Here is a 115,343-nt window from a genome sequence, read left to right on the forward strand (position 1 = left end):
GAAGTACTCGAACGCCTGCAAGTGCGCGTCGAGCCAGTTCGGCATCTTCTCGTCCAGGCAGCCGCAGGCGAAGACCATCCCCGAGTACGGCAGCGATGCCACGAACACCGACACTGTGGTCTTGGTGCCGGTGACGGGATCGAAGATGGCCATCTTCGTGCCCGCCCAGTCGACCTGCATCGTGTGCCCGGGCACGTGCGTGATCCGCATCGTCAGCTCGTTGACCTCGACGTACTCGCCGATGATCTGGCAGAACCGCTGGTAGCTGTAGTGCCGCTGCCCCGGCGTGCCGTCAGTGTCGAGGTAGTTGGCCCACAGCACCCGCAGCGGCAGCTTCTTCTTGCCCGTGCGCTTCTTCACGGCAGCCGCCACGTCGAAGGCGACGAACTCCTTCGACGGCGTCTTGCGCCCATCGGCGAACAAGACGTCGATCTCCTCGACGCTGAGCGCCTCGACCTGGCTCGTGGCGGTCAACCCGTGCTCGTGGCAGACCTTCTTCGCCTTCGCGACCGTGCGATGCGAGCAACCCGCGATCGCCTCGATGTCCCGGTAGGACCTGTCCTGCAGCAGTAGCGACATCACCAATCGGTAATCAGTCACCCGTGCCTCCTGTTCGGATCCACGCGCAGCCTGGTTGCCACGCGTAGAACCGACACGAGCACACGAGGACCGGCACCGCTATCCGATGCTCATACTCGCGCTACCCGATCATCAGAACCCTGCTATCCGAAGCACGTCCCTAACAGCCGGGGGAGGTGATCGCCAAGTATCACGACCTGTGGCACGTCGAGCAGTCATTCCGGATGTCGAAGACCGATCTGCGGGCCCGGCCGATTTTCCACCGCACTCGTGATGCGATCGACGCGCACCTGACCATCGTGTTCACCGCGCTCGCTGTCGCCCGCGCGATCCAGGATCAGACCGGTATCGCGATCGCCAAGCTGGTCAAACAACTCCGGCCTTTGCGGACCTCCACGATCGTGATCAATGGCGTCACCGAAGACTTCCCACCCGAGATACCCCCAGCTCAGCACGAAATTTTGGCGAAACTCGGCCTCGGAGTGGGGCACTAAGCGAAATGTCCTAACTCAGGCCAGAGGGATCGTCTCGCGGTGCTCAGATTGGTAACACACAGTGCAGGGACGGTTATATTACAACTACGCTTGTGCGCCCTAATTCCAACTGGAAAATCGCCGGACGTGCGGTCGGAGCAGCCCAGTCTCACAACCCTGCGGTAGCCGTTGGCCTCGCCGCGAAATCTAGCATTCTGGCGGATGTGGCTAACTGATCCGATTTACCTGAGACGCTGGCCGGCATGGCTGCCGAAACCCGGCATCGCTAACGGATGAACGACTCCGGTTCCGCTACGTCAGTCTTCCTTGTGCGACGCCCTCCCTATGGTCGAGGATCCGCCATGCGTCGCAACCTGATCGAACACCGTTCAACGCACGTACACATCCCCCAGAGCAACACCGCAATGTTGCGCTCCCGCACAACGAACTATCTAGTCAGAATACTCTGGTCCGCATTGGTCGATTTTGATACCTGCGACGGAGCAAAATCGATCTTCTGCTCGCTAGATCGGCATGCCAGACCGACCATGAAGAATATGAAGAAGGAGATCGGCGCAGCCTCAATAGCCGACCCAGTCAAACCAAGTCCAAACATCGCAACGAGGCACAAGACTGCGACCTGCGCTCGCTCTGACCCCCACGTAATAGCCCCAAAGACGGCAACAATCAAACAGACCCAAAGAACGATTCCTACCAGACCACCTTCTACAGCAATCTTCAGAACCAGATTATGCGCAGTTACATGCGTAAATCCTGGTGGAAACTCCGTCCCGAGAGTATCGCCAGCCGAACCCGCCCCCCAGCCAACGAAGGGCGATTCTCCAACCATCTCAAGTGCGCGACCGTATCCAGGCAGACGATTCAAGAACCGGGAATCATTTTGGAAATCAACAAGTGTTCCAGCCACACCGCCCAGTGACTGAGCAGCAGGGAACATTGAGAAGATTGCTACGCCGGCAGTCCCTGCGAGGAGGGCAATGGCGATACGACGCGTGGACGCCGCGAAGCTACCTGCGATTACCACATAGACAAGTAGGACAAGCGCGAGAGCAACATATGCCGTACGGACGAGGCTCAAATATCCGCCAACAAGCCCTACGGCTCCAATTAGCAACGCCAACCTAGGCCATGTGCGATAACGGACAAGCGCCCACGAAATAAGAAATAGACCGGCGATAGCAACATGGAACGGGCCGGCAAAAATTCCTTGCATACGTTCGTTTCCGAGAAGCATGCCGGTATATACGTCCGCTCGACGAGAAGCAAGATCACTGATCTGCGGAATCCAATAATGAGCTACGATAGAAACTAAAATTCCCGCAGATACAGCGCCGACGATAATTTTCTCCATACGATCCCGCTGCTGGCTAGGAATCGCACACCCCCACGCGACGCCAGCCACTGCGAGCGCCGATTTCGCAAAGCCTTGAACTCCCACCATCGCAGATGGAATATTCGGATGAAGAGACAGAACAGCCCAAAACGCGACTATCGTTAGCGCCCAGAAGACGACACGACCACCTCGTCGCTCCTCTTTCGGCCTCGTTACCCAATAGACAAAGCCACCCACAAGTGCCAGCATCTGAATCACGATGCCGCTTGCATTGGGCAGAAGCTCGCCAAAAACAAGAACTACGATAAAAGCTACTAACCATCGAGGGGGCGTATGGGCGGGGTTACTCCGCAAAACCCAAATCAACCCGAGAACCCCGGTGCATAGCAAGAGGATCCATACTGGTGCGTACGTCGCCAGCGCCCCGGCAAAACCAACCAGGACCACACCCAGGACCAAGAGCAGTCGAGGCCCCGTCGGAATCATCGTGATGGGATTAGCCACTAGGACCGCCCTCCTTCACATATGTCAGCGACGGTCATCATGCCAACCTGTCTAGAATGAAGTCCGCCTTTGACGACCAGCTGATATCGCTCGGAAGAGCGCCCACACGGCGCGGGACACGGGGTCCGTTCTCGAACACCTGCTTAAGCCAATCGATGTGCTTACCCGCGGGAAGATAATGTACGTGTTCGAGCCCTCGCCCGGAACCGAGGACAGGGGTCGACAACACCACTAACTGCGCGGCGCGATACTCGTACGTCTTGATGACGTCACCACCCACTTCCCCCTCGCCCGTACGGTGGGGAACCCAACCTACATCGAATTTCGTGAGCAGTTCTGGGACGTCTCGGTAGTGCACGTCACCGAGTAGCTCGATGTTATCCATCTTCTTCATAGGATCTCGATACTCACGGTCGAGAATCGGTCCGGCAAAAACGAACCGCACGTTTGATAGTTCGCGCGCTGCCGATAAAATGAGGTTGAGGTCGAGTCGCTTTCCGATTTTCCCCACATATCCTACCGTCGTTGGGCCCTCGGCATAGACCTCAGCAGAGAATCGTTCGGGATCGCAACCGTTCAACAATAGGTGGGCATCATCCCGGCCAAATCGATGTGCCAATTCGAGCGTTGCCTCCGAATTGGCTGTCACTACCGAAGCTGCATCGAACATTCGTCGATACGCTTCGACCACTTCCGACCGAATTCCCTCAAATGCGTAATGCACAGTCCAATCGTCAAGCAAGTCGAAGCACATTCGCCCCGACCGACTTACTAAAGTGCGCACGTCGTCGGACATAATTGCGAACGGGTTCCAAGCAATAGCCGGAGTATCGCCACTACACGCCGGTACGCGATACTTGGCACTGCTCTTCACCCACCACCGCCGGCGATCTCTGGGGTCAGGAACAGACCAAACAAATCTCGAATAATCAACAGTATTCTCGGCAATCTCAGTCGCGGAATAACGTCCTCGAGGCTGAAGGAACCGAGGCTCCGGCCGCGAGATAACACCTACGTGCCCCTGGCCCGCCAGTTTTTTGCCGAACCATTCGATCAAATGCCCATCGCGCGTTCGATAGCCTTCAAGGACCAGCTTCCGCTGTCCATGCATCGGAAACGCAAGCATAGAAATAGTCATTTATCCTCCTGCGAAGATTCGGCCGGAGGAAACCATCCGGGCAGCATACGATCAGAGTTCTTCCGTGAAACGACTTTCGCCGGAACACCCGCCACAGTCACATTGGATTCAACGTCACTATTCACAACGGCATTCGCGCCGATCGCAACTCCGTCACCAATCTTCACTCCGCCGTAAATTGCCGCGCCCGGCCCAATGTATACGCGATCGCCGAGGACGGGCGCAGAGCCGTCGAATAGTCCAATATTCGTCGCGGAGTGTATTCTACAGTAACTTCCCACCCGCGCATTTGGGTTCACAACAACACTGCCGTAATGAGCGATTGACAGACCGGGGCCGAAAACCCCCGGAGGGACCGAAATTCCGGTACGAACGGAAAGCCGCTTCAACCGATATTGCCAGAATGGAAGAACAATCCTATGCAGCGGGTTGGGACTCCCTTTGACATACTCGACCTTGCGCATAATGCGCTGATAATAAAGTTCCGGATGGCGAAATGTGTAATCGAATCGCCATTTTTTTAGATTGTGAGCGCGCAAATCTTCCTTGAGGCAGAACAAGTAGTACGCTCGGCGCGAGTGCGCGCCATCCGGTTTCGCCGTCATACCATCCCTAAAATGAGTCATTTCTTGTGGCGATTGACATGGAAGATTCCCGATGGATTCTTCTCGTAACTTTTGCTGGCGCTAACCAACTGCCCGATAGATACCTCAAAGATCGAGGCCTTATCCAGCTCAATAGTGACCCCGTTCGAACTTACGTCCCTCAGCAAAGGGCGACCCGGACGGTCCACCTTACCTATCGCCGTCCGTTGAGTTAGGCGCGTCGCCACTACGAAGAGCGGGTCGCTACTGTGGAGCCTCCACGTGATCGACCCAATCAACGAGCGGTTGCCGAATGGAGTAGGCGTAGCGGAATCAGCGGCAGCAAGTTCGCCACCTCCAATTAGGTCGACTACTTCCGCCTCCATCCTCTCGTTGTAGGTCAGGCAAGAGCGCGAGTCGGGGTCAATCGTGACACCTGCATCAGGCACCGCCCACCCGCCAAATGTGAGCGTATTTCCGTAGGAAGACCCCTGAAGTTTACAGATATGCACGCTCCACTCGGGACTAACAATGGTCGAGACCGCCATCAATAAATCACTGCTAACAACTGATCGCAGAAGCGGTACTCGGCGTCCAAGTTTCGTTGAGAGAGTCTCGTTGGCAAACTTCTTCGGAAAACGGAGGTACGAGTACGACGATGCCCAACAGTCTCCTTGGGCGTCGGGGATAATCATGCCTCTTATCGACGCCGCTCCCGCTCGATTGAGCACAAATGAGTTGTCTTTCATCGAAGCCCCACCTGCAGGGGACGCATGCGATGAATATTCCAGGCGCGAGTATAGTTTCTCCTCGGATTCTTTCTCGGATCCCTCAGAGCGCGCTCTATAAGAACCGTGGTTTGTTAGGCGAGCAGTCCCAGAACTAGAGCGAACAATCAACATGTTCGGGCCGTTCAGTGCGGTCACGGGTTCACATTCCGACGTGACGGGCTCGTCGCTCCAGAAGGGGTTGTCCTGGCCAAACAAAAGGCAGCTGAAAGCTTTCGAAGCCCAGTAGGACGCCGCTCCCCCGGAGTATTTCTGCGCAATGCCCGTATTACGTTGATGCCAGCCAAGCTGCAATAGCCCCCGGCCATCCACAGCATCGTTTCGAAGGAAGTACGAAATGGTTCGATTAGCAACCGCGCGACAAGTACCGGGACTCACTCCACCACTATTGATACAGCCGTGAAGTGACAGCGCAGAAAGTAACCCGAATCGATAAGTTAGTGACCTTCCAAAGTAGATCGGCGCGCCGTCATCCGCTATCATCGCCCGCAGAGATTCGGAGTAGGAGGCTAACCGCCTCATAACTACTTCTGACCCCTCGTAATCGCCGTACAGAACTCGGAACAAGGCTGGATAGTAGTGCAGAGCCCAAGAATTATAGTAATCAAAAATTCTTCCCGGCCCATCCGAGTACCACCCCGCTCCGACGTACCATTCATCGAGGCGGGTCATAGCATCCGATATAGCCTTTTGGGCGAATGACGTATCACCAGTAACGTCTGAGACAAAACCCGCGGTGATCGCTCGGATCAATATCCAGTTGTTTTCGTAATATTTATGACTTAATGACGCGGTAAAATAATCGATGACCTTCGCCTGAATCGACGGATCCAGATTTGACCACAGTGAGCTTTTCAAGATTCTCAGTGCGACAGATATGGAAGCGGATTCGACGAGGCCGTGTCCGTAGTCCTCGACAGGCAGCCAGCCGTCTCGTTTTCCTATTCGGTCTAGACCTGCACGGATTCCACTACCAAATCTGTCGGCCTGAAAAGCGAACCGCGCCTCGTTGTGATCTGCATCGTCGGCATGCGCAAATGCGAACGTAAGCATCGCACGTGCAAAGCCCTCCATTCCGTCTGCCGCGCGACCATGACCGCTCGTTCGAGATGTCATGAATATTTGAGATCCATTCGGGGACATACGCTCGATTGCAGCTTCCGAAAGAGTAGCTGCGAGATGTTTCCATGCGGATCGATCCCCTGAAAACGTGCGCGACTGCTGGCGCACAATATTGGTCATCATCGTGTCCCTTTAACTACACTGTAGGCCCGCCGGAACACCTGCGCATCCTCCCGTACTGACCGCGATATAGCCACAGCAAGTAAACACCAAATCATGCACAGAAGAATTCCCGTACCGATGCGCAACGCGGGGTTGATATTTATCTGATTAACCGCCGCCGCTATGAGTCCAATCGGAACGCCTATCCATGCCACAATCCGCAAGGCGTTTATCAATAGTAGTTTAGTACGTAGTCCGGTGACATGTCCTGCCCACCAAAGGCCGGCGGACCAGTAGATCGCATACGCGATTGAATGAGCGACCGCCACTCCGGTTAGACCGAAGGAAACCCCGATAACCAAGGAGACAACAATGAGAGGCTGCGCGATCGTATCGAGTCGGAACTGCGCTCTTGCGTTGCCAGTCGACAGAAAGATCCAATACGTCACCTGCATTAGGGATCGGAATACTCCGCCCAGCGCTAAGATTGAGAGTATTCCTGCAGCTGGTAGCCACTTTTCGCCAAAGAGAAGAAGAATCAACGCTTCCGAAAGGCCGGCGACAAATAGAAATAAGCTGGCAGTAACGTACCCGCTGACGAGCTGCGCGTACTGCAGATATTGCCGCAGTTTCTCAGGAGATTCCCTCACCCGAGCTAGAATCGGCACAGCGACCCGCGTAAGCGGTGCGTTAATCTGGTTGATTGGGGCCATGAGAAGCTGAAACGCTCGATCATAGAGTCCAAGTGCTGTCGGTCCGATAAAGCGGCCGATCAAGAAACTGTCGGCGTTCCGCGCAAAATATGCTAGGACCTGCGTACCCGATAAATTTAACCCGAAGGCGACGAGGTCTCGCACATTGCCGGTGCGCAGCGATGGACAGCCAGGCATCCAACGGGCGTAGAAAATCGAGACTAGGAGCGCTGTCAATGAAATAGTCAACTGCTGCGCTACGATGGCCCAGTAGGTTCCACCCAATTGCGCGACGACAATAGCGATCATCAGCGCCATGACCTGGGGGATCAAATCAGTTGCACCGAGTTTGGCAAATTCCAGACGGCGGTTAATTTCGACACGGAATTGTGTGGTCATTCCGTTCAGCAAGAATATGCCTGACAATGCGTACGCAATTTGCTCTAGTCGGGCGTCACCGTACAATGCGGCGATCGTAGAGGCGGCGAGGCAGATCGTTACCGAACAGAACGCGCCAAGGCTCGTGTTTATCCAGAACAGGTTTGTCTTTTGCGCCTGTGATAGGTTTGCCGCCTGGAGGGCCGCATTTGACAAGCCAAAGTCCCGGATAATCTCGGCGATGCCGACGATCGCAACGACCATGGCGACCAGACCAAAGTCTTCAGGCGCGAGCATCCGCGCCAGAATAATAATGGTCGACAGATTAATGACGATTCGGACAGCTTGTATTCCAAGAGTTATAGCGCCGCCTTTGGCTGCAGCGGCACCTAGCCCGGGTTCGCCCGTCAACTGATCCGACCCTTCTCCTTCATAACTCTCGCATTGTTCTAGCTACGACGATACTCGTGAATGAGCTTTCGGCTCTGCGCTCCCAGGATTCCGATCCCTCGCGTAAGCGTAGATATACCCGACTGCATGATCGCTCTTCTTAACGCTAAGTCACCAGTCACCTTCACGAGGCCCAGACCAATTCGCGCTATACCTGCGAGGGAAACGTACAGCCTTCCGTGTTCGCGTAGCAGTAGGCGACCGTAGACGTTTCCGAGACGGATTCCCCGTCGAAATATCCACTTGAAGGTCGACCGGTCGAGGGGGACAAGTTCCGTAACTTCAGCTTCGTCGCACCAGATGAAGCGAGCGCCATTCTGTCCCATTCGCCAGAATAGTTCCGAGTCACTACCGCCTGTCTCCGAGAAATCTGACGAGAAACGTGGGTTTTCGAGGGACATGAGGGCAGTACGGCGCACTAGAGAATTATTCGTAGCAGCGAGGCTCACGGGTGTCCCAGTTTGCTGCCGGGGACGTTGATGGAAGTTCCCGCGCACGACCCATTGGCTCGTACCCTCTGCGTACTCGGATACGACAGGCCCAGCAACGACGTCAGCATCGTGCGTTGCGGCGGTAGTAACCAGCATGTCGAGCCATCGCGGACAGACCGTTTCGTCATCGTCTACAAAGGCGATGTAGTCATCGTCAGACGATACTTTTGACAGGGAAGCATTCCGGGCGGGAACGATCCCTGGATCTGTGACATGGATGTAATCAGGCTTCAGTGGGTGGTCTGAGCAAACTTCCTTCGCGCCCCCCTCCGGGTCATTGTCCGCGACGATGACATGCATGGCGTGGCGTTCCGTTGCGGACTCTAGCGAGTTCAGCAGCTCCAGCAAGAGGTCGTTGCGTCGAAATGTAGCTATTGCGACCGCTATTCGTTGCGCGTCCTCCGCTTGGTCGGCGGGAGACGTACCTTGCGATCTCGATTCGATGCTCATGCGCGTTCAGAGCCTTCCCATGCCCCGATAGGTCCATCCTGCAGTTCGCCAGGCAGCGGGGTCCAGGCAGTTCCGTCCGTCGATAACGTGCTTGTTCCGGACGACATTGCCCAGGGCCTGCGGAACGATTTGACGGAACTCGTTCCACTCCGTCAGGACCAGGACGACGTCTGCTCCTCGGCAAGCTTCAACCGCACTTGAGGCATAACTCAAAGTCGGAAAAAGTGCCATCGAGTTTTTCATCGCTTGCGGGTCATAGACCGTGACGGCGGCCCCCTGCAACTGAATCTGACCCGCCACGTTCAATGCTGGCGAATCGCGCACGTCGTCCGAGTCCGGCTTGAAAGCTGCACCGAGCACTGCAATCCGGGTACCCAGGAGCGAGCCACCGACTGCGTCCTTTGCGAGTTCCACCATGCGGGTACGCCGACGCATATTAATGTTGTCGACTTCACGCAGGAAGGTGAGCGCCTGGTCAGCCCCAAGTTCGCCAGCGCGCGCCATAAATGCGCGGATGTCCTTGGGAAGACATCCGCCACCGAACCCAATTCCTGCATTCAAGAAACGCCGGCCGATGCGTGCGTCGTGGCCGATGGCGTCTGCAAGGACAGTCACATCTGCTGACGACGCCTCGCAGACCTCGGCCATCGCGTTGATAAACGAGATTTTTGTAGCAAGGAATGCATTGGCTGCAGTCTTAACCAACTCAGCGGTCGCGAGGTCAGTCACCAGAAAAGGCGTGTCCTCCTGGAGTTGCTGCGCGTAGACCTCGCGCGCGACGTCCTCTGCGCGGTGAGAGCGTACGGGGTCGATCCCAAGAACGATCCGGTCCGGATGCAGGGTGTCCTTTACTGCGAATCCTTCTCGGAGAAACTCGGGATTCCATGCAACCTCTACTTCGTCGCCGGCGGGAGCAAGCTGCCTCGCGCGGGCTCCTAGACGAGCGGCAGTTCCAACCGGTACCGTGGATTTTCCGAAAATTACGGCGGGTCGAGTCAACAACGGTGCGAGTGAATCAACCACAGCCTCGACATAAGACAGATCGGCGGCAAACTCGCCCTTTTTCTGGGGGGTACCTACGCCAATGAAGTGGATGTCGGCAAACTCGGCCGCTTCCTCGTAGGACGTGGTGAAGCGAAGGCGTCCCGCGTCGATATTTCGCTTGAGGACCTCGTCCAGGCCCGGTTCAAAGAAGGGGACTTCGCCGGCTTCAAGCCTGGCCAATTTGTCGACATCGACGTCGACCCCAAGTACTTCGTGGCCGAGTTCTGCCATACATGCTGCGTGCGTTGCTCCGAGGTAGCCCGTCCCGAAAACAGCCATCTTGCAGGTCATTCAAGGTGTCCTTAAGTCTTAGTCGTGTGTTGATTCGCTCATCAGAGTAATGAGTTGCTTTGAGGGAGCATTTTCGTCGTCGTACGCGTAATCGGAATTTCCGATGTTGTACCTTCATTTGTGGTCCTAGTATGCGCCGTCCTTTGAAACCACTGCTTTGACGGTCTTACCGATGATCAACACATCCGAGACCATCGACCAGTTCTCCACATACGACAGATCCAGCCGCACCGACTCGTCCCACGACAGATCCGACCGACCTGACACCTGCCAGAGCCCGGTCACACCGGGGCGCACCAGCAGCCGCCGCTTGACCCGACCGTCGTAGGCCTCCACCTCACGCCGCAACGGCGGACGCGGACCCACTACGCTCATCTCGCCGCGAATGACGTTGAGGAACTGCGGGAGTTCGTCGATGCTGAACCGGCGCATGATCTTGCCGATACGGGTGACGCGCGGGTCGTCCTTCATCTTGAACAACGGGCCGGCACCCTCGTTCTGCGCCAACAGGGTGTCGACCATCGTGTCGGCGTTGGTGACCATCGACCGGAACTTGATCATCCCGAACGGCGTGCCGTCGATGCCGATGCGCTCGGCCTTGTAGAAGATCGGACCCCGATCCTCGAGCTTGATCAGCAAGGCGACGACCGCGAACACCGGAGCCAGGGCCACCAGCGCCGCGCCGGCGAAGACCAGATCGAAGATCCGCTTCCCCGAGCGCTTGGCCCCGTGGTAGCTGGGCTTTTCGACGTGGATGAGCGGCAGACCGGCGACCGGGCGCATCTCGATCCGCGGACCGGCTACATCGACCACACCGGTGGCGACGACCAGGTCGGTGTCGAGCGGCTCGAGCTGCCAGATCAGATCGTGCAGACCGTCGCTGCCCAGGGTTTCGGTGGCGGTGACCACGACCGTGTCCGCCCCCGAGAGTTTGAGTGCCTCGACGACGGAATGCTCGTCACCGTAAATGGTGATCTCCCGGCCGTCGACATCGATCACATCCCCGGCCGCACCCGAATAGCGGGGCACGCAGACACCGACGACGCGGTAACCCTCCCCGTCCTTCCGGGAGAAGGTGCTCGCCATGTGCCGCACCGCCCGCGCACCACCGACCACCAGCACCGACGTCTGGAACTCACCCCGAGCACGCTTGCGCGCGATCACCTTCCGCCACAACCACCGCGACAGCAGCAAGCCGACAAGACCCACCGGCAACGCGATCGCAAGATAGCCACGTGCCAGGTCCAAGCGGAATACGAGTGCAGTGATGGCGATGAACCCGAACAACCGAGCAGTACTTGAAACGACGCGTTGGTACTCGCTGTGACCTGCACCAATGACACGTGGTGACCTGGTACGGAAAAGCGCGAGAGTACTCAGCCAGAGACCGCCAAGCCCCGCCGAGATGAGCGTGTAGCGAAGCTCAGAGACCGGCTCCGTACTCATGAGGTCGCCCTGTCCGAAACGGACACTGTGGGCGACAACTACAGCAAGTACAACGACAATCGCATCGGACCAAATCAATCGTTTGATATAGGACCGCTGCCAGGTTCGACGACTTGGCGGACACATCTGCTGGTGGTGCCTGCGAACGGGATTGACGCTATCCCCCACGAGTGCATCGGGTACGCCGTGACTCGCCTCCCCGACGGCAGTCATAGCCCAACTACCCTCATCGTTGTCTCCTCCCCGAGACATGCACTGCTCCACGAATAAGCAACGCCGGACCCAGTCCGCGTACCCTCCCCGGTCGCGCGACCTGCCCGTGGCGTGCCCAGTCGGGCGCAGTTCCTCCAGTTGTATGCGTGCCGCTCCTATGCGAAAACGCTCTTTGAGACTGTAACGTTACTTACCAGATATGGCAGCTTGAACAGTCGTCCAGATCGGACGTTAGTTGAGCTTGTGGCGCAGCGACGCTTCGGTCGATCATTCAATGCTTCGATGCCGTGTTCGAGGCAATCTTCCCACTTATCTTGCACTTTCAGTGCATTCCCCGATTCGCGAACCCTATGACCGACCCCTAGACTGCGGTTACCGACCACCATGTTTCGCGGTAATCCAGGCCGGAATCCGAAAGGTGAGATCTATCTCACCGTTGTTCAAAGTTTAGACCGTGCAATCGCGGGTATTCCGGCGCGGTCATGCGCTCGACAGGGGAGGCGAGGGTAGAACCATGAAAGAAGAAGCAGGATTGCGTAAAGCATTTCGAACGGCCGTGGTACCGGCGGCGGGGATGGGAACTCGCTTCCTGCCAGCCACGAAGACAGTGCCGAAGGAACTATTGCCCGTGGTCGACACGCCGGGCATCGAACTGGTCGCGACGGAAGCTGCCCGTTCGGGAGCTCAGCGACTTCTCATCGTGACGTCTCCTGGAAAGGACGGAGTCGTCGCGCATTTCGTCGACGACTTCGACCTCGAGGAGCACCTCGAAGCGAAGGGCAAGCTCAAACTGCTCGAGAAAGTACGACGGGCGCCCAATCTGCTCACGGTTGAATCGGTTGTCCAGGAGAAGCCGCTCGGCCTGGGTCATGCTGTCGGTTGCGCGGAAGCTGCTCTGGAGCCGGATGAGGACGCGATCGCCGTTCTTCTCCCGGACGATCTCGTGCAACCGAGCGGCATCCTGGAAACGATGGCTCGTGTCCGCGCCAAGCGCGGAGGAAGCGTGCTGTGCGCCATCGACGTTCCGAAGAGCCAGGTGAGCTCGTATGGCGTGTTCGAGGTCGAAGAAGTGCCCAACGTCGCAAATCCGGATGTGTTGCGAGTTCGCGGCATGGTTGAGAAGCCGGCGCTTGCCGACGCTCCGTCCACACTAGCCGCCGCCGGCCGGTACCTGTTGGACCGCGAGATCTTTGATGCCCTACGTCGGATCAAGCCGGGCGCAGGGGGGGAACTCCAACTGACCGACGCGATTGCGCTGCTGATCGAAGAAGGTCACCCAGTCCACGTCGTCGTACATCGAGGCACCCGCCACGATCTAGGGAACCCGGGTGGCTACCTCCGCGCAGCCGTCGATGCGGCACTCGATAGCGAGGAATACGGCGATGGACTCCGGAAGTGGCTTCAAGAGCGGCTGGATCTGGATACCTCAGGCGCCAACTGAGCAAGATGCGGTCAAGTCCTAACGATGGGACTTAGGTCCCTACCTCAATGTGCCGCATGGCACCGATTCTGGTTAAACTCTCAAATGTGTTGCCTCCCCGCAACACGCCTCTTCCTCTCTCGGGGAATTGGCGGCAACTGAGACCCGCTGGCTCCTCCCCTTTGCCGGCGGGTCTCGCTACGTTTGGCGTTGGCGCAGCTAATTCTGCGATCCGCCCAGTACGTTCTCCGGAACGTAGACAGACTGATACGTCGGTGTCGAATCACGAGCTTGATTCACGGCCACGCCTCCGGCAAACAACGCAACCGCTGCTATCAACGCCACGATCGCGGTGATAAGCCACCAGTTTGGGCCATTCCTCTCCTTGAACACGACCCGCTTCGAAGCTGGACGACCGGCCGAGGATCGCAGCCGGTCCGCACCATCGACCCCCGGCCCGACAGACGCACGGGCGTGGCGACGTAACGTACCGTCATCGACGCGCTGGAACTGGATCGTATCGGCCGTGTGGTCGACCAATGGATGCTCACTCATGGAACCCCAATCGGAGATGCACTGACACTGCATCTTCGCCGCGTCCGATTCTTCCGTTACGTCATTTTCTTGAATCACTCACATCTTTCATCCGAACGAGGGACGATCTGCGCCTTCCTGAGACGCGTCGTCCATACCGGAGACCGTTGACGCCCCCTCAGTCCCGATGCCAAGATGATCAACCACACCCGAACGGGTGTGCGAACAATTCAAAACAGATGGCCCGCCGCGACTGGCATCGCGACGGGCCGGATGTCCGACTAATGAGGAGTCGAACATGCGTCAGCATACTCATGTGCAGGTGACATCGTGAGCATCGAAGGGTCAAGCCCCTGGTAGTGGTGTAACTCGTTTTTGATCCTTCGTTGGTGGTCAGGCGGGTAGTTGCATCAGTTCATCGGTGCTCACCTCCGTCGCCTGGCTGGTGTCGGTGTTGGTGGTCAGGGTGAGCCGGCAGCGGCTGAGCACTTCTAGGCCGAGGTATCGGCGGCCTTCGGCCCATTCGTCGGTCTGCTCGGCCAGGACGGCGCCGATGAGGCGGACGATGGCATCCCGGTTGGGGAAGATGCCCACGACGTCGGTGCGGCGGCGGATCTCGCGGTTGAGCCGCTCGGTTATCCGGCCCTCAGGGATGAGATCAACCCTGATCTCACATCGAATCAGCGATCGAGACGCTGCAAGTGGTCGGTCAACGCCTCAGCGACACGATGATGCCGGGCAGCTTCATCGGGCCATCCACGGTCACGAGCATCGACCTCGAGAGCCTGGATGTCGGTGCGTTGCGCCTCGAGCGCGCCGCGGAACTCAGGTCCGGTGACGAAGTTGTCGCAGGTCTCGCAGATGTTGGCATAGGGACACGCACCCGCGCTCTCGTGACGGGAACAGTAACCGTGGGCAACACGCGTTTTGAGCATCTCACTGCCGAGCCAACTCACCGCGTCGGGGACGATCGGTTTGCCGACCGGAGTGAGCGTGAACCGCCGCCGCATCTTGCCCATCGCCTGGTCATAGGCATCCCGCAACGTCGGTGAAGCCAAAGTGGCGTAACGCAAAGTCATCTGCGGAGTGACATGCCCGAGCAACGCCATCAACGCCTGCAGGCTCATCCCGGCGTTGGCGAGTTCGGTGGCCCAAGTATGCCGCAGCTGATGCGGGGTCACCACCAACGGCGCACCCCCGGCCCCACGCAGTCCGCAAGCCTCGACGGCAGCGAGCAGACCGTTGCGCAGCCGGGTCTGGCTGAGACGGCGGCCGTGTGCGACGAACAGGAAATCGGTCAACTCTCCGGTGCGGGGATGCGGCAATGGCCGACAGATACCACGCCCGCCGGTCCACTCGTCCAACGCGGCGATAGTGGTCGCCGAGAGCGGGACCATGCGTTCGGTGGCGAGCTTGCCCAACGGAACCTTGAGCCAGGTCCCGGCCGGGCCGTAATCGATGACGCTGCCGAGCTCGAGATCCAGTAGCTCCCCGACCCGCAGACCGGCTCCGCGCAGCACCGTCAACCCGATACGAGCGAACGAATCATCCAGCTGGGAAACCGCATTCATCACCGCAGCATCGATGTCGGGCGGCAATGCCCGCGGAAGCGGTTGGTCGAGTTTCGGGACGTCGGCGGCGAAGACCAGACGGCGCGGTGGGGCCTGCTCCCAGCCCCATTCGGTGATGTCCTCGAGCAGGTTGCGCACGCTCAGTACCGTCGATTGGATCACGGCCTTGGAGATGATGCGCCCGGCCCCGGCAGCGGCGCGTTGCCCACGCCAGGTGCGGGTGCGATTCCAGACGAGGAAGCCCTCGATGTGACTGCGGTCGAGATCCTCGAGGGAGGTGACCTCGGGATGGTTGGTGGTGAGGTAGTCCGCGAACGGCAGCAGGTCGTTGATCAGCGATTCGGCCGATTTCGGGCGGAGCACCGATGCCCGGACGGTGACGTAACGCAACAGGGCCTCGCGGATCGGATCGGCCATCGGGGCGTCGGCGAAGCGTTGGGCGTAGGTGCGGGCCCACGGTCGGCGCCGTGGTGGGGTGTCGACGATGCGGGCCTGAAACAGCATTTGTCGCAGTCCCGCGATACGGTTGCGGTAGGCGCGTTTCGATGTATCCGGGATTGACTGTGTGGCAGCCAATGCGGCGTCGAACTCGCCGACGGTCTCGGCGCTCACACCGCTGACGGAACCGCCGTGCCAGGCGAGCAGCACCGCCAGGCACTCGCCGAGGACGGTCTCGACCCATTGCGGTGTCCACCCCAAAACCAGGCCGGCGGCCCGGACCGCGGCGAACCCGTCCGGGTCGCGGTCCTCGACGGCCCGGCCGAGTCCGGTGAGGTTCTTGACGGCCGCGAGTTCGAGGTCGAGCCGCAGGTTGCCGCGTCCGATGAGGTGACACAGCAGTGGCCAGGCCCCGGTGCGGCGTAGTTCGGCCAGCCGGTCGGCAGCGGGTCGGGTCATCCAGTCCCGCAAGTCCGGATGCGTGGTGAGGAAGGTGGTCGCGATGAGGGTGCGAGCGCGCACCGACCTGTCGCTGAGCCCGAGGCTGGCGACGTGCTCGAGGTAGTCGGTGAGCACCGCACCCGGTCCGGCCGGCAGGACGACCGTCGCAACCACCGCGGTGCTCATTGTCGTGTTCCGGCGAGACTGGCGCGGGCCGCGCCGTATTCGGCGGCGAGCTGCTCGACCGACAAATGCACATATTCGGCAGTGGTGTCCGGAGACACATGCCCCATCAATTCTCGCAGCACCATCAGATCGATTCCGGCGGCAGCGAGTTCGGTGCCGTAGGTGTGGCGCAATCGGTGCGGACGCACCCTCGTCGCACCGGAGAGGTCCCGGTGCCGCCGGAACAGCGACCGCAGTCCCGCCTCGGTCACCGGCGCCCCCGCGGTGGGGCCGCGCAGCACCACGAAACACTCCTCGGTCGCCAACCCCGGTGGCCGTTCGAGGCGCAGATAGGCCGACAGTTCGGTGAAGAACACCGCATCGACCGGCACCACCCGTTCCTTGCAGCCTTTGCCGAGCACCCGGAGTCGTCGCTGGCCGAAATCGACGTCTGCCAACCGCAGGGATCGCACCTCGGCGTTGCGCAGCCCGCCGAACAGCATCGCCCACAACATCGCTCGATCCCGATGGGTGCGCAGCGACGCCGCAAACTGCTCGATCGCGTCGGCGTCGAGGGACTCGGGCAGTAGCCGCGGTTGGCGTACCAGCCTGCCTCCGGCTCGGGGTCGGCCCGGCCCGAGGTGTCCGAGCAGTCCTCGCGCTGGTGGTCGCAGTCCCTGTCCGCGCCGCGGTGAGGGCACCGGATTTTCGGTGCGTATCCCGGTCATCACCAGGTATTCGAACAATGCGCGTATCGCCGCGACTCGTCGGTTGATCGTCGATGCCGCAGTGCCCCGATCACCTCGTGTCGCCATGCCTGGGCGGGGTTTGCGGTGCACGTTCTGCCAGTCGACCCACTCGAACACCGTCACCGGCGTCACCGCAGCCACCGTGAGGTCGCGATCGAGCAGGAATCGGGCCAGATTGAGCACGTCGAACGCATATGCCCGCACCGTTGCCGAACTGAATCCGCGTCCGGCCAGATGCGTCAGGAACGCGTTTGCTGCTGCGCATCCTTCCCATTGGCCGTCGATCACATGCCCGTTGCTGCTGATGCGCACCCGAACGGTCATTGTCCGCCGCCTTTCGATCGGAGCCGACACCGCCAGCATGCGCCTCAACCGGTCGTCGGCTCAGGACCTCACGCTGCAACCGTGATCGTGTCGTGGGAGGGCCGGTTAACCGATATGGGGTTGTTGGACCAGATCTGTCGCCACACGTCGTCGGGAAATGCGGTGAAGGCGAGCAGGTCTTCGCGGGCGTCGCCGAGGTGGTCGGCGACCTCGGGCAGCCGGTGCTCGGCGTACTCCAGCAGCCGGTCGAATTGCGCGTTGACCGCCTCCGCGGTGGGCTGGTCGTAGACGCTGTGCAGCATCGCCTTCACGGCCGGCCACATGGACTTGGGGCACACGGCCATGAGGTTCGCCGAGTAGTGGGTGCGGCAGCGTTGCCACGCGGCGCCGGGCAGGTTCGCCGCGATCGCCTCGATGAGCCCGGCGTGGGCATCGGAGGTCACCAGCCGCACCCCGCCCAGGCCGCGGGCAACCAGGTCGGCGAAGAAGGTGTTCCACGAGGCCGTGGTCTCACTGGTGGCGACCTGTATGCCCAGCACCTCGCGGTGGCCGTCGCCGTTGACGCCGGTGGCCAGCAGCACGGAAGCCTTGACGACCTGCTTGTTCTCGCGGACCTTGATCGTCAACGCATCGGCGGTGACGAAGGTGAACGGCCCGGCCTCGTCCAGGCGGCGGTGCCGGAACGCGGCGACCTGCTCGTCCAGGTCCTGGGCCATGCGTGAGACCTGCGACTTGGACAGCGAGTCGATACCCAGGGTCTTGACCAGCTTGTCCATCCGGCGGGTAGACACCCCGGCCAGATAGCAGTCGGCTACGACGGTGATCAGCGCGGACTCGGCTCGCTTGCGGCGCTCGAGCAGCCACTCGGGGAAGTAGCTGCCCGAGCGCAGCTTCGGGACGGCGACGTCGACGGTGCCGACCCGGGTATCCAGGGGCCGGTGGCGGTAGCCGTTGCGGTGGTTGGTGCGCTGTTCCGAGCGGGCGTTCCACTCGGCGCCGCACACGGCGTCGGCATCGGCGGAGAGCAATGCGTTGATCATGGTCTGCAGTAGCTCGCGCATCAGATCCGGCGACGCGTCGGCGAGGGCTTGGCCAAGCAGGCCTGCAGGGTCGACAATATGAGGTGCGGTCATCGTGATGACTCCGTTCGAGGATTCGGTAGAAGGTTGACTCGAAGGATCACACGGTGGCCGCTCTACACCCGTGCACAACACGGAATCGCAGACGATCTCGGCCACCGAGTTACACCACTCTATGGGGCACTACTCATCGAAGCGATCACCTGGGCGCTCGAACGCGCCGAAATTCCGTCCCCTACTCCTCCCGGCATGCCCTCGGCGTCGGCCCTGACAGTGGTACTCCTCGGTCTCGCCAATCACGCGTCCCGACATGGCGCGGATGCGTATCCATCCGTGCGGAAGCTCGCGGGGTACGCCCGCATCAGCGAGCGTCAGGTACAGCGTTGTCTGAAGGCGCTCGCCGCTCTCGGCCTCATCTCAAAAGGCGATCAAGAGCGAATTGCAGCGACAATCCCTCGCGAAGACCGTCGCCCAGTTCTCTACAACCTGTCGATGAAGCGGGGTGGCACGTCGTCACCCCGCAGCTCTGAACGAGGTGACAAGACGAAGCGCCACGGGGTGACAAGAACGACCGAGCGGGGTGACACCCCGGTCACCCGAACCGTCCTTGAACCAACAAATGAACCTGCGGCACTCCCCCACCCGACAAATCGCACCTTCGATGCAACACGCGAGCAGCAGCCATCTCCCATCGACCGATTGGCCACGGCGTGCCGCCGGGCTGGCCTATCTGCACGGTTCGACACCCTGACGCCGGCGAAGTGCACCCTCGTCGAGCAATCGATTGACACTCACGGCGTAGATGCTCTCGTCCGTGCCGCGCTCGAACGTCATCGACCGTGGGACCCAGCTCGCTCCGCAGCAGCATGGATCCCAATCTGGCAGTCGCTGCAACCACCCCGCCCGAAACTCCCGCCACGATGCGGTCGGTGCGACGAATATGGCTGGTTACCCGACGACGAACTCGGACGTGCAGTGCGATGCCCATGCCGCCAAGTGGCGTCGCACAGGATTACCCCTCCGCCCCGGGAGACGATGCCCTTGGCAGCGTGAGCGCGCTTGCCGCCGTTGGCGGTGCATCGGCGCCGTAGTTGCCCTCATAGCAACATATTCCGATTCATTGGGCGGTTCTGCGCGAGACACTGCGGTGTTGCGTGTTAGGGACGTGCTTCGGATAGCAGGGTTCTGATGATCGGGTAGCGCGAGTATGAGCATCGGATAGCGGTGCCGGTCCTCGTGTGCTCGTGTCGGTTCTACGCGTGGCAACCAGGCTGCGCGTGGATCCGAACAGGAGGCACGGGTGACTGATTACCGATTGGTGATGTCGCTACTGCTGCAGGACAGGTCCTACCGGGACATCGAGGCGATCGCGGGTTGCTCGCATCGCACGGTCGCGAAGGCGAAGAAGGTCTGCCACGAGCACGGGTTGACCGCCACGAGCCAGGTCGAGGCGCTCAGCGTCGAGGAGATCGACGTCTTGTTCGCCGATGGGCGCAAGACGCCGTCGAAGGAGTTCGTCGCCTTCGACGTGGCGGCTGCCGTGAAGAAGCGCACGGGCAAGAAGAAGCTGCCGCTGCGGGTGCTGTGGGCCAACTACCTCGACACTGACGGCACGCCGGGGCAGCGGCACTACAGCTACCAGCGGTTCTGCCAGATCATCGGCGAGTACGTCGAGGTCAACGAGCTGACGATGCGGATCACGCACGTGCCCGGGCACACGATGCAGGTCGACTGGGCGGGCACGAAGATGGCCATCTTCGATCCCGTCACCGGCACCAAGACCACAGTGTCGGTGTTCGTGGCATCGCTGCCGTACTCGGGGATGGTCTTCGCCTGCGGCTGCCTGGACGAGAAGATGCCGAACTGGCTCGACGCGCACTTGCAGGCGTTCGAGTACTTCGGCGGCGCGGCGCAGGTGATCGTCCCGGACAACGCCTCGACGGCGTCGAACCAGATCGCCCGCGGTGACCGGGCCCGCGAGGTCAACCGTGAGTACCGTGACTTCCTCGAGTATCACCAGACCGCTGCCGTGCCCACTCGGCCGGTGCGCCCGACAGACAAGGGGCACGTCGAGGCTGGGGTGAAGGTGGTGACGAACTGGGTGATCGGACGGCTGGCCGATCGGCGGTTCGCTAGCCTGGATGATGCGAACGAGGCGATCGCCGCCGAGGTCGAGGCGATCAACGACCGGACCCCGTTCCGCGGCCAGAAGACCAGCCGCCGGGAGCTGTTCACCGAGCACGAGCAGTCGGAACTGTTCGACCTTCCCGAGGCCCGCTGGCAGCCAGTCATCTGGAAGAAGTCCAAGGTCAACAGGGATTACCACGTGGAGATCGCCACGGTGAAGTACTCGGTGCCCTACACCTTCGCTGGCCAGCACGTCGATGTGAAGATCACCGGCCCCACGCTCACTGTCATGGCTGGCGGGGAGGTCATCGCCTCCCACGCCGTCTCCGGTAGGCGGCACGCCTTCGTGACCGACCCTGACCATGTTCCCGCGCAGCATCTGCAGTCATCGGACCTGTGGTCGCGGGCGTATTTCGTGCGCCAGGCCCACAAGATCGGACCGCACACCGTGGCCGCGATCAGTGAGGTCCTGGATCGCCAGCGGATCGAGGCTCAGGGCTACCGCTCGTGCCAGAACATCCTCGCCCTGGCCCGCGGGGACAACAAGATGCTGCTCGAGCGGGCCTGCGGGCAGCTGGTCTCCGAGACCTCACGCCGGGCGATCAGCTACACCGCCGTCAAGCAGCAGCTGGCGGCCCTGAGGGCCCAGGCCGCCGCTCGACCCACCACCACGACCGCAGCGACGACGCCGGCGACCGCAACGCCTGTAGCGGTACCGCCGGATCGGCGAGATACCACCGGGGCGCATCTGGCCGGGCCGGAGCAGTTCAGCCTCGCCGTCCTCACCGGAGGCCCGAGCAGCGGCACCGCGGGGCGGGAGGAGCTGCAGTGACTGATCGTCATCTCACCGACGCCGACATGCCACTGTTCACCCAGTTGCGGATGACCGCGTTCGGCCAGACCGTCATCGACTTGGCCAACGATCCCGCCTGCGACGAGTGGACCTTCTCGGAGAAGATCTTCCACGCCCTGGACAAAGAGATCACGGCCAGGCAGGAACGCCGGACCCAGAAACTACTCAAGGCCTCCAGATCGCCAAACCCTGATGCTTGCGTAGAAGAGATCCGCTACCTGCCTGACCGCAACGTCAACCGCGAGCTAATCGCACGACTTTCCAGCTGTCAATGGATCGACGCCACCCGCAATCTCGTCGTGCTCGGCCAGTCCAGCGTGGGCAAGACCTACCTCGCCCAGGCGCTGCTCAATGCCGCGTGCCGAAAGTACTACACCGCGAGGTTCTTCCGGCTCGACGACCTGGCCAACCGGCTCGCCGTGCTGGAGCCGACCTCGCAGCGCAGGCTGGACTTCCTCACTGATCTGCACAACTGCGACCTGCTGGTTCTCGATGACTTCCTGACCACGCCGGTGGCTCCGCACACCGCGGCGGAGCTGCTCAACATCCTTGCCGCTCGGGAAGGGCGGGGCTCGACGCTGGTGACCTCGCAGTTCGATCCGCCAGATTGGTACAAGTCGCTCCAAGACGCGGTCATCGCCGAATCGATCCTCAACCGGATCGTCGCCGGCGCCGAGATCATCGCCCTCGACGGCCCGAACATGAGACGGCACCTCGCCACGGCAACGCCATAGCGGCCCAGCGGTCGGACGGGCAGATGCCGCTATCCGATGCCCGTCCGACCGCTACCCGATCATCAGAACCGCGCTTTCCGAAAGGCGTCCCAAACATGTTGCGAATCGGACATCGCCGATCCCTTCTCTCGGTACCATGAGCCCGTATTTCGTGGAGACGAGCGGCGGTATGCCGCGGAGGATGTGAGGCAACTGGCACCCGAGAAGATCCAGCGTCATCCGATAGCAGTGTGCGTGGTTGGGACCGGCGCGATCGGACAGACGGTGATCGACGCTCTGCACGCCGGCTCGGTGCCGGACGTAAGCCTCACGGCCGTGTTGAACTCACGAAGCAGCCCTGAGGAAGCCGCTGCTGCGTTCGACGCTGCTGACATTGTGGTCGAAGCTGCCACGGTCGACGCCGCTCGGACGCTGCTACCTGAGGTGGTGAAACGCGGGAAGGACATCATCGTCTGCTCGTGCGGCGTCTTCGCCGAGCGCGGCTTCGATGTGGAACCGTTCGGCTCCGGACCAGGACGTGTATTGCTCCCGACGGGCGCTATCGGCGGCTTCGATGTTCTGGCCGCAGCGACACGTGCAGGAAGCCGCGATGCACGCCTCACCCACACCACGATCAAACGACCGAGTGCGCTCGGCATCGAAGAACGTCCGGACGCAGAACGCACCGTTTTCCGAGGATCGGCGCGAGAAGCCGCCCTGGCCTTTCCGCGAACCTCGAACTCGTCGGTGGCTCTCGCCCTCGCGACGCTCGGGCTCGATCGGGTAGAGGTGGTGGTCGTTGCCGACCCCGCCGCTGCAAACACGCGCCACGTCGTCGAGTGGGAGTCGCCGCTCGGCCGGTACGAGCTGACGTTCGAGAACGCGATCGACCCGGCGTCGAGTGGACGCACGTCTGCGATCACTGCTTGGTCGGTGGTCGAGGTTCTCGCTGCGCTACCGCTCGGGATTGGTCCGGGCGCGGTCGTGCTCGGGCCTCCCCGTAGGTCGTAGCCAACGCCGGTCCCGACGCTTCGAGGAGGATTAGTCGCTTTCGCGTGTTTGGACCAGAATTTCGGGACGAAAGTCCCCAACGCCTGGGCGGAATCGTAACCACTTCTGTCACATTCGTGTTTCCTGATAGTTGCCCGGGTAGCGGAGGGTGAACAGGTCCTGTACACAGTGTGAAACACCACATTTCGCAGGTGAAGGTGTAACTCCCTACCGGGAGTGGCAATTCGGTTTCACCTGACCTACTCGCACCCTGGAGCAGCCTGTGACGACATCATCGCTTTCGGACCGACCGGCACGGGTACTTTTCCTCGGCACCCCTTCCAGCACCGTCGCACTCGACAGATGGACAGAACTGCAGGAGCGCCTCGACCTCGCGGGGATCGAGACCATCACCGCCTTCGAAGGCGAAGTGGACTACGCGATCCTCACCGAGGACATCCTCGACGGCTACTGCACCGCCGCCGAAGCACTCACTCTTCAGAAGCTCCGCGCTCGAGGGATCACGTGCGCAAGCACATGCGCCGGTCCCGAGCAGATCCTCGCCGCGCTGGCGGAAACCTCGGCCGACGTTGCTTCTGTCGTGCCGATCTCGGCAGCCCGGGGAAGCACTCACCGGCACGCTGTATCCAGCGCAGTCTGAAACTCCAGAACGAATTGTGCGCGCCAGTGGAGATTCACTGGCGCGCACGACTCGTTCATTACGGCTCGTTCTACGGCGACGGCATCCCACCGTTGACGTGAATCGTCGCTCCCACCACGTAGCTCGATTCCGGCGATGCCAGGAACACATAGGCCGGCGCCAACTCGGTCGGCTGCCCTGCACGTCCGAGCGGAGTGTTCTGCCCGAACTCGGGCAGCTCTTCCTTCGGCTGACCGTCCGAGGGCTGCAAGGGCGTCCAGATCGGTCCGGGCGCAACCGCATTCACGCGGATGCCCTTCTCCGCCAGCTGGGTCGCCATGTTCTTCGTGAAGTTGTTGATCGCGGCCTTCGTCGACGAGTAATCGATCAACGCCGGCGACGGCTGGTACGCCACGATCGACGTGGTGTTGATGATCGTCGAACCCGGCTGCAGATGCTTCAACGCCGCACGCGTGGTGCGGAACATCGCGAAGATGTTCACCTGGAAGGTCTGCTCGAGCTGATCGTCGGGCAGGTCGTCGAGCCCCTCGACCGCAATCTGCTTGCCGGCATTGTTGACCAGGATGTCCAGCCCGCCGAGCTGTTCGACCGCTTGGTCGATGACATCGGAGCAGAACGACGCATCCGTCAGATCACCGGGAAGCGTGACTGCCTTGCGACCGCTCTCGGTGATGATGCGTGCGACGTTCTTGGCGTCGGGTTCCTCGTCCGGCAGGTACGAGATCGCGACGTCGGCACCCTCCCGCGCGAACGCGATGGCCGTAGCGGCGCCGATACCCGAATCTCCACCGGTGATCAGTGCCTTACGTCCTTCGAGTCGGCCCGTGCCTCGATACGAGAACTCGCCGATGTCGGCCTTCGGCACCATGTCGGCGTCGAGTCCCGGCTCGGGCTGATCCTGCTTCGGAGGCGAGATGGACGGGTAGCGAGTGGTCGGATTCTGAAACTTCAGTTGATCGGTCTTAGTGGTGTGTACGTCTTCCTCAGGCATGAAATACCGTCCTGTACATCGGTGGAGTCGTCGAACTGCGCAGATCTCGTTGACAGTCGGCTTCCCGCCGAACCCGCCTAGCAAACGCCCCCGGATGCCTGAAGACCGTCGAGGCAGCTATCACCGGCTCAACCGGCGTCCTCCCATCGCGTATCACCGTCTTCGGGAAACGGTGGCGGGACCTCGCGCTGGTCACGAACCCGAATGATTCGCCCTAAGATCACGGCCACGGCGATCGACACGACCGCCCAACCGAGGAGTACGAACACAATCCACTGCACAAGTTGGACAACGGTCCAACTTCGTGTTTCGTAACCTGACGAGCCGGATATCACCCGATGAATTCACCCTGCCGCTCGAGGCGTAGACCTCCCCGGACCAGCGCAAGTGTGCCCACAGACAACAGAAGCCCCGCCGGAAGGCCATGCGAGTAACCTTCCGGCGGGGTTCGATGTCACCGTGCAGGGGACGGCGACAGCCTGAGACACTACCGCGAAGTTGATCTTGGGGCGAGGACTGTTTCGCCCGAAGATCAGTACGCGCCTTCGCTGGCGACGACCGCCTTCACCGTCTTCATGATGATCAGAACGTCGGAGACCATGGACCAGTTCTCGACGTACGACAGGTCCAGACGCACCGACTCGTCCCACGACAGATCCGACCGGCCACTGACCTGCCACAGGCCCGTCACACCCGGACGCACCAGAAGGCGACGCTTGACCCGGCCGTCGTAGCTTTCCACCTCACGGCGCAGCGGCGGGCGCGGACCCACCACGCTCATCTCGCCGCGCACGACGTTGATGAACTGCGGTAACTCGTCGAGGCTGAAGCGACGCAGGACTCGGCCCACTCGGGTGACGCGCGGGTCCTCCTTCATCTTGAAGAGCAGGCCGGCGCCCTCGTTCTGATCGAGCAATTGGTCGACCAGCTTGTCGGCGTTCTGCACCATCGAGCGGAACTTGATCATTCCGAACGGAGTTCCGTCGAGTCCGATGCGCTCGGCCCTGTAGAAGATCGGGCCGCCGTCCTCGAGCTTGATCAGCAGCGTTACGACAGCGAAGACCGGAGCCAGGCACAGCAGCGCGGCGAGCGAGAACGCGAGGTCGAACAGACGCTTCCCGCTGCGCTTCGCACCGTGATAGCTCGGCTTCTCCACATGGATCAGCGGCAATCCGGCCACCGGGCGCATCTCGATGCGCGGACCCGCGACGTCGACGACGCCGGTCGCCACCACCAGATCCGCACGCTCGGGCTCGAGCTGCCACAGCAGGTCGCGGATGCCCTCGTGGCCGAGGGTCTCGGTGGCGGTCACCGCGACGGTGTCGGCACCCGAAGCACGCAACGCTTCGACGACGGTGCTCTCGTCGCCGTGGATCGGGATCTTCCGTCCGTCCACATCGATACTCTCGCCCGGCACACCGGAATACCGCGGCACGCACACGCCCACCACGCGATAACCCTCACCGCTACGGCGCTGGAACGTGCCGGCCATGTGGCGAACTGCGCGGGCGCCACCCACCACCAGCACCGACGTCGTGAACTCACCCTTCCGGCGCCGACGTGCGACAGCTCGTCGCCAAACCCACCGGAAGAACAGCAGTCCCGCGAGACCCACGGGCAGAGCGATGGCGAGATAGCCGCGCGCAAGCTCCATCCGGAAGATGAGCGCCACGATGGCAACGAGGCCGAAAAGATTGAGCGTCGCCGAAACGACGCGCTGATATTCCTCGAAGCCGGCGCCGATGACCCGCCTGGAGCGGGTACGGAAAAGAGCCAGGAAAGCGATCCATGCGACGCCGAACGCAACGGAGATCAGCGTGTAACTCAGCGTTCCGACGCCGTCCATGGTGACGAGCGAATCCTGCCCGAACCGCATCACATGCGCGAGCGCAATGGCCAGCACGACGACCAGAGCGTCGGTGACGAACAGAGTGTTGACGTAGGACTTCTGCCATCCCCATCTGGTGGACATCCGAGCACCGGCCGGAGCGCCGGTACTGGTGTCGATAAGCGAAAGGTCATGTGCAGCATCGTCGTTCGTGTGACGAACTGTGGTCATGACGGAAGAACCCTCATAGTGTGTCTCCTCCCCGAGACGCTTCGACGCTCGAGCACCTCCCTGCACTCGGACGTCGACAACCCCGTATATCGATGCCGCGTCCTCCGTAGCGACTCCGATACGTTATGCGATTGAGATCGTCTCACAGAAGTGTCGCTCGCGCGCGTCAACAAAAGAGAAGTTATCGGGAAACTCGTCCGTCGGTAGCGTGCCCGGGGTCGAGATCGAGGCGCCTGAGCGTCTGCGCGTTGAGCGCGACGACGATCGTCGACGCCGACATGAGCACCGCGGCCACGGCCGGCGAGATCGCGATACCGGCGAAGGCCAGCACACCGGCCGCCAACGGAACGGCGACGACGTTGTATCCGGTTGCCCACAGCAGGTTCTGCCACATCTTGCGGTAACTCGCGTGCGAGAGCTTGATGATCGACAGCACTGCTCGCGGATCGTTCGCGGCGAGGACGACACCGGCCGACTCGATCGCGACGTCCGTGCCCGCTCCGATCGCGATACCGACGTCGGCTCGCGCGAGGGCAGGCGCGTCGTTGACCCCGTCGCCGACCATTGCGACGGTGTGCCCGCGCTTCTGCAATTCGGCGACCTTCGCGTCCTTGTGTTCCGGGAGCACTTCCGCGAACACTTCGTCGATGCCGAGATCGGCGGCCACGGCGTCGGCCACCTGCTGGGCATCACCGGTGATCATCGCGACCTTCACGCCCCGCGCATGCAGGGCGTCGACGGCCTGCCGCGATTCGTCGCGCACGGTGTCCTCGAGCGCCACGGCTCCGAGCACCCGACCGTCGGAGGCAACGTGCAGCACCGATGCACCGCGTCGCACCCACCCGTCGGTGACTGCGGCGACGTCGTCGGGCACCGACAACTGCAGGGACGACAGCATGGACGGTCCGCCGATCGTCACCTCCACACCGTCGACCAGTGCGCGCACGCCGCGGCCGGGCAACGAGCGGAAGTCCGTCACCGCCATCCGCTCTGCCGACGGCACGCGGGCATCGGCGGCGGCGACGATGGCTCGCGCGACCGGGTGCTCACTGTCGGCTTCGACCGCAGCTGCCAGGGCGAGCAGATGCTCCTCGTCCGTTCCCGCCGTCGCGACGACACCGGTGACCTGATGCTTGCCCTGCGTGAGGGTGCCGGTCTTGTCGAACAACACTGCGTCGACGGTGCGCATGCGTTCGAGTGCCAACCGATCCTTGACGAGCACACCCGCGCGCGCTGCGCGCTCGGTCGAGATCGCGATCACCAGCGGGATCGCAAGACCCAGCGCATGGGGACAGGCGATGACCAAGACGGTCACGGTACGCACCACGGCTTCGTCGAGATTGCCGAGCAACGTCCACACGACAAAGGTGAGAGCACCCGAGATTGCGGCGAAATAGAAGAGGAAGGCCGCGGCGCGATCCGCCAGCGCTTGCGCGCGGGACGAGGACGCCTGGGCATCGGCGACCATGCGCTGGATGCCGGCCAACGCGGTGTCCTCTCCCACCGCCGTGATCCGCACCCGGAGCGCGCTGTCGGTGGCGACGGTGCCCGCGACCACCGTGTCGCCGACGTCGCGGGTGACGGTCTTGGATTCACCGGTGACCATCGACTCGTCGACCTCGGCGGTCCCGTCGATGACGGTGCCGTCGGCGGGCACGCGCGCTCCGGCACGCACGAGCACCACATCGTCGAGGGACACTTCGTGCAACGGCACCTCGACGACACCATCGTCGGTGACCTTCTCTGCGGTGTCCGGCAACATCGCGGCCAGTGCTTCGAGTGCACCGGACGCCGAACCCAGCGCCCGCATCTCGAGCCAGTGACCGAGCAGCATGATGACGATCAGCAGCGCCAATTCCCACCAGAAGTCCAGGTCGAAACCGCCGACCTCGAGAGTCGTGGCCCACGACGCGACGAAGGCCACCGTGATGGCCATCGCGATCAGCAGCATCATCCCCGGTCGGCGGGAACGCAGTTCGGCCCAGCCTCCGGTCAGGAACGGCACGCCGCCATAGAAGAAGATGACGGTGCCCAGCACCGGTGGGATCCACTCGGTACCCGGAACATCCGGGAGGTGGTAGCCGAAGAGCTCGGCGACCATGTGGCTGAAGACCACGACCGGCACCGACAGGATCAGACTGACCCAGAACCGTCGTCGGAACATCTCGCCGTGGGCGCCGTGTCCCGCGTGACGATCGTGACCGGCGTGCTCGTGCTCGTGCGTGTGTTCGTGCACCTGCTGGGACATCGACAGCTCCTGACTCGGCCGACGGGACGAACCCGCGACGCGGATCGGCTACAGAGTGGTCAACAACTGACGCATCGTGTCGATTTCCTTCTGCTGGGTGTCGACGATGGTGCGGGCCAGCTCGACGGTCGCGGGGTACTGCCCGTCCTCGATCTCGTCCTGCGCCATCTCGATCGCTCCCTCATGGTGGACGATCATCTGCTCCAGGAACAGGCGGGCAGCGTCGACGCCCTGCGCGTCGGACAGTGCCTGCATGTCCTGCTCGCTCATCATCCCGTCCATGTGCGGCATGTCGTCCATACCCGGCATGTCCGAGACAGGTGGCATGCCGGACATGTGGCCGTTCATTCCAGGAGCGTCGTCCCCGTGCATGGGCATGCCCCATTCCTGGAGCCATGCCTCGAACTGCTCGATCTCGGGTTGTTGCTCTGCCTTGATCTGCTCGGCCAGCGCCCTCACCGGCTCCGGGATGCCGTCCTTTGCCAGCAGCATGTCGCTCATCTCGATGGCCTGCGCATGGTGCGGGATCATCATGCGCGAGAACATCACATCGTCCTGGTCGAACCGCGCGGAGTTCGCCTCGGCGGATGTCGGGACCGAAGTGGCGGTCGCCGTGGTTGCTTCGTCGCCACCGGAATCACTGCACGCCGACGCTGCGAACGTCACCGCCAGCGCGATCGCACCGGCAGCCAGAGTCTTCTTGTTCATGATGTCCACCCTCGCGGGTGTGCTCCCGGGATCCGATGGAGATCGCATGAAGATTTGCTCAAGATCTGTGGGCGCATCGTCAGCACCTCTGCGGGTGACGATGATGGGTCCCATGCCTTCTTCTGCCCGTGTGACGGGACCTTCCGGCGGATCCGCACCCGTCCCGAGCTCGACCGCCCGGATGCGAGCCATGGTCGTCGAGGACGAGGGGTCGTTGGCGAAGCTCGTGGGTTCGTATCTCGAACGCGACGGCTTCGACGTGACGATCACCGGCGACGGATCCGAGGCCGTGACCCTCGCGCGGCAGGTCGACCCCGACATCCTGGTGCTCGACCTCGGCCTACCCGGACTCGACGGTGTCGAGGTGTGCCGGCAGCTGCGAACCTTCTCCGACGCGTACGTCGTGATGCTCACCGCGCGCACAGAGGAAGTCGACACCCTGATCGGTCTGTCCGTCGGGGCAGACGACTACCTGACGAAGCCGTTCAGCCCGCGTGAACTCATGGCCCGCATCCAGGCCATGCTGCGTCGTCCCCGGACCACCGCGCGGGTCGTAGCGTCCGCGAGTCGGCAGACCCGGACGTTCGGGGAGCTGTCCCTCGACGTCGACGGACGGGAGGTCGCCGTGCGCGGCACGCCGGTCGCACTCACCCGCACCGAGTTCGACGTCCTCGCTGCCCTGGCGCAGGACCCGGGAGTCGTGTTCACCCGTGCTCAGCTCATCGCGGCCGTCTGGGGGCAGAATTGGGTCGGTGACGACCACCTCGTGGATGTGCACATCGGGCATCTGCGTCGCAAACTCGGCGACGACGCGAACCAGGGACGTTTCGTGCGCACCGTCCGCGGCGTCGGCTACCGGATGGGAACAGGGCGATGACGTCCGGCTCCCCCAGCACGACGAGTTTCGGCACCCGCCTGTTCCTCGCGCTCGTCGCCGTCGTCGTCGGATGTGCCGTCAGCGCATGGCTCGTCGCGTCCGCTCTCGCTCCCGGGATCTTCCACGACCATCTCGGACAAGCGGGGATCGATCACGATTCGAGCCAGGCCGCCCACGTCGAAGAAGCCTTCACCTGGGCCATCGTCCTCGCGTGGGGTCTGGCGGTCGCGATCGCAGTGCTGTTGGCCTCGGCGGTCAGTTGGTACATCGCGCGACGGATCCAGCGTTCGCTCGACACGGTGACCACCTCCACCGCGCAGATCGCCGGAGGTCGCTACGACACCCGCGTCCCCAGCCCCGACCTCGGCCACGAATTCGACGAACTGGCAACCAGTTTCAACGAGCTGGCACGACGCCTCGAAGCCACCGAAATCACAAGGCGCAGAATGCTCGCCGACCTCGGGCACGAAATGCGCACACCCATCGCCACACTCGATTCCTATCTGGAAGCACTCGAGGACGGCGTCCGCACTCTCGACGACGACACCCGGCAGATTCTGCGAGCCGCCACCCACCGGCTGAACCGCCTGGCACAGGACATCACCGCGGTCTCCCGGGCGGAAGAGCACCTCACCCGCATCCATCGGGTGCCCACTACCACCGGCACCCTCGTCGCCACGGCGGTCGACGCGGTGCGCGAGCAGTACGACGGCAAAGGCGTGACGTTGCAGGCCGAGGTCGTCGAATCTGCGCCGGTGACGGTCGATCCCGACCGGCTCGGACAGGTGCTGGCGAACCTGCTGGACAACGCCCTACGGCACACACCGGCAGGAGGAAACGTCACCGTCGCCACTCGCATCCTGGGCCGCGGCCGAACGGAGATCACCGTGACCGACACGGGCGCCGGCATCGCGCCCGATCACCTCGACCACCTCTTCGACCGGTTCTACCGCGCGGACACCGCCCGCGACCGGAATCACGGCGGCAGCGGCATCGGCCTGACGATCGCGCGGGCACTCGTCGAAGCCCACGATGGTCGCATCCACGCGCACAGTGAGGGACCGGGCTGCGGAGCCCGGTTCACTCTGGAACTGTCGACGGCGAGTCAGGCGTAATTGGACAGGACGAACTCGGTCAGCCCCTTCCGGACCGCTTCGACCGCATGCTTCTGCCCGCGCTTCAGCACGAAGCCGGGAACCGGGACCTTCGGTTCGAGCGACATGGTGACGTGCACTCGCGTGCCGCGCTCGGTCGGTTCGAGTGCGTACTCGCCGTCCTGGCTGCGCTGCATGGAGCTCTCGACGAGAGTCCACGACGTCGAACTCTCCGTCCACGAATGCTCGATGGTCTGGGTGTCGGAGAAGCCGAGCAGCGACAGGGTCATGCGGATCCGGAGCGGCCGGCCGTCGTCGTCCCGGGTGAGCACCTCGACGCTCTTGTGGGCCGACGACCACTCGGGGATGCGCTCGACATCCTCGAGGGCGCGCATCACCTGCTCGGGTGTGGCGTCGATATCGAAACGGTCGGAGACGCTGGCCGCCATGTCGGGTCCTCCTCGTCGGGAAACGCGGTACAGGGACCAGATGCCCCCGGATACCGCACGGCGAAACCCCGCCGATGGCGCCGGCGGGGTTCGGTCCGTGCTGTCGATCAGCTGTCGACGCGCACCTCATCGCCGGTGATGAGGAAGGTCATCAGGTCGGTGCCGACGGTCAGCGGACCGTCGTAGTTCTCGCGGGTGCGTTCGACGAGCATCTCATCCGAGATGCCGGGGACGCGGCCCGGGATGCCGTTGACGATGTGGCTGTAGACCGCCATCTTCGGCTGGGTCTGCTCGAAGATGTCGCCTGCCTGCTGCGGGTTCGTGTGATGCGCGTACACGCTGGGCAGCGCAGACGGATCCTCGAAGTCGGCCACCTCGTGCACCAGCACGTCGACGCCTTCACCGAACTTCAGGACGTTCTCGGTGGGAACGGTGTCGCCGCTGATGAGCACCGACTTGCCCGCATAGTCGACGCGATAGCCGACCGCCGGCTGGATCGCACCGACCGGATCGTGCTCCACGGTGAACATCGTGACGGTGACGCCATCCTGGTCGAAGACGACGCCGTCTTCTGCGAACTCGTGCGATTCGATCGGCGTGGTCGCGGGATCGACTTCCTTGTCCGCGACGCGCACGTCGATGTCGTTGCGGTAGGTGCTCTGCATTCCGTCGCCGATGTTCCGGACGCCGACGGGTCCGTAGAGCTGGAAGGCGCCCTCGCGCCCACCGAGTGCCGGGACGTAGCTGCTCATCCAGAGGTCGGACAGACCGTTGATGTGGTCGGAATGGAAGTGGGTGAGGAAGACGGCGTCGACCTGACCGACCGGAACGCCGGCCTGCGTCAGGCGGACTGTGGCTCCGCGTCCCGCATCGAAGACGAGGTTCAGGCCGTTGGCCTGGACCAGCGTGGACATGCCGTAACGCTCGGTGCTCGGCACCGGGCTGCCCGTGCCGAGCAGCGTCACGCGCATTTCGCCCTCGGCAGGGGCGTCGGCCGCGGGGTGGGCGGAGTCCGAGGCAGAGCCGTCCGACTCCGCCGTTTCCTGCACAGTCTCCTGAGCAGCGGATTCTCCGGTGCTGCAGCCTGCGAGGACGAGCGCAAGCACACCCGACCCCACTACTGCCGCAGTGCGGAGTCGGCCGAATTCGAATGAGCGTCGTGACACCGGAGGTTCCTTCCGAGGGAATCAGAACTGTACGCACTGCGTACGTCACGAACGCTGTGCGTACATACTGTGCGGGTCATCACAGCGGAAAGTCAAATCACGGTTGGGTGTCGGAGATCGAGAACGGCCCCGGAGTCGAAACCCCGAGGCCGTTCTTTTTCGAGCTTGTGTCAGTAGGCGCCGTCGCTGGCGAGCACGGCTTTGACGGTCTTGCCGATGATCAGCACATCGCTCACCATCGACCAGTTCTCCACGTACGACAGGTCCAGTCGCACGGACTCGTCCCAGGACAGATCCGACCGGCCCGAGACCTGCCACAGCCCGGTCACCCCTGGGCGCACCAGCAGGCGGCGCTTGACCCGACCGTCGTAGGCCTCGACCTCACGCCGCAACGGCGGACGCGGACCCACCACACTCATCTCGCCACGAATGACGTTGAGGAACTGCGGCAACTCGTCGATGCTGAACCGCCGCATCACCTTGCCGATACGGGTGACCCGCGGGTCGTCCTTCATCTTGAACAGCGGGCCGGCGCCCTCGTTCTGCGCCAGCAAGGTGTCGACCATCTTGTCGGCATTGGTCACCATCGACCGGAACTTGATCATCCCGAACGGCTCACCGTCGAGACCGATCCGCTCGGCCTTGTAGAAGACCGGGCCCCGATCCTCGAGTTTGATCAGCAGGGCGACGACCGCGAACACCGGAGCCAACGCCACCAGCGCCGCACCGGCGAAGGCGAGATCGAAGATCCGCTTCCCTGAGCGCTTGGCCCCGTGATAACTGGGCTTTTCCACGTGGATCAGCGGCAGACCGGCGACCGGGCGCATCTCGATCCGCGGACCCGCGACATCCACGACGCCGGTCGCGACGACCAGGTCGGTGTCGAGCGGCTCGAGCTGCCAGACCAGATCGTGCAGACCCTCACTGCCCAAGGTTTCGGTGGCAGTGACCACCACTGTGTCCGCCCCCGACAGCTCGAGCGCTTCGACGACGGAGTGCTCGTCGCCGTAGACGGTGATCTCCCGGCCGTCGACATCGATCACATCACCGGGCGCACCCGAATAGCGCGGCACGCAGACACCGACAACGCAATAGCCTTCCCCGTCCTGACGGGAGAAGGTGCGGGTCATGTGCCGCACCGCCCGGGCACCGCCCACAACGAGTACCGACGTCTGGAACTCACCCCGAGCACGCTTGCGCGCGATCACCTTCCGCCACAACCACCGCGACAACAGCAAACCGGCCAGACCCACCGGCAGAGCGATAGCCAAGTATCCACGCGCGATCTGCTGGTTGGTGATGAGCGCGATGATGGCGATGGTGCCGAACACGGCGAGCGTCGCCGAAATGACCCGCTGATACTCGTCGTAACCGGCACCGATCACGCGACGCGACCGCGAACGGAACAGACTCAGCGCGCCCAGCCAGGCCACGATGAGGACGGCAGATACCACCGTGTAATCGAGCTGACCGCCACCTCCCGCGCGGAGTAGATCCTCGTAGCCGAAGCGGACGGTCTGCGCCAGGATCACGGAGAGGACCACGGTGATCGCGTCCGTGAGGCACAGCCTCTTCACGTACACGTTCTGCCACTTCCACCGGTTGACACCGGTGCCGGGCGACGCGTCCGCGGGCGCACGGTCAGGTGCGCGCCGCGGAGCGTCGGACGGGTCGAGCCCTCGATCATCGACCGTCGTCATCCCGCAGTCCTCCCCATGAATGTGTCTCCTCCCCGAGACAAAACTATTTCCCGACGAATCCGGCCCCGGCGCTGGAACCGGACTCGAGCGAGCGTTACCCGAACTATCCCTGAGAAATAACTGAGCGTTACGTGTGAATCGAAGTCTTGTCGCAGATCAGCCGGGAAATCCAGACCCTGTTCGGTAGCCGGTCATGGGATCGTGTCGTGTGTTCGGTTGAATCCCTTGGTCTTCGAGTGCATCTACCTGGTCGTAGTCCGAACGATAGGAATACGAGAACTGGTAGGAGCGGGTGTTCGGGAGGCGGGAGTAGGAGGCCTGATCGCGGCGTCTCGGGCGGCGAATTACTCTGTGGCACTCTCCATACCGGTAACAGGAGACATTTCCCGTTACCCGTTCCCCTGTTACCGATTGCCCGGTGATTCTGGAGGACCAAAATCCCCAGCGTTTCCCTGCCTCAGAAAAATACGCCAACTTGCACAGCAAGTTGACCAGTACAGCCTGCGTGCCGGTCCTCAGAATTCAGGGCCGAATAAGGACTTCACGGCCGGCCTCCGTGAGTCTCACCCATCTGGCCGTCGACGGATCGTGCACGTCGGTGGCGGGGTACTCCAACCATCGCCGACCGCGGGCGATGCGTTCGCGTATACCAGCCTCGCTCGTGTCCAGGACTCGAGCGCACCAGGAGATTCTCCGCTCGCTGGTGTGTGCTTGGAGAGCGATGAGTTCGAGCACGTCGGGAGCAAGTTCGCCCCGCCCTACGGCTGAACGAGCGTCGCTACCGAGAACTGGCGGCTGGTCGGGATCGCGGCCGTATATAGGATCCTGCATTCCGCTAGCGCGGATCATCCAGGCGGTGCTGATCCCAAGAAGGACGGCAACCACGATGATTCCCGCTGGCTGGTCAAACACCCCGAGTGGGCGACCCAGGAATACTGCGGCGAACAGCACCGGCGTCAGCATCGTGGGCGAACGCCACCACGGCGTCGCGCTACCGCCCCAGGGGCTGACGTCAAGGTTCCCGGTATGCCCGCGAGAGCCCGAGCGGCGGAGCTGGATCAACGCCAGGAGTCCGAGGATGCCGAACATGGCTACAGCGACGCCAGCTGCCATCGGCACACTCCCCGGGATCTCGTCCGGGTTTACGACAACGCCCAAAAGACCTGCACTGGCAAGCCCAAAACCTACCTCGACTCCAAGAGGCGTGCGTTCCGCCGCTCGGCGTTTTCGCCACGTTCGGACTATTAAGTCCTCCGTGAATTCCCCGGCGTCCTGGCTGCGCATACCTTCAAGTTAACTACCGCCAAGCGAGACCCGGTAACGACCTACTGTGACCCGCGGAGGCGACCGCCCGCCGGCTCGCCGAGCACCGACCCGACCGCATCGAGGTGCTCGCCTACGCCGACGCCGGGTGCGTGTTCGACGTGCCGTCCGACTACGCCGAGGAACGGATGGGCGGCTCAGCGAACGCCAACGCCGCAGCGCTCAAGGACAGCGACCGGATCCTCGTGGAACAGCTCGCGGCCTGGTCGCGAGAGTAGACCCGACGGGCCCGGCACCCTCGCGAAGAGCGTTACGCGCGCACGCCGCCACGGCGGCCTCCCAGGGCTAGCACAACGTCCCTGCTACCGATTGTTCGGTAATTCCCGGAGAATCACCTCTGGCCATGCTCGCTTACGGAGGCGATGTATTCGGCGTATGTACTTGCCGCGTCGACGGCGTGGCGCTCAATGGTCGAGGGGTGATAGCCCAGGACGTCGGCGATGATGGCGGCCGGGGCGGTTTTGCTGAGTTCATGCAGTGTGCCGAGTCTGGCGGCGCGGGCGCTGACGAGGTGGGCTCGTAGCCGGAGGCGTAGGTGCATCGGATCGATGTGCCTGCCGGGGGAATGCCCTCTGAAGACCCAGTTGCTTCTCGGGTGAGCGGCGGTCTGGTCGTGGCCAGGCTTGGCGTGGAGTTCACGCCACGGCCCGTCGAGCGGGGTGGGCAACTCGATCGGGCCGCTGCCGAGCGTAATGGTCGCCAGGTCTTCAGTTACGGAGATGTCGTCCCAGGTCAGGGCGGCAATATCCTGGACCTGTTGGCCAAAGACAAGGACCAGAATCGCCGCGGCCTTGTCTCGTGTGGTCAGAGTGTCGCCGTCCACCATGCGATCCAGGGCGGCGTCCTGGTCGGTGGCGCTGAGTTTGGTGCTGTTACCGCGGCGATGGCGGGGCACGGTGAGCCCTTGTGGGGCGTTTCTGGTGTTCATGGCCCAGCCGAGGAACCGATCGACGAGCAGTCGAGTGGTCGGCCCGCCGGCGATCCAGGCGTCAACCTCGCCCTGGCCGACGTCGGCGAGCGTGATGTCGCGCTCGCCGAGCCAGTTGAGGAAGTTGATCGCGACGGTGACGGTCTGCTTGCTGCGCAGGAAGGTGCCGTGGGGGACGGGGTCCATCTGATTCATGCGCCGCAGATGGTGCCAGTGGACATAGCGGTCAATGACGGCCCGGTGGGTATCCTCGGTCAGCCTCTCCAGTGCTGTGTCCGCCCAGTCTTGGTAGCGGACAAGCAGCTCGTCACGTCGGGGCAGGACACCGTGCTCGATCAGGAGCCCGCGCACGTAGTCGCGGGTGCGTGAGCGTGGAAGCGCATCGATCGCCTCGTGCGTGAGCTCCGGGAGGGAGGCCAGCTGGTTCAGGAAGTCGGTCACGTGCCGCTGGCGGATCCAGGTCATTCCACTGTTGGCGCGTTTCATCGATTTCAACGCCTCCGCCAGGGGGACAAGCCTCTCGGCGATGGTGCCGGTGTCCGGGTTGGTCAGCAGTCCGTCGACGGTCTCGCTCAGCGCGCATGGCCAACACAGGCCGGCGCGGTAGATCTCGTCCTCGGCGCCGCAGCGCACGCAATCGATGTTGAGGGTGATCTGGGCGCACGCCCGGCAGGCCGGGCGCCCATCTACTCGGCCCGGTAAGACGCCGATGTGGCCACAGTCGCAGGTGCCGCGGGTGCGTTTGGCCTGCTGGTAGCAGTAGCCACAGATCTGATCCTCCGGGCCCCAGGTGACCACCAGCGGGTAGCCCAAGCCGCAGCGATCACACGGACACACGCGACGCAGGTCCGGATCGTCGGGTTTGCGGGGCCTGGCCATCGGTACCGGTCAATCCTCGTTGTCGCCCCGGACGAGTCTCACCCGGCGGGCGATCGGCTGGCCGGGTGCCACCCCCAGGTCTTCCGGCCGCTTCGGCGCCTGCGCGGTGGCTGCTGCCCGCATCTCCACGAACGGTTCGAACAGCTCACCCGGTTCGCAGTCGAGGATGTCGCAGAGCGCGGCGAACGTGCGTGCCGGGATCCGCTCTGGTGTGCCGGTCACCAGCCGGTAGACCTGACTCTCGGACAGGTTGATGCCCCGAGACCTCAACAACGGCACCAGTTCGGTGCTCTTCCACAGGTTGCGCTGCGCCATCTGCGTCCGCAGATTCCAGCGATACCCGATGCGTCGTTGCTCAGCCATCAGCGTCTCCGTCCTGCTTCCTGCCGTGCCCGTCCAGCCGCGAAGCGATCATGCGCTGAATGGTCTTCTGTTTGAAATCGTCGCCGACCGAGGTGTACAGCCCGGTGACCGACGCATAGGCATGACCGACTTGAGTCTGCACGAACGCCGGGTCGTAGCCGGCCTCGATCAAGTGCGTGACATAGGAGTGCCGCAGGCAGTGCAGTCCGAGCTCTTTCGGCAAGCCGGCGCCCTCGCGGGCGGCGGCGAAGGCATCACTCAAGCTACCCACTCTTATCCGCTCGGCGCGCTCGCTCGGCCACAGCGCCGCCGAACGGTCAGCAGTGGCGAAATGCGCTCGACCACGCTCGGTGATCCAGAATCGGAGCAGGTCAACCACCCAGTCGAACTCCGGGACCGTCAACACCGTTCGTCGTCGCGGCCCCGACCCGGCGGTGCCTTTGGCCCACCGGACGGTCACCGCGCCGAAGTCGCCGTACGCAGGCACATGCGGGTTGGGGCCGAAATCCTGCACGTCCAACATCGCCACCTCGCGACGCCGAAGCCCATAGGCGTAGCAGACCTTGAACGCGATCGAGTCCCGCAACAGGGGCAGCCAGCGCTTACTCCCAGCAGCGAACTCACGATCGACCCGGTCGTCCACGTCATCAAAGAGCCTCTGCAGCTCCGTGGCCGTAAAGGCCCGGCGCCCGGCCGGAACAGCATCCTCGCAGGTGTGCCGCGGGGTGTTCCACTCGAACGCGATCTGGGCCGGAACATCGTCGAAGACCCGTTGGCAAAGCGCACCCCACCCGTAGCTCGAGCTCGAAACATAGGCACAGAACATCGCGATGGCATTGCTGTCCGAACGCAGCGTCGTCCAGCTCACCGGTTTCTCACCCGAGCGCCGATCTGCCATGTAGTCATCCAGATCGACCGGTCGCCACGACCACGGGAACGTGCCCGCAAACTCCTGGAACCGGCGCAGCACCCCGCAGCGCCCGTCGATCGTCGCTCTCGTCAGCCCACGCGCCAGCATCTGCGCCCGCCAACCCTCGACCATTGCTTCAAACACGCGGTCCTCGGCGCGGAACAGGCCGACCTCACCGTCGCGCAACAGCCGCGGAACGAATCCCGGGACACCGTCCACGCCGACCTCCGACCCGTGGAAACCTGCATCTAATGCAAGAAACCTACGGGACGCTGGACCGACGCACAAGCATCACATCCGCGGCGTCGACACTGCACCAGCCAAACCCGGCACCCACCAGCACAAACCCCATCATCCCAGGTAGACGGCAGTAACCGCACCTACCGCAGCTCCCGAGAGTTACGTGATGATAATCACGTTTATGTGACGTTCTTTCCAACCCGGGACCCGATCGATTTCCCGAGATCGACGAGAGCCGGGCGCCGAATAGTGTTACTTCGAGTTTCCGAAACATCAAGCGCCCCCTGCCAGGTGGTGAGGACACCACGCGGCCCGCGCAACCCGACCGCCATGCCGATAGCCGGAGATGTGGCCGGGATAGGCTTCGGTATCGCTAGCGAGAGCCCCGAGGAGAACTGTTGAGCACCCTCCAGACCCTTGATCGCGGTCTACGCGCGCTGGACATCGTGTCGCAGCGACCAGGGGGAATCTCGATCGCGGAACTCTCGGCCGAGCTGGAGGTCGCTCGGGCCATCGGCTATCGAATCGTCGCGACTCTCGAAGCACACTCACTCGTAGCCCGAATGCACGACGGCCGGATCAGATTGGCAGTGGGAGCCGCACTACTCGGTTCGCGCTTCCGTCCCCGCTTGCGCGAGGTGACGCAACCGCTCCTGCGAGACCTGGCACAGCAGACATCGGCCACCGCTTTCCTGTCGACCCTCGAGGGCGACGAGTGCGTAGTGATCGCGGTGGCCGAACCCGATTCGGGCATCCTCCGAGTGGGTTACCGAGTCGGCACCAGACATCCGGTGTCCAAGGGCGCGGCCGGTATCGCCATCCTCGCCGGGCGCCCCGCATCGGAATCCGACACCGACGCAATCCGACGCGCACGCGAGGACGGCTTCAGCATCACCGCCGGCGAACTCGAACACGGCGCTGTCGGCGTGGCAGCAAGCGTGCGTTTCCCCCTCGGCCACGAGGGCATGGGATTCGAGGCGAGCGTCGGTGTCGTCGCGATCGAAGGTCTCGATACCGACACTGCGGCAACCGCCGTTGTGGCGACCGCCGCACGGATCAACAGCCTGCTCGATACCTGACCAGTACAGCCGCGCTCGAGGACGCCCGCTGAGGGCGTCCTTTTCTTGCCCTCAGCACAGAGATCCAACCCCGGCATTGACGCCGAGTGTGACCACCGTTACCGTCTGAATGTGCGTTCAACGAACACATATGTTCGATAAAAGTAAATTCGCAGTTCGCAGATGGAGAGCATCATGACGAGTCAGTCGATCGGCACCGTCCTCGACACCCCGCAACCCGCCGCGGAGAGCCGCTGCCCCATCGACCACACCGCCTTCACCTCCCCTACCGGCTGCCCCGTCTCCCCGCGCGCCGCATCGTTCGATCCCTTCACCGGGCCGTACCAGGTGGACCCCGCCGCATCTCTGCGTTGGTCGCGTGACGAAGAGCCCGTCTTCTACAGCCCCGAACTCGGATACTGGGTGGTCACGCGCTACGAAGACGTCAAAGCCGTCTTCCGCGACAACGAACTCTTCTCGCCTTCGATCGCTCTCGAGAAGATCACCCCGACCTCCGACGAGGCGAACGCTGTTCTGGCCCGATACGGCTATGCCATGAACCGCACTCTCGTCAACGAGGACGAACCGGCACACATGCCGCGACGCCGCGCGCTGATGGAACCCTTCACTCCCGCCGCGCTCGCCCACCACGAACCGATGGTGCGCCGGCTGACCCGCGAATACGTCGATCGTTTCATCGATACCGGCCACGTCGACCTCGTCGACGAGATGCTCTGGGAGGTCCCGCTCACCGTCGCCCTGCACTTCCTCGGCGTGCCCGAGGAAGACATGGACACCCTGCGCGAGTACTCGATCGCGCACACCGTCAACACGTGGGGACGACCTGCTCCCGAGCAGCAGGTCGCCGTCGCCGATGCCGTCGGGAAGTTCTGGCAGTTCGCGGGCACCGTTCTCGACAAGATGCGGAAGGATCCCAGCGGGCACGGCTGGATGCCTTTCGGCATCCGCGTTCAGCAGGAACAGCCGGACGTCGTCACCGACTCCTACCTGCACTCGATGATGATGGCCGGCATCGTCGCCGCGCACGAGACGACCGCCAACGCCTCTGCGAATGCCTTGCGGCTGTTGCTCGAACATCGCGACGTGTGGGAAGAGATCTGCGCCGACCCGAGCCTGATCCCCAACGCGGTCGAAGAATGCCTGCGTCATTCCGGATCGGTAGCGGCGTGGCGGCGTCTCGTCACCGCGGACACCACGATCAACGGTGTCGCCATTCCTGCCGGGGCGAAGCTACTGATCGTCAACTCGTCCGCGAACCACGACGAACGCCACTTCGACCAGGCCGACGACTTCGACATCCGGCGCGACAACGCCAGCGACCATCTCACCTTCGGGTACGGCAGCCACCAGTGCATGGGAAAAAACCTCGCACGCATGGAGATCCAGATCTTCCTCGAAGAACTGACCCGGCGCCTGCCACACATGGAGCTGGTCCCGGATCAGGAATTCACCTATCTGCCCAACACCTCGTTCCGCGGACCCGATCATGTGTGGGTTCGCTGGGATCCGACGCGCAACCCCGAACGAGCCGATCCGGAATTGCTGTCCCTTCAGCAGCCGGTCAAGATCGGCGAACCGTCGAAGAACACGATCGCTCGCACCATGGCCGTCTCCGGACTCGAACCCGTTGCCGACGACACCCTGCTGATCACCCTGCGCGACACGAGCGGGCGGCCGCTGCCGAAATGGTCCGCCGGGTCGCATATCGACGTCGACTGCGGTGCAGTGTCGCGACAGTACTCACTGTGCGGTGACCCGAACGATCGCAACACTTTCCAGGTGGCCGTCCTCCACGATCGGGAGAGTCGGGGCGGGTCGCGCTGGATCCACACCGAACTTTCCGTCGGCGCCACGCTTCGGGTGCGGGGTCCCCGCAACCACTTCAAGCTCGACCCCGACGCGAAACGGTATGTCTTCGTCGCCGGCGGCATCGGCATCACCCCGGTGATCGCGATGGCCGACCAGGTCAAGGCCGCCGGCGGCGACTACGAGATCCACTACGCCGGGCGCTCGCGTACCTCGATGGCGTTTCTCGACCGTCTCGCACGCGACCACGGCGATCGGGTCCGGCTCTATCCCGGCGACGAAGGCACCCGCATGGACCTTCCCGCTCTCTTCGCCGAACCGGAAGAGGGCACGCAGGTGTACTCGTGCGGTCCCGAACGTCTGCTCTCCGCACTCGGCGAGGCCACCGCACATTGGCCCGACGACACCCTGCACGTCGAACACTTCTCCTCCACGCTCGAAGAACTCGATCCCTCCAAGGAGCACGGCTTCGAGGTGGTGCTGAAGGATTCCGGCATCACCGTCCCGGTCGCTGCCGATCAGACAGTGCTCCAGGCACTTCGAGCCGCCAACATCGACGCGCAGAGCGATTGTGAGGAAGGCATCTGCGGCGCATGCGAGGTACCTGTCCTCGACGGCGAGGTCGACCACCGCGACCTGGTCCTCACCAAGGCCGAGCGCGCAGCCGGAAAAACCATGATGACCTGCTGCTCCCGCGCATGCGGCGACAAGCTGACCCTCCAGCTGTGACACAGCAACCCTCGAAACTGATCCGAAAGGCACGACATGACCACCATCGAGCAGTCGGGTACGCCGTCCGTCCCACCGGACTCCGGCACACCGACCACCAGAACGCCGTTCAAACGGGTTCTGGCCGGCAGCATGGCCGGCGCCGTCCTCGAGTGGTACGACTTCGCGATCTACGGCATCCTCGCCGCGACCGTCCTCGGCCCTCTGTTCTTCCCCAGCGGCAACCCGGTCGCCTCCTTGTTGATGGCACTCGCCACACAAGGACTCGGGTTCGTCGCCCGGCCCCTCGGCGGCATCGTCTTCGGCCATCTCGGTGACAAGTTCGGACGCAAACCCATTCTGGTTGCAACGTTCCTCATGCTCGGCGGTGCGACCGCCGCGATCGGACTGCTCCCCACCTACGGCCAGATCGGGATCTGGGCCACCGTCGCCCTGGTGGTCCTGCGCATGATCCAGGGCTTCGCCCTCGGTGGCGAGTTCGGCGCCGCAGTGATCCTGGTCAGCGAATACGGCGAACCCAAGCGCCGGGGATTCTGGGCGGCATGGCCGCAGTCCGGAGCTCCGGCCGGTACCGTCCTGGCCACCGTCACGGTGGGCATACTCGCGGTCGTCTTCCCCGGGGACGCATTCGACGACTGGGGTTGGCGCGTCGCCTTCCTCCTCGCCGTGCCGTTGCTCGTCATCGGCTTCCTGATCCGTCGGGGCGTCGAGGAATCGCCGGTCTACCGGGCCGCGCAGGAGAAGGCCGAGTCCGCCGAGAACAAGGCTGCCCGCAAGGAATCGTCCAGCATCATCGAGGCTCTGCGTAAGCCGCGCCCGCTGCTCCACGGCCTCGGCATGCGTCTGGGCGAGAACATCGCGTTCTACGTCTACACGATCTTCGTCATCGCGTACGCCACGACCTATTTCGACTACACCCGCGGCGCGATCGTCACCACCGTCGCCTTCGCATCGGTCTGCCAGTTCCTCGGAATGATCGGCGGCGGATGGTGGTCCGACCGGGTGGGACGCAAGATCGCCATGCTCGTCCCGGCCGTCTCGCTCGTCATCTGGGCGCCGATCTTCTTCTCCCTGGTGCACACCGAGAACATGACCGCGCTCGGTGTGGGTGTGTGCGTCGGCGCGCTGCTGCACGGCATGCTCGCCGGCCCGGAAGCCGCATGGATCACGGAACTCTTCCCCACCAAGTACCGCTTCGCCGGTTCGTCGCTGGTGTTCCAGGGCTCGTCGATCATCGCCGGCGCTCCTGCCCCGTTCATCGCGGTGTGGCTGGTCGACCGCTTCAGTGCCACCGCAGTCATCGTCTATCTGGTGATCACCATGTCGATCACCGTGATCGCCGTGGCCACCAGTCGCGAGACGAAGGGCGTCGATCTCGACAAGCTCGAAGAACTCTACTGAGCACACCTTGATGTCGAGCCCCACCGACGCCGTCCCCGGCGCCGGTGGGGTTCGGCTTTTGCGAAACAACTTCGCGCGGTGAAACGGGGTTCGCCCGGCGTGTTGCAGGGGCGAACCTCGTTTCACCGCGTCAACCGGTGGGGGTCAGACGCCCTCGGGCGCGAGCACGATGTCGAACCGGGCCTTGGCCCAGGAGCTGTCCCCGAGGTCGCGTCCGTCCGGCGTCGGGGTGCCGGGCGCCTGCTGCGCGAACTCCTTGACGAGCGAGTCCTTCACGCCGAAGACGCTGTCGCCGATCTCGAGCTGCGGGTCGCCGTCGACGAAGATGTGGGTGACCAGGGTCCGCAGCTCGTCGGCGCTCACCATGAAGTGCAGGTGCGCGGCACGCACGGGTGAGCGACCGGTCGCGTCGAGCATCTTCCCCACCGGACCGTCGTGCGGGATGGGATACGGGACGGGTGTCAGTGCCCAGAATCGGTAGGCGCCCTGGTCGTCGGTGAACAGATGCGCGCGACCCGCGACACGCCCGTCGGTGTACTGCACGTCGTAGAAGCCGTCCTCGTCGCACTCCCACACCTCGATGCGAGCATTGGGCACGGGGTTGCCGTCGGTGTCGGTGACGGTGCCCTCGATCCAGCACGGCTGGCCCGACGCGCCGCCGGCCATGTCGCCGCCGAGCGGGATCTCGGGTGCGTCCTCGACGAAGAACGGGCCGAAGACGGTCGCGTCGGTCGCACCCTTGTACGCCTGGTTGTTCACAGCGATGGTCTGCATCGACGCACCGAGAACGTCGGAGAGCAGGACGAATTCCTGACGCTTGTCGTCGGTGATGTGCCCGACGGCGGTGAGGAACTCGATGGCCTTGTTCCACTCGGCTTCGGTCAGGCGCACGTCGCGGATGAAGGCGTGCAGGTGCGTCGTCAGCGATTGCATGATCTGCTTCAGCCGCGGGTCGGGGGTGTTCTCGAAGGACGCCAGCACCCGGCCGATCAGTTCTTCTTCGAGGGCCTGTTGGGCGGGGGTGGTGCGGGTACCGGGTTCGACGGTCATGGCCGCTGTCCTTTCTACGACGGGAAGTTGTCGCCGGCGTGCGCGCTGCGGAGCAGATCGCGCAGGTCGTCGGCGGAGACGGAGCGAGGGTTCGACGGGGGTACGACGGGCAGGACCAGCTCGACCGCTTCGTCGATATTCGACTCGTCGAAGCCGTAGTCCTTCAGCGCGCGCGGAGCATTCAGCTCGGCGCGCAACGCGTTCAGGCCGGCGACGGCGGTATCGGCACCGAAGGCCGCGGCCATCCGGCGTTCGGCATCGGGCGCTGCCGGCGCGTTGAACGCCAGCACGTAGGGCAGCACCGTGGCGTGGGTCTGGGCGTGTGGCAGGTCGTAGGCGCCGCCGAGGACGTGACAGATCTTGTGATGCAAGCCCGAACCGGCGGAGGCGAACGCCACCGCCGAGAGGTAGGCGCCATAGAGGGCCTGTTCGCGCCCCTCGAGATTCGACGGGTCGGCCTGGATCGCCGGCAGTCCTTCGGTGAGCGCCCGGATGCCTTCGGCGCCGAGTGCCCGGTTGATCGGGTCGGCGCGCGGCGCCCACATCGAGTCGACGCAGTGCGCGAGCGCGTTGAGACCCGACGCCACCGACAGTTCTGCCGGCAGCGACAGGGTGAGCTGTGCGTCGTAGACGACGCTGACGGGCAGCACCGCCGTGTCCACGCCGGTGGTCTTCCGCGAGGCCTCCGTCAGACCCCATACGTTTGTTGCCTCGGATCCGGCGTAGGTAGTGGGCACCGCGACGATCGGGATGCCGGACGTGAGTGCGACGGCCTTGGCGAGTCCGGTGGTGGAGCCGCCTCCGACGCTCACGATCAGGTCGATTGCATGTTCTGCGGCCGCCTTTCGTGCAGCCTCGGCGCGCTCGACCGGCACGTGCGCGGCGACACCGTCGTGGAAGACGGCGACGTCGATGTCGCGGCACACCTGCTGCGCCACAGTCTCTTCGGCGGGTGAGGCCACGACCATCACGCGGGTCGCGCCGAGGCGGGACACCTCTCCGGCAACGTTCTCGGCCGCTCGTCCCGCCCCGAACAGCACGCGTTGACCGAGGGTGACGTGGTGGAAATCCATAGCCATGGTCGATCTTCCTTTCACGCGGCCGGGGTGGTCACGTCGACGGTCAGGTGGAGGCCGGCGAGGATCGTGTCGAGCGAGGCCTGCAGCCCGGCAGTATCCGACGCGGTGGCGGCGACATAGAAGTCGGGTCGCAGAATCACGAACTCCGCTCCGATCTCGTCAAGCCATGCGCTGTACGTTCCGTCGACGTCCGTCACGTCGCACTCCGCTTCTCCGATACGCACGCAGCGACCGTCGAGATCGGCCCACCGCCGCGACTGTTCGACGGTCAGCAGGTCGGCCGGTGACTCTCCACGTCCCAGGGTTCCGTAGTTGTTGAATCCCAGATCTGTGACCAGCGTTTTCATGCTCTCAGGACCAGGTCGACGGCATGATGAGGGTTCGCCGCCAGACGTCGGCATGCCTGGGCGATGTTCGACTGCCCGGCCCGACGATGCAGTCCGATGACCACGTTCCTCAACGTCGCCATCACCTGCGGACCATGTCCGGCGCGAACAGTGGACCTGTCTTCATCGAACGTCACATCCCGCACGTAGTGGACCTTGTTCTCGATTGCCCAATGACCCCGGATCCACGACGCCAGCAACCTCGGCGGCGCCTGCTCACACGGCAGCGAACAGATCGCGTAGACAACTTCGATGCTCCACTCCTCGGTGCCGATCACGCGGCGCAACCGGGTGACCTCAATAGCCTGCTGCGCGTAGGGAAAACGCAGACCACGGGCCACCGTGACAATCTTGTAGCTGCGCTGCTCCTCACGGCCGTGCCCCCGCTCGAGCGGATCGGACCACACCACCGGCACCTGCTCCCAGGGCTGACTCTGAACCCGGGCGAGCAGCCCCGGCTGGTTCGCCTTGACGACCATGACGTACTCGGCCCGACACTGCTCGCGCAGACATCGTGCGGTCGTCTTCTGCGTATGCATAGCGTCGACGGTGACCACCGCCCCCGCGAGATCGAGTCCGCGCACCAGCCTTCTGACCGCGGGAATCTCGTTGGACTTGTCAGCGGTGCGGCACTGCCCGAGCACCACACCCTCGGCGTGGGTGACCGCCGACACCAGATGCGGAGCCACTGTTGTCCCGATGCGGGCGCCGCGGATCGTCTTACCGTCCACGGCCACCGCCACGCATCCAGTGGCGTCGGTGCAGGCGGCCAAATGCGCGCTGAGCACCCGGTCGAGGGTGTCACCGTCGATCCGTCCGAGTACCTGCCGGATCGTGGCCTCACTCGGAATCCGGAATCGGATACCGCACCGGGCCAACACTTCCTGAGGGACACCGGTAACCCAGTCTGCGATGGCGTAGAAGGATCGGGCGCCGGTGGCGACAGCGCACAATGCCACGGCAATCAACGATGGCAGTCGGTAGCGGCGACCGCGCCGATCCCGGGGATCGGGCAGCGCTTCGAGTGCTGTGAGCAGCGCCGGTAGGTGCGCATCGTCGGCGACGGTCGTGGTCCACCGGGCCAGTTGGTCAAGGCAGGGGTCGATCGGGGACACTGTCCCGGCGGGCATGGGTGACTCCTCGTGGACGATCTGGGTGCGTGAGATACATCCATGATCAATCCCTGTCTCCATGCCCGCTCAACCGGCCTTGGTGGCGCATCGAGTAACTCAAAATCCCAGGTCATAGGACCGCTGATCAACAACTACGGCACCCTGCTCCACGTCCCAGGATGATCCACCCGCGCCCGACCACGTCGTCGAACCGTCCGGACCGGCCGTTCGCCTCCACGATGCCCTGCACCGACAGTTCGCCTGCGTGCGCGGAGCCTTGCTGCCAGATACCCGGTCCGAGAGAGGCGATGTCGGTGTCGACCGGAGCGCCGTCGGACGAGGCTGCCTCTGCGATCATGCGACGATCTCGCTCCGCCGCCTCCTCGGGGTCGGCGATGCAGATGACCTGCCCGAGACGCATCGAGAAGTCGATGTAGTGACGCACGTGCCCCTTGCGTTCGGTGCCGTACGAGTCGAGAACGGCGTCGTCCGCCCGGCCCGACAGCACCAGGTCGAGGCGCCACGCCAGGGCGACGGAGTCGCGCAGGCCCGCACACATACCCTCGCCCGCGAAGGGCGGCATGAGGTGTGCGGCGTCTCCCGCGATCAGTCCCCTTCCGCGACGCCATGTCTCGGCCCAGCGCGCCTGGAACCGGTAGACGGCGGAGCGTTCGAGCTCCGCATTGTCGGGGTTCACGCCCCACGGCTCGAGCAGTCGCCAGGCAGATTTCTCCGACGCGAGTTCGGTCGGGTCCTCGCCGGGCAGCACCATGTACTCCCAGCGGCGCCGGCCGGGGCCGCCGGGAACGATGGTCGTCGGTCGCACCGGGTCGCACAGCTGCCAGTGAGTGGGACCCAGGTCGGGCAGGTCGCCCTTCGGGATCATGTCGAGGATCAGCCAGTCGAAGAAGAAGCCGTGGTCGGTGAAGTCCAGCTCGAGGGCTTGCCGGACGAAGCTGTTGGCACCGTCGGCTCCCACGACGTACTGCGCGCGGATCTGTTCCTGCACGGACGCACCGGCGATGTCGGTCACCGTGCCGCTGACGGTGATGCCGTTCTCGTCCTGTTCGAGACCCACTGCGGTCCAGCCGCGCCGGATGGTCACCGTGGGCAGTTCGGCCGCGACCTCGCGCAGACGTTTCTCGAGCTCGGGCTGGGAGAACCAGTAGCGCGTGCGCCACCCCGAGGCAGCGACGGACTTCCAATCCACCTCGAGCAGGGTCTCCCCGGCGGCGTTGCGCCAGTAGTAGAGATCGTCGTGGAACTCGATCGCCGGATCGTCGTCCGAATCGATGCCGAGAACGGCGAGGATGCGGGCGATCTCGTGATCGAACGTCACGGCGCGCGGCTGCTCGTAGGGGGTGGGCCACTTGTCGACGACGGTGACGCGATGCCCTTGCCGGCCGAGGAGGACCGCCAGGAGGGTGCCGACCGGTCCGCAGCCGACGACGGCGACATCGGTGTCGAACTGTCGGACGTCGTCCGCGGGAAGAGTGTGGAGGTTCGTCATGGCGAGTGGCCTTTCGGGTGATCTACGTCATACCGACTGAGACCATGGTGACACAGTCCTCAATATTGAGCAATCCCTCAGTTTTGATTGCATGCTCATATCCCTGTTCGCCTGGCGTACGGTACGGACGTGCCCACCACTCCGAACGAAGCCGCAACGCCTGCCACGTCGCGCCACCAGCGCCGACGCGAGAAGACTCGCGCGCGCCTCATCGAGGCCGCGCGCACGCTGGTCGCCGAACGGGGCGTGGACGCGGTCGGACTGTCCGACATCACCGAAGCCGCCGACCTCGGCGTCGGCACGTTCTACAACTACTTCGCGTCCCGCGACGAGATCGTCGAAGCCGTCGCCGAAGAATCCATCGAATCCCTCGGCGCCCGTATGGATTCGATGACGGAAGACATGCCGGATACGGCAGAGAGGTTCGCGTCGTCGCTGCGACACCTCGTGCGGCACGCGATGAGCGACCCGCTGTGGGGATGGTTCGTCGTCCGGCTCGGTATCGCACACCCGAAACTCATCGGTATCCTCGGCCCGCGCGCCGCGCGCGACCTGCGCTACGGCGTCGACGCCGGCCGGTTCACCATCACGGATATCGACATCGCGACGGCTTGCGTGTTCGGCTCTCTGCTGTCGACGCTGCACCACGTGGTCTCGGCCGAGGCTCCCGAGAACATCGACGAGATCTACGCACGGGCGATGCTGTGCATGGTGGGGATGGATCCCGCGGAAGCGGAAGAAGTCGCCACGCGCCCGCTGCCGGAACTGCCCTGACGGGCGTCGTTCAGAGACGCTTCAGGAAGCTGAAGAAACCGGGGGTGTGCACCTCACGCAGACGTGTGAGCTTGCGGTAGGAGATCAGCCAGACACCGTCGACCTTGCGGTACTGCTCGTGATAATGCCCCCACCCGTGCAGCGACTCCTCGACGCCGTCGTTGTCCCACCACAGCTCGTCCTCCATCGCCCAGATGCCACGGGCAGTGGTGGTGGATTCGAGGACGATCTCGGGGCAGTGGCCGTGGTGCGCCGAGGTGATCGCCACCGGTCCGTCGAGGAAGTTGCTGATGGTGCGGGTGAGTGCCTCGCGACCCACCACGCGACCGGCTTCCTCACCGGTGCGGGGCTGCTTGTCGCTGGGGAGTCCGCCCCACGTCTCGCTCACGACGTCCTCGGTGTGCAAGGTGGGGTACAGCTCCCACTGCTTGGTGTCCATCACCCGCAGCCGGGCCGAGAAGACCTGCTCGATCTCGTGGATGGCGAGAAGCTGTTCGGCCGCAGACAGGTCGCTGGTCGGGCGGTCCGTGGTCTCGGTCATGGCGATCCTTCCGGAGCGGGCGGTCAGCTGCTTGTCTACCGATCGCCGGACGGAATCTCCTGCGACATCCCGTTGATCGGAACAACCGGCATCCTCGCGCGGTGAAACGGGTCCGGCGCGGCGTGTTGCAGGGGCGCGCCTCGTTTCATGGCGTCAACATGAGCGCGGGCCCACTCCGAGTTGCCCAGGATGTTCCGTTCAACGGAAACACCGGTGCGCGCTCACATCACAGCTGGGACTGTTCGACACGCCACACCTGCACAGCGCAAGTCGCTCCGTACCCCGGAGCACCCCTCCACGTAGTCCCGGCTCGTCAGCAGCCGATTCCCAGGAAGAGTCACCGTCATGGGCCAAGTATTGGACAGGATCATGCAGCACGCGGACGAGATCCGCAGTGAAGGCATCGTCGGCGACGAGCAGATGCGACTGTCGGACATCTCGGCGAAGCACCTGCGCGACTCCGGCATCATCCGCATGTTGCAGCCGAAGGAATTCGGCGGCGCGGAAGCCCACCCCCGCGAGTTCGCCGAGACCGTCATGTCCATCGGCGCTCTCGACGGTGCGACCGGCTGGGTGGCAGGCATCGTCGGTGTGCATCCGTGGGAGCTCACCTTCTTCGACACGAAGGCCCAGGAGGAGATCTGGGGCGACGACAACGACATGTGGATGGCGTCGCCGTACGCACCGATGGGTGTCGCTGTGCCGGTCGACGGGGGTTACATCCTCAACGGCCGCTGGTCGTTCTCGTCGGGTACCGACCACTGCGGTTGGGTGATGATCGGTGCTGCCGTCGGCGACAAGGACGGCAACCGCACCGGCCAGGTCCTGCACGTGCTGCTCCCCCGCTCGGACTACGAGATCGACGCGGACAGCTGGAACGTCATCGGCCTGCGCGGCACCGGATCGAAGGATCTGATCGTCAAGGACGCGTTCCTGCCCGAGTACCGCACGATCGATGCGGACATCGTGCTCAGCGGAAACGGCTGGCGACACGCGGGTCGCGACGAGACGCTGTACAAGTTCCCCTTCTCGTACATCTTCCCGCTGGGCATCACCTCGTCGCTGATCGGCATGACCGAGGGCGCGCTGGCCTGCTACATCGCCGCGCAGAAGGAGCGCGTTCAGGTCACCGGTGTCCCGATCAAGGAGGACCCGTACGTCCTTTTCGCGATCAGCGAGGCGGCCGCCGAGATCTCCGCGTCGCGGCTCGCGTTGCTCGAGACCGTCGACCGGTTCTGGGACAAGACCGACCGCGGTGAGGAGATCAGCTTCGAGGAGCGCGCCATCGGCCGGCGCACCCAGATCTCGTCGGCGTGGCGTGCGGTGCGGGCGATGGACGAGATCTTCGCGCGCGCCGGTGGCGCGGCGGTGCACCTGAAGACACCGATGCAGCGCTTCTGGCGCGACGCGCACGTCGGTCTGACCCACGCCATCCACGTGCCGGGCATGATCTACCACTCCGCAGCTCTCACTCAGCTCGGTGGCGACCCGCAGGGCCCCTACCGCGCAATGATCTGATTCCCTTCCACTTTCGAGGACGACGACATGACTGAACTGAGAGGTCTCGGCTACCTCCGAATCCAGACGCAGGATGTGCCGCGCTGGCGCGCCCTGCTGCTCGACGGGCTCGGCATGGCCGAGGGAACCGGGCCCGAGGCCGACGGCTTCTACGCCCGCATCGACGAGCGTCGCTCGCGCATCCAGGTGCTGCCTGGCGAGTCCGACAAGGCACTGGCCGTGGGCTGGGAGGTGCGTGACGAGTTCGCGCTCCAGCGCGTGCGTGAGGCCGTAGAGAAGTCGGGACGCACCGTCGAGGTGCTCTCGCACAAGGAAGCGACCTACATCGACGCCGAGGGTGCCATCGCGTTCGAAGATCCGGCCGGAACCCGCCTCGAGGTGTTCTTCGGGCCGGTGCTCGACCACAGCCCGGTCGTGACGCGGTTCGGTGGACACTGGGTGACCGGCGGCCTCGGCCTGGGCCACGTCGTGCTGCCGACGGCGAACTTCGCCGAGACGTACGAGTTCTACACGCAGGTGCTCGGTTTCCTGCCGCGCGGCTCGATCCGCCTCGACGAGGACGGTCTCGTGCGCGTCCGCTTCCTCGGCATCAACGAGCGGCACCACAGCCTCGCGCTGTGCCCGGCTCCGCCGAACGAGGAACCCGGCCTGGTGCACTTGATGACCGAGGTCGACACCCTCGACGCGGTCGGTCAGGCCCTCGATCGGGTGAACAAGCTCGACTTCTCGATCTCGTCGACACTCGGCCGGCACACCAACGACAAGATGATCTCGTTCTACGTTCGTGCACCCGGAGGCTGGGACCTCGAGTTCGGCACCGAGGGCATGCTCGTCGACGAGCGTCACTACACGTCCGAGGAGATCACGGCAGATGCGTACTGGGGCCACGACCAGTCGGGATCCGAGCCGTTGAAGGCGTTCCTGCCACCCACTGCCTGACACCCCACGGTCCGTCCGACGAAATGCACCGCGACTTCCGGTCGCGGTGCATTTTCGTTGTTCCTGAAATTCGTTCTTCCGCGGAGCTCCGAGTGGCGCTACAGTCGTAGATACTCATTGATCGGTCGATCAATCAACGAACATGCCACGGAGAAGACCATGCCCGAAGTCCTCCCCACCCCCTCGTCCGTCATGGATCGCCTCGGCCTGCTGCTCGAACCGTTCCGCGACACGGACGGCCTCACCCTCACCGAGCTGTGCCGACGGACAGGCTTCCCCCGTTCGTCCGCTCATCGGATGCTTCTCCAACTCGTGCGGGTCGGGTGGATGCGTCGCAGCGGCACCACCTATCACCTCGGCCCGAAGATCGTCGAGCTCGGCGCCCTCGCGCAGGCACACGACCGGATCCACAGCGCCGCCCTCCGCTCGATGTACGACCTGCACCGAGAGACCGGCCTCGTCGTCCACCTGACCGTTCTCGACGACGACCAGGTCGTCTACCTGGAGAAGGTGAGCGGCGCGCAGTCCACCGACAGCACGTGGGCGGGCCAGCGGCACCTTGCCGAGGACACCGTCGCCGGCCTGGCGCTGCTGGCGCGACGCGACGGAACCCACCCCGCCCTGACGGGCAGCAACGGGCACTCACTCGTCGACGGTGTCGTACACGGAGGCGAGTGCTTCCGGCACGCCGTCGCCGCCTTCGCCGCGGGCGACGGCGAGATCGCCGCACTGTCGCTGGCCGGCCCGGTGGAGGCGATCAGCGAGGACGCGGTCCGACGGTTGCGTCGAGCCGCCGACCACCTGGAGACGACCTTGACCGCGTGACATCACACCCTGTCAACCGATCCGCTGATCAATCGATCAGTCGATGATCTCGATGCATTGCGAGGATCCCATGGCACTCGACGACGAGTTCTCCAACGCCTTCATCGCCCGCGTGGCCGGACTGCTGGACGAGTTCCACACCGGCGATCGGCTCACCCTCTCCGAGCTCTCGACTCGCACGGGTCTGCCCCGCTCGTCCACTCACCGCTTGCTCACCCAGCTCGTCGAGCACGGCTGGGTGAGCAAGCGCGGCAAGACCTACGCCCTCGGACGCACCCCCCTCGAATGGGGCGCGTTGGCGCGGAACCACGACCGTCTGCACCGAGCAGCCCACCCCGTCCTGCACGACCTGCATTCGGCGACGGGTCTCGTCGTGCATCTGGCCGTCCTCGAAGGTGGCGACGTGCGCTACGTCGACAAGATCGGACGTGGACCCCTCGTGCTCCCTTCGCGCATCGGCGGGCGGCAGCCGGCACATCGCACCGCCCTCGGTAAGGCCCTCCTGGCCCACACCCGACTGCACGCCTCCCTTCCTGCAACAGGATGCACGTACCCCAGTGCCCCGAGAGCAGAGCATCTGCTGTCCCGCAACGAGATCGCACATATTCGCGAGCGACGTGTCGCGCACGAGCGTGAGGAATCGGTGCCGGGTGTCGCGTGCGTGGCGGCGCCCATCGGAAACGGGCAGACGTGCGTGGGCGCACTGTCCGTGACAGGACCCGTCGACATCGTCGACACCGTCGGCCTGGCCACCCCGGTCCGGCTCGCGGCGCGGGCGGTGTGGCGTGCCCTGTCCCCGAGCGATTCTCGGCCACACCTCTCCCGATCGGTGGGTCAGCGCACCAGCGCCTGACCTCCGTCCACCGGAAGCGAGTGGCCGGTGATGTAGCGGGCCGCCTCGCTGCACAGGAAGACGACAGCGGGCCCGATGTCGGTCTCGGGATCGCCGAGCCGGCCGAGCGGGATCGAACTCGCGTATGCGGCTGCTTCGTCCGGCTCGCGTTCCGCCCACTCCTGCATGGCCACCGAATCGGCGAGCGGCAGAATCGAATTGACGCGGATCCCGTCCGCCGCCCACTCACAGGCGGCGGTGCGGGTGAGAACCCGGATCGCTTCCTTCGCGGCGGCGTATCCACCCGTGCCCGAGGGGTTCCACCGGATACCGGCCGCCGATCCGAGATTGACGATCGAACCACCGCCGCGCAGGTGCGGATGGCACGCCCGCATCATCCGCCAGGTCGCGGTGGGCCCGGATTCCATACCTCCGCGGTACACGTCCTCGTCGAGTTCGAGGAGCGTTCCCGGCGCCGGCGACTGCGCGTTGTTCACCAGGATGGACAGTCCGCCGAACTCCTGCACCACGGCGGCGACCGTCTCCTCGACCGCCGCACCATCGGTCACGTCGCACACATACGGCACCGCGCGACCACCACGGTCGGTGATCTCCACGGCGGTCGCACCGATCGTCTCCGCGGTGCGACCCACGACAGCAACAGCGGCGCCGGCGGCAGCGAGCGCGAGTGCAATCCCCCTCCCGATGCCCTGACCTGCGCCGGTCACGAGAGCTGTGGCGCCTGCCAGCGGCGTAGCGGGAACGATCGGGTCCATCCGGGACACGGCCATGCATACTCCTGAAGACGTGAAGAACATGAACCCATTGATCGGTTGATCAATGGGTGTGGCAGAATACGGTCCGAAGCAGGCCTGTACGGGCCTTACGAGAGGACGATGGTGGACCCGCAGGAGCGAAAGCGGCAGATACTCGACCGGTCGGCGGAGATCTTCGCCCGCAAGGGGGTCACCGCCACCACCATCCGCGAGATCGCGGACGCGGTCGGTGTCTATTCCGGAGCGCTCTACCACTACTTCCCGTCGAAGGAAGCGATCGTCACCGAGCTCATCCGCGAGTACATCACCGACCTCAACGAACGATGCCGCGAGGTGCTGGCGCGGTCGCTACCGCCCGTCGAGCGACTCGTGGCATTCACACAGATCGCGCTGGAGACCTCCGAGGACTACCACGGAGCAACCTCCATCTGGCGACGCGAAGGCGAGTACATGCGTGAGCGCGTCGTCGAGGCCGACATGGTCTCCTCGGCCGACGCCATGCAGGTCGCGTGGCGAGAAGCCATCCGCGACGGCATCGCCGAAGGCGTCTTCCGTACCGACATCGATCCCGAGACGTTCCGGGAACTGATCTACGACGCGGTCTGGCACGCCTCCCGCTGGTATCGGCCCGGTCCGGACCGTACTCTCGCCGCCCTCGCGCGCACCATCGTGTCGGTGTTCGTCGACGGTTTCCGCCGACGCGACACATGATCCGCCCCGCCGCGTACGGCGGGACGGATCATCGGATCACTCCGCCGAACCGGTGAGGTTCTCCTCGACCTCCTTGTGCCACGACTCGAGCGCACGGGAGGTGTCCACCTCGAACTCGAAACGCTGCGTCATGTCCGGCGTGACGTCCTCGAGGTCGACGTAGAACTGGTTGTACCAGCGACGCAGCTGGTAGACCGGGCCGTCCTCCTCGGTGAGGAGCGGATTCTCGATGCGGGACTTGTGCTTCCAGATCTCGATGTCCTGGGCGAACTGCTCCTCGAGACCGTCGGTGAACATCTTCGCCATCTCGGCGGCCTGCTCCTCGGACATGCCCTCGATCTTCTTGACGATCGTGCCGAACTGCAGCACGAACGAGTTGTTCGTGACCGGGTAGTGGCAGTTGATCAGCTTCGACTCGATGGTCGTGCCCTCGGAGACCGTGTAGATCGTATCGAGCATGAAGGACGGACCGTAGTAGAAGGCGTCCGAGATCGTCTGCGCCTCCGGCAGATCCATCTGCACACCGGTCTTGATGTCGTCGCGCCCGTAGGAGCGCATGTGCTGGCCGGCGATGTGCCCGTCGAAGACGTTCTTGAAGTACTCGGGCATCTGGAAGTGCACGTAGAAGAAGTGCGCCATATCGACGACGTTGTCGACGATCTCACGGCAGTGCGATCCCTCGACGTGGATGGTCGTCCACGTCCAGTCGCTCCACTGCCCGTCCTCGTAGCCCTCGATCTCGGGGATCGCGAGCTCGGGAGTGGGCTCACTACCCTGCGGGCAGTGCCAGACGAACAGAACGCCGTTGCGCTCCATCGTCGTCCACGCCTTGGTACGGCCGAGCTTCGGCGTGCGGCGCGCGTACGGCACCGCTTCGCAACGGCCCTGGCCGTTCCAGCGCCAGTCGTGGAACGGGCACGCGATGGTGTCGCCCTTGATCTCGCCGCGCGCGAGGTTGCCGCCCATGTGCCGGCAGAAGGCGTCGAGCACGTGCAGCTTTCCTGCCGTGTCGGCGAAGACCACCAGGTCGGTGCCGAACACCTTGACCTGATGCGGCTTTCCGTCACGGAAGTTCTTGGCGAGGCCGATGCAGTGCCATCCGCGCGCGAAGCGGGTGGGGTTGGTACCGGGATCGATGTTGCGGATCTCGATCCGCTCCTGGGGGACGGTCATGTTTTCTCCTGCGCTGACGAGGGGTGATGGGGCTGACGAGAGTCGAAGGCGAGCGACGATCACCGGGCTGGGGCGACCGTCTCCGTGGAAGCGAGAGGAGCGATCGTAGGATCGATCCGGTTCCCGGTCCGGATCACACCGTCGGCCACCGCCTCGTCCACGGTGCGATCGAGCGCTTCGCACCGCATCACGTAGGCACCCGGACCAGCGGTGGCGATCTCTCGGCACGACTCCCGGGCCTCGTCGGACCATTGGATGCTGGTATGAGCTGGGCTGTACTTCGCGACGAGCACACGAGCGCCGCAGGTATGACAGGCGAGCGACTGCATTGTTGCCGGTTCCCTTCCTCGGATGAGCCGAGACTAGGAACCGCGATGTGTGCGGCGACACAGCTTTTCAGCCCAGCGGGACAAACGGAGTTCTAGCGAACGCCCGGCGACTTCTCGTCGCGCGGTGAAACGGGGTTCACGCGGCGTGTTGCAGGGGCGAACCCCGTTTTAGCGCGTCAGCTGGGGAGTAGCCGTGGGATGCGGACACGGAAGGTCGAGCCGACTCCCTGTTCCGACTCCACCTCCACCTTCCCGCCGTGCGCCGCGACCAGCGCAGCGACGATCGACAGGCCCAGACCACTCCCACCCGACGCGCGGGTGCGGGAGGCGTCGGCGCGGTAGAAGCGTTCGAAGACGCGCTCGCGGTCGTCGGGATCGAGACCGGGGCCGGTGTCGGCGACTTCCAGGATCGCATCGGAGTCCGAGGTACCCACCCGCACTGTGACATCGGCGTCTGGTGGGGTGTGGGTCAGGGCGTTTGTGACGAGATTGCTCAACACCTGACGCAGACGGGCGTCGTCGCCGAGAACCTCGGGAGTGCCTGGGCCGTCGATGATGTCGAGGGTAACGGTCCGTTCGGGTGCGACGGCGCGCGCGTTGTGCACCGCGTCGGCGGCGACCGCGAGCAGATCCACCGGGGAACGGTCGAGCGGACGTTGTTCGTCGAGTCGCGCAAGCATCAGCAGGTCTTCGACGAGCAGACCCATACGGCGGGCCTCGCGTTCGATGCGGTCCATGAGCATGACGGTGTCGGCACTCGCGCCCTGCCGGTACAACTCGGCGAAACCGCGGATGGTGGTGAGCGGAGTTCGGAGTTCGTGGCTGGCATCGGCGACGAAGCGACGCATCTTCTCCTCCGAGCGTCGCGCCGACTCCTCGGATGCTGCGGTTGCTGCGAAGGCTGATTCGATCCTGCCGAGCATGGCGTTGAAGGTCACCGACAACCGCCCGATCTCGGTTCGGGGATCGCCCTCGGGCACCCGCTCGCTGAGGTCGCCTTCAGCGATCGCGGCGGCGGTGCGCTCGACCTCGTCGAGGGGACGCAGGCTCATCCGCACGACGACACCGCCGCCCACCGCCAGCGCGACCAGCACGACCGCACCGATCACCGTCTGCAGCACGACGAGCCTGTCCACCGTCTCCTCGGACTCGGCCAGGCTCATCCCGACCGTGGTCACGACACCCACAGCGTTCTCGGTGCTCATCACCCGCCAGTGCGGACCGTCGTCGCCCACGGATCCGACGGTGACGGGCCTGCCCGTCGGATCCTCAGGCACATCCGGTGCGGTCGACTCGTCGTTGACGACGAACAGCACCTGCCCGTCGGCGTCGACGACCTGCACGTAGAAGGGGCTCGGTGGTCGCCGGGAGGTGGGGGCGTCCAGCGGTGGCGTCGGTGGCGGCTTGTCGGGTCGCGCCCAGGTCCGTGCGGCCTCCTCGAGGTCCCGGTCGACGCGCGACAGCAGAGAGTTCTGCAGAGCCGAGGTGACGGCAACACCCGACGCGAGCAGACCGATGCCGGCCAGGAGCACCAGGGCGGCCACCAGCGTCCAACGGAGTGGCAGCGCCCGCAGCCGGTTCATGTGCGGGGTTCCCGCATCACGTAGCCCACCCCGCGAACGGTGTGGATGAGGGGGACGTCGCCGATGTCCACCTTGCGTCGCAGATACGACACGTACGACTCGACAACCCCGACCTCACCGCCGAAGTCGTAGTTCCACACGTGCTCGAGGATGCGGGGCTTGCTCAGCACCGTCCCGGCGTTGAGCATGAAGTACCGCAGCAGCGTGAACTCGGTCGGCGACAGCGACACGGGCTTGCCGGCCTTGAACACCTCGTGGGTGTCCTCGTCGAGTTCGAGGTCGGCGAAGGTGATGCGGGAGCTGCGTTCGGTCTCGGACACCTTGCCGGCGCGGCGCAGGATCGTGCGCAGCCGGGCGATGACCTCTTCGAGGCTGAACGGTTTGGTGACGTAGTCGTCGGCGCCGAGCGTCAGGCCCGCGACCTTGTCCTCCACCGCGTCTTTCGCGGTCAGGAACAGCACGGGCGCGTCGATGCCGTCGGCGCGCAGGCGGCGCAGCAGGCCCATGCCGTCCATCCCGGGCATCATCACGTCGAGGATCACTGCGTCGGGCCGGAAGCGTCGCGCCTTGTCCAGTCCTTCGGCGCCGTTGCTCGCGGTCTCCACCTCGAAGCCCTGGAACTTCAGGCTCACGGACAGCAGTTCGACGATGCTCGGCTCGTCGTCGACGACGAGCACGCGCGCTTCGGGAATCCGGTCGGTCACGACTTCGATTGTCGCGGGTAGGGCTGGCACCGCGCTCGAGATTTCCTGGCAGGTTCCTGTGAGCTTTCCGATTGTCAGGAAGTTGCCAGGAGAACTCCACGGAACCTCGAGATCACGAGTGTGTGCTGTGGGGGTGAACAACGGCTATCAACAGACCGCGAGCAGACTGCACGCGTTCAACCGGTACGAGATCAAGTATTTCGTCGACGAGATGAAGGTGCCCGAACTACGGCGCGAGCTCGCCGCCCGGATGGACACCGATCCGTACTCCCCACACGGGGGCTATCCGGTGACGTCGCTGTACTACGACACCCCGGATCTGCGGTTCTACTGGGAGAAGATCGAAGGCTTGAAGTTCCGCCGCAAGGTACGCATGCGGCTGTACGGCGACCCGGCCGCATGCACCGACGACTCTCCCGTGCAGGTCGAGATCAAGCAGCGCGTCAACCGGGTGACCCAGAAGCGTCGCACTGCCCTCCCGTACGGCGTCGCCCTGCGATGGCTGAACGGACGCGAGGACATCGAGTGCGACGACTCGCAGCGGCCGTTCGTCGACGAGGTCTCCGGTCTCGTGGGGAATCTGGATCTGCGACCGATCGTGACCACCGGCTATCTGCGCGAGGCGTTCGTCGGACGCGACGCCGACCTCGGCCTGCGCGTGACGATCGACCACAAGGTGCACGGCCGCGACCGCGACTTCCACTTCGCGTCCGGCGCAGAGAACCGCTTCATCATCCCGCCGAAGCTGGCCGTCGTAGAGCTCAAGGCCAACGAGCGGGTGCCCTACTGGGCGACCGATTTGACGGCCCGGCTGGACATGTCGGTGATCCGGGTGTCGAAGTACTGCCAGTCGGTCGAGGCGTTCGGGCTCGCACCCCGGTCCCGTTTCGGTGCACCGGAACTGGTGTCGCCGGACGGCTCCGACGCGCAGGTACCCACCGATCTTCTGTCCACCGAACCGATTCCGGCTCGCTGACCTTCCCTTCTCCGAAACAAGGACGGATATGAACTTCGATTTCCAAGATCTCAGTGGCACGTTCACGACCTTCGACATCGTGGTGTCGCTGGCGTTGTCGTTCGTGCTGTCGAGCGTCATTGCGTGGGTCTACCGCTACACGCACAAGAACGTCTCCTACAGCCAGTCCTACGTACAGACGCTGGTGCTGGTCGGCATGGTCATCGCGCTCATCATGCTGGTGGTCGGATCGAACATCGCCCGGGCGTTCGCTCTCGTCGGCGCGCTCTCGGTGGTGCGATTCCGCAACGCCATCAAAGAAACTCGCGATGTCGGGTTCATCTTCCTGGTGATGGCCATCGGCATGACCACCGGTACCCGCTTCTACGTGCTCGCCATCGCGGCGACCGTCGCGATCTGCCTCGTACTGCTGATCATGAACAAGTTCAACTGGTTCACGCTCGACGTGCAGCGTCAGGTGGTCAAGGTGCAGGTGCCGCCGGAGCCGGCCTACACCAGCACCGTCGAGGACATTCTCATCAAGCACTGCAGTGAATACGAGTTGGTGTCCACCGAATCCGTCCGCGCCGGCGCTCTGGTGGAGCTGTACTACACGGCGCAGCTGAAGAAGGGCACGAGCTCGAACGACCTGATCGCGGCACTGAGCGCCGTCAATGCCGGCCAGCGGGTGAGCGTCCTGACCGGATACGACCAGACCGACCTGTGATGACTGCACCCACCCCGCGGCGCCGTCTGCGGCACCGGATACCGACCTCGCTGCGGCGGCACTGGAAACTGCCGGTGGCGTTCATCGCGTTCGTCGCGATCGTGGCCACGGCCTTCGGAGCGACACGCGTGCGGCCCTACATCACAGGCGACCCGACGATCATCTCCTCGGAGATCACCGAGAACGTCGCCGGCACAGTCGATCTGTTCGACACCTCCGTCACACACGAGTTGTCGCTCGAGATCGGCGACGCCGAGTACGACGACATGATCTCCGCATACGAGAAGGACGGCGACAAGGAGTGGGTGGTCGCCGATGTGGTCATCGACGGCACCCGCATCGACGACGTGGGTGTGCGCCTGAAGGGCAACTCGACGCTGCGCGGCCTGCAGGGCGAGGGTTTCGATCAGGCGCAAGGCCCGCCCGGGATGGAGGGCACGGTTCAGGTGGATCCGGAGGATCCGACCTCGTTGCCCTTGCTGATCCGTTTCGACGAGTACGTCGACGGTCGCGCGTATCAGGGCATGACAGAACTGTCGGTGCGGCCCGGCTCGCCGGTGATCAACGAGGCGATGGCGTTGTCGCTCACCGCCGAGACCGATCAACCGACCCAGCGGTACGCGTACACGGTGTACTCGGTCAACGACAGCGCCACCGCGACACGACTGGTGCTCGAGCATCCCGATGAGCAGTACGCCAACTCGCTGTTCGACTCCCCCGGCTATCTCTACAAGGCCGATGCGTCGTCGCGGTTCGAGTACGTCGGCGACGACCAGTCGGACTACGCCGACCAATTCGAGGAGATCAATGCCGCCGACTCCGGGACGCTGCAACCCATCATCAGCTTCCTGAAGTGGATGGACTCGGCCGACGACGCAGAGTTCGACGCGCACCTCGCCGACTGGGTCGACGTCGAGTCCTTCGCTCGGTACGTCGCCACACAGAACCTGCTCGTCAACTTCGACGACATGGCCGGACCCGGTCAGAACTACTACCTCTGGTACGACCTCGACACGAAGAAGCTCTCGGTGGTCTCGTGGGATCTGAACATGGCCATGCAGGGTGATACTTCCGCAGGCCCGGACGACTCCATCTCCATGATGGGCGGCATGGGACCGGCCGGTCGCCCGCAGGGCATGGCGGACGCCACGCCACCGGAGGGGATGCCTCAGGCCATGCCACCTGGAATGCCTGGAGGTGAGAGTCGCGGACCAGGCGGCGGCAATACCTTGAAGACCCGTTTCCTCGACTCCGACGCCTTCACGGAGATCTACCACCGGGTGTATCAGGAGCTGTCCGAACAGATCTACGGCAACGGTCTGGCACTCGAGGTGCTCGACGCGGTGGCGGCGTCGGTGCCGACCTCCGACGGCCTCACTGCCGAGGCGCTGCAGGAGAGCGTCGACTCGATGCGCTCCTGGATCGGGGAACGTACGCAGGCACAAGTTCAGTGGATTCAGCCCAGTTGAGCGAGGTCGGATGCACCGAAGTTACGGATACTGTCGGGCCCATGACTTCCGAAGAAATCCTGCTCGTCGAGCAGCGCGATTCCGTCCGCATTCTCACCTTCAACCGCCCGGAGGCGCGGAATGCGCTGAGCTCGGCGCTCATCGATGCCCTGCGCACCGAGATCGCTGCAGCGGAGGCGGACGACGAGACGAACGTCGTGGTCCTTACCGGCACCGACCCGGCCTTCTGCGCCGGACTCGACCTGCAGGAACTCGGGGAAGGTGGAGGCAACCTGTCGCTGGTGTCCGGCGCCGACCTCCCCGTCGGTCATCCGTGGAAGCCCATCTCCAAGCCGATCATCGGCGCGGTGAACGGCGCCGCCATCACCGGTGGTCTCGAAATGGCACTCGCGTGCGACTTCCTCATCGCGTCCGAGCGCGCCCGCTTCGCCGACACCCACGCGCGAGTCGGCGTCCTGCCGGGTTGGGGACTCACCCAGCGCCTGCCCGCGGCGGTGGGTCCGGGCTTCGCGCGTCGCATGAGCCTGTCCGGCAACTTCGTGGGTGCCGAGGAGGCGCTGCGTGCGGGTCTGGTGACGCAGGTCGTCGCGCATGACGAACTGCTCGGCACGGCCGTGGAGGTCGCGCGGACGATCGCCGGCAACGACCAATCCGGTATGCGGGCGTTGCTCGCGTCGTACCGCCGGGCCGAGGAGCATGTCGTCGAACCGGCCCTACGGGTGGAGCAGCAGACCTCGGAAGAGTGGATGCGGGAGTTCTCGCCGTCGCGGGTCGCCGAGCGACGGGCTGCGGTGATCGAACGCGGAAAGTCCCAGAACGCCGTGAATCCCAAGTCCTGAAACGCCCATGACCAAAGGGCATTTCGGTCTAATCGGACACTTTTATCACAGAAATATAACAACTAGTGACGGCAGGTAACAGGCTTTGAGGCCTTCGCGAAGTATGGGACGGAAGTGAATCGATCTTGCGGATCCATTCACTTCCCGCGCCCGTTCGCGGGCGTGCCCATCCACAACGACATGGAGGTATTCCTATGCTGCTCGGATCTCTCGCACTGACCCTTGGTGGACTGCTCGCCGCTCTCGGCATCATTCTCTGACAGCCGGACCGATCGACTCCGCGCCCGCACCACCCCCTGCGTGCGGGCGCGGTTCGGTCCATTCGGACGGATCCACTTCCGGAGTCCGGAAAACTGTTTCCTCGTCACACTTTTCGGACATCTTCTTCTCGAGTTCGTCCTTCTCGCGCTGCGCCATCTCGGGGTCGACGTCCTCACCCGGGACGGGTCCGGGATCTGTAGCCGGCGCGCCCTGACCGGGATCGGCCGCGTCGATCTCGTTGGAGCCGGTGTGCTTGATCGGGAGAAACGGTTCCATGCTTGCCATGAATACGGATTCCCGACACCGATGCGCGCAAACAACTACTCCGGCAACGGAACGTTCTGCAGTCGCAGCTGACCGCGAGCGAGGACCTTGCCGGTCGTGGTGTCGGTGATGATCACCAGCCACAGTTGCTGAGTCCTCCCCTGCTGCAACGGTTCTGCCGTGACCGACGCGCGGCATCCCGTCGTCGAACGCAGGAAGTGGCTTCCTCGACGACGAAGCCGCTCGCCTCGACGAATCGGCTCGGCGGCTTCTGCCCGTAGTCCTCGATCGTCGGACGAGCCTCGGTAGTTCCGGTCATCGCCCTGCTCCAGTGGGGGGACAAATACTGTGCAGATCCCGACGGCCCGTCACTGCTCATCGAACACCGCGACTGTGGCGCTTCGGTCGAAGCGGTCGTGCAATGCGCCCACGGCCACGGTCCGCTGCGGCCGAGCGAGTCGCAGACCCGGCCGGGTCCGACCGCGCGAAAACTCCCCGAGGGCACGAAAACATAACGAAGTGAATTTTCGGTCCGCGGCAGTGTTTCGCACCGAGGCGGCGGGTACTCCTCGGTCAGCGTCCCGGTGCGGACGCAGTCCGGATAACCGAACGACAGGAGGAACACATATGCACTTCGGATCTCTTGCGCTCCTCGGCGGACTGCCTGCGAAACCGGGCATCGCCCACTGAGCCAGCGCACACCGCGTCCGCATCCGTCATGGGTGCGGACGCGGTCGTATGTGCGATGAATTTCTCGGGCGGCGCGGGTCGGTACGGTCACCGACCCCAGAAGGAGCCGACATGCCCGAATTCGTCACCCACTCGATCGACGTCCCTGGCGCGACTCTCGTCTACGACGTCCGCACCGTCCCCGGCGACGCCACCCCGCTGCTGCTCGCCGGATCCCCGATGGACGCGAGCGGCTTCACGAGCCTCGCCTCCTTCTTCGACGACCGGACGGTGATCACCTACGACCCGCGCGGCACGGGTCGTGGCACGCGCACCGACACGTCGATGCAGTCCACTCCCGCTCTGCACGCCGACGACCTGCACCGGATCCTCGTCGAACTCGATCTCGGTCCCGTCGACGTCTTCGCCAGCAGCGGCGGCGCAGTCAACGCGCTCGAACTCGTCTCGCGCCACCCCGAGCAGGTGCGCACGCTGGTCGCGCACGAACCGCCGATCATGGAACTGTTGCCCGATCGCATCGGGGCCGAAGCGGTGCGCGACGACATCCGCGACACCTATCAGCGCAGCGGCCTCGGACCGGCCATGGCGAAGTTCATCGCCCTGGTCGGCTACGGAGGTGAACTGACCTCCGACTATCTCGACCGGCCCGCTCCGAGCCCGTCCGACTTCGGACTGCCCAGCGAGGACGACGGGACCCGCGACGACGTGCTGCTGGGTCAGAACTGGATGTCGTGCACGGGCTACCACCCCGATCTCGACGCTCTCGCGAACGCGTCCACGCGCATCGTCGTCGCAGGTGGTCGCGAGTCGGTACGCCAGCTGTGCGGCCGCGCCTCGGCAGCGCTCGCCGACCGGCTCGGCACAACTCCGACGCTGTTCCCCGGCGATCACGGTGGCTTCATGGGTGCCTCAGAGGGTATGCCCGGCGATCCTGAAGCTTTCGCCGCCGTGCTCCGCGACGTGCTCCAACCGAGCCGCGTGTAATCCGTCCGATCCGCTCCCGCGCGCGTCGCGGTTCCCGCTTTCCGGAGGTCACCATGACCGAACCGCATTCCGGCCGTCCACCCGTGGTCGACCTCGCGACCTGGCAGGCCGCGCGCGACGAACTCCTCGTTCGCGAGAAAGCCCACACCAAGGAAGGCGACGCCATCGCCGCGGCTCGCCGACGACTCCCGATGGTGGAGTTCGACGGAACGGTCGAGGTGGTCGGGCCCGACGGCCCGGTCCCCTTCCTCGACCTCTTCCAGGGTCGCGACGAACTCGTCGTCTACAAGCACATGTGGTACGACGGTGCACCTCCGCAAGGGCAGTGCGAGGGATGCACGACCACGGCCTGGCACGTCCGCGACGCCGTCTACCTCAATGCTCGCGGGGTGTCGCTCGCATTCGTCACCACCGGCCCGTGGGAGGAGGTGGCAGCGTTCGTCGAGTTCATGGGCTACACCCAGCCCTGGTATTCGGTGCGCGACCTCGACGAACCCGTGGGCGGAGCGATGGGTTATCTCACCTCCTACCTCCGCGACGGAGACCGGACCTTCCTCACCTACTCCACGACGGGTCGCGGCACCGAACGGGCCAACAGCTCCGCCGGCCTGCTCGACATCACCCCGTACGGACGCGGCGAGAGGTGGGAGGACAAACCCGAGGGCTGGCCGGAGGGCGACGATCCGTGCTGGTTCTGGCGCACCGACGCCGACGGCAATGCGACATGGGATGAGACGAGCCGGCCGGTGCCGCAGTGGACCCGGCCCGGCGCGACTCCCGTCGAAACCCTCGACAGGCAGGGCAGCTGGCACTGATCATCTGCGACCGGCACTGATCACACCGGCGGTTCCGCTCGCGCCTACCGTGGAACGAGGTGTTCCCGACGAAGGAGTGTGCGTGGCGGAATCGTCCGGGTCGAATCGTCCCGAGTCCGAATGGAACGGCCGGGATTGGTACGTGAACTTCGGTGAGCGCAGCCCGTCACGGAATTGGGACGACGGCCGCCGTTACGGCTTCGTCGCCGCCGGCGGTGGCCGCTGGTATTCGGATTCCTTGCAGGAGTTGCCCGTCGGTGGCCGCGTCTTCGTTTACATCCCGAAGAGCGGATACGTCGGCATCGGCGTCGTGACCGGCGCGGTGGTTCCGGCCGACGAGGCGACGCTCGTCGTCGACGGTCGCGCGGTGCCGTTCCGCAGCCTCGACCTGAAGGCGCCGTACATCCACGAGAGCGAGAGCACGGACCCGCACGAGGACCACCGCGAGTGGATCGTGCCGGTGCAGTGGACGCACACCGTCGCGCGCGAGGATGCCTTCCGCATCCCGGGCCTGTTCGCGAACCAGAACTCGGCATGCCGCCTGCGTCACCGCTTCACCGTCGACACCGTGACGTCGTTCTTCGAGAGCAATCCGGATCGGGATGGGTGACAGCAGAAGCTTTTTCGCACGATCACTCCGTGTCGCGCAATGCGCTCCTGCGTTCGACCCGGCGCCGATCGGCCAGGTGGGCGTCGCGCAGCACTTCGAGCAGACGCGGCGTGGTCCGCTCGCCGGGTTCGACGACCGCGACCCATCCCAGTGAGCCGTAGAGCGGATGAGGGATGAAGACGTCGGCCTCGGCGAAGTCGATCGTCGAGGGGTCGACGGACCGGGGTGGGTAGCCGAGCAACTCGGTGAACAGCTGCGTCCCCGCATGCACGTTCATGCGCCATCGGCCCGGCTCGTCGAGGCGTGAATCCCCATCGTTCGGATAGTTCTTCGTCACGATCGTCGCGTAGGGCTGCCGCTTGTGCGGGATCTCGCCGTCCGGGGCGTAGTAGAAGAAATGGTCGCCCCACGAAATCTCGGGGAGCCCACTCCCATCCTGTGGTGCGAACTCGAGGACACCGCTGAAGCTTCTGATCTGCGCGAGGATCTGTTCCATGGTCATACTTCGAGTGTCACCTTGAAGTGCTCATGGAGGGTTCGAGCAGTGGAGCACACGATGACGACGGGGCGCCTGGCCGCAGCCACCGGATACTCCGTGCAGCAGGTGCGCGATCTCGAACGCCTCGGAGTGATTCCTTCCGCCGTACGAATGCCCAACAGCTATCGCAGATTCGGTCCCGAACACGTCACGGCCCTGCGCGCGTACCGCGCACTGGCTGTCGCGGTGGGTCCCGTCGAGGCGCGCAGGGTCATGCACGATGTGCAGGTCCTCCCCTACGACGAGGCACTCGCCCGTGTCGTCGAACTCCACAGTGGGCTCGCGCGGGCACGCGCCGAGAGTCTCACCGCGCTCCGCGCACTCGACACCATCGTCGACGAGGCCGCCCACGACGCGCCTCCACTACCCGGCGACGCCATGAGCATCACCGAGCTGGCGAACGCCATCGGAGTGCGATCGTCCACCCTGAGGTTCTGGGAGAAGGAGGGATTGGTCGCGCCCGAACGGATCGACCGTAACGCTGCGCGGAGCTACTCCCCCGCCGCGGCGCGGGACGCGCGGATCGTTGCCGCACTACGCGCGGTTGGCTACCGCATCCCGGCGGTCCGGGCGGTGATGGCAGCGATCGGAACCGACAATGACACCGATACTGCAAGGGACGCACTCCACGAGCGCCTGCACACCATCGCAGTGCAGTCCGAAATGTTGCTGCGAGCCGGTGCAGACATCGCGAACCTGATCGAGAACCGGACTCCGCGCTCGTCTAACTCGAATCCGAAGAGTGCAACCGCCACGGCACACTCGTCACCATCACCCCGGGCTGGAACAGCAGACGACTCTTGAGTCGCAGCGCGCTCTGATTGTGGAGCAGATTCTCCCACCAGTGCCCCACGACGTATTCGGGGATGAAGACGGTGACCACGTCGCGCGGCGAGTTGCCGCGCACCCGCCTGACGTAGTCGAGTACCGGTCGCGTGATCTCCCGGTACGGCGACTCCAGCACCTTCAACGGAATCGTGATGTCGCTGGCTTCCCATTCGCGCACGAGAGCGCGGGTGTCCTCCTCGTCGACGTCGACGGTGATCGCTTCGAGGGTGTCGGGGTGGGCGGCCGAGGCGTACGCGAGCGCGCGACGTGTCGGGTGGTGCAGCTTGGCCACGAGCACGATCGAATACGTGCGGCTGGGCAGCAGACCGTCCCATTTGCCGGCGTCGAGTTCGGCCGCCACACGTCGGTAGTGGTGGTTGACGGCCCGCATCGTCACGAAGACGATCACCATGGCGAGGATCGCGATCCACGCGCCGGCGAGGAATTTCGTGATGAGCACGATGATCAGGACGGTCCCCGTCATCGCCAGACCCACACCGTTGACGACGCGCGAACGCTGCATTCTCCGGCGGTGACGCGAGTCGGTTTCGGTGGCCAACAGCCGCGTCCAGTGACGAACCATTCCGGTCTGGCTCAACGTGAAGGAGACGAACACTCCGACGATGTAGAGCTGGATGAGATGGGTGACCTCGGCGTCGAACACCCATACCAGCACGATCGCTCCGAGAGCCAGGAAGACGATGCCGTTGCTGAACGCGAGCCGATCGCCCCGGGTGCGCAGCTGGGTCGGCAGGTGTTTGTCCTGCGCGAGTACCGACGCGAGAACCGGGAACCCGTTGAATGCCGTATTCGCGGCGAGGACGAGGATCAACGCGGTCACGGCGGTGACGAGGTAGAAACCGAGCGGGAAACCGGTGAAGACCGTCTCGGCGACCTGCGCGACCAGCGTCTTCTGATGGTATCCCTCCGGCGCCCCGAGCACTTGCGTCGCGGGGTCGGCGGCGACGACGACGCCCAGCCGCTCGGCGAGGACGATGATGCCCATCAGCAGCGTGATCGCGATGGCACCCAGCATCAGCAGCGTGGTGGCGGCGTTGTGCGATTTCGGTTTCCGGAAGGCCGGCACCCCGTTGCTGATGGCCTCCACTCCCGTCAGGGCCGCGCATCCCGACGAGAACGCGCGGGCGAGAAGAAACGCGAAGGCCAGTCCGGCCAGGTGTGATTGTTCTGCAGCCAGTTCGTAGTGCGACGACTCGGCGCGCAGCGGGGCGTCGAACACGACGAGGCGCACGAAACCCCAGACGAGCATCACCCCGATGCAGAACATGAATGCGTAGGTGGGGATGGCGAAAGCTGTGCCCGCTTCGCGGAGTCCCCGCAGATTGACCGCGGTGAGGAGAGTGATCGCGACGATCGCGAACAGCACCTTGTGGTGTTCGACGAAGGGGATCGCCGACCCGATGTTCTGGGCCGCCGACGAGATCGACACGGCGACGGTCAGCACGTAGTCGACGATGAGCGCGCTGCCCACCGTCAGGCCGGCCATCGCCCCGAGGTTCTTCGTCGCTACCTCGTAGTCGCCACCCCCGGACGGGTAGGCATGCACGTTCTGCCGATAGCTCGCGACCACGACGACCAGGACGACGGCGACGGCGAGACCGATCCAGCCGGAGAACGCGTAGGCGGACAGGCCCGCCACCGACAGCACGAGGAAGATCTCCTCCGGTGCATAGGCGACGGACGACAGGGCGTCGGACGCGAAGACCGGCAGGGCTACGCGTTTCGGCAACAGAGTGTGGCCGAGGGTGTCGCTGCGCAGCGGCCTTCCCAGCAACATCCGTTTGGTGATGCTGTCACGGCCCTTGTGGATGGTTACGGCCACGACCATCGACTCCTGTCCGGCGCATACCCGCGCACGCAGAAGCGAACGGTACGCTTGTATTACCACGCTCGCCACGGGTGCAGACAGGGCGAATTCACCCCGTCGATCACCCGTCGGCAACGTTGGCAGATGAAAGAATCGTGGGTAGCGTGGAGTCGTTGTTGCTCCTCGCAACAAAGCGTGCCGCGTCTCCTCCCCTTTGACACGGCACGGACGGACCCCGTCGGCCCCTCCCCTCGTTGAGCCGACGGGGTTCTCTCATTGATTCCCGCCCGTATGGCGGTTCACACGTTTTCGTACAGAACGGTCCGTTTTACGGATTTTGCGGTGATCCCGTGCAGCGGCAGCAGAACTTGACTCCTTCACCGTGCGCGCGGTCGACTACTTTCCTTCACCACGCTCACGATCCGGAGAACCCCGATGACCGATTCCATCCTCGAGCTCTACGTCGACGACGGACTGTCCGACGAGGAAATCGATCAGCAGAGGGCCACCTACGGTCCGCTCACCGAGGACGTGCGCGAGCTGATCCAGCTCGCACTGCAGACCCGTGTGGATGCCGACGACGTCGAGCGGGCCCGGGAACATCTCGCGGCCGCGCGCGAGATCCTCGAACGCGACCGGGAGGACGGCCCGTACGGCACCCGGTTCAACGATTCGGGCCGATTCCGTAACTGGGGAAACGCCGCAATAGGCCTGCGCAACGCCATCGCCCCGATCGGCGACATCCACGAGGACGACGACGGACGCGTGTGGACGGAGATCCACCTCGGTCCCGTCTACGAGGGGCCGGCCGGGCACGTGCACGGCGGGGTCTCCGCGCTGCTGCTCGACCAGATCCTCGGCGACGCCGCGCGCATCTCGGGATATCCGGGGATGACGGGCACGCTCACCATCCGCTATCGCAAGCGCACCCCTCTCGGCGCTCTGCGCGTGGAGGCGAAACTCGACCGTGTCGAAGGGCGCAAGGCGTTCGTCGTCGGGCACATCGCCGACTCGGAGGGGGTCTGCGTGGAAGCGGAAGGCATCTTCATCGCTCCGGTGTGGATGGTTCAGCAGCGTGACTCGTTCGCGGAGATACCGAGACCCGAATAGGCTCACAACGCCCATGGTCGACCATCAGGGTTGTGAGCCTCACCTGTGCGTTGTGAACCTCCGGACGCCGGAGCCGACGATCAGGTGCTTGCTCTGACGACCGACACCCTGCAACGCCTGAGCTGATGCTCCTGTTGCGAGGGTCACGACTTGCGACTCGGTAGGTCCGGCTCCTCCGCCAGTACAGTTGATCGATATCCGGCAGGAGCGAGAGGAGTCGACCGTGCAGAACGCCGTGTTCTACTCGCTCGTCGCGATGTGTTCGTTGTTCGCCGCGTCGACGTGGTGCCTCTCGCGCCCCCACCTGCTGTCGAGCTCGGCCGCGTTCGTGGCCTCCGGGCTCTGGGTGCTGATGAACGGACCTCTCGAGGGTCGTGTGCTGTACTCGGTGACGCCGAATCACGGACTGACCGAGGCCGACCTGCTCTCGGGAGTGGGCGTGTGCATCGCAGCCTGGGGTTTCTGGACGACGCGGAACCGTCGGCGACGGCGGCGTTCGCAGCGACCGGCGTCGTACCGCAGGCATCCCGACGGGTCCAGAGCCATGCCGACCCCCGTCTTTCCGGCGGAAAGCGACGTCGAAACGGGCCCCATCCGCCGCAAAGCAGGATGAACGTCTCGGTTCGACCCCGAGAAGATTCTCAGGTCTCGTTTCAGTATCGACTCTGGACGAGTGCCCAGCTGTCACCTAAGCTCCAAAGCGGCCACGGCGTAGGTGGCCGTGTCTCCCTAGAGTCCTCCCCGACACAGGAGATACAGCGCGAGGCCCCCGCCGGCTCCTCCCCTCGAATCGCTGGCGGGGGCCCTTCCCTGTCGGCCTCCCCGACGACAGGGGCAGATCGATGGTAATCAGGTCCCGATGTCCGATTCGTCCTGCGTTCGGACGAAACCCCGGGTAACCCTTGTGACCTTCGTCTCTGCGGCGCTGTTCACAGCATAGAGCAATCTGCTCACTCGCGTGCATAGGTCTTTCTCGAGTTCACCGAAAGATCAACTCGCAGAGTCCGTTCTGCCGCTTTCGCGCGCTTCGCACTCTTCCGTCAGGCACGATCCGCCAGCTCGGCGTGCCCGGCCTGACGAGCACAATGCGCGCAGCAGAAGACGGCATCCGCCGACTCCACGCCGTGCCCGAGGATGCGGCAGTGACAGTGGGCGCACTGCGGCGCCATCTCCTCCTCTTCCGGCGTCACGATCGGACGGTGTCTGCTTTCCTTCCGGTCGGGTACCCGGAACCGCCGGAACACACGAGCCCGCCCACACCGATTCGGTGCGGGCGGGCTCGTGGACGACGGATCTATACCGGTTCAGGTTCCCTCGCTTCGTGCTTCGCGGCTTCCTGCTGCGCGGCCTCGAGCTTCAGGCGTTGTCCGAGCACCGACTTGCGGCGACCGTAGACGAAGTAGATCGCCACTCCCAGGACCATCCAGACGGTGAAGCGGATCCACGTCTCGACCGAGAGGTTGAACATGAGCCAGCCGCAGGCGAGGACTGCGAGGATCGGGACCAGCGGCACGAGCGGCACCCGGAATCCACGGGGCAGGTCGGGGCGGGTACGGCGGAGCACCATCACGCCGACGCAGACCAGGACGAAGGCGAACAGCGTGCCGATGTTGACCATCTCCTCGAGCACACCCATCGGGAACACCGCGGCGAGGACGGCCACGACACCACCGACCATCAGGGTGATGCGCACGGGCACACCCTTGTGGTTCGTGACGGCAAGCTTGCGGGTGACGAGTCCGTCGCGGGACATCGCGAACAGCACGCGGGTCTGGCCGAGCATCATCACCATCACGACGGTGGTGAGGCCGGCGAGGCCACCGATGTTGATGGCCATCTGCGCCCAGGTGATGCCGTGTGCCTCGAAGGCCGTGGCCAGCGTGGCACTGCCGTCACCGACCAGCTCGCTGCCGGTGCGCAGGTCGGTGTACTTCACCATGCCGGTGAGCACGAGCGTGACGCCGACGTAGAGGACGGTGACGATCGCCAGCGAACCGAAGATGCCGCGGGGCAGGGCCTTCTGGGGGTTCTTGGTCTCCTCGGCGGTGGTGGCGACGACGTCGAAGCCGATGAAGGCGAAGAAGACCAGGCTCGCTGCGGCGAGGAGGCCGTACCAGCCGTAGGTGCTGCCGCCCGCGCCGGTGAGCGCCGAGAACAGCGACTGATGCAGACCGGATGCGGCGCTCTCCGCCTCTTCGGCCTGGGGGACGTACGGCGAGTAGTTGGACTTGTCGATGTAGAAGATGCCGACGACGATGACGAGCAGGACCACCGCGACCTTGATGGCGGTGACGACGGCGGAGACCCGCGACGAGACCTTGGTGCCGATCGCGAGGATGATCGTGATGGCGCCGACGATGAGCAGCGACCCCCAGTCGACCGTGATCGGTCCGAGGTCGATCGACGCGTCCCCGCCGAACATGCCCCCGAGATACATCGACCATCCCTTGGCGACGACCGCGGAGGCGAGGGCGAACTCGAGGATCAGGTCCCATCCGATGATCCAGGCGACGAACTCACCGAAGGTGGCGTAGGAGAAGGTGTAGGCGCTGCCGGCGACCGGTACCGCAGAGGCGAACTCCGCGTAACACAGTGCGGCGAGACCGCACGCGATCGCGGCGAGGACGAACGCCAGCGAGATGGACGGTCCGGCGAGATTGCCGGCGGTGCGGGCGGTGAGGGTGAAGATTCCGGCTCCGACCACGACGGCGACGCCGAACACGGTCAGATCCTTGGCGGTCAGTTCTCGTCGTAGCCGCGAACCGGGTTCATCGGTATCCGCGATCGACTGTTCGACGGATTTGGTCCGCCAGATGCCGACTCCGGGCATTGTGTGCTCCTCGGGGTGATTGCGGCGCCCGCCACGCCCGGTCCGGGCGAGGGGTAGGCATGTCGCTCACTTCGCGCGCATTACGTTGCAGCAAGCAGTGTTTGCGTGAGCATTCGATGTAGCAATCATGGCACTGGCTCGTGAAGTGTCAATATCTTTCTGTTCGGCTGAGCATTATGCTCGAGTGGTGACGCGCATCACAACGGAAAGGGTGTCATCGTGTTCAGTCTCGACCGGCTCGACGCAGCTCTCCTCGGAGAGCTCACGCACAACCCCCGGGCAGGAATCGTCGACCTGTCGGCGAAGCTCGGCATCGCCCGTAACACCGTGCAGTCGCGCATCAGAAAACTCGAGGAGTCCGGTGCCGTCACCGGATACCGACCGGTCGTCGACCTGCCGAAGCTGGGTGTGCCGCTGCAGGCGTTCATCGGCGCCGAGCTCGTCCAGGCACAGATGGGGCATGTGATCGCCCAATTAGGCCGATTCCCAGAGGTATTGGAAGTCCACGCGACAACGGGCCGGGAGGATCTCCTGATCCGGATGGCGGCGCAGTCCCAGGAGGACCTCCTGTTGGTCCTCGAACGGCTCCACGCCATCGAGGGCGTCGCGCACACCACCACGACGCTCGCGCTCACCACGCCGATCGAGTACCGGACGCAGCCACTCGTCGAGCACATCACCCGCGATGCGGGGCACGGGCGTTCCTCGTCGGCCGGAAAATCCTGAAGACACGAGAAGGGGAGGCACCTCGCGGCGCCTCCCCTTGTTCCCCTGTGCGGATCAGGCAGTATCGATGCGGCGCTCGGCGATCCGGTTGGCCGCTGCGCCCGGCGTGACGCCGAGAGTGCTGGAGACGTCGAAGATCTCGGCGGTGCGGTCGAAGATGGACTCCACCCGCTCGCGGACGACGTCGGCGGCGGATCCGTCGACCTCGCCGGCGACCTGGATCAGTCCGCCCGCGTTCGCGACATAGTCGGGTACCCAGACGATTCCGCGCTTGCCCAGCAGGCCCTCCACCTCGGGCTGCGCGAGCTGGTTGTTGGCCGCACCGCACACGAGACGTGCGTCGAGGTGGGCAGCGGTGATCGAGGTCAGCGTGCCGCCGAGAGCGCACGGGGCGTAGACGTCGGCGGACGAGGCGACGACGTTGTCGGTGACCTGCGCCGGGAACTCGTCGACCACGCGGGCGACCGCGGCGGGGTTCACGTCGGAGACGATCACCTCGGCACCGTCGGCGACGAGCAGCTTCACGAGCTCGTAGCCGACCTTGCCGAGACCCTCGACACCGACCGTGCGACCCGCGAGAGTCGTTTCGCCCCAGACCGTCCGAGCACCGGCACGCATGGCCTGGAAGACACCGAGTGCGGTCAGCGGCGAGCTGTCGCCGGATCCGCCGGCGGCGACGGTGCGCCCCACGGCGTGGGCGGTGTGCCGGCCCACCACGTCGAGATCCTCCGCGCGGGTTCCCACGTCGGCGGCGGTGATGTAGCGACCACCGAGTGACTCGACGAATCGTCCGTAGGCGGCGAGCAGTTCGTCGTTCTTGTCCATCTTCGGATCACCGATGATGACGGCCTTGCCGCCACCGAGGTTCACACCCGACACCGCAGCCTTGTAGGTCATGCCCCACGACAGTCGCAGCACGTCCTCGAGTGCCGACATCTCGTCCGCATAGGGGTAGAAGCGGGTGCCGCCGAGGGCGGGCCCGAGTGCGGTGGAGTGGATAGCGACGATGGCGCGCAAGCCGGTAGCCGCGTCGTGATGGAAGACGACCTGCTCGTGCGGACGGTCGGCCAGGCGGGCCGAGCGGCCGAACACGCCGTCGGACGTGGTGAACTCGGGGAGGTCGAGGGCAGAGGTGGTCATCGGTGGGTTCCTTTGCAGCAGAGGGTGTTCGTGCGTCAGAAGTCGGTGTCGATGCCGAGCTCGGCGAGGCGGGCCCGGTACTGCTCGACGGAGCGGAGCTTGACGTCCTCGTAGCCGCGCACCATGTCGGGCAGGGCCGCGATCTCGGCGGCGCGGTCGTAGGAGTCGACGTCCAGGCCGGCGGCGAGCCGCTGGATCGTGGCGGTGTAGTGGGCGAGCAGAGCACGCTCGACGCGGCGGACGTGGGCGTAGCCGAAGGGATCGAGCTTCGTGCCGCGCAGACGCTTCGCCTTGGCCAGAGCCTTCAGCGCGACATGCGATTTCGGTCCGAAGCCGACCTTCTTCTCGCGGCCGAGTGCGCGCAGCGCCGGCGGGTGCAGGCGGTAGGTGAGCTTGTGCCCACCGGGGACCTGGCCCTGCACCTCGTCGAGGAAGGCCGGGTCGACGAGCATGCGGGCGACCTCGTACTCGTCCTTGTAGGCGGTGAACTTGAACAGTCCGCGGGCGACGGCCTCGCTGAAGTCCGTGCGGTTCGTGACGCGGCGCTCGGCCTCCCAGGCTGCCTGCACCTGCGCGATGTAGCGGGCGGCGAGGGCTTCGCTCTGGAAGTCGATCAGCGACGCGGCGCGGATCCGCACGAGCCGCTCGACCTCGCCGGTGAAGGTGGTGCCGGCGAACAGACGCTCCGGTGCGACGGTGGCGGCGCGCTCCGTGGGGGCCGGTGCGGTCGCGGCGGCGAAGGCCGCGGGATCCGCGACGGCCACCCGGCCCCAGCGGAAGGCGGCGATGTTGGTCGCGACGGCCACACCGTTGATCTCGATGGCCTCCTCGATGGCGTCGTCGGGGATCTCGAGTCCGCCGAGCTGGTGGGCGGCGCCCACGACGAGGAAGTTCGCGGCCGAGGTCTCACCGAACAGCGCCTGGGCTGCGGCGAGGGCGTCGAACGAGACGGTCGTGCGGGTCGCGGTGTCGAGGCGGGCGAGCAGGTCGTGCTCGTCGGGGTGCCGGACAGAGCGGTCGTAGACCATGTCGCCGGTGGGGACGCGGCTCGTCGACGCGACTGCCACGGTCTCCTCACGGTTCGCGTAGGCGAGGTTCTTCGGCTCGGTCGCGGTGAGCAGGTCGAGCGCGAGCAGAGCGGTGGCACCGCCCGGGCCGACGCGGTTGCCGGGCTCGAGTCCGTCGGCGGCGAAGCGCAGGTGGGAGACCACCGGGCCGGCTTTCTGGCTCATGCCGATCTGGTCGAGCGACTCGACCTCGAATCCGGCGCGTAGCGCGGCCGTGGCGAGCACCTGGTTGACGGTGACGATGCCGGTGCCGCCGATGCCCGCGAGGAAGACGTTGCGGGTGCCCTTCGGGGTGTCGATGGCGGCGTCGGGGATGCGCGGCGGGGTCGGAGCCTTGCGGCGCTTGGGCTTCTCCGGCGACGTCTCGACGGTCACGAAGGACGGGCAGTCGCCGTCGAGGCACGAGTAGTCGGTGTTGCAGGAGGTCTGATCGATGCGGGTCTTCGAACCGAATTCGGTGTCGACCGGCTGCACCGACAGGCAGTTGCTCTTGACGCCGCAGTCGCCGCAGCCCTCGCACACCGCTTCGTTGATGACGACGCGGGTCGTGCGGGCGGGCAGGGTGCCACGCTTGCGCTGACGGCGTGCGTCGGCGGCGCAGTGCTGGTCGTAGATGAGCACGGTGACGCCCTCGATCTCGCGCAGCAGCTTCTGCGCCTCGTCGAGCCGGTCGCGGTGCCAGACCTCGGTGCCGCGGGCAAGGGTGCGCTTGCGGAGGCGCTTCGGTTCGTCGGAGCAGATGATGATCTTGCGGACGCCCTCGGTGGTGAGCTTGTGGGTCAGCGCCGGGATCTTCAGGGCGCCTTCGGCGTCCTGCGCGCCGGTCATCGCCACGACGTCGTTGTAGAGCAGCTTGAAGGTGATGTTCACGCCGGCGGCGACACACGCCTGGACGGCGAGTTGACCGGAGTGGAAATATGTTCCGTCGCCGAGGTTCTGGAACATGTGGCCGATGTCGGTGAACGGCGCCTGGCCGATCCACTGCGCACCTTCGCCACCCATCTGGGTCAGGCCGGTGACGGCGCTGTCCTTGCGGCCCGACAGGGTGACGAGGGTGTGGCAGCCGATGCCGCCGCCGCCGATCGAACCCTCCGGCAGTGCGGTGGATCGGTTGTGCGGGCAGCCGCTGCAGAAGTAGGGGGTGCGCTGGGTCGACAGCACCTCGAGCGACAACTGCGGCAGCGGTGCGGGGCCGAGTTCGACGTGGCCGCGGAGCACGCGACGCAGCGGGCCGCGCAGGCGACCTGCGGTGAGCTCACCGTCGACCGGCACGAGCGGGCGGCCGTCGGCGTCCTTCTTGCCGACGATCTGCGGGGCGTTCGCGGTGCCGTAGAGGATCTCGCGGATCTGGGTCTCGACGAAGGCGGTCTTGTCCTCGACCACGATCAGTTCGTCGAGGCGGCGGGCGAATTCGCGGACGATCTCGGGACCGATGGGGTACGGCATGCCGATGCGCAGCAGGCGGATGCCGGCGCGGTGCAGCGCGGCGTCGTCGACACCGAGGTCGAGCAGGGTCTGGCGCAGGGCGTCGAAGGTGGTGCCGGTGGCGGCGAGGCCGACGCGGGCCTGCGGCGGGTCGACCTCGATCACGTCGAGGCCGTTGAGGCGGCCGTATTCCTGGACGATCTTCCAGCGCGGGCCGTAGAGGTCGGCCTCGGCGATGACACTGTCGCCGGGCGCGGCCATGGGGCGCTGCTTGTAGACGAACGGCCGTCCTTCCCATTCGATCTCGGGGACCGTGATGGGCAGGTCGGAGATGGAGCCGTCGACGGACCAGGCGCCGTCGGCGACGTCCGCGACGATCTTGAGGGCGACGAGGCAGCCCGAGGCACGCGACAGCGCGACGCCGTGCAGGCCCAGGGTGACGATCTCGGCGGCGTTCCGCGGGAACAGGACCGGGATGCCGAGGGCGGCGAGGGACCGCTCGCTGACGGCGGGCACGGTCGACGACTTCGACGCGGGATCGTCGCCCACCATGAGCAGCACGCCGCCGTTCGGGTTCACGCCGTACATGTTGGCGTGACGCAGTGCGTCGGTGGCGCGGTCGAGGCCGGGGCCCTTGCCGTACCAGACGCCGACGACGCCGTCGTGAGTCGGTGTGCCGGCGCCGAGGTGTCCCTGGCTGCCCCATACGGCGGTGGCGGCGAGTTCCTCGTTGAATCCGGGCACGAAGGTGATGTCGTGCTCGGCGAGGACCTTCGGCATGCCGTGGAGCATCTTGTCGAGACCACCGAGGGGGCTGCCCTGATATCCGGAGACGAAGGTCGCCACCCGGCGACCGTCCCGCATGGCCCGTACCTGCTGTTCGACGAACATCCGGGCGATGGCCTGGACGCCGGTGAGGAGCACGGTGCCGGAGCCCGAGCGATATCGGTCGTCGAGGTCGTAGGGAAGTCGTTCGCTCTCCCGGATTGCGGTCTCGGTCATTGCGTACCACCCGTCCTTCGTCGCGGCGTCCGATTGTGTCTGCGCCACTTCGATCGCGTCATTTGGTACAGCAATAGTTGATTGAGCTAGGCGAACTCGTCAACATACGATTTTCCAGCGCATCATTTTGATCAGATGTGATGCACGACACACTGGATGGATGCGCACGGTGCTCAGTTCCGGACGATCCGGCGCATCCGCCTGGGGAGGATTCGCTCTACCGTTCACGCGGAGGTCGGGCGGTCTCGACCACCTCGACGGCAAGGTCGCGCACGAGTTGATTGCGCTCCTGGGACAACCTGCGCAGCATTTCGAATGCGCTCTCCGCGTCGATGCCGAAGCGTTCCATGAGAACGCCCTTCGCCTGCCCGATGACATCCCTCGAAGCCAGGGCCGCGCGGAACTGCTCCTCGCGCACCGCGGCCACCGCGGCGAAGGCCGCATGCGTCGCCAGGGTCGAGGCGATGTCGACGCTGCCGTCGTCGAACGCACCCGCCTGCGAGCTGTGCAGATTGAGGGCTCCGATCGTGTCGTCCGTCGTGTACAGCCGGACCGCAAGCATGGAGCGAGCACCCAGACGGGCCGCTCGGGAAGCGAACGCGGGCCATCGGTCGTCGTGCATCTCACGAGCGAGTTCCTCGATGGATTCTCGCAATTGTCGTTCGAACCTCACCGAGTTCGCACTACGAGCGCCGCGGCCTTCACCGGTGTCCATACTGCATCGTGGCATCGAAACGGCGACGGGGTTGCAGCGTTCGACCGAGGGGTATTGCCCTCGGTAGCCGGAATCGGTGTCCGGACGCCGCACCCGGTGAGGTGCTGCCGGTTCAGACATGCAGCCGGCAGCACCGTCCGGGTCCCGTATACCCGGGTTACTGCATCCCGGGCTACTGCACCGTCAACGCGAACGGTCCATCAGGCCGGTTCCCATCGCAGCCGCGGCCACGCCCAGGACGAACACGATCGCACCCACGATGACATGGGACCAGATCATGGACGTACTGGTATCTACTCCGCTGACCAGCCACGGCGAGACGAACAACCACAGACCGAGCAGCGGCGCGACGAACGCCAGGCCGTGGGTGCGGCCGTAGGCCGAACCGAGCGCCATGGCGAGCAGTGCGACCGCGAGGCCGCAGATCAGATTGGTGGTGGCGAGTGCCGTCTGATCGGCGAAGCCGATGATCCAGGCGGATGCCGCCGCGTACAGACCGGCAACCATCATCAATCCGTCGGTGACCTGGACTGTGGGCTGTTCGCCCATCCGGTCGTAGCGTTCGCGCATCTCGACGATGTCGGGATGGGTGTGCATTGCAGAATGAGCCGATGATGTCGACATTGTCCTCATCTCCTCGTGGGTGAGAAGTCCGAGGGGCCCTCCTGGGTCCGACACTATTATCGTCGTCCCGGGCGGGATGTTCCCGTAGGGTAGAAAGTCCCGACTTGGTGATCTCGGGCGGAGCGCACCGTATCGATCCGGACCATCAGGGGACGAGGACGGCAGCGCCGCGCACGCGGTCGCCGGCGAGATCCGCCAGCGCGCGATCGGCGTCGCCCAGCCCGTATCGCATCGTCGCGACCCTGATGCGGTGCTGCCCGGCGAACGCGAGGAACTCCCGGGAATCCTTACGGGTATTGGCGGTCACCGACCGGATCTCGCGCTCGTAGAACAGGTGCCGCTGGTAGTTCAGCTGCGGAACGTCGGTCAGGTGGATGCCGGCGATCGAGAGGATGCCGCCGCGGTCGAGTGCTTCGAGTGCAGGCGGCACGAGGTCGCCGACGGGTGCGAAGAGGATGGCGGCGTCGAGGGGCACCGGTGGTGCGTCCGCGGCGCCCTGCACCGACGCGGCCCCGAGTTCGCGAGCAAGATTCCGCGCGTCCTCACTCCTCGTCATGACGTGCACCTCGGCACCTCGCGCCAGGGCGACCTGCGCCGCGATGTGGGCGCTGCCGCCGAAGCCGTAGATGCCGAGCCTCCCGCCGTCGGGAACCGAGGCGCGCTTCAGCGCGCGGTAGCCGATGATGCCGGCACAGAGGAGCGGAGCGAGTTCGATGTCCTCGTATCCGTCGGGCAGCGGGAGGGCGTACGCCGCCGGTACGGCGACGAACTCGGCGTACCCGCCGTCCTCGTCCCAACCGGTGTATCTCGAATCCGGACACAGGTTCTCGTCGCCACGACGACAGTAGCGGCACTGCCCACAGGTCGAACGCAGCCAGGCCACGCCGACGCGGTCGCCGTCGGCGAACCCCTCCACCGCCTCCCCCACTCGATGGACCACCCCGACCACCTCGTGCCCCGGGACGACACCCGCCCGGTGGACGGGGAGATCGCCCTCGGCGACGTGCAGGTCGGTGCGGCACACACCGCACGCCAGCACGCGCACCAGAAGATCGTTCGGTCCGATCTCCGGCAGCGGAACGGATTCGAATCGCACGGGGTGACCGGCGACGGGGCCGGGCTCCACCACTCGCCACGCTCGCATCGATCGGGGTTCGTCCACGGCTCTCGCCTCCCGTGTGTTTGCCGATCTCGACACCAGTGAACCCCTTCTTACATGAGCAGCACAGAAGGTGCCGCCGATTCGCACGACCCGGCTCAGGTGTCGTCACCATTCTCACCGAGGACCATCGGGAGATGGAGAAGCACCTCCCCGGGTGCATGGAGGCCGTCGAGCACGACACCCCTGATCCATCCTCGATGGCAACCGCCCCGGCCCCCGCGAGCCGGGGCGGTTGCGCGTGAAAGTACCTTCCCGACGGTTTGTTTCGTTACCGGTTTGTTCTGTGATGCAAGGGAGCGGGAAGGCTTCATCAACAAGCACCAACATCTTCGTCCTCGGACTCACCGACATCCAGCGCAAGGAACTGGAGACCGTACGCGGCGCCGACCAGGTGAGCTTCCACGGATTGCTCGACTACGAAACGCTTGTGGAGCCCGACGAATACGTGTTCGACGACGATCACGGCGATCGTCGCGTCCACTCGGAGAGCTGGCAGCGCCGGACGCCGCGAGATCCGGTGTGACACGCACACGCGAGATCCGGTGTGACACGCACACCGAAGCCCAACCCGCGGCATGCCGGGGTGGGCTTCCTGCGTTCTGCGCGAACGGTTTTCAGTCGCTCCCGTGCGAATCACCGTCGACGTCGAAGTGCTCCTCGTACCACCTCTTCGCCTCGTCGAGCACACCCTTGCTCAGGCGGGCATGGGGCCGGACGTCGACGAGTAGCAGCTCGTGGCCGGGACCGCGCCCGACCATCCTGCCCGTGAGGATCCAGACGAACCGACCGTCCTCCTCGCCGAACCCGGTGCACGTGCAGACACGGCGGGCGACCCAGTCCTTGACGGGCCGACGCCACCACGGCTCCGGAGCGAGGGTGGTGGCGACGAGCCCGGGCAGGGTCACGTTCGCCTCGCGATCGCGGCTCGGCCCGTCCTCGGCGTCCGCCGCCGGCCCCTTCGAATACCGCAGGTAGAGCATCGGATCCGTCGCCAGATCGGCGAGCTGGTCGAGCGAGGTGATCAGCGGGATGTCGTCGGGGTCGGGTTGGAAACTTCGGACGGACGTGCTCACCTTCTCCTCCTCCTGCCGATACTCCAGGACGAATTCGAAGAGTTCCCCGCTCCCCTGCCGCGAAACCCTGCACCGCGGTCGGGTCGGCGCGGTCGGGTCAGTAGGCGCCGTCGCTCGCGAGCACCGCGCGCACCGTCTTCACGACGATGAGCAGATCCTGCACCATCGACCAGTTCGCCACATAGAACAGATCGAGGCGGATGCGGTCGGCTTCGGACAGATCGGATCGGCCGGAGACCTGCCACAGTCCCGTCATGCCGGGTCGCACGAGGATGCGGCGCGGAACGAAGCCCGGGATCTTCTCGCCCTCACCCACCGCGAGGGGACGCGGCCCCACGAGACTCATGTCGCGGGCGAGGACGTTGAACAGCTGTGGCAGTTCGTCGATGCTGGTGCGGCGGATGAACCGTCCCACCGGCGTGATCCGCGGGTCGCGGGCGGACTTGTAGAAGGTCGCGTCCTCCTGACCGGTCTGCGCGCGGACCGTATCGACCATCCGGTCGGCATCGACGACCATCGATCGGAACTTCCACATCCGGAAGACGGTGCCGCCCAGGCCGACGCGTTCCTGCCGATAGAAGACCGGACCGCCGTCCTGGAGTTTGATCAGCGCGGCGACCACAAGCATGACCGGCGCCGCGATCGTGAGGGCGAGGACCGCGCACACGAGGTCGAAGGTCGTCTTGGCGATCCGATGCGACCCGCGGTACTGCGGCTCCTCGACGTGCACGAACGGCAACCCACCCACGGGATGCATCGACAGTCGCGGCAGGGCGATGTCGGTGACGCCGGGAGCCACCACGAGATCGACGCGATACGGCTCGAGTTCCCATGCGAGCTCGCCGATATCACCGTTCCCCCAGTGCGTTCCGGCAGCGATCGCGACGGTGTCGGCGCCGGAGAGCTTGACGGCGTTGATCACGTCGGTTTCCGCACCGAGTACCGGGATCTCCTGTCCGGCGACGGTGATGGTGCGCCCGCTCTCCCCCGTGTACCCGGTGGTGCACACACCGACGACGCGGTATCCGGCCGAGGTGTCGCGGACGAACGATCCGACCATCGCATCCACCGCGCGTTCGGAGCCGACGACGAGCACCGAGGTCCGGAACTCGCCCCGCACACGCCGGCGTTCGATCGAACGACGGCACCATCGGCGTCCGAGCGGCAGAACGACCAGGCCGACCGGCATGGCCAGCAACACGTAGACCCGGATCGTGTCGAGGTCGGTGGCGAACGAGTCGACGAGGAACGAGGCGATCGCGAGCAGACCGAAGGTCTGCAGGGTCGCCCTCGTGACGAGCCGGTACTCCTCCTCGCCGCTGCCCACGATCGGCTTCTTGCGAGTTCCGTTGAGTGCCAGAATCGCAAGCCACAGGCCGGCCACCACGATCGCCGAGGCGAGTCCCCGGGTCACCGAGGACCCCGGGTCGACCGGTCCACCGATCATCGTCCCGGCCCCCTGCGCCAGGACGACGGTCGTGACGACGATCGTCGTGTCGGTGATCGCCAGCGACCGGAGATAGGTGCGCTGCCATTGTCTGCGCGGGACACTTCCGTGACCGTCGCTCGTGTCGTGGGTCGGCGCGTTGCGGCGCGCCAACTCGGGTCCGATCCCCATACTTCTCCCGCTTGCCTACTCCACGCGAAGTGGCCCCGACAGCCAGATGAACGATTCGGTGATTATGTCCGTTTTCTCGAAGGAACGCGAATCCTGTTTCAGTGCAACAGATCACAGTGACGCGGGTGATTCCACCCTGAAGCGAAGAAGCTACGCGTAACTCGAATTACTTGTGCGCGTAGTTACTTCAGCAAAGAACACATTCATGAAGCGGCGACGAACGCAGCCCGGCCGGCGGCAGTGAGCCATGACGATCCCCCATCGAACCCCATCAGCAGGCCCCCGACCCGGGAGAAAGGTACATCAGAGACGAACCGGCGACAAGAGTTCGTCTACTCGTCGGTAGTATGATGTGAGTCACGCCGTTCCGATCCCCTCCCCGACCCAGTCGCGGATGTGCTGCCGGAAGTTCTCCGAGGACAGCGCGGCGAGGGCCTCGTTACGGCCCTTCGGCACACCGTCGATCGCGGCGATGCACTCGGCGACCGCCTCCACCCTGTCCTCGCGGAAACACAACCCGTCGACCCCCTCGGCAACCGTCTCACCAGCACCTCCGAGCGCGTTGACGACCACACGCGCCCCTGCCGCACGTGCCTCGACGGGCATGATCCCGAAGTCCTCCACCGCAGGAAAGACGTAGACGTGGGCCTGCTGGTAGAGCGCGTAGAGCAGGGCGTCCGACGGCCGAGCGAGCACGTGGACCGGCACCGTCGCCTCGTCGGCGAGCTGCCGCAGCCGGCCCTCCTCCGGCCCCGATCCCGCGATCACCGCCGGCACCCCGGCGAGGTCGGCTGCCCGGATCACCCAATCCAGTCGCTTGTACGGCACGAACCTCGACGCCCCCAGCACGAAGGTCTCCGGAAGCCCCTCCAGCAGGGCGGATTCGGCGGCGGACAGTTCGTCACGCCAGTCGGGCACCGACGAGATGCGGGCCGTCTCGACGGGAGGGAAGATCACACGCGCCTCGACATCCCAGGCCCGCTCGATGCGGCGACGCACGAAATCGCTGTTCGCGGCGAAGTGTGCACCTTCCCGCGCGCGACGCCGATCGAGGGCACGCAACGGAGGTGCCGCGCACCGCACCGCGAGCGAGGCACCCCGATCGTCGAGTTCCGGATTCCACAGGTAGCGCGCCGGAGTGTGTACGTAGACGAACTTCTCGAACCCGCTCGGTGCGCCCCGGAAGGTCACGTGGTGGGCGAAACAATGCGAGCTGACCAGGGCGAAGTCGTACGAACCGGGTCGGCGACGCCAGACGTACGGCATGGCCGACAACGCCAGCGCCTTGCTCCTACGCAGAGGTGTGCGCGCCAGACCGCTCTCGTACACCGTCCGCCCCGGATACCGGTCGGCGTCGTCCCACAGGCACAGGACGTCGGCGTCGGGAAAGGTGCGGACGAACTCGTCGAGAACCTTCTCCGAACCTCCGTCGCGCGCGATCCATTCGTGCACCAAGATTCCAGGCACAGCCATCCCTCCGAAGACCCCGAGCCGATCGGGAGGGTACTTTATGACCCTGCCGACGCCGAGAGGTAACGGGTCGGCACAATCCCTCGATACGAATGCGTCCGAACGGCAAGAAGATTCAAGGTCCGAGACGGGGTCAGGAAATCACCCCCTCTTTCACCCCCTCGACAGTGGAGGTCACGGAGTGGATGTGCGACACGCGTCGTGGTTCGGCGACCCTGCGTCCCCGATCCTCGGGCACGTCCACCTTCCCGCCGACCGCCGCGCGCGCGGCGCGGTGGTGCTGTGCCCACCCCTCGGCAAGGAACACCTCGACACCTATCGAGGCGTCAAGGCTCTCGCCGAGCAACTCGCCGAGCGGGGACTGGCGGCAGTGCGCTTCGACTACACGGGCACCGGAGACTCGGCCGGCGATCAGGATTCGCCCGACGCGGTCGCGGCATGGCAGCGCAGCGTCGTCACCGCAGTGGAGACGGCCCGCGCGAGCGGCGCCGAGCACATCACCGTCGTCGGACTGCGCGCCGGCGCACTGATCGCGGCGACGGCACTGCCCAAGTGCGGACGGGCCGACGCCGTCGTGCTGTGGGATCCGATCGTCTCGGGCCGAGCGATGTTGCGCGAACAACGCGCCCTCTACCGTCTCGCCCTCGGCGCCGACGATCCCGAAGACCCCCGGGTTTCGATCGTCGGCGGGGTTCTCGCCCCCGAAGCTGCCGACGCGCTCGGCGCCCTGAAGATCGATCCGAGGTCGCTGAACGGCACACGAACCCTGCTCGCGACCCGACCCACAGCCCGCGAGACCGCCGCGGTGTCGGCGCTCGCCACCGCACTCGGCGGTGACGAGCTCTCCCTCGACGCCCACGAATCCTTCGTCACCCCCAGCACACTCCACTCCGCGATCCCGATCGAGCAGCTCACCCGGATCGCCGATTGGGTAGTTGCGGGCGCGCCGGCTGCCACCCGCGAGGTCCACTTCCCCGAGTGCGGCCGCGCGGTCGTCGCGACCACCGACTCCGGGCTCCCGATCCACGAGAGCGTCGAATATCTCGGCCCGAACGAGATGTTCGCGCTGCGCACGCACGGGGTCGCCCCCGAATGGTTCGACACCGAGGGTTTCGCCACCGAGGGGTTCGACACCGAGGGTTTCGCCACCGAGGGGTTCGACACCGAGGGGTTCGACACCGGCAGGTTCGGCGCCCCGCGCCGGTCCACCCCGACGGTGTTGTTCTTCGGCACCGCCTACGAGCACCGACTCGGCCCGAGTCGTCTCTGGGTCGAGCTCGCACGCGAGTTCGCCGCGCACGGCATCTCCACTATCCGGTTCGACCGGACCGGGGTCGGCGATACCGGCACGGCACACGGGGCGACGCCCACGCCGCTGTACTCCGACGACTCCGACCGCGACGCCCTCGATGCTGTCGCCGCCCTCGGCATCGATCCGCAGGACCTCGTGGTGATCGGCCTGTGTTCGGGTGCGTGGTACTCGTCGTGGGTCGCCCTCCGGGGTGCAGCACACTCCGCCGTGCTCGTGAACGTGATCCTGTGGTGCACCCACCGCCGGAAGTCGTTGCGCGCAGATCTCGGTCCGAACGCACCCGATGTTCCGGCGATCGCAGCCCCGGCGGAACCGCAGACGATCTCCCTGCGAGCCCGCATCAAACCGTGGGCGCAGAAGTACCTGCCCTATCCATTGTGGCTGCTGCTGGGCCGAATCGGCGTGACCCAGGTTCCCGAGGTCGGGTTGGAGGCACTGCGTCGCGCGGGTGTGTCGACCACGGTCGTGCTGTCCGCCGAGGACCACCGGTGGTTCCTGACCCAGCGCGGAGAAGAAGGACTTCGCCGCCTGCGCCGACGGGGCTTCACCGGGGACATCCTCACCAGCGAGGTCGGTGAGCACAGCGGTCGGCAGCGGGACGGGCGCGAGTTCCTCCGCACGGCGGTCACCTCGACCGTGCTCTCCCGTTTCGGGTCCCGCACCGCGGATCCCGCTGCAGACGAGTACGTCTCATGACTCCTGTGCTGATGCTCGCCGTTCCGGTCGTGCTCGTGCTGGGTGTGTTGCTCTGGCGGCGACCCCAACGCGGGTTGCTGGCGATCGCCGCGCTCACGCCGTTCCACGGCCTGCTCGCGATCGTCCCCGGCGGTGAATCACTGTCGCCGTGGAAGGAGGGGCTGCTGCTCCTCACCCTCGCCGCGACCTTCGTCAGCCCCTACCGACGGCGGCTGCCGGCACCGTCCTATCCGTGGTGGCCGGCCGTGGTCGCATGGGTGGCAATCGGAGTCCTGTCGGCGTTGCTCGTCTCGGGGCTCGCCGGCATCATCGCCATCAAGATTACCTACTTCTACCTCGTCATCCCGGTGATCCTGTGGCGTGCACCGTTCGACGCCCGCGACCGCGACCACCTGGTGACGATCCTCATGGGCACGACGGCCGTCACCGCCGTCATCGGACTCGCGCAACAGGTGGTCGGCGGTGAGCGACTCGCCGAACTCGGCTACCGCTGGGACGAGCATCTGCGCATCAGCGGCGGAATCCTGCGCAGTTTCAGCACGTTCACGACACCCTTCGCCTTCGGCCTGTTCGTGATGATCGGACTGATCGTGGGGTGCTCGGTCTCCTTCGCCGATCCGCACCGGCTCCGCAACAGACTGTTCCTGTGCGCGACACCGATCATGGTGCTGGGCATGGGTGTGACGATCGTGCGCGCCAGCTACATCGGTCTCGCCGTCGCATTGTTGTGGCTGGCGGTCCACCGCTACCGCACCCTGCTCCTCGGTTTCGGCGCCACCGCGGCGCTCGCACCGCTCGTCCTCTTCGCCGTGCCGAGTTCGATTCTCGCTCCACTGTTCTCCTCGTCGAGCCTCGGTGAGCGCGGGGACGGCTGGTCGCAGACCCTGTCGTCGCTGTGGGTGCACCCCTTCGGTCAGGGTCTCGGCGCGACCGGCTCGGCTGCCGCCGACACGGTGGCCCAGAGCAACCCGATGCTGTCGGAACTGTCGTACACGGCGGCCGTGCAGTTCGGGTTCATGCCCTATCAGCCCGACAACTACTACATGAAGCTCGCCGTGGAACTCGGCCCGATCGGCGTGTGGCTGTTCGTCCTCGTACTCGTGTGCGCCGCGGTCTCGACGCTGCGTGCATCCCGGGTGCTGAGCGGGCAGGACGCCGCACTCGCACTCGGGGTGAGCGGCACGATCGTCGCGGCGGCGGTCGCCTCCACCGTGGCGACCTATCTCGAGATCTTCCCTCTCGACGTCTATTTCTGGCTACTGTTAGGAACTGTCGGATGCGCACTGACGCAACACTGGTCACCTCACCGAAGCTCGCTCACCGCATCGGATTCGGCGCCCTCGCACTCCGTCCGTCCGGCAGTGGAGTCCAGACCTACGTCCGCGAGCTGCTGACCGCGCTCGACCCGTTGTTCCCCTCGGCTGCGCTGCGCGCGACGGTGCAGTGCGATGCCGTGGGTGAACTGCCCACTCGCGTGACCCCGTCGGTACGACCGGTCGCCGACGGGGTGCGGCGGATGCTGTACGCCAAGATGCCCGTCCGCGGGGTCGACCTGTTCCACAGCCTCGACGTCGACCTGCCCGTCCTGTGTTCCGGTGTCACCGTCTCGACGTTCCACGATCTCGCCGTCTTCGACACCCCGTGGGCGTTCAGCAAGTACCGCGCCGCCGGTGAGCGCGCGCTGCTGCGCGATGCCATGCGACGGGCCGACGTGCTCGTCGCGGTCTCGAACTTCACCGCCGAACGTCTCCACGCGCTGTGCGGCCGCGACGCGGCGGTCACCCCGCTCGCCCCCGCGGCGTGGGCGAAACCTCCCACTCCCGAGGAGGTGCGGGACATCCGCCGGGTCTACGGGCTGGCCGAACGGTTCGTCCTGCAGGTCGGCACCGTCGAACCCCGCAAGGACGTCGCGCTCGTCGCCGACGCGTGCCGTATCCTCGACGTCCCGCTGGTGCTCGCCGGAGCCGGATCCACCGGACCCGACGCACCGGCCGGTTCGATCGGTCTCGGTTACGTTCCCACCGCACACCTTCCCGCGCTGTACGCCGCAGCGACCGCCGTCGCATACGCCTCACGCTACGAGGGTTTCGGGTTACCGCCGCTCGAGGCGATGGCGTGTGGTGGGGCGGTGGTGACGAGCGCTGTCGGTGCACTGCCCGACGTCGTCGACGACGGAGCGCTGCTCGTCACCGAACACACCGTGACCTCGTGGACCGCGGCCCTGCGCGTCGTCGTCCACGACCGTGATACCGCGGATGCGCTGCGTACCCGTGGACGCGAGGTCGCCGCGACCTCGACATGGACGCGCACCGCCGAGCTCACGCGCGATGCCTACCGCTCCGCGGGCCTGAGAATCTGACGAGGCCGTCGCGTGGGTAGACATTCGCTGGCCGACCGGATGGCCGAAACCGTCGTGATGGAGCGGATCGTCGCGGCGCACGACCCCGGCGGTACTCTCCACGAACCGCAGACCCCGGAGCTCGACGGGCGGGCCGCGCGACGCAACACCGTCGTGATGCTCGGCAGCCGGTTGGCCGTCGCCTCGATGGGCTGGGCCGGTTCGATGATCGTCGCCCGCGCGTTGGCACCGGACGACTTCGGCAAGTTCTCCTTCGTCTTCGGCCTGCTCGGGTTGCTGTCCGTCGTCACCGATCTCGGCGTGGGCCGAGTGGTGCTCGCCAAGCTCGTCGAGTGCAATCCGTGGGAGGTCTCCTACGTCACCACCGCGTTCATCGCGTTGCGCGGTGTGCTCGGTCTGCTCGGGTACGCGCTGGCCATCGGGTACGTGCTGCTGCTCGGATACTCGTCCGATGTCGTCTGGGCGACGGTGATCGCCGGTCTCGTCGTGGTGATCGCGACGCCCAACAACGCCCTGTCGGTGATGTACCAGAGTCGACTACGCATGGCATCGGTCGCGGTCGCCGAGACCTTCGGCCAGCTCGCGCAGCTGATCACCACCATCGCCGCGGTGCTGTGGAATCCGGTGCTGCTCGTGCTCGTCGTGCCGGCCGTGATCAACGAGGTCGTCGGCGCAGGCATCCTCGTGCGCGGCGTGCGAGCGGGCAAGGCCGGTCCCCTGCCCGCCGCACGTGCCCAGTTGTGGCGGTGGCGCGAGATGCTCGTCGAGGCCGTCCCCCTCAGCATCGGTTTCGCTCTGCTCACCCTGCTGTCGAAGATCGACGTGCTGATGCTCGGGCGGATGGACACTTTCGACTCGGTAGGTCTCTACACCGTCGGATACAAGTTCGCCGATCTGCTGTCGATGGTGTCGTCGACCGTCGTGGGTCCGGTGACCACGCTGCTGGTCGCCACCTGGCCGGCGCAGAGCGAGATGTTCCGGCAGCGCACGCGGGAGGCGGCGATGCTCCTCGCGGTGCTGGGCGCGACCGCTACCGCGGCCTTCTGGTCGTCGGCGGACGGCGTGCTGTCCCTCCTCTACGGCGAGCGGTTCGCCGAGGCGGCCGGCGCCTCGCGCATGCTGGTGCTCGGCAGCGCTCTGTCGATGCTCACCGAACTCGGTCTCATGGTGCTCATCGCGACCGGACGCCACCGCGTCTACCCGTGGGTGGCACTGGCCGCGCTCGCCGGGAACATCGGTGCGAACCTCGTCCTCATCCCCCGCATGTCGTTCGACGGGGCGGCGCTGGCGACGGTGCTCACCGAGGCTGCGATGCTCGTCGCCATCTGGATCGTGGTGGTCCGGAGCGTCCGGATCAGGGGTCTGTTCCCCTTCACCCAGACCATGGCGATCGCGATGCTGGGTGTTTCGGTGGCCGTGTGGATGTCGCTCTTCGCGGAACGCTACGATCTTCCCTGGCCCGTCACCGCTGTCCTCTCGGCTGTCTGTGTTCTGGCCGGAACCCATGTCCTTCCCATCACCGGCGGGCTCGGCCTCGCCGGTCTCGTCAAGTCCCGTTGAGGTTGCAGTGTCCCTTTCGCGGTCGATGCCGCGTCGCGTGTCGCGGTCCATGCCGCTCCGCGCCGTTCTCACCCTTGTCGGTGTGTTCGCTCTGTCGTGTACCCAGAGCACCGAGGCACGCGACTGCCGAACAGATCTGACCGCCGACAGTCTCGGGGTCGCGACGGGAGCCGGTCTCGACTCCCTCGACGCCGACGACCTCGACGCGTACATGTCGAAGGTCGCCGACAGCGGCGCCGGCTGGATCCGGTTCGACATGGACTGGTCGATCATCGAACCCGCGCGCGGACGCTTCGACTGGAGGGGCACCGACCGGGTCGTCGCCGCGGCCGACGCGCACGACCTGCAGGTGCTGGGCCTGCTCACCCACACTCCGCACTGGGCGCGGACGTCGGAGGCCGACCCCGGCGATCCGCACGGGATGCCTGCCGACCCCGGCGAATTCGGGCGCTTCGCAGGCGACGTCGCCGATCGCTACTCGGACAGTGTCACGCACTGGGAGATCTGGAACGAGCCGAACCTGACGGCCTTCTTCACCCCGCAACCCGACGTCGGTGCGTACGCCGACCTGCTCGTGGCGGCGTCGGAGGCGATCCGCAACGTCGACCCCGGGGCGGTGGTGATCACCGGAGGCCTGTCCCCCGGCACCGACAACGGCTCCGACATCGCCCCGACGACCTTCCTCACCGAGTTGTACGATCAGGGCGTGTCGCCGGCCTTCGACGTGGTGGGCATGCATCCCTACAGCTATCCCGCTCTCCCGTCCGACGCCTCGACCTCCGACTGGAACTCCTTCTACCGCATGCGCGAGATGCGCACCGTCATGGTCGAGCACGGGGATTCCGACAAGCCCATCTGGGCAACGGAGTTCGGGGCACCGACGGGCACGGACACCGACGCGGTCGGGCCCACGGAGCAGGCCGACATCCTGCGCGACGGGATCACCGAGCAACGCGCGTTGGGCTTCGTCGACAAGCTGTTCGTCTACAGCCTCCTCGACCGGGGCACCGAGGTGGCCGATCGCGAACAGAACTTCGGGGTCCTCACACACGACGGGTCGCCCAAGCCGGCCTGGGACGTGCTGCGCACGGCCGCGGTCACTCCCGGTTGCCTCTGATCAGCAGCGATTCGACGTGAGAGCATCGCGCGCCGCCAGGCGCAGGGGACGGACGAGGTCGGCTCCGAGATCCGCGGCGCGGAGGGTCCATCGGTGGTGCGGTCGCGAGGTGGGGACGGCGACGATCCGCCCCACCCGGTAGTCACCGTTCGACCACTGCTCCTTGAATTCCGATGTGCCGAGCAGATAGTCGAAGCGGTCGATGCCCAGCTCGTCGTGGCGGTCGGCGAGGTGGCGCTGCAGCAACTGGCCGGGCTGGTAGCGGCGTGCCTCGGGATGGAAGCGGCTCAACCACATCTCGGCCGTGGTCCCGGTGCGGAACATGATCTCGTGTGCCGCCCATCGGTCGCCGACGAGCAGGCCCACGATGAGCAGCCGGCCGGCGCGGGCCTCGGCGTCGAGCAGCGGCCGGGTGAACGCGGTGAACGGCGGCGCACAGAAGTTGTCGCGCCCGCTGCGTGCGTCGGCGGCCGCGGCGACCGCGGTGATATCGCGCCACCTCTGCGCGAGATGGTCCGGATCGCGCACCACTTCGACGGAGACCGGGGTGCCTTCGCGTTCCAGCGAGCGTTCGAGCCGGGACAGTGTTCTCAGTGTGCGCCGACCACGCAGTGATTCGGCGCCGGCACCGGTGGCGACATCGACGGTCAGGCACCGCTCGGTTCCGGCGATGTCGATGCTCCAGCGAGGCGAGGCATGCAGCATCTCGACGAGAGGGTCGGTGAGATCGACGTGGTCGAGTTGCAGTGCCATGTTCCGATCGGCGATGCCGTGGAGCAGGTCGGCGAGCGCGGCCTCGTCGGTCGCGAGGAAGGTTCCTATCGTGGCGAGGCCGTGAGCCGGGAGTCGTAGAGCGGTGACCCCGAGACGGGTGCGGGCGTGCAGGGGCGCGAGTCCGACGAGGCACCCGTCGCGCCGGACGGTGCACACGGCCGATCGGCCGCGCCCCATCCGATTCCAGGCCAGTAGGTAGGAGGGGCGGGTCGCGACGCGCCGACCCACCTCCTGGGCGAGATCGTCCCATTCCGCGGAGAGCCGGACTGCGGATGTTTCGTCGTGGATCTCGAAATTCACGGTGCGCATGCACCGGAACCTTCGGTCCACGAATCCCGCATCTTCCGGCCTCCTGCTCGTTACAGTGAATTCGCGGCGTCGGTCTGCCGCTCGCTCCACCGCAAGAATCGCAGGTCGGCGGCGCGACGTTACGACCGATGCCTGAATTGTCCGAATGGTACATCAGGAGAGTCGATGGGTCGTCTCGCACACGTTGCACTGGCCACAGCCCTCTCGTGCACCCTCGCCGCACTCGCAGCGTGCGCTCCACCGCCCCAACCCCCTCCGCCGACCACCTGCGCGACCGACGACATCGGCATCGCCGCCGGCGCACCGCTGATGTATCTGCCGGACTCCGAACTCGACCGCGAACTCGACACGATCCGGGCGGTCGGCGCCCGGTGGCTGCGCGTGGACATCGACTGGTCGGTGATCGAACCGAACCGCGGACAACAGAACTGGTCGGTGCCCGACCGTGTGGTGGATCGTGCTCGGGCCCGCGGACTCGAGGTGGTCGGCATCGTCGCGTACACCCCGGCCTGGGCGCGCGTCGCGGGCGGCGGCGACACTCACGGATACCCCGCCGACCCGGCAGCCTTCGCCGGTTTCGCCCGGCAGGCAGCACAGCGCTATTCGACCCGCGTGACGCACTGGGAGATCTGGAACGAACCGAACCTGACGAACTTCTTCCGTCCCCGTCCCGACGTCGGCAAGTACGTCGAGTTGCTCGCCGCGGCCGCTCCGGCCGTCAAGTCCGTGCAACCGAATGCCCGGATCCTCAACGGCGGACTCGCACCGGCGGTGGACAACGGTTCCGACATCTCCCCCGTCACCTACGTGCAGCAGCTCTACGCGCGCGGGGCGCACCAGTACTTCGACATCCTCTCCGTCCACCCCTACAGTTATCCGGCACTGCCGTCCGATGTGAGCACGCAGAGCTGGAACACCTTCTACCGCATGCGTCTGATGCGCGACACCATGGTGCAGTACGGCGACGCCGCGACACCGGTGTGGGCCACCGAGTTCGGCGCCCCGACCGGCACCGCCTCGAACGCGGTGAGCACGCAACGGCAGGCCGACATCATCGCCGACGGTATCGCAGAGGCCCGCCGGCTCGGCTGGGTACAGAAGGTTTTCGTCTACTCGATGCGCGACCGCGGGACGAACCAGGCCGACGTCGAGCAGAACTTCGGGCTGCTCTACCAGAACTTCTCGGCCAAGCCCTCACGCGCCGTGGTCGCTTCGGCGACCTCCGGATGCGCGGCCGCGAACGACACACTCGAGTCCACGAACACCCCGGCCGACGCGGTGTGGTGACGGGGTGTGCTGACGATCAGGCACCGAGCGCGTCGGTGATCCCGTCGAGGATGCGATCGAGGATCGGCCCCGACGTCGCGAAGTTGATGCGCAGGAAGTTGCGTGCGCCCGACCCGAACCGCACCCCACCGTCGGCGAGGACACGTCCCCGATCGCGGACGGTCGACACCGGATCGTCGATGCCGAGCGGCCCGGTGTTCAACCACGTCAGGTAGGTACCCTGCGGCAGGTGGTGCCGCAGATCCGGAATCCGTTCGCGCAGAACCTCGTCCACCCGTCGACGGTTCCGGTCGAGGACCTGCAGCAGGTCGCGCTGCCATGCACCGCCCTCGCGCCACGCGGCGAGCGTCGCGACCACGCCCGGCACCGAGACCGTCCCGTACAGGTCGAACGGCTCCGCGTCCCGGCGCTTCAACAGGGCCTCGGAGCCGTAGTGCACCACCGCGCACCGCATCCCCGCGAGATTGAACGCCTTGCTGGCGGAGGTGAGAGTCACCGTGCGGGCAGCGGTCTCCGGCCCGAGCGAAGCGAACGGGATATGCCGGTGCGGTTCGTAGATCAGTTCGGCATGGATCTCGTCGCTGACGACGAGCATGTCGAACCGTTCGGCGAGATCGGCGATCCGCTCGAGTTCCTCACGCGTAAGCACCCGTCCGGTGGGGTTGTGCGGGTTGACGAGCACCAGCACCCGCGGACGACGACGCGCCGCCAACAGCTCGAACACATCGAAGTCGAGCACCCACCCGTCGCCCCGGTCGACGAACGGAAAGTCGATCTGCTGCAGACCCATCCGTCGCACTGACGCGAGGAACGGCGGGTAGTTCGGTGTCTGGATCGCCACCGCATCGCCGCGCGTGGTGCTCAGGTGCAACACGAGCTGCAACGCCTGGATGAGATCCGTCTGCTCGCGCACGGCTCCGGGATCGGGTTCCCATCCGTAGCGCGTTCGCATGCGCTGTGCGAACTCCTCGCGCAGCGGCGTCCCGTGGGACCAGTCGGGATAGCCGAGATCGCTACGGTCGACCAGCTCGTGCAGCGCACGCGCGATCGGCGGTGCGACCGGGAAATCCATGTCGGCAACCCAGGCGGGGGCCAGCCCGTCGGCGGCCGCCCGTGCCCACTTGGCACCGGACCGCACCGACAGAGCATCGAAGTCGAGGTCGTCGAACCCGGGCACCCCAGGACCGCCGACCGAGAGGCGCTCGTCGCGGGTCATGGTGAGAGAATCGCACGGTTCGCGGCAGTGCGCGCGGCGAAGTCAGGCAGCCGGTCGTTGGCCCGTGACGAAGAAGATCAACCGATCGGCGACGTCGACGGCCTGGTCGCCGAACCGCCCGTAGAAACGCGCGAGGAGTGCGGTGTCGACCGCGGTCCGGATGTCGCCGTCCCATTCGGGGCTCTCGAGCAGGGCGAGCAGTCGCGAGTGCACCGCATCGAGTTCGGTCTCGATGGCGTGTGTGCCCTTGATCGTCTCGAGGTCGAAGTCGGTGAACGCGTCGCGCAGGATCGCGACGATCTGCGCGGCGAGTTCGGCCATCCGGCGAAGATCGTCGCGCAGGAGGTCGTACACCAGCGACTCGGGATGGCGACGCCGTACGACCCGCGCGATGTGCAGGCTCAGTTCGCCCATCCTGGTGAGATCGCCCGTGATACGAACCGCGGAGAAGACCAACCGCAGGTCGGCGGCCACGGGACCCTGCAGGGCGAGGATCCGCACCGCTCGCTCGGCACAGTCGGTGTCGAGTTCGGCGATCCGTGCATCGAGATCGAGGGCGGCCTGGGCTGCGTCGAGATCGGTGTCGAACAGGGCGCGAGTGGCCAGGTCGAGCCCTTCGGCTGCGACCGCGGCGAGCTCACCGAGACGTTCGACCAGGTCGTCGAGCTGTCCTCGGAACAACTCCCTCATGTCTCGCTCCCTCCGTCGCCCGGTTCACGGCACGTGTACCCGGCTGGTCCTCTGTGCAGTCCTGGAGACGAGCCTAACGGCGCGCGTCGACGACACTCTCGGTGGCGACGTCCTCGGAGGGCGATGCGGAGCCCGCACCGTCTTCCATGCGGGCGAGATGAGCCTTGATCCATTCGGTGCTTCCCGGCGTCGCGGTGCTGTGCTGCGGTGTGCCGGCAATGCAGATAGACAAATCATTTTCCTCGTCGTGACGCCGATGTGCTCGGCTGCGCAGGCCAAACCCATCCCCTGGAGTGACCGCCATCACTATAGCCTGTCGGCGCGAAGCTTCAACTCGGGCGGGAACACGGTCAGTAGCGCGACGTCTCCCGAGATTCGCCGTAACCGTTCTGCTCGGGATGAGCGTGCCCGTCCCGGTAGCTCTGTTGGTCGGCGTATCCGTAGTCGTGCCCTTCGTCGTAGCGGTACTGCCGGTAGGCCGAATCCTGGGGCGGGACGAACAGCGACTCGGGTTGCGACGGCACCGGCTGCGGAGCCCGGTGACGGTCGTCGGGCACTGGTCGCGGTGCAGGCGCCGCAGGTGCAGGTGCAGGTGCGGGCTGAGGTGCGGCGGCCGGGACGGGAGCCGGGGGCTCGGGAGCCGCCTCCACGGCCGTTTCGCGGCGCCGGGCCGGAAGCACGGGCACCAACTCGCGTCCTGCACCGAGCAGGACGAGACGCGTGGGCACCTCGATCTCGGCCAGGGCACGCAGTGTGTCCTCCGCCTGCGGTCGCTCCTCGGCCCCGGCCTGCAGCACGATCACGGCGAGCGCGAGCCCCGCGGTCTTCGCGCGGGTCCACCACTGTTCCCCGACTCCGCAGCACACGATCCGGTCGCGGGCATCGCCGAAGGCGTCGGTCTCGACGGTCACGCCCTCGCCGGTGAGGAGGAGGATGTGGTCGCCGAGCGAGGCGCGCTGTCCGAGCATGACGATCGTGTCGAGAGGAAGCGTCTCCCGATCGTCGCGCTCGATCTGCACAGCTGTCCGGTGGCGACGCGCGACCCGCCGGGCCCAGGCCGGGCTGTTCGACGCTCCGAAGCGTCCGTTCAGCGCGACCAGCAACTCGGCGACGAGGACGAACACGGCGAGAAAGGTGACCGCGGCCTCGGCGCGCGGCATCGGGGACACCTTCGTCCCGGTACCGGCGGGCATCGACAGCACCTGGAGGTATTCGAGGCTCGCGCCCGAGCGTGCCTGCCGGAGCTGCTCGAGCCGCGCATCGAGTTCGGCCTGCACCACCGGATCGGCTACGCCCTCCTCGTCGGTGGCGATACTCGCGGCGAGGTCGGCACGCAGACCGGCGACGACCGCGTCCAGCTCGGCGATGCGCGCGTCGAGGGCGACGCGATTGCGTTCGGTCTGCGCGCGGTCGAGCTGCGTGACGACCGTCTGCGCGAGCCGGTCGGCGTCGGCCTGCGAGTCGTCGCGGGCGGTCACGGTGAGCAGGGTGGGCGACGAGCCGTAGCCGACGTCGATCCTCGACGGCAGCTTCGCGGGGTCCTCGTTCGTCTCGGCTGCGATCGCGGCCACGACCGCCGAGTCCTGCGACAGCGCGACATAGGGAGCGATGAGCTGCCCGAGGGTCGCGTCGTTGCCGGACACGGATGCCGACGAGCGGATCTCCGCGACGAGCGACGACTCGTACACCCCGGGGCCGCTGTCACGGACGAAGAAGACCGCGACCGCGGCGAGCGCGGCGACGAGTGCGGCGGGCACGGCCACGCGAGCGAGATCGCGGGCATGCCCCACAAGATCGACGGTGGGAGGAACACCGAGCTCACGACGCAGTTCGGCGTCGCGGATGCTTCGTTCGGACACGATGCACAGGCCTTTCGCTGTCGCCCCGGGGAGTGGGCACGTCGCCAGTGTGTCGCGACGAATCGGGCAAATGTTACCGACCCGAACGTCCGTCAGCTGCCGAGCAGCCAGCGCGGACGGGACCACATCTGCCAGGTCTCGGCGACGCGCGCTCCGGCCGCGAGATAGAGCGGGGTGACACGCGGCCTGGTGAGTCCGCACATCGCGACCGGGCCGCGCTGCGTGTGGGTGTGGGCGGCGCCGGCCCGGATCAGCCGGTTCGCGTATCCGCGACGTTGCCGGCCGGTGCGGGTGCCGAGCGACCACACCGTCCGGATCGGTCCGCTGTCGACGAGCAGGGTGCAGGACTGCAGAGCTGCAGCCCCGTCGTCCGCATCCGCGTCGTCGAAGATCCCGATCACCTCGACGCCGGTGGTGCGGGCGACGACGTCGGCGTAGGCGACCGCGGCGGTCCCCGGGGCGATCCCGAAGGTCGCGGCGGCGAGTTCGCGGGCATGCACCATGTCGTCCTCGCCGAGAACCCGGAGGCCCGGATCGATCGGAGCGTCGTGGGCGACGAGGTAGGTCAGGTCCAGCGAACCTGCACACACCCAGCCGTGGTCGGCGAGAACCTGGGCGGCGCCGAGGCCGTCTCCGGCGAGCAGGACGATCGACGGGTGACCGGCCTCCGTCAGCGTCTCGTAGACATGCTGGGCGTGAGCGGTCACGTCGCCGCCGTGGACGAGCGCGAGGTTGTAGTCGGGGTCGGGGGCTGCGGTGATGCCGATCCACCAGCCGTCACCCTCGGACCAGTGGCCCCCGGACGTCAGCGGCCGCATGCTCGCGCCGTACGCACGTCGCAGTTGCAGCGACGATGCGAGAACCGTCGCGATCGAGGCGGCGTCCACCCCTTCTCCTTCCACTGCCACAGAAATCGACCCCGGATCACATCTACAGGGTCGGCACGAAAACGGCATCGGCGGCACCCGATGGGTGCCGCCGATGCCGTCACGTGTGGATCGGAGTGTGGACTCCGATCAGAGGTAGGCGCCGATCAAGTCGCGCAGGAACTTGATCGCGAACTGGAGCGGGTCGACCGGCTCCGGCTGCGACTGGGGGGCCGGCGGAACATTGTCGGCCTGGGGCGCGGCCTCGCCCTGCGGTGCGGGCGCGGACTCGGCCTGCGGCGCGGACTGTGCCTGCGGAGCCGACTCGCCCTGCGGTGCGGACTCGCCGCCGCCGACCGTGACGGAGATGCCACCGGTGAAGGGGCGACCGGACGCGTCGAAGATGTTCTCGTACTGCGCACCCGAGGCGTCCTGGCAGCCCCAGAAGACGTTGTAGGTGCCGTCGGTGATCGACTCCGGGCCGGCCTGCGAGGGTGCGCCGTCCTTGATGTACAGCGCGCTCGAGGTGCTCGTGTTGGTCACCGAGAAGCTCGTGCCGGCGGGCTGCGCGTCGATGCGGCCCGACGGATCGGCCGTGTCGACGGTGCCCGGCTTCAGGACGTAGGTGACGCAGGTGACGCCGCGGTCGACGTCGGCGCGCGTCAGATCGAAGTCGACGACGATGGCGCCGTTCTCCGCCTTCGCCGAGACGCTCGGACCCGCAGCGGACGAGACGCCCGGAACGACCAGTGCCAGCAGTGCGGCACCGGAGGCCGCGACTGCAGCCTTCTTCGCAACAGAATTCATCGATTTTCCTCCCCGTATTTCGATGTCGGCGACCACTTTCGTGAGCGGCACGCCGTCGACCGTGCCCGACGCGCGTAGAACGCGGGCACATATACGAGAACGTTACCGCTAGATGTCGTTGCTGTCGCGACGAGGTGGGGCATCGGCCCGGGCGGCCCGATCCACATGCCCGAGATCACGATCCGGCTCCACGAGATCACGCACTCGCTGCTCGAGCACGACGATCTCGGGAAAGCCCTTGTCCTCCTTGCGGTCCCACACGACCGTGTCGTCGACAACGATGCGGAACACTCCCCCCGTCCCGGGAACGAGCGCGACCTCGCCGAGAGCGGTACCGAAGGTGTTCAGCATTTCCTGCGCCATCCATCCGGCGCGCAGCAGCCACTTGCACTGCGTGCAAAAGGTGACCGCGACGCGGGGAGCCTGCTCGGTCATGAGCGACAGGATATCTCCGCCGGAAACAGGCCCGGGAATAGGTGAAGCCCCGGCAATCGTGGTGGTGGATCGGCCGGGGCTTCTGCACGGACCGGCGATGGGGGGTAGCCGACCCGTGCGGCCGTCCTCACATGGGGGGACAGGAGGACGACGCGGAACCGAGTCTAGACACGAGAAATTGTTACTCGCGAGTATCGCGCAGGCGGACGTCCGGCGTGTCAGGAAGCGACGGGAGGATTCGCAGGATCGCGCTGCTCCCGCTGCATCTCGACGAGCTGTTCCTCCCTCTCGGAGACGAACAGGAACCGACCGACCGCGAGCGCGCCGAGAGCCGAGAGGCCCAGCCACGCCGCCAGCGCCGATGCGATCCACACCCACATGGCTCACAGTGTGCGCGAATCCGCCGGGAACACCAAACATCGGCGATCACAACATGGTTGCAAAAGCAATACTCGAGGCCGCCTCACGATGTGACGCCCGTCGCCCACAAGGCGTTCACCATGGCCGGCAACGTGACTTCGATGTCGTGGCGCTCCTCCACCCGGCGACGCGCGGTGACGGCAATGTCGTTCCGCAGGTCGGGAGCGGACATCAGTCGCCGCAACGCCTCTGCCAGAGCCTTCGCATCGCCGGGCGGAACGAGCAGTCCCGCGCCGTCGGCCAGATGCTCGGCGGTCCCTCCGTGATCGGTGCCGACGACGGGCACACCGTGCGCCATCGCCTCCAGTGCGACCAGCGGCCCCGCCTCCGGCGAGGTGCTCGCGGAGACCATCACGTCCCACACCGCGAAGACCTCGGCGGGATCGACCCGACCCAGGAACGACACTCGTCCGCGCAGGTCGGGGGCGTGTGCGCGACGCCGCAGTTCGTCGAGGAAGGCTTCGTCGCCGGGGAACGGTTCCCCCGCCACATCGAGACGGATCCCGGGCACCTCGGCCACCGCCTCGAGAAGGACACGGTGTCCCTTCCATTCCGTCACCGACGCGAGGATGCCCACCCGCACGGTCGAGGCATCGGGAGTCGAGTCCTCGGGAGTCGAGGCATCGGGAGATGTCGACCGGGACGGAACAGGCGGGATCGGGACGCCGTGCGGTGCGACGACCACCGGATATCCGCATTCACGGACCGGCACGGCCGAGGCCCGCGAGACGGCGACCGCTCCACCCACGGCACCCCTGCCCATCCGGGCGACGATGCGCTGCTTACGGGAGGACAGAGTGTCGTGCACCAGCCACCCGGTACGTTCACGGTGGGACGTGCCGAGCACGGCGAGCCGCAGGGACGGCAATGCGAACAACGAGTTGCACACGACCCGCGGCCGCTCCGCGGCGAGCACGCGACGGAGCCTGCGCGCTCCCACCAGCCACCGCACCGGAAGACCCGCCAGGCCCGCGATCCGCCCGACTCCCCTCTGACCCCACATGCCCAGCCGGGGCAACCGGACACGGACGCATCCGGCCGGGAGGGCGTCGGCGAGCGACCCGTCAGGGCACGCCACCACGACCCGACGCCCCTGCGCGAGAGCGACGTCGACGAGCATCAGCATGACCTTCTCGGCACCCGACCGCTCACCGGTGTGCGCGACGAACAACAGCGGATCGCTCACGGCGCCGCAACCGTCCGATCCCTCGCTGCTTCCGCCACGGGGCCTCCTGATTCGTCCGATTCGAGTCGTCGGCTGAAATCGAGGCCGGCCGTCGTTCCGTTACAACAGCGCAACGTCACACCGAATTGTTGCCGCGTCTGCAATATTCTCGTGATCGGACGCAATACGCTGCTCGAGTGACATCGCCCAGAACCGGTCGCCGTTCCCGTCGCACCCTCGTGCTGGCTCTTGCCGCCTCGATGACGTTGTGCGCGAACCCGCTTACCGCTGCAGCGCAGGATCTCGAACCGACGGAACCGACTCCTCCGGGCGAGGTCGCATTCCCGACCCGCAAGCTCGGGCTCGGGCCGAACATCGAATTCCGTGGCAATTCCGATGTCGTCACACTCGCATTTCCTGTCCCGGCCGGAAATACTCCCGCCTTCCTGGACACCACCGCCGAACTGCCCACGAATGTCGCGCGCGGATGGATCGACGTCGTCTCGGACGGGCGCCTGCTCACCCGCGTGGAACTGCCGCCCGGTGGCGCCATCGTGCCCCTGACGATTCCGCTCGCCGGGGCGAAGGTGGAGAACGGCGCCGCGGTGGTCTCGCTCGATCTGCACCTGGTCGCCGTCGACAACATCTGCCCCGACGACTGGACGCTGGGTTCGGTACGTCTGCGCGACGGTCTGGTCCGGTACGCGGGCACACCCGCGGCGCCGCAAGCGGTCGCCGACTACCTCCCGCCGGTCCTCGATCGCCTCGAGTTGTATCTGGCCGAGGACCCCACGGACGCCGAAGCGGGCGTCGCCCTCGACCTCGCAGCGACCGTGAGCGCCCGGTATCCCGGGCGGCAGGTGCCCGTGGACGTACGTGAACTCCCGGCGAACGGCCTACCCCCCGCAGCCGACACCCCGCTCGTCCGGCAGATCGTCGTCAGCGAGGGCGACCAGACGGGTGCGGAGGTCGTGCCGGTGCCCGACGGGCCGCCCGCCCTGTACGTCCGAGGCGACGCCCAGACCCTCCTCGACCAGGTAGGCCTGGTGAACAGCATCCTGTCCGGTCTTGCCGTCGGTTCCGACGTCGCCGTCGGCACCTTCGACGTCCCGCCCATCCTCGCTCCGGACTCGACCACCCTGTACGACCTACGAGTGTCCGACCTCGAGACGAGCGGTCTCGGCCTCGCCGACGTACACCTCTTCCTCGACCAGACCGAATTCGGGCGGCCGGTGCGCGATGTGCGCATCGACCTGAAGGGCACCTACACCCCGCTCCCCGCCACCCAGGGCGGGTCGATCACCGTCTCCGTCGGCGACATCATGCTCGATTCGTGGGCCGCCGACGCGAGCGGCGTCATCGACCGTGTCGTCACGGTTCCGAACTCGGCCCTCGGGCGGCTCACCGACATCAGTGTCGAACTCCGCACCACCGGCGCGCAGCAGCAGTGCGGTCTGCAGCAACCCGTCACCCTGCGCATCGACGGCGGCAGTCGTGTCTTCAGCACCCTCGCGGATCCGCCGCTGCCCGTCGGCTTCCCGTCGCTGCCCCAGACGCTGATGCCGAAGGTCGACGTCGCCACCTCCGATCGCAGCCTCGTCGACGTCGCCCGTGCCGTCGAGCTCGTCGCCGGGCTCCAGTCGCTCACCAGCCGTCCGCTCGACCCCGAATGGGTGACGATCGACGAAGCGCTCGCCTCGTCGGGACCGGCAGTGATCGTAGCCGCGAACGGTCTCCTGCCCGAAGATCTGCAGTCGCAGCTGCCGCTCGTCCGCACCGAGGACCGCCGGTTCGAGGTCCGCAACGCCGACGGCGAGAGCACCAGCCTCACTTTCGGCACCGAGGTGGACTTCGCCTCGTTGCAGGTCGTGCGGGACGACGGACGCACCGTGCTGGTCGCCACGTCGACCGGTGCTCCCGAGGAACTCGATCGGACGCTCGACTGGCTCGCCGCCGAGCCCGGTCGCTGGTTCGAACTCGAGGGCAGCGTGCTGTTCACCGCGCCCGACCGCGAACCGATCACCCTCATCGATCCCCGCACCCGGGACGACGACGTCGACGCGGCGTCGTCGGAATCGGACAGCACGGTGACCGCAGTGGTCGTCGCGGGGGTCGTCCTGCTCGTCGTCGGTGCGGCGGGCGCCGCGGTGTGGTCGCTCACCCGTCGGCGCCGTCCGCAGTCGCGGTGAACACGATGACCACGACAACCGAGCATCCGTCGTTCATCGAGCGGTTCTTCACGAACGCGATGCTGCACACCACCAATCGGTGGATCGTGATAGTCGCCGCAACCCTGATCGGCTTCCACTCCACCTGGCTGCAGCTGCTCGACGAGATCCGCACCGGCACCACGGGTGGTTACGTCCTCATCGTGCCGCCTCTCGTCGCGATCGTTGCGATCGGCATCACGCGGCAGCGGAAGAACGAACTGCCGATCCACGACCGGCAGACCGATATCATCACGTCGGTGCTCCTGCTGCTGATCGCGCTCGCGATCAAGGGGCTGCTGATGCCGCGCTACGCGACGAACTATCAGGTGATGCACCTCGACGTGCTCGCCGCGTGGGTGTTCGTGTGCGGGGCGTGCGTCGCGATGTTCGGCCTGCGCGTGACCGCGGCGTACTGGGAAGCATGGATGATGCTCTTCCTGAGCTCGCCCGTGCTCTACCGGATCGTGCTCGTCGAGGCCGGGGGCACGAAGCTCGCGGCGGGACAGGTCACGCTCGTGCTCGCCGCCACGGCTGTCGGACTCGCGACGCGGCGCACCCGGGCCCGCGGATTCTTCTACGGCTCCGCAACATTCGTGACCGGTCTGGTGGTGCTCGTCCTGGTCGATCAGCGGTGGCCGGACGCACCCATCGCCGTGTCGCAGTACGTGCCGGCGGTGGTCGCGACGGTGGTCGTCGGGGCCGGTGCCTATCTGTGGACCTACCGCGGGCTCGCGCCACGCACGCTGCCACCGAATCCGGTGTCGGTTCCCCAGGCCGTGCGCGGAGCGATGTGCGTCGCGGTGGCCACCCTGCTCGCCGCACTCCTGCCGCTTCCCGACCAGCGCCTGACGCCGGTCTCGGTCGGGCCCCCTTACTCGGGCACCGCCACCCAGATCGTCCCATCCGGATGGGTGCAGTTGTCGTCCGTCGACTACGACTGGCCCCGCGCATACTTCCGTCAGGGATCGGTGCTGCGCCGGCAGATGCTCCGGGCGGAGGAACCGAACCCGGAATGGGATCGGCTGCTGCGTCCCCGCACCGTCGCCGTGCAGACCCTGCAGGTGCGTCGTGTCGGTTCGTTCGCGGTGTACCCCACCGAATCGATGTACGCACTGGGCAAATCACGGGTGAGCCCGAAGGAATATGTCGATCTGGGTCGCGGCGTCACCGCCGAGTACTTCACCGTCGTCGACGACAACCTGCTCCTGACGTGGAGCCTGCTCAGCTTCGTGTGGACCCGCAGCGACACCGTCGCCCAGCGCGTGAGCCTGCTGACGGTGGACAACCACGAACTCGATGCGCCGTTCCCGCAGCCCGAGCCGAACACCGTCGCCAACGCGCGCACTCTGATGCGAGTGTTGCTGCGCGGCAACGGCACCGTCGAGGACACCGATCCCGAGTACAAGGACCGTTCCATGCTCATCGAGGTGGGTCGCGAACTCGTGGAGGCGCAATGGCAGGGCGAGTGAACGTCGGCTCGGGACACGATGTTCCGCCCGAAGACACCGTCGAGTTCGACGCCTACCGGACCGCGGCCCTGCACGAAGCGGTGCACGGACTGCGCGAACGCAGCCCCGTCTCGTCGGCGTCGGTCGCCTTCGTACCGTGGCAGAAATACCTCGGATTCGCACTCGCGGGGGCCTTCGTGCTCGCGCTCGTCGTGGCGACGAAACCGACCCTGATCGTCTTCACCGTGCTGTGCACCTTCGGGTACATCGCGACCCTCGCCGACCGGCTGCTGCTGTTCACCCGCGGCATGGCACGCGACGCGCAGTTCATCGTCGACGACGAGCAAGCTCTCGCCCTCACCGACGACCAGTTGCCGCCGTACACGGTGCTCGTCCCCGCTTACAACGAACCCGAGGTGGTGGGCGACCTGCTCGCCGCGATGGCCGCGCTCGATTATCCGGCCGACAAGCTCCAGGTGTTGTTGCTGCTCGAGGAGGACGACACCGTCACGATCGAGGCCGCGGAGAAGGCCGGGCTCGGCGAGAGCGTCGAGATCCTGCTCGTCCCGGCCGCCGACCCCCGGACGAAACCGAAGGCGTGCAATTACGGACTGCACTTCACGACGGGCGAGATCGTGACGATCTTCGACGCCGAGGACCTCCCCGAGCCCCTGCAGTTGCGCCGGGTGGTCGTCGTCTTCGACCGTCTCGGCGACGACGTGGCATGTGTACAGGCGAAGCTGGCCTTCCACAACGGAACCCAGAACCTGCTGACCGGCTGGTTCACCGCCGACTACGCGCTGTGGTTCAACTTCATCCTGCCCGGACTGATGAAGTCGCACTCGCCGATCCCGCTCGGCGGGACGTCGAACCATATCCGCCGATCGGTGTTCGACGAGATCGGTGCGTGGGATCCGTACAACGTCACCGAGGACGCCGACCTCGGCGTCCGGATCGCCGAATCCGGCTACTCCACTGCGGTTCTCGACTCGACCACGCTGGAGGAGGCGAACAGCGATCCGATCAACTGGGTGCGGCAGCGATCCCGGTGGTACAAGGGCTATCTGCAGACCTGGCTGGTCCACATGCGCCGGCCCGTCCGGTTGTGGCGGGTGATCGGCACCGCGGGGATGCTGCGTTTCACGACCCTGCTCGCGGGCACGCCGATCATCGCGTGCCTGAACATGGTGTTCTGGATGACAACGCTCGCGTGGCTGCTCGGCCAGGCGGAACTGATCGAGGAGATCTTCCCCTGGTACGCCTACTTCCCCGCGCTGATCTCGCTCGTGTTCGGCAACGTCGCCGTGATGTACATGAACTTCGTGGCGTGCCGCGAGACGGGCCACTCGAACCTGTGGTGGCCGTGCCTGACCGTGCCGTTCTACTGGGTCCTCATGTCGATCGCGGCGATCAAAGGCACCTATCAGCTCATCCGTAATCCTTCCTACTGGGAGAAGACCTTCCACGGGTTGTCGTCGTGAGGACCCGCAGCACGTGGGTGTTCTGGACCGCCTGCCTGATCTATCTCGTGGTAGGACTGTGGCTCGCGCTGGACGTGCAGTACTACCAGGGTGATTCGCTCAGCCGTGTCAGCGCTGCACGGTCGGTGCTGCTCAGCCGCGACCCGCACCTCGCTGCCATCGGTTTCGTGTTCACACCCCTCACCGCGCTCGTCCAGGTGCCCCTCACAGGACTGTCGGCGTGGTTCCCGGGACTGTCGGCCTATGCGGTGACGGCCGTGCTCATGTCGGCGCCGTTCATGGCCGGCGCGGCGGTGCAGATCCACCGCATCGCGTGCGATCGCGGCTGCACGCCGTGGTTCGTGTGGACGGTGACGGCGGTGTTCGCCCTGAACCCGATGATCGTCTACTACGGCGCGAACGGGATGAGCGAGGCGCCGTTCCTGTTCGCCTTGTGCTGGGCCGCGCGTCGCCTGATCCGCTGGTGCAGCACCGACGACATCCACGACCTGGCGCTGGCCGGAATCGCCCTGGCACTGGCGTATCTCGCGCGGTACGACGCGCTGGCCGTCGGTGGGGCGGTGACGGTCTTCGTCGCACTGCTCGTCCGGTACCGATCGCGACGGTACGCTCCCGGCTCGGGATGGCAGCCGGCGATCATGGACGCGATCCTCGTCGCCGCTCCCCTCGCCCTGGCCTTCGTCGCGTTCGTCGTGACGAGCTGGCTCGTCACCGGTGAATGGCTCGCGCAGTTCACCTCGGCCTACGGCAACGCCGCCATCCTCGAGCAGAGCGGTGGCGGGTCGTCGGGCGGGCTCGGTGCGATCGCCTTCTCGCTCGCCGAGACCGTCGTGCTCGGGCCGGCGCTTCCGCTGCTGATCCCGGTCGTGGCGGTGCTCGCATGGCGACGACGCGATCTCGAACCGCTCGTGCCGTTCGTCGTCTTCGGCGCGGTCCTGGGCTTCGCGGCCCTGTCCTATGCACGCGGAATGACCTTCCCGTTCCTGCGCTTCTACATCTGCGCGATCCCGCTGCTCGCGGTGTGGGTCGTACAACTGGCTCCGCGACGTGGACTGCTCACGGCACGACGCCCCGGGCCGCATGCCGTTCCGAGGACGGAGGACCCCAGCGGCGCAGCACCCTTGGGTGCGGTGCTCCTGGTGTGCAGCCTGCCCGTCACGTTCGTCGCGATGGGCTCGCCCACCCTGTCGCAGGAACAGCACGCGCTGCGCACGGCCCTGTTCCCGGACGACAACGATCCGTCCGAGGTGCGTGAGAAGCAGCGACAGGTGATCGCGGCATTCTCCACAGAACGGCGCATCGCCGAATACCTCGACGCGATGGACCTACCGCCGGGCTCGGTGCTGATGGACACGGTCTACGGGTTCGCGATCTTCTCGGCCACCGAACGCCCCGAGACGTTCGTCATCCCTTCGGACTCCGACTTCACGGCCGTGCTCAACCGCCCTTCCGCCTCCGGGGTCGAGTACATCCTGACCGTCCCCAACGAGGGCCGCGGAACATCGGACGCCGTCAACCGCCGCTACCCCACCATCTACGAGACCGGCAGCGACATCGCGGTACTCGAACTCGAAATCCCCAACGACGGTGCCGACCAACCCGATTGGCGACTCTTCCGGGTACTCGACCGGACGTCACCCTGAGCCGTGGTGACGCCGTAGGACGTAGTGGACCGGGTCGTCCGGGCCGATGTCGTAGGTGCACTCGTCCGGTCGCGGGTCGGGGACGAACGACCACATCAGTGCGCCGTCGGCCCCGAGATCGCGGTACCGCGTGAGCGTGCGGTCGACGATATCGGCACGTTCGCTCACCGCGCGGCACGAACCGGCCCGGACACCGAGTTCGGCGACGAGCATCGGCTTCGACAATCCGTCGAGCCGCCGTTCGAGGAACTGTGCGTCGTCATAGTCGTGGTACTGCACCACGTCGAGCTGCTCGGCGTCGGTGACGGTCGCGAAATCGTCGCCGGCGGAACCGCACTGGTCGCCTCCGATGGTGCCGACGGTGACGAGCCGGTCCGGGTCGTGCTCGCGGACTATGCCGGCTGCTTCGTCGATCCAGTTGCGGAGCAGCCGAGCACCGCCGGGCAAGCACTCGCGTCGTTCGAGGGTGCACTCGTCGTCGGTGCAGGTCGCGGTCTCGGGTTCGCCGATCAGCTCCCACATCGCGACCGCCGGTGACGAACCCCACCGTTCGACGGCGGTCGCGACCCAGTCGTCGTAGGCGAGCACATGACCCGGCAGCGGGTCGTGCCAAGCGGCGTCGTACCAGTCCGCCTGCTTGTATCCACCCGCGTCGCAATCACTGTCCTGCGGGGCGAGCACCGGGATCAGGTACACCCTGTGCCGCTCGGCGGCGTCGAAGACGGCATCGAGCGCCGTGAAGTCGAGCGTGCCGCCGATCCGGTGGACAGCGTGGGACTGGAAGGCGTCGAAACGCACGATCGAACGCGGCGCCAGCGTGCCGAAGAAGTCGTCGAGGTCCACCTCGGCACCGCATCCGTGGTTGACCTCCCAGCGGGTACCGAGCTGGTATGCGTTGAGTCCGGCGGGCCACCACGTCCGGCCGTCGAGAACGAGCCGGTCACCGTCGGCACGCACTACCGGGAGATCCTCGGGAGGCGAGGGGCGCGACGAGGTGTCCTGCGCGCAGGCCGCGAGCAGGAGCAGCAGTGTGGTGGCGACCGCAGCGACGCGCACATGCAGAGATTAACCCGGGCGAGAGGGTGCCCGACCGCACGGACGAGATTCACCCCGGGGTTCGTCTGCGACGTGCGCAGGACGAACTAGCTCGGACGCGCGTCGGGATGCTTGTGCACGAAGTTCAGGTACGCCTTCGACGGCGTAGGCCCGCGCTGGCCCTGGTACTTGGACCCGACCTTCGCGCTGCCGTACGGGTGCTCGGCGGGGCTCGTCAGCCGGAACAGGCACAGCTGACCGATCTTCATGCCCGGCCACAGCGTGATCGGCAGGTTAGCGACATTGGACAGCTCGAGGGTGATGTGCCCGTCGAAACCCGGGTCGATGAACCCGGCCGTCGAGTGCGTGAGCAGACCGAGCCGGCCCAGCGACGACTTGCCTTCGAGGCGACCGGCGAGGTCGGCCGGCAGGGTGCACCGCTCCATCGTCGACCCGAGCACGAACTCGCCGGGGTGCAGCACGAACGGCTCACCCTCGGGAACCTGCACCAGCGACGTCAGTTCGTCCTGCTGCTTCGCCGGGTCGATGTGCGTGTAACGCGTGTTGTTGAAGACGCGGAACAGGCTGTCGAGTCTGACGTCGACACTCGAGGGCTGCACCAGCTCCGGATCGAACGGGTCGATGCCCAGATGCCCGGAGGCGATCTGGGCGCGGATGTCGCGATCGGAGAGCAGCACGCGTAGAGGTTAACAATCGCGCGGCCGCGGGGTTCTACGTGGCCGAGTCGCGTCGCAATTGGGCCGACATCGTGATCAGCAGTTCGGTGCACTCCTCGACGACGTCGTCGTGGCTCAGCGGCACGGTGCCGTCGAGCCAGGCCGTCAGCGCCTGGGCGAGTCCGCCGACGACGTAGTGCGCCGCCAGGTCGAGCCGGGGGCTCGGGGTGATGGCGTAGATGTTCTCGGCCTGGGCGGTGACCAGCCCGGCGAACATGCGGGTCGAGTCGAGGCGCCGCTTCGCGAGCTGCGTGTTGGCCTGGCTGACGGAGAACAGCATGCGGCCGAGCCGCGGGTCCTCGTCGATCTCGCGGACGATGTTCTCGACGCAGGCCCGCACGATCGCGCGGTCGTCGTCGGCCGGTGCCGAGGCCACGGCGGCGAGCGTGCTCTCGGCGATGCGCTGGACGACGTGGTCGTAGACGGCACCGGTGAGCTCGTCGCGGTCGGCGAAGCTCTCGTAGAAGTAGCGCGAGGCCAGACTTGCGCGCTTGCAGACACCGCGCACCGACAGGGTGGCTTCGCCGTCGGCAGCTCCGAGGAGATCGAGACCGGCCTCGATCAGCTGCGCTCGCCGATCGGCCTGTCGTTCCTCGCCTGCGCGTCCACCGTAGAGCCGTCCAGTTGCCATGCCTCCATCTTCGCAGCGTCCGCTTCCGTGCCGCGCAACCTCCGGTCTTACCGTCGGCGCGCATCCGGGTGACAGTCGTGGTCACCTCTGACGATGCGGGACATTCGATGACGACGCCCGTCGACAAGGCACACGCGCAGGTGCGCTCCACCGAGTCGAGCCCGGCCGAATACAACGCGATGGACCCGGAAAGCAGTACTGGGAGGACAACCTCCACAAGGTGAAGATCGACGACACGATTTTCGAGCAGATGCTGCTGCCGTGGACGCCGCGCGACCAGCGTCGCTTCGACCGCGGCGGCGGGCTCTCGGTGTGGTCCAGGGGTCCCGCGATCGACCCGGAGAGTCTGCTACAGTTTGCTCCGAAAGCTCGGGCCGGAGTCGACGAGAATCGGCAAAAGCCCAGCGTGCCGATGTAGTTCAATGGTAGAACATCAGCTTCCCAAGCTGAATACGCGGGTTCGATTCCCGTCATCGGCTCTCACACGAAGCCCCGACCACACGGTCGGAGCTTCGGTCGTATGCGGGGCGTTCGTCGTATCGGGGCCGACGTTGTTGTCGATTTTCCCGCGTTCTTCGACAACAACACCTACCTCGACAGCCCTACCGGCAGCCTTCGAGGTACGCGCGGCTCCCCGAAGTTCACTGGAGGTACGACGCGTAATCGGCGTAGGGCACCTGACCCGTGGGGCTCGCCTCGATGGCCTCGGCAACCTCGGGCGGGATGGGAGCCCAGTAGGCCGGCATCGCGGCCGCGAGGGAAGGGCTCACGGCGTAGATGAGAGCGAAGTTCACGATCCACAGCGGTGGCGCCATCGACATGCCGACGGTCGAGACGACGTCGCCCTTCGTATTGGTGACCAGCTGTGCGGCGCCGGATATCTGTTGCGCCGCGAAACCGAAGGTCGCTTCGATCGGGTACGCCGACCGGTACAGCGCCACCAGCGTGTCCGTCGCGTCGTTGTTCCGCAGCCAGGTGTCGACGTACCCGCCGGGCGCGATGAGTGTGTTCACCTGCCTCGTCGGCGCCGACGCGTTGGCCGGGCTCTGCAGCATCCCGTCGGGCGTCACGTAGAGGCCGTAACTGCCCAGCACCGTCGGGGTGGAGACACCGTTCACGTCGGAGTACAGGGGGTGGCCGGTCGTATTGATGAGGATGTCGATGGAATCCTGGATGATCTCGGCGGCCTCCTTGCTGCCGCCCACTCCCCCGCCGGTGGTGAAATCACGGGCCTGCTGCTCCGACAACGCATCTTCCGGCTTCAGCCCGATCTGCCGGGCGATGTCCTCGGCCCATTCCCGACCGAGCGGAGCGTGCAACCGGGACGGGTCGGCGACCTGCGTCGGCGCCAGATGCTCGTAGGCCGGTGCTCCGGAGAAGGGAAGCGAGAATCCCGTGGACTCGTCCGCCGACGCCGCGGGATTCACCCACAGGGCGACCAGTCCCATGAGCGCCACCGCCGTGGCGGCTCTGCGATACAGGCGTCCTTCGCGTCTGCGCCGCCGTTCGGACTTCCGTGTGCTGCGCATAGGTCGACCTCCTGGGACACCGTCGCGATGG

Annotated in this window: 101 protein-coding genes, 1 tRNA gene and 4 pseudogenes (1 of these 106 running past the window's edge); 43 read left to right on the top strand and 63 right to left on the bottom strand. The window is 65.6% G+C overall.

The window, feature by feature from the left end:
• Positions 1–600, bottom strand: the 5' portion of a protein-coding gene (istA, locus tag KXC42_RS19725; protein WP_257605819.1) for an IS21 family transposase. Its footprint begins 1,059 nt before the window's first position; 600 of the gene's 1,659 nt are visible here — the first part of the coding sequence; it begins with the start codon at positions 598–600; its stop codon lies beyond the left edge, outside the window.
• A gap of 152 nt (positions 601–752) precedes the next feature.
• On the opposite strand from istA (KXC42_RS19725), the pseudogene KXC42_RS19730 reads away from it, so the two are divergent.
• Positions 753–1,073, top strand: a pseudogene (locus tag KXC42_RS19730) (IS1634 family transposase); the annotation flags it as partial.
• A gap of 427 nt (positions 1,074–1,500) precedes the next feature.
• Here the strand turns inward: KXC42_RS19730 and KXC42_RS19735 are convergent.
• The 8 genes from KXC42_RS19735 to KXC42_RS19770 all read right to left on the bottom strand — a co-directional run bounded on the left by KXC42_RS19735 (position 1,501) and on the right by KXC42_RS19770 (position 12,012).
• Positions 1,501–2,910: an O-antigen ligase gene (locus KXC42_RS19735; RefSeq protein WP_219129439.1), complete on the bottom strand. Its 1,410-nt coding sequence runs from the start codon at positions 2,908–2,910 to the stop codon at positions 1,501–1,503.
• Positions 2,911–2,947: 37 nt separating this feature from the next.
• Entirely contained in the window at positions 2,948–4,048 is a 1,101-nt protein-coding gene (locus KXC42_RS19740; protein WP_219129440.1) for a glycosyltransferase, read from the bottom strand.
• Positions 4,045–4,653, bottom strand: a complete 609-nt coding sequence (locus KXC42_RS19745) for a serine O-acetyltransferase (RefSeq protein ID WP_219129441.1) — start codon at positions 4,651–4,653, stop codon at positions 4,045–4,047. Before KXC42_RS19745 ends, KXC42_RS19740 begins: the two co-directional genes overlap by 4 nt.
• A 17-nt stretch (positions 4,654–4,670) precedes the next feature.
• A complete protein-coding gene (locus KXC42_RS19750) occupies positions 4,671–6,665 on the bottom strand; it encodes a DUF2264 domain-containing protein (protein WP_219129442.1) in 1,995 nt (664 codons plus the stop codon).
• Positions 6,662–8,125, bottom strand: coding sequence for a lipopolysaccharide biosynthesis protein (locus KXC42_RS19755; RefSeq protein WP_219129443.1), 1,464 nt, complete (start codon positions 8,123–8,125; stop codon positions 6,662–6,664). Before KXC42_RS19755 ends, KXC42_RS19750 begins: the two co-directional genes overlap by 4 nt.
• Before the next feature lie 38 nt (positions 8,126–8,163).
• Complete coding sequence (locus KXC42_RS27800; RefSeq protein ID WP_219129444.1) at positions 8,164–9,105, bottom strand: glycosyltransferase family 2 protein; 942 nt, start codon at positions 9,103–9,105, stop codon at positions 8,164–8,166.
• A 6-nt stretch (positions 9,106–9,111) separates the two neighbouring features.
• On the bottom strand, positions 9,112–10,440 hold the full coding sequence (locus tag KXC42_RS19765; RefSeq protein ID WP_120280283.1) for a UDP-glucose/GDP-mannose dehydrogenase family protein: 1,329 nt from the start codon (positions 10,438–10,440) through the stop codon (positions 9,112–9,114).
• A 126-nt stretch (positions 10,441–10,566) separates the two neighbouring features.
• Entirely contained in the window at positions 10,567–12,012 is a 1,446-nt protein-coding gene (locus KXC42_RS19770; protein WP_219129445.1) for a sugar transferase, read from the bottom strand.
• Between the two features lie 601 nt (positions 12,013–12,613).
• Between KXC42_RS19770 and KXC42_RS19775 the strand changes: the two genes are divergently transcribed.
• Entirely contained in the window at positions 12,614–13,540 is a 927-nt protein-coding gene (locus KXC42_RS19775) for a UTP--glucose-1-phosphate uridylyltransferase (protein ID WP_219129446.1), read from the top strand.
• Positions 13,541–13,738: 198 nt separating this feature from the next.
• Here the strand turns inward: KXC42_RS19775 and KXC42_RS19780 are convergent, their stop codons facing one another.
• The 5 genes and pseudogenes from KXC42_RS19780 to KXC42_RS19800 all read right to left on the bottom strand — a co-directional run.
• Positions 13,739–14,152, bottom strand: coding sequence for a hypothetical protein (locus KXC42_RS19780; protein WP_219129447.1), 414 nt, complete (start codon positions 14,150–14,152; stop codon positions 13,739–13,741).
• A gap of 294 nt (positions 14,153–14,446) precedes the next feature.
• Positions 14,447–14,686: pseudogene (locus KXC42_RS19785) on the bottom strand (transposase); the annotation flags it as partial.
• 47 nt (positions 14,687–14,733) lie between these two features.
• Positions 14,734–16,689, bottom strand: coding sequence for a tyrosine-type recombinase/integrase (locus KXC42_RS19790; protein ID WP_064257806.1), 1,956 nt, complete (start codon positions 16,687–16,689; stop codon positions 14,734–14,736).
• A complete protein-coding gene (locus KXC42_RS19795; RefSeq protein ID WP_064257805.1) occupies positions 16,686–17,741 on the bottom strand; it encodes a tyrosine-type recombinase/integrase in 1,056 nt (351 codons plus the stop codon). The genes KXC42_RS19790 and KXC42_RS19795 overlap by 4 nt, the downstream gene beginning before the upstream one ends.
• 116 nt (positions 17,742–17,857) lie before the next feature.
• Positions 17,858–18,874, bottom strand: a pseudogene (locus KXC42_RS19800) (IS256 family transposase); the annotation flags it as partial.
• Positions 18,875–19,069: 195 nt separating this feature from the next.
• Between KXC42_RS19800 and KXC42_RS27805 the strand changes: the two are divergent.
• The 5 genes from KXC42_RS27805 (at position 19,070) to KXC42_RS19820 (ending at position 24,164) form a co-directional block, all read left to right on the top strand.
• A complete protein-coding gene (locus KXC42_RS27805) occupies positions 19,070–19,873 on the top strand; it encodes a helix-turn-helix domain-containing protein (RefSeq protein ID WP_373922166.1) in 804 nt (267 codons plus the stop codon).
• A gap of 247 nt (positions 19,874–20,120) precedes the next feature.
• Positions 20,121–21,779, top strand: a complete 1,659-nt coding sequence (istA, locus tag KXC42_RS19805) for an IS21 family transposase (RefSeq protein WP_257605819.1) — start codon at positions 20,121–20,123, stop codon at positions 21,777–21,779.
• Positions 21,776–22,534 carry an ATP-binding protein gene (locus tag KXC42_RS19810; protein WP_007633699.1) on the top strand — a complete coding sequence of 253 codons (759 nt, stop codon included), beginning with the start codon at positions 21,776–21,778 and terminating at the stop codon, positions 22,532–22,534. The genes istA (KXC42_RS19805) and KXC42_RS19810 overlap by 4 nt, the downstream gene beginning before the upstream one ends.
• A 234-nt stretch (positions 22,535–22,768) precedes the next feature.
• Positions 22,769–23,524 (top strand): aspartate dehydrogenase domain-containing protein, encoded by a 756-nt coding sequence (locus tag KXC42_RS19815; protein WP_257606195.1) that lies wholly within the window; start codon positions 22,769–22,771, stop codon positions 23,522–23,524.
• Positions 23,525–23,786: 262 nt separating this feature from the next.
• Positions 23,787–24,164: a hypothetical protein gene (locus KXC42_RS19820; RefSeq protein ID WP_257605885.1), complete on the top strand. Its 378-nt coding sequence runs from the start codon at positions 23,787–23,789 to the stop codon at positions 24,162–24,164.
• Between the two features lie 70 nt (positions 24,165–24,234).
• Here the strand turns inward: KXC42_RS19820 and KXC42_RS19825 are convergent, their stop codons facing one another.
• The 4 genes from KXC42_RS19825 to KXC42_RS19840 form a co-directional block, all read right to left on the bottom strand.
• Positions 24,235–25,155: an SDR family oxidoreductase gene (locus tag KXC42_RS19825; protein ID WP_219129448.1), complete on the bottom strand. Its 921-nt coding sequence runs from the start codon at positions 25,153–25,155 to the stop codon at positions 24,235–24,237.
• A gap of 532 nt (positions 25,156–25,687) precedes the next feature.
• Complete coding sequence (locus tag KXC42_RS19830; protein ID WP_219129449.1) at positions 25,688–27,127, bottom strand: sugar transferase; 1,440 nt, start codon at positions 27,125–27,127, stop codon at positions 25,688–25,690.
• A 268-nt stretch (positions 27,128–27,395) separates the two neighbouring features.
• The gene (locus KXC42_RS19835; RefSeq protein WP_219129450.1) at positions 27,396–29,462 is read right to left on the bottom strand and encodes a heavy metal translocating P-type ATPase; all 2,067 of its coding nucleotides are present in this window, start codon (positions 29,460–29,462) and stop codon (positions 27,396–27,398) included.
• A 48-nt stretch (positions 29,463–29,510) separates the two neighbouring features.
• Positions 29,511–30,170, bottom strand: coding sequence for a DUF305 domain-containing protein (locus KXC42_RS19840; protein WP_219129451.1), 660 nt, complete (start codon positions 30,168–30,170; stop codon positions 29,511–29,513).
• Positions 30,171–30,360: 190 nt separating this feature from the next.
• Between KXC42_RS19840 and KXC42_RS19845 the strand changes: the two genes are divergently transcribed.
• On the top strand, positions 30,361–31,047 hold the full coding sequence (locus tag KXC42_RS19845) for a response regulator transcription factor (protein WP_064257529.1): 687 nt from the start codon (positions 30,361–30,363) through the stop codon (positions 31,045–31,047).
• Complete coding sequence (locus tag KXC42_RS19850) at positions 31,044–32,162, top strand: cell wall metabolism sensor histidine kinase WalK (RefSeq protein WP_219129452.1); 1,119 nt, start codon at positions 31,044–31,046, stop codon at positions 32,160–32,162. Before KXC42_RS19845 ends, KXC42_RS19850 begins: the two co-directional genes overlap by 4 nt.
• On the opposite strand, the gene KXC42_RS19855 is transcribed toward KXC42_RS19850, so the two are convergent.
• The 4 genes from KXC42_RS19855 to KXC42_RS19870 all read right to left on the bottom strand — a co-directional run bounded on the left by KXC42_RS19855 (position 32,153) and on the right by KXC42_RS19870 (position 36,740).
• Positions 32,153–32,590, bottom strand: coding sequence for an SRPBCC family protein (locus tag KXC42_RS19855; protein ID WP_219129453.1), 438 nt, complete (start codon positions 32,588–32,590; stop codon positions 32,153–32,155). The genes KXC42_RS19850 and KXC42_RS19855 overlap by 10 nt on opposite strands.
• 107 nt (positions 32,591–32,697) lie before the next feature.
• The gene (locus tag KXC42_RS19860; protein ID WP_257605886.1) at positions 32,698–33,756 is read right to left on the bottom strand and encodes an MBL fold metallo-hydrolase; all 1,059 of its coding nucleotides are present in this window, start codon (positions 33,754–33,756) and stop codon (positions 32,698–32,700) included.
• A 170-nt stretch (positions 33,757–33,926) separates the two neighbouring features.
• Complete coding sequence (locus KXC42_RS19865; RefSeq protein WP_219129454.1) at positions 33,927–35,456, bottom strand: sugar transferase; 1,530 nt, start codon at positions 35,454–35,456, stop codon at positions 33,927–33,929.
• Positions 35,457–35,978: 522 nt separating this feature from the next.
• Positions 35,979–36,740: a hypothetical protein gene (locus KXC42_RS19870; protein ID WP_219129120.1), complete on the bottom strand. Its 762-nt coding sequence runs from the start codon at positions 36,738–36,740 to the stop codon at positions 35,979–35,981.
• 104 nt (positions 36,741–36,844) lie between these two features.
• Here KXC42_RS19870 and KXC42_RS19875 point away from each other — a divergent pair, with 104 nt between their 5' ends.
• Entirely contained in the window at positions 36,845–36,997 is a 153-nt protein-coding gene (locus KXC42_RS19875; RefSeq protein ID WP_219129121.1) for a hypothetical protein, read from the top strand.
• A 113-nt stretch (positions 36,998–37,110) separates the two neighbouring features.
• On the opposite strand, the gene KXC42_RS19880 is transcribed toward KXC42_RS19875, so the two are convergent.
• The 3 genes from KXC42_RS19880 to KXC42_RS19890 are packed head-to-tail and all read right to left on the bottom strand — an operon-like array spanning position 37,111 to position 40,078.
• On the bottom strand, positions 37,111–38,586 hold the full coding sequence (locus KXC42_RS19880) for a Fis family transcriptional regulator (RefSeq protein ID WP_219129122.1): 1,476 nt from the start codon (positions 38,584–38,586) through the stop codon (positions 37,111–37,113).
• Between the two features lie 9 nt (positions 38,587–38,595).
• Positions 38,596–38,949, bottom strand: coding sequence for a helix-turn-helix transcriptional regulator (locus KXC42_RS19885; protein WP_219129123.1), 354 nt, complete (start codon positions 38,947–38,949; stop codon positions 38,596–38,598).
• Positions 38,942–40,078 (bottom strand): site-specific integrase, encoded by a 1,137-nt coding sequence (locus KXC42_RS19890; RefSeq protein ID WP_257605820.1) that lies wholly within the window; start codon positions 40,076–40,078, stop codon positions 38,942–38,944. The genes KXC42_RS19885 and KXC42_RS19890 overlap by 8 nt, the downstream gene beginning before the upstream one ends.
• Before the next feature lie 419 nt (positions 40,079–40,497).
• On the opposite strand from KXC42_RS19890, the gene KXC42_RS19895 reads away from it, so the two are divergent.
• From KXC42_RS19895 to KXC42_RS19905, 3 genes are all read left to right on the top strand, one after another.
• Positions 40,498–41,178, top strand: coding sequence for an IclR family transcriptional regulator (locus KXC42_RS19895; protein WP_219129455.1), 681 nt, complete (start codon positions 40,498–40,500; stop codon positions 41,176–41,178).
• Between the two features lie 174 nt (positions 41,179–41,352).
• Positions 41,353–43,713, top strand: a complete 2,361-nt coding sequence (locus tag KXC42_RS19900) for a cytochrome P450/oxidoreductase (protein ID WP_219129456.1) — start codon at positions 41,353–41,355, stop codon at positions 43,711–43,713.
• A gap of 36 nt (positions 43,714–43,749) precedes the next feature.
• The gene (locus tag KXC42_RS19905) at positions 43,750–45,114 is read left to right on the top strand and encodes an MFS transporter (protein ID WP_219129457.1); all 1,365 of its coding nucleotides are present in this window, start codon (positions 43,750–43,752) and stop codon (positions 45,112–45,114) included.
• Between the two features lie 144 nt (positions 45,115–45,258).
• On the opposite strand, the gene KXC42_RS19910 is transcribed toward KXC42_RS19905, so the two are convergent.
• The 5 genes from KXC42_RS19910 to KXC42_RS19930 all read right to left on the bottom strand — a co-directional run bounded on the left by KXC42_RS19910 (position 45,259) and on the right by KXC42_RS19930 (position 50,251).
• A complete protein-coding gene (locus KXC42_RS19910; protein ID WP_006553078.1) occupies positions 45,259–46,164 on the bottom strand; it encodes a dioxygenase in 906 nt (301 codons plus the stop codon).
• Between the two features lie 14 nt (positions 46,165–46,178).
• A complete protein-coding gene (locus KXC42_RS19915; RefSeq protein ID WP_039958257.1) occupies positions 46,179–47,243 on the bottom strand; it encodes a maleylacetate reductase in 1,065 nt (354 codons plus the stop codon).
• A 14-nt stretch (positions 47,244–47,257) separates the two neighbouring features.
• A complete protein-coding gene (locus KXC42_RS19920; protein WP_257605887.1) occupies positions 47,258–47,590 on the bottom strand; it encodes a hypothetical protein in 333 nt (110 codons plus the stop codon).
• Positions 47,587–48,759 carry an ISAs1 family transposase gene (locus KXC42_RS19925; RefSeq protein ID WP_219129458.1) on the bottom strand — a complete coding sequence of 391 codons (1,173 nt, stop codon included), beginning with the start codon at positions 48,757–48,759 and terminating at the stop codon, positions 47,587–47,589. Before KXC42_RS19925 ends, KXC42_RS19920 begins: the two co-directional genes overlap by 4 nt.
• A gap of 127 nt (positions 48,760–48,886) precedes the next feature.
• A complete protein-coding gene (locus KXC42_RS19930; protein ID WP_257605888.1) occupies positions 48,887–50,251 on the bottom strand; it encodes a bifunctional 3-(3-hydroxy-phenyl)propionate/3-hydroxycinnamic acid hydroxylase in 1,365 nt (454 codons plus the stop codon).
• A gap of 129 nt (positions 50,252–50,380) precedes the next feature.
• Here KXC42_RS19930 and KXC42_RS19935 point away from each other — a divergent pair, with 129 nt between their 5' ends.
• Entirely contained in the window at positions 50,381–51,025 is a 645-nt protein-coding gene (locus KXC42_RS19935; protein ID WP_094980052.1) for a TetR/AcrR family transcriptional regulator, read from the top strand.
• Positions 51,026–51,035: 10 nt separating this feature from the next.
• Here the strand turns inward: KXC42_RS19935 and KXC42_RS19940 are convergent, their stop codons facing one another.
• Positions 51,036–51,566 carry a nuclear transport factor 2 family protein gene (locus tag KXC42_RS19940; protein WP_112320118.1) on the bottom strand — a complete coding sequence of 177 codons (531 nt, stop codon included), beginning with the start codon at positions 51,564–51,566 and terminating at the stop codon, positions 51,036–51,038.
• A 345-nt stretch (positions 51,567–51,911) separates the two neighbouring features.
• Between KXC42_RS19940 and KXC42_RS19945 the strand changes: the two genes are divergently transcribed.
• From KXC42_RS19945 to KXC42_RS19960, 4 genes are all read left to right on the top strand, one after another.
• Positions 51,912–53,084 carry an acyl-CoA dehydrogenase family protein gene (locus tag KXC42_RS19945; RefSeq protein ID WP_006553083.1) on the top strand — a complete coding sequence of 391 codons (1,173 nt, stop codon included), beginning with the start codon at positions 51,912–51,914 and terminating at the stop codon, positions 53,082–53,084.
• Positions 53,085–53,111: 27 nt separating this feature from the next.
• Positions 53,112–54,023 (top strand): biphenyl-2,3-diol 1,2-dioxygenase, encoded by a 912-nt coding sequence (gene bphC / locus KXC42_RS19950; RefSeq protein ID WP_006553084.1) that lies wholly within the window; start codon positions 53,112–53,114, stop codon positions 54,021–54,023.
• Between the two features lie 159 nt (positions 54,024–54,182).
• The gene (locus KXC42_RS19955) at positions 54,183–54,848 is read left to right on the top strand and encodes an IclR family transcriptional regulator (protein WP_033096268.1); all 666 of its coding nucleotides are present in this window, start codon (positions 54,183–54,185) and stop codon (positions 54,846–54,848) included.
• A 70-nt stretch (positions 54,849–54,918) separates the two neighbouring features.
• Complete coding sequence (locus tag KXC42_RS19960; protein ID WP_257605889.1) at positions 54,919–55,701, top strand: IclR family transcriptional regulator; 783 nt, start codon at positions 54,919–54,921, stop codon at positions 55,699–55,701.
• Here the strand turns inward: KXC42_RS19960 and KXC42_RS19965 are convergent.
• On the bottom strand, positions 55,683–56,471 hold the full coding sequence (locus KXC42_RS19965) for an SDR family NAD(P)-dependent oxidoreductase (protein ID WP_145692261.1): 789 nt from the start codon (positions 56,469–56,471) through the stop codon (positions 55,683–55,685). The genes KXC42_RS19960 and KXC42_RS19965 overlap by 19 nt on opposite strands.
• 108 nt (positions 56,472–56,579) lie before the next feature.
• Here KXC42_RS19965 and KXC42_RS19970 point away from each other — a divergent pair, with 108 nt between their 5' ends.
• Positions 56,580–57,167 (top strand): TetR/AcrR family transcriptional regulator, encoded by a 588-nt coding sequence (locus tag KXC42_RS19970; protein WP_006553088.1) that lies wholly within the window; start codon positions 56,580–56,582, stop codon positions 57,165–57,167.
• A gap of 36 nt (positions 57,168–57,203) precedes the next feature.
• Here KXC42_RS19970 and KXC42_RS19975 read toward each other — a convergent pair whose 3' ends face one another.
• The 3 genes from KXC42_RS19975 to KXC42_RS19985 form a co-directional block, all read right to left on the bottom strand.
• A complete protein-coding gene (locus KXC42_RS19975; RefSeq protein WP_200358658.1) occupies positions 57,204–58,340 on the bottom strand; it encodes a Rieske 2Fe-2S domain-containing protein in 1,137 nt (378 codons plus the stop codon).
• 505 nt (positions 58,341–58,845) lie between these two features.
• A complete protein-coding gene (locus tag KXC42_RS19980) occupies positions 58,846–60,252 on the bottom strand; it encodes a cell wall metabolism sensor histidine kinase WalK (protein ID WP_219129460.1) in 1,407 nt (468 codons plus the stop codon).
• Positions 60,249–60,956: a response regulator transcription factor gene (locus tag KXC42_RS19985; RefSeq protein ID WP_024101966.1), complete on the bottom strand. Its 708-nt coding sequence runs from the start codon at positions 60,954–60,956 to the stop codon at positions 60,249–60,251. Before KXC42_RS19985 ends, KXC42_RS19980 begins: the two co-directional genes overlap by 4 nt.
• A 133-nt stretch (positions 60,957–61,089) precedes the next feature.
• Between KXC42_RS19985 and KXC42_RS19990 the strand changes: the two genes are divergently transcribed.
• Genes KXC42_RS19990 through KXC42_RS20005 form a run of 4 tightly spaced genes read left to right on the top strand, consistent with a single transcriptional unit; the run spans position 61,090 to position 64,946 of the window.
• Entirely contained in the window at positions 61,090–61,932 is an 843-nt protein-coding gene (locus tag KXC42_RS19990; protein WP_219129461.1) for a polyphosphate polymerase domain-containing protein, read from the top strand.
• Positions 61,933–61,960: 28 nt separating this feature from the next.
• Positions 61,961–62,638, top strand: coding sequence for a DUF4956 domain-containing protein (locus KXC42_RS19995; protein WP_006553093.1), 678 nt, complete (start codon positions 61,961–61,963; stop codon positions 62,636–62,638).
• A complete protein-coding gene (locus KXC42_RS20000; RefSeq protein WP_219129462.1) occupies positions 62,638–64,107 on the top strand; it encodes a CotH kinase family protein in 1,470 nt (489 codons plus the stop codon). Before KXC42_RS19995 ends, KXC42_RS20000 begins: the two co-directional genes overlap by 1 nt.
• Before the next feature lie 41 nt (positions 64,108–64,148).
• Positions 64,149–64,946 carry an enoyl-CoA hydratase gene (locus KXC42_RS20005; RefSeq protein WP_033096272.1) on the top strand — a complete coding sequence of 266 codons (798 nt, stop codon included), beginning with the start codon at positions 64,149–64,151 and terminating at the stop codon, positions 64,944–64,946.
• A 249-nt stretch (positions 64,947–65,195) separates the two neighbouring features.
• On the opposite strand, the gene KXC42_RS20010 is transcribed toward KXC42_RS20005, so the two are convergent.
• Together KXC42_RS20010 and KXC42_RS20015 are read right to left on the bottom strand one after the other, a co-directional pair.
• On the bottom strand, positions 65,196–65,483 hold the full coding sequence (locus KXC42_RS20010; RefSeq protein ID WP_219129463.1) for a hypothetical protein: 288 nt from the start codon (positions 65,481–65,483) through the stop codon (positions 65,196–65,198).
• A 44-nt stretch (positions 65,484–65,527) separates the two neighbouring features.
• Positions 65,528–65,689: pseudogene (locus tag KXC42_RS20015) on the bottom strand (PaaI family thioesterase); the annotation flags it as partial.
• A gap of 583 nt (positions 65,690–66,272) precedes the next feature.
• Here KXC42_RS20015 and KXC42_RS20020 point away from each other — a divergent pair.
• The 3 genes from KXC42_RS20020 (at position 66,273) to KXC42_RS20030 (ending at position 68,570) form a co-directional block, all read left to right on the top strand.
• Entirely contained in the window at positions 66,273–67,145 is an 873-nt protein-coding gene (locus KXC42_RS20020; protein WP_219129464.1) for an alpha/beta fold hydrolase, read from the top strand.
• A gap of 53 nt (positions 67,146–67,198) precedes the next feature.
• Positions 67,199–67,960, top strand: a complete 762-nt coding sequence (locus tag KXC42_RS20025; protein ID WP_219129465.1) for a DUF899 family protein — start codon at positions 67,199–67,201, stop codon at positions 67,958–67,960.
• An 82-nt stretch (positions 67,961–68,042) separates the two neighbouring features.
• Complete coding sequence (locus KXC42_RS20030; RefSeq protein ID WP_230811339.1) at positions 68,043–68,570, top strand: hypothetical protein; 528 nt, start codon at positions 68,043–68,045, stop codon at positions 68,568–68,570.
• 22 nt (positions 68,571–68,592) lie between these two features.
• Here KXC42_RS20030 and KXC42_RS20035 read toward each other — a convergent pair whose 3' ends face one another.
• Complete coding sequence (locus KXC42_RS20035; protein ID WP_219129466.1) at positions 68,593–69,072, bottom strand: DUF6194 family protein; 480 nt, start codon at positions 69,070–69,072, stop codon at positions 68,593–68,595.
• Between the two features lie 54 nt (positions 69,073–69,126).
• Between KXC42_RS20035 and KXC42_RS20040 the strand changes: the two genes are divergently transcribed.
• Positions 69,127–69,912 (top strand): MerR family transcriptional regulator, encoded by a 786-nt coding sequence (locus KXC42_RS20040; RefSeq protein ID WP_064851775.1) that lies wholly within the window; start codon positions 69,127–69,129, stop codon positions 69,910–69,912.
• Here KXC42_RS20040 and KXC42_RS20045 read toward each other — a convergent pair.
• Positions 69,833–71,785, bottom strand: a complete 1,953-nt coding sequence (locus KXC42_RS20045) for an APC family permease (protein ID WP_064851753.1) — start codon at positions 71,783–71,785, stop codon at positions 69,833–69,835. The genes KXC42_RS20040 and KXC42_RS20045 overlap by 80 nt on opposite strands.
• 414 nt (positions 71,786–72,199) lie before the next feature.
• Between KXC42_RS20045 and KXC42_RS20050 the strand changes: the two genes are divergently transcribed.
• Both KXC42_RS20050 and KXC42_RS20055 read left to right on the top strand, forming a co-directional pair.
• Positions 72,200–72,874: a PaaI family thioesterase gene (locus KXC42_RS20050; protein ID WP_019290955.1), complete on the top strand. Its 675-nt coding sequence runs from the start codon at positions 72,200–72,202 to the stop codon at positions 72,872–72,874.
• Between the two features lie 223 nt (positions 72,875–73,097).
• Positions 73,098–73,487: a hypothetical protein gene (locus tag KXC42_RS20055; RefSeq protein ID WP_019290954.1), complete on the top strand. Its 390-nt coding sequence runs from the start codon at positions 73,098–73,100 to the stop codon at positions 73,485–73,487.
• Between the two features lie 427 nt (positions 73,488–73,914).
• Here the strand turns inward: KXC42_RS20055 and KXC42_RS20060 are convergent, their stop codons facing one another.
• Both KXC42_RS20060 and KXC42_RS20065 read right to left on the bottom strand, forming a co-directional pair.
• A complete protein-coding gene (locus KXC42_RS20060; RefSeq protein WP_006553103.1) occupies positions 73,915–74,064 on the bottom strand; it encodes a hypothetical protein in 150 nt (49 codons plus the stop codon).
• A gap of 104 nt (positions 74,065–74,168) precedes the next feature.
• Positions 74,169–75,704: an amino acid permease gene (locus KXC42_RS20065; protein WP_219129467.1), complete on the bottom strand. Its 1,536-nt coding sequence runs from the start codon at positions 75,702–75,704 to the stop codon at positions 74,169–74,171.
• Between the two features lie 219 nt (positions 75,705–75,923).
• Between KXC42_RS20065 and KXC42_RS20070 the strand changes: the two genes are divergently transcribed.
• The gene (locus tag KXC42_RS20070; RefSeq protein ID WP_219129468.1) at positions 75,924–76,430 is read left to right on the top strand and encodes an Lrp/AsnC family transcriptional regulator; all 507 of its coding nucleotides are present in this window, start codon (positions 75,924–75,926) and stop codon (positions 76,428–76,430) included.
• A gap of 54 nt (positions 76,431–76,484) precedes the next feature.
• Here the strand turns inward: KXC42_RS20070 and KXC42_RS20075 are convergent, their stop codons facing one another.
• The 5 genes from KXC42_RS20075 to KXC42_RS20095 form a co-directional block, all read right to left on the bottom strand.
• Positions 76,485–77,570: a Glu/Leu/Phe/Val dehydrogenase gene (locus KXC42_RS20075; protein ID WP_219129469.1), complete on the bottom strand. Its 1,086-nt coding sequence runs from the start codon at positions 77,568–77,570 to the stop codon at positions 76,485–76,487.
• 35 nt (positions 77,571–77,605) lie between these two features.
• Positions 77,606–81,064 (bottom strand): indolepyruvate ferredoxin oxidoreductase family protein, encoded by a 3,459-nt coding sequence (locus KXC42_RS20080; RefSeq protein WP_219129470.1) that lies wholly within the window; start codon positions 81,062–81,064, stop codon positions 77,606–77,608.
• A gap of 217 nt (positions 81,065–81,281) precedes the next feature.
• Entirely contained in the window at positions 81,282–81,737 is a 456-nt protein-coding gene (locus KXC42_RS20085) for an ANTAR domain-containing protein (protein ID WP_257605891.1), read from the bottom strand.
• Positions 81,738–81,962: 225 nt separating this feature from the next.
• Positions 81,963–82,376, bottom strand: coding sequence for an SPW repeat protein (locus KXC42_RS20090; protein WP_024101985.1), 414 nt, complete (start codon positions 82,374–82,376; stop codon positions 81,963–81,965).
• A gap of 172 nt (positions 82,377–82,548) precedes the next feature.
• The gene (locus KXC42_RS20095; RefSeq protein WP_219130523.1) at positions 82,549–83,547 is read right to left on the bottom strand and encodes a zinc-binding alcohol dehydrogenase family protein; all 999 of its coding nucleotides are present in this window, start codon (positions 83,545–83,547) and stop codon (positions 82,549–82,551) included.
• Between the two features lie 301 nt (positions 83,548–83,848).
• Here KXC42_RS20095 and KXC42_RS20100 point away from each other — a divergent pair, with 301 nt between their 5' ends.
• Positions 83,849–84,088, top strand: a complete 240-nt coding sequence (locus tag KXC42_RS20100) for a hypothetical protein (RefSeq protein ID WP_219130548.1) — start codon at positions 83,849–83,851, stop codon at positions 84,086–84,088.
• A gap of 91 nt (positions 84,089–84,179) precedes the next feature.
• On the opposite strand, the gene KXC42_RS20105 is transcribed toward KXC42_RS20100, so the two are convergent.
• The 3 genes from KXC42_RS20105 to KXC42_RS20115 all read right to left on the bottom strand — a co-directional run bounded on the left by KXC42_RS20105 (position 84,180) and on the right by KXC42_RS20115 (position 87,729).
• Positions 84,180–84,638 (bottom strand): DUF6098 family protein, encoded by a 459-nt coding sequence (locus tag KXC42_RS20105; RefSeq protein WP_219129472.1) that lies wholly within the window; start codon positions 84,636–84,638, stop codon positions 84,180–84,182.
• A 97-nt stretch (positions 84,639–84,735) separates the two neighbouring features.
• Positions 84,736–86,256, bottom strand: coding sequence for a sugar transferase (locus KXC42_RS20110; protein ID WP_019290937.1), 1,521 nt, complete (start codon positions 86,254–86,256; stop codon positions 84,736–84,738).
• A 357-nt stretch (positions 86,257–86,613) separates the two neighbouring features.
• A complete protein-coding gene (locus tag KXC42_RS20115) occupies positions 86,614–87,729 on the bottom strand; it encodes a glycosyltransferase (RefSeq protein WP_257605892.1) in 1,116 nt (371 codons plus the stop codon).
• Between the two features lie 178 nt (positions 87,730–87,907).
• Between KXC42_RS20115 and KXC42_RS20120 the strand changes: the two genes are divergently transcribed.
• The 5 genes from KXC42_RS20120 to KXC42_RS20140 are packed head-to-tail and all read left to right on the top strand — an operon-like array spanning position 87,908 to position 94,770.
• Positions 87,908–89,734, top strand: a complete 1,827-nt coding sequence (locus tag KXC42_RS20120; RefSeq protein WP_219129473.1) for an alpha/beta fold hydrolase — start codon at positions 87,908–87,910, stop codon at positions 89,732–89,734.
• On the top strand, positions 89,731–91,128 hold the full coding sequence (locus KXC42_RS20125) for an O-antigen ligase (RefSeq protein ID WP_219129474.1): 1,398 nt from the start codon (positions 89,731–89,733) through the stop codon (positions 91,126–91,128). The genes KXC42_RS20120 and KXC42_RS20125 overlap by 4 nt, the downstream gene beginning before the upstream one ends.
• On the top strand, positions 91,011–92,093 hold the full coding sequence (locus KXC42_RS20130) for a glycosyltransferase family 1 protein (protein ID WP_219129475.1): 1,083 nt from the start codon (positions 91,011–91,013) through the stop codon (positions 92,091–92,093). The genes KXC42_RS20125 and KXC42_RS20130 overlap by 118 nt, the downstream gene beginning before the upstream one ends.
• A gap of 12 nt (positions 92,094–92,105) precedes the next feature.
• Positions 92,106–93,653, top strand: coding sequence for a flippase (locus tag KXC42_RS20135; protein WP_257605893.1), 1,548 nt, complete (start codon positions 92,106–92,108; stop codon positions 93,651–93,653).
• A 7-nt stretch (positions 93,654–93,660) separates the two neighbouring features.
• Positions 93,661–94,770, top strand: a complete 1,110-nt coding sequence (locus tag KXC42_RS20140) for a cellulase family glycosylhydrolase (RefSeq protein ID WP_242411662.1) — start codon at positions 93,661–93,663, stop codon at positions 94,768–94,770.
• Here the strand turns inward: KXC42_RS20140 and KXC42_RS20145 are convergent, their stop codons facing one another.
• Positions 94,771–95,853, bottom strand: coding sequence for a GNAT family N-acetyltransferase (locus KXC42_RS20145; RefSeq protein ID WP_219129476.1), 1,083 nt, complete (start codon positions 95,851–95,853; stop codon positions 94,771–94,773).
• A gap of 165 nt (positions 95,854–96,018) precedes the next feature.
• Here KXC42_RS20145 and KXC42_RS20150 point away from each other — a divergent pair, with 165 nt between their 5' ends.
• The gene (locus KXC42_RS20150; RefSeq protein WP_033096288.1) at positions 96,019–97,140 is read left to right on the top strand and encodes a cellulase family glycosylhydrolase; all 1,122 of its coding nucleotides are present in this window, start codon (positions 96,019–96,021) and stop codon (positions 97,138–97,140) included.
• A 16-nt stretch (positions 97,141–97,156) separates the two neighbouring features.
• On the opposite strand, the gene KXC42_RS20155 is transcribed toward KXC42_RS20150, so the two are convergent.
• From KXC42_RS20155 to KXC42_RS20195, 9 genes are all read right to left on the bottom strand, one after another.
• Positions 97,157–98,356 (bottom strand): MalY/PatB family protein, encoded by a 1,200-nt coding sequence (locus KXC42_RS20155; RefSeq protein ID WP_219129477.1) that lies wholly within the window; start codon positions 98,354–98,356, stop codon positions 97,157–97,159.
• Between the two features lie 42 nt (positions 98,357–98,398).
• Positions 98,399–99,046, bottom strand: coding sequence for a PhoU domain-containing protein (locus tag KXC42_RS20160; RefSeq protein ID WP_006552625.1), 648 nt, complete (start codon positions 99,044–99,046; stop codon positions 98,399–98,401).
• 73 nt (positions 99,047–99,119) lie between these two features.
• Entirely contained in the window at positions 99,120–99,278 is a 159-nt protein-coding gene (locus KXC42_RS20165) for a hypothetical protein (RefSeq protein WP_019290929.1), read from the bottom strand.
• A 118-nt stretch (positions 99,279–99,396) separates the two neighbouring features.
• Positions 99,397–100,905 carry a hypothetical protein gene (locus KXC42_RS20170; protein ID WP_219129478.1) on the bottom strand — a complete coding sequence of 503 codons (1,509 nt, stop codon included), beginning with the start codon at positions 100,903–100,905 and terminating at the stop codon, positions 99,397–99,399.
• A 92-nt stretch (positions 100,906–100,997) separates the two neighbouring features.
• Positions 100,998–101,792 carry a hypothetical protein gene (locus KXC42_RS20175; RefSeq protein ID WP_006552627.1) on the bottom strand — a complete coding sequence of 265 codons (795 nt, stop codon included), beginning with the start codon at positions 101,790–101,792 and terminating at the stop codon, positions 100,998–101,000.
• A 129-nt stretch (positions 101,793–101,921) separates the two neighbouring features.
• On the bottom strand, positions 101,922–102,578 hold the full coding sequence (locus KXC42_RS20180; RefSeq protein WP_039584983.1) for a hypothetical protein: 657 nt from the start codon (positions 102,576–102,578) through the stop codon (positions 101,922–101,924).
• A gap of 108 nt (positions 102,579–102,686) precedes the next feature.
• Complete coding sequence (locus KXC42_RS20185; RefSeq protein WP_039584985.1) at positions 102,687–103,013, bottom strand: SelT/SelW/SelH family protein; 327 nt, start codon at positions 103,011–103,013, stop codon at positions 102,687–102,689.
• 218 nt (positions 103,014–103,231) lie between these two features.
• A complete protein-coding gene (locus KXC42_RS20190) occupies positions 103,232–103,393 on the bottom strand; it encodes a hypothetical protein (RefSeq protein ID WP_019290926.1) in 162 nt (53 codons plus the stop codon).
• Positions 103,394–103,476: 83 nt separating this feature from the next.
• A complete protein-coding gene (locus tag KXC42_RS20195) occupies positions 103,477–104,619 on the bottom strand; it encodes a glycosyltransferase family 4 protein (RefSeq protein ID WP_219129479.1) in 1,143 nt (380 codons plus the stop codon).
• A gap of 176 nt (positions 104,620–104,795) precedes the next feature.
• Between KXC42_RS20195 and KXC42_RS20200 the strand changes: the two genes are divergently transcribed.
• From KXC42_RS20200 to KXC42_RS20215, 4 genes are read left to right on the top strand one after another with little or no spacing between them, the layout of a single operon-like run.
• Positions 104,796–106,787: a hypothetical protein gene (locus KXC42_RS20200; RefSeq protein WP_257605895.1), complete on the top strand. Its 1,992-nt coding sequence runs from the start codon at positions 104,796–104,798 to the stop codon at positions 106,785–106,787.
• A 5-nt stretch (positions 106,788–106,792) separates the two neighbouring features.
• Positions 106,793–108,277, top strand: a complete 1,485-nt coding sequence (locus tag KXC42_RS20205) for an archaeosortase/exosortase family protein (protein WP_257605896.1) — start codon at positions 106,793–106,795, stop codon at positions 108,275–108,277.
• A complete protein-coding gene (locus KXC42_RS20210; RefSeq protein WP_219129481.1) occupies positions 108,262–109,737 on the top strand; it encodes a glycosyltransferase in 1,476 nt (491 codons plus the stop codon). Before KXC42_RS20205 ends, KXC42_RS20210 begins: the two co-directional genes overlap by 16 nt.
• Positions 109,734–111,380: a glycosyltransferase family 39 protein gene (locus KXC42_RS20215; RefSeq protein WP_198162533.1), complete on the top strand. Its 1,647-nt coding sequence runs from the start codon at positions 109,734–109,736 to the stop codon at positions 111,378–111,380. Before KXC42_RS20210 ends, KXC42_RS20215 begins: the two co-directional genes overlap by 4 nt.
• Here KXC42_RS20215 and KXC42_RS20220 read toward each other — a convergent pair.
• From KXC42_RS20220 to KXC42_RS20230, 3 genes are all read right to left on the bottom strand, one after another.
• Positions 111,372–112,436: a hypothetical protein gene (locus tag KXC42_RS20220; protein WP_064256163.1), complete on the bottom strand. Its 1,065-nt coding sequence runs from the start codon at positions 112,434–112,436 to the stop codon at positions 111,372–111,374. The genes KXC42_RS20215 and KXC42_RS20220 overlap by 9 nt on opposite strands.
• Positions 112,437–112,522: 86 nt before the next feature.
• Entirely contained in the window at positions 112,523–113,113 is a 591-nt protein-coding gene (gene dcd, locus KXC42_RS20225) for a dCTP deaminase (protein ID WP_006552638.1), read from the bottom strand.
• 34 nt (positions 113,114–113,147) lie between these two features.
• Entirely contained in the window at positions 113,148–113,783 is a 636-nt protein-coding gene (locus KXC42_RS20230) for a TetR/AcrR family transcriptional regulator (protein WP_006552639.1), read from the bottom strand.
• A 220-nt stretch (positions 113,784–114,003) separates the two neighbouring features.
• On the opposite strand from KXC42_RS20230, the gene KXC42_RS20235 reads away from it, so the two are divergent.
• Together KXC42_RS20235 and KXC42_RS20240 are read left to right on the top strand one after the other, a co-directional pair.
• Positions 114,004–114,201, top strand: a complete 198-nt coding sequence (locus tag KXC42_RS20235) for a hypothetical protein (protein WP_063714189.1) — start codon at positions 114,004–114,006, stop codon at positions 114,199–114,201.
• Positions 114,192–114,262: transfer RNA gene (locus tag KXC42_RS20240), tRNA-Gly, on the top strand. The genes KXC42_RS20235 and KXC42_RS20240 overlap by 10 nt, the downstream gene beginning before the upstream one ends.
• 162 nt (positions 114,263–114,424) lie before the next feature.
• On the opposite strand, the gene KXC42_RS20245 is transcribed toward KXC42_RS20240, so the two are convergent.
• Positions 114,425–115,312: a hypothetical protein gene (locus tag KXC42_RS20245; RefSeq protein WP_219129482.1), complete on the bottom strand. Its 888-nt coding sequence runs from the start codon at positions 115,310–115,312 to the stop codon at positions 114,425–114,427.
• Positions 115,313–115,343: the final 31 nt, after the last annotated feature.

The sequence above is a fragment of the Rhodococcus sp. LW-XY12 genome, assembly GCF_019317345.1.
GTDB lineage: Bacteria > Actinomycetota > Actinomycetes > Mycobacteriales > Mycobacteriaceae > Rhodococcus > Rhodococcus pyridinivorans.

Bases quoted from the DNA above. Each gene is read 5' to 3' on its own strand.
- KXC42_RS19740 (WP_219129440.1), bottom strand. From the start codon at position 4,048: ATGACTATTTCTATGCTTGCGTTTCCGATGCATGGACAGCGGAAGCTG.
- KXC42_RS19745 (WP_219129441.1), bottom strand. From the start codon at position 4,653: ATGACGGCGAAACCGGATGGCGCGCACTCGCGCCGAGCGTACTACTTG.
- KXC42_RS19750 (WP_219129442.1), bottom strand. From the start codon at position 6,665: ATGATGACCAATATTGTGCGCCAGCAGTCGCGCACGTTTTCAGGGGAT.
- KXC42_RS27800 (WP_219129444.1), bottom strand. From the start codon at position 9,105: ATGAGCATCGAATCGAGATCGCAAGGTACGTCTCCCGCCGACCAAGCG.
- KXC42_RS19765 (WP_120280283.1), bottom strand. From the start codon at position 10,440: ATGACCTGCAAGATGGCTGTTTTCGGGACGGGCTACCTCGGAGCAACG.
- KXC42_RS19770 (WP_219129445.1), bottom strand. From the start codon at position 12,012: ATGTGTCCGCCAAGTCGTCGAACCTGGCAGCGGTCCTATATCAAACGA.
- KXC42_RS19775 (WP_219129446.1), top strand. From the start codon at position 12,614: ATGAAAGAAGAAGCAGGATTGCGTAAAGCATTTCGAACGGCCGTGGTA.
- KXC42_RS19790 (WP_064257806.1), bottom strand. From the start codon at position 16,689: ATGAGCACCGCGGTGGTTGCGACGGTCGTCCTGCCGGCCGGACCGGGT.
- KXC42_RS19795 (WP_064257805.1), bottom strand. From the start codon at position 17,741: ATGACCGTTCGGGTGCGCATCAGCAGCAACGGGCATGTGATCGACGGC.
- KXC42_RS27805 (WP_373922166.1), top strand. From the start codon at position 19,070: ATGCCCTCGGCGTCGGCCCTGACAGTGGTACTCCTCGGTCTCGCCAAT.
- KXC42_RS19825 (WP_219129448.1), bottom strand. From the start codon at position 25,155: ATGCCTGAGGAAGACGTACACACCACTAAGACCGATCAACTGAAGTTT.
- KXC42_RS19830 (WP_219129449.1), bottom strand. From the start codon at position 27,127: ATGTCCACCAGATGGGGATGGCAGAAGTCCTACGTCAACACTCTGTTC.
- KXC42_RS19835 (WP_219129450.1), bottom strand. From the start codon at position 29,462: ATGTCCCAGCAGGTGCACGAACACACGCACGAGCACGAGCACGCCGGT.
- KXC42_RS19840 (WP_219129451.1), bottom strand. From the start codon at position 30,170: ATGAACAAGAAGACTCTGGCTGCCGGTGCGATCGCGCTGGCGGTGACG.
- KXC42_RS19845 (WP_064257529.1), top strand. From the start codon at position 30,361: ATGGTCGTCGAGGACGAGGGGTCGTTGGCGAAGCTCGTGGGTTCGTAT.
- KXC42_RS19850 (WP_219129452.1), top strand. From the start codon at position 31,044: ATGACGTCCGGCTCCCCCAGCACGACGAGTTTCGGCACCCGCCTGTTC.
- KXC42_RS19855 (WP_219129453.1), bottom strand. From the start codon at position 32,590: ATGGCGGCCAGCGTCTCCGACCGTTTCGATATCGACGCCACACCCGAG.
- KXC42_RS19865 (WP_219129454.1), bottom strand. From the start codon at position 35,456: ATGACGACGGTCGATGATCGAGGGCTCGACCCGTCCGACGCTCCGCGG.
- KXC42_RS19870 (WP_219129120.1), bottom strand. From the start codon at position 36,740: ATGCGCAGCCAGGACGCCGGGGAATTCACGGAGGACTTAATAGTCCGA.
- KXC42_RS19880 (WP_219129122.1), bottom strand. From the start codon at position 38,586: ATGGCCAGGCCCCGCAAACCCGACGATCCGGACCTGCGTCGCGTGTGT.
- KXC42_RS19885 (WP_219129123.1), bottom strand. From the start codon at position 38,949: ATGGCTGAGCAACGACGCATCGGGTATCGCTGGAATCTGCGGACGCAG.
- KXC42_RS19900 (WP_219129456.1), top strand. From the start codon at position 41,353: ATGACGAGTCAGTCGATCGGCACCGTCCTCGACACCCCGCAACCCGCC.
- KXC42_RS19905 (WP_219129457.1), top strand. From the start codon at position 43,750: ATGACCACCATCGAGCAGTCGGGTACGCCGTCCGTCCCACCGGACTCC.
- KXC42_RS19910 (WP_006553078.1), bottom strand. From the start codon at position 46,164: ATGACCGTCGAACCCGGTACCCGCACCACCCCCGCCCAACAGGCCCTC.
- KXC42_RS19915 (WP_039958257.1), bottom strand. From the start codon at position 47,243: ATGGCTATGGATTTCCACCACGTCACCCTCGGTCAACGCGTGCTGTTC.
- KXC42_RS19920 (WP_257605887.1), bottom strand. From the start codon at position 47,590: ATGAAAACGCTGGTCACAGATCTGGGATTCAACAACTACGGAACCCTG.
- KXC42_RS19925 (WP_219129458.1), bottom strand. From the start codon at position 48,759: ATGCCCGCCGGGACAGTGTCCCCGATCGACCCCTGCCTTGACCAACTG.
- KXC42_RS19930 (WP_257605888.1), bottom strand. From the start codon at position 50,251: ATGACGAACCTCCACACTCTTCCCGCGGACGACGTCCGACAGTTCGAC.
- KXC42_RS19940 (WP_112320118.1), bottom strand. From the start codon at position 51,566: ATGACCGAGACCACGGACCGCCCGACCAGCGACCTGTCTGCGGCCGAA.
- KXC42_RS19945 (WP_006553083.1), top strand. From the start codon at position 51,912: ATGGGCCAAGTATTGGACAGGATCATGCAGCACGCGGACGAGATCCGC.
- bphC (WP_006553084.1), top strand. From the start codon at position 53,112: ATGACTGAACTGAGAGGTCTCGGCTACCTCCGAATCCAGACGCAGGAT.
- KXC42_RS19955 (WP_033096268.1), top strand. From the start codon at position 54,183: ATGCCCGAAGTCCTCCCCACCCCCTCGTCCGTCATGGATCGCCTCGGC.
- KXC42_RS19960 (WP_257605889.1), top strand. From the start codon at position 54,919: ATGGCACTCGACGACGAGTTCTCCAACGCCTTCATCGCCCGCGTGGCC.
- KXC42_RS19965 (WP_145692261.1), bottom strand. From the start codon at position 56,471: ATGGCCGTGTCCCGGATGGACCCGATCGTTCCCGCTACGCCGCTGGCA.
- KXC42_RS19975 (WP_200358658.1), bottom strand. From the start codon at position 58,340: ATGACCGTCCCCCAGGAGCGGATCGAGATCCGCAACATCGATCCCGGT.
- KXC42_RS19980 (WP_219129460.1), bottom strand. From the start codon at position 60,252: ATGAACCGGCTGCGGGCGCTGCCACTCCGTTGGACGCTGGTGGCCGCC.
- KXC42_RS19995 (WP_006553093.1), top strand. From the start codon at position 61,961: ATGAACTTCGATTTCCAAGATCTCAGTGGCACGTTCACGACCTTCGAC.
- KXC42_RS20000 (WP_219129462.1), top strand. From the start codon at position 62,638: ATGACTGCACCCACCCCGCGGCGCCGTCTGCGGCACCGGATACCGACC.
- KXC42_RS20005 (WP_033096272.1), top strand. From the start codon at position 64,149: ATGACTTCCGAAGAAATCCTGCTCGTCGAGCAGCGCGATTCCGTCCGC.
- KXC42_RS20010 (WP_219129463.1), bottom strand. From the start codon at position 65,483: ATGGAACCGTTTCTCCCGATCAAGCACACCGGCTCCAACGAGATCGAC.
- KXC42_RS20020 (WP_219129464.1), top strand. From the start codon at position 66,273: ATGCCCGAATTCGTCACCCACTCGATCGACGTCCCTGGCGCGACTCTC.
- KXC42_RS20025 (WP_219129465.1), top strand. From the start codon at position 67,199: ATGACCGAACCGCATTCCGGCCGTCCACCCGTGGTCGACCTCGCGACC.
- KXC42_RS20035 (WP_219129466.1), bottom strand. From the start codon at position 69,072: ATGACCATGGAACAGATCCTCGCGCAGATCAGAAGCTTCAGCGGTGTC.
- KXC42_RS20040 (WP_064851775.1), top strand. From the start codon at position 69,127: ATGACGACGGGGCGCCTGGCCGCAGCCACCGGATACTCCGTGCAGCAG.
- KXC42_RS20045 (WP_064851753.1), bottom strand. From the start codon at position 71,785: ATGGTCGTGGCCGTAACCATCCACAAGGGCCGTGACAGCATCACCAAA.
- KXC42_RS20050 (WP_019290955.1), top strand. From the start codon at position 72,200: ATGACCGATTCCATCCTCGAGCTCTACGTCGACGACGGACTGTCCGAC.
- KXC42_RS20065 (WP_219129467.1), bottom strand. From the start codon at position 75,704: ATGCCCGGAGTCGGCATCTGGCGGACCAAATCCGTCGAACAGTCGATC.
- KXC42_RS20075 (WP_219129469.1), bottom strand. From the start codon at position 77,570: ATGACCACCTCTGCCCTCGACCTCCCCGAGTTCACCACGTCCGACGGC.
- KXC42_RS20080 (WP_219129470.1), bottom strand. From the start codon at position 81,064: ATGACCGAGACCGCAATCCGGGAGAGCGAACGACTTCCCTACGACCTC.
- KXC42_RS20090 (WP_024101985.1), bottom strand. From the start codon at position 82,376: ATGCACACCCATCCCGACATCGTCGAGATGCGCGAACGCTACGACCGG.
- KXC42_RS20095 (WP_219130523.1), bottom strand. From the start codon at position 83,547: ATGCGAGCGTGGCGAGTGGTGGAGCCCGGCCCCGTCGCCGGTCACCCC.
- KXC42_RS20110 (WP_019290937.1), bottom strand. From the start codon at position 86,256: ATGGGGATCGGACCCGAGTTGGCGCGCCGCAACGCGCCGACCCACGAC.
- KXC42_RS20115 (WP_257605892.1), bottom strand. From the start codon at position 87,729: ATGGCTGTGCCTGGAATCTTGGTGCACGAATGGATCGCGCGCGACGGA.
- KXC42_RS20125 (WP_219129474.1), top strand. From the start codon at position 89,731: ATGACTCCTGTGCTGATGCTCGCCGTTCCGGTCGTGCTCGTGCTGGGT.
- KXC42_RS20130 (WP_219129475.1), top strand. From the start codon at position 91,011: ATGCGCACTGACGCAACACTGGTCACCTCACCGAAGCTCGCTCACCGC.
- KXC42_RS20145 (WP_219129476.1), bottom strand. From the start codon at position 95,853: ATGCGCACCGTGAATTTCGAGATCCACGACGAAACATCCGCAGTCCGG.
- KXC42_RS20150 (WP_033096288.1), top strand. From the start codon at position 96,019: ATGGGTCGTCTCGCACACGTTGCACTGGCCACAGCCCTCTCGTGCACC.
- KXC42_RS20155 (WP_219129477.1), bottom strand. From the start codon at position 98,356: ATGACCCGCGACGAGCGCCTCTCGGTCGGCGGTCCTGGGGTGCCCGGG.
- KXC42_RS20160 (WP_006552625.1), bottom strand. From the start codon at position 99,046: ATGAGGGAGTTGTTCCGAGGACAGCTCGACGACCTGGTCGAACGTCTC.
- KXC42_RS20180 (WP_039584983.1), bottom strand. From the start codon at position 102,578: ATGAATTCTGTTGCGAAGAAGGCTGCAGTCGCGGCCTCCGGTGCCGCA.
- KXC42_RS20185 (WP_039584985.1), bottom strand. From the start codon at position 103,013: ATGACCGAGCAGGCTCCCCGCGTCGCGGTCACCTTTTGCACGCAGTGC.
- KXC42_RS20190 (WP_019290926.1), bottom strand. From the start codon at position 103,393: ATGTGGGTGTGGATCGCATCGGCGCTGGCGGCGTGGCTGGGCCTCTCG.
- KXC42_RS20205 (WP_257605896.1), top strand. From the start codon at position 106,793: ATGACCACGACAACCGAGCATCCGTCGTTCATCGAGCGGTTCTTCACG.
- KXC42_RS20210 (WP_219129481.1), top strand. From the start codon at position 108,262: ATGGCAGGGCGAGTGAACGTCGGCTCGGGACACGATGTTCCGCCCGAA.
- KXC42_RS20230 (WP_006552639.1), bottom strand. From the start codon at position 113,783: ATGGCAACTGGACGGCTCTACGGTGGACGCGCAGGCGAGGAACGACAG.
- KXC42_RS20245 (WP_219129482.1), bottom strand. From the start codon at position 115,312: ATGCGCAGCACACGGAAGTCCGAACGGCGGCGCAGACGCGAAGGACGC.